Annotated in this window: 102 protein-coding genes, 3 tRNA genes and 1 riboswitch (2 of these 106 cut by a window edge); of the genes, 46 read left to right on the top strand and 59 right to left on the bottom strand. The window is 23.0% G+C overall.

Annotated features, from left to right (window positions below; all coding sequences use genetic code 11):
- Nucleotides 1-390: the 3' end of a LacI family DNA-binding transcriptional regulator gene (locus EV215_RS01110; RefSeq protein ID WP_134112048.1), read on the top strand. Its footprint begins 624 nt before the window's first position; the window shows 390 of its 1,014 coding nt (coding positions 625-1,014); its start codon lies off the left edge, out of view; its stop codon occupies nucleotides 388-390.
- A gap of 16 nt (nucleotides 391-406) precedes the next feature.
- Here the strand turns inward: EV215_RS01110 and thpR are convergent, their stop codons facing one another.
- Nucleotides 407-979, bottom strand: a complete 573-nt coding sequence (thpR, locus tag EV215_RS01105) for an RNA 2',3'-cyclic phosphodiesterase (protein ID WP_134112046.1) — start codon at nucleotides 977-979, stop codon at nucleotides 407-409.
- 495 nt (nucleotides 980-1,474) lie between these two features.
- Here thpR and EV215_RS01100 point away from each other — a divergent pair, with 495 nt between their 5' ends.
- Nucleotides 1,475-2,575 carry a helix-turn-helix domain-containing protein gene (locus tag EV215_RS01100; protein ID WP_166667300.1) on the top strand — a complete coding sequence of 367 codons (1,101 nt, stop codon included), beginning with the start codon at nucleotides 1,475-1,477 and terminating at the stop codon, nucleotides 2,573-2,575.
- Nucleotides 2,576-2,583: 8 nt separating this feature from the next.
- On the opposite strand, the gene EV215_RS01095 is transcribed toward EV215_RS01100, so the two are convergent.
- Nucleotides 2,584-3,360, bottom strand: coding sequence for a formate/nitrite transporter family protein (locus tag EV215_RS01095; protein ID WP_243832373.1), 777 nt, complete (start codon nucleotides 3,358-3,360; stop codon nucleotides 2,584-2,586).
- Nucleotides 3,361-3,543: 183 nt separating this feature from the next.
- On the opposite strand from EV215_RS01095, the gene EV215_RS01090 reads away from it, so the two are divergent.
- From EV215_RS01090 to EV215_RS01080, 3 genes are read left to right on the top strand one after another with little or no spacing between them, the layout of a single operon-like run.
- The gene (locus EV215_RS01090; RefSeq protein ID WP_134112043.1) at nucleotides 3,544-4,302 is read left to right on the top strand and encodes a histidinol-phosphatase; all 759 of its coding nucleotides are present in this window, start codon (nucleotides 3,544-3,546) and stop codon (nucleotides 4,300-4,302) included.
- A 54-nt stretch (nucleotides 4,303-4,356) separates the two neighbouring features.
- Entirely contained in the window at nucleotides 4,357-4,980 is a 624-nt protein-coding gene (locus EV215_RS01085) for a peptidylprolyl isomerase (RefSeq protein WP_243832372.1), read from the top strand.
- A complete protein-coding gene (locus EV215_RS01080) occupies nucleotides 4,973-5,596 on the top strand; it encodes an epoxyqueuosine reductase QueH (RefSeq protein ID WP_134112041.1) in 624 nt (207 codons plus the stop codon). The genes EV215_RS01085 and EV215_RS01080 overlap by 8 nt, the downstream gene beginning before the upstream one ends.
- A gap of 11 nt (nucleotides 5,597-5,607) precedes the next feature.
- On the opposite strand, the gene EV215_RS01075 is transcribed toward EV215_RS01080, so the two are convergent.
- From EV215_RS01075 to dnaN, 10 genes are all read right to left on the bottom strand, one after another.
- A complete protein-coding gene (locus tag EV215_RS01075) occupies nucleotides 5,608-6,384 on the bottom strand; it encodes a coiled-coil domain-containing protein (protein WP_166667299.1) in 777 nt (258 codons plus the stop codon).
- Nucleotides 6,385-6,405: 21 nt separating this feature from the next.
- The gene (locus tag EV215_RS01070; protein WP_306767434.1) at nucleotides 6,406-6,714 is read right to left on the bottom strand and encodes a GNAT family N-acetyltransferase; all 309 of its coding nucleotides are present in this window, start codon (nucleotides 6,712-6,714) and stop codon (nucleotides 6,406-6,408) included.
- A 78-nt stretch (nucleotides 6,715-6,792) separates the two neighbouring features.
- Complete coding sequence (locus EV215_RS10455; RefSeq protein ID WP_166667298.1) at nucleotides 6,793-6,951, bottom strand: hypothetical protein; 159 nt, start codon at nucleotides 6,949-6,951, stop codon at nucleotides 6,793-6,795.
- Nucleotides 6,952-7,011: 60 nt separating this feature from the next.
- Nucleotides 7,012-7,458 carry a hypothetical protein gene (locus EV215_RS01065; RefSeq protein ID WP_134112035.1) on the bottom strand — a complete coding sequence of 149 codons (447 nt, stop codon included), beginning with the start codon at nucleotides 7,456-7,458 and terminating at the stop codon, nucleotides 7,012-7,014.
- A gap of 136 nt (nucleotides 7,459-7,594) precedes the next feature.
- Nucleotides 7,595-8,110 (bottom strand): hypothetical protein, encoded by a 516-nt coding sequence (locus EV215_RS01060; protein ID WP_134112034.1) that lies wholly within the window; start codon nucleotides 8,108-8,110, stop codon nucleotides 7,595-7,597.
- A 17-nt stretch (nucleotides 8,111-8,127) separates the two neighbouring features.
- Nucleotides 8,128-8,775 (bottom strand): hypothetical protein, encoded by a 648-nt coding sequence (locus EV215_RS01055; RefSeq protein ID WP_134112032.1) that lies wholly within the window; start codon nucleotides 8,773-8,775, stop codon nucleotides 8,128-8,130.
- A gap of 33 nt (nucleotides 8,776-8,808) precedes the next feature.
- Nucleotides 8,809-10,566, bottom strand: coding sequence for an FHA domain-containing protein (locus EV215_RS01050; protein ID WP_134112030.1), 1,758 nt, complete (start codon nucleotides 10,564-10,566; stop codon nucleotides 8,809-8,811).
- A gap of 10 nt (nucleotides 10,567-10,576) precedes the next feature.
- Nucleotides 10,577-13,012, bottom strand: coding sequence for a serine/threonine-protein kinase (locus EV215_RS01045; RefSeq protein WP_134112028.1), 2,436 nt, complete (start codon nucleotides 13,010-13,012; stop codon nucleotides 10,577-10,579).
- A gap of 201 nt (nucleotides 13,013-13,213) precedes the next feature.
- A complete protein-coding gene (locus tag EV215_RS01040; RefSeq protein WP_134112027.1) occupies nucleotides 13,214-13,417 on the bottom strand; it encodes a cold-shock protein in 204 nt (67 codons plus the stop codon).
- Nucleotides 13,418-13,594: 177 nt separating this feature from the next.
- The gene (gene dnaN, locus EV215_RS01035; RefSeq protein WP_134112025.1) at nucleotides 13,595-14,689 is read right to left on the bottom strand and encodes a DNA polymerase III subunit beta; all 1,095 of its coding nucleotides are present in this window, start codon (nucleotides 14,687-14,689) and stop codon (nucleotides 13,595-13,597) included.
- Between the two features lie 108 nt (nucleotides 14,690-14,797).
- Here dnaN and EV215_RS01030 point away from each other — a divergent pair, with 108 nt between their 5' ends.
- The gene (locus EV215_RS01030) at nucleotides 14,798-16,204 is read left to right on the top strand and encodes an asparaginase (RefSeq protein ID WP_134112023.1); all 1,407 of its coding nucleotides are present in this window, start codon (nucleotides 14,798-14,800) and stop codon (nucleotides 16,202-16,204) included.
- Nucleotides 16,205-16,273: 69 nt separating this feature from the next.
- Here EV215_RS01030 and EV215_RS01025 read toward each other — a convergent pair whose 3' ends face one another.
- From EV215_RS01025 to EV215_RS00980, 10 genes are all read right to left on the bottom strand, one after another.
- Nucleotides 16,274-17,476: a glycosyltransferase gene (locus tag EV215_RS01025; RefSeq protein WP_134112021.1), complete on the bottom strand. Its 1,203-nt coding sequence runs from the start codon at nucleotides 17,474-17,476 to the stop codon at nucleotides 16,274-16,276.
- Nucleotides 17,477-17,556: 80 nt separating this feature from the next.
- A complete protein-coding gene (locus tag EV215_RS01020) occupies nucleotides 17,557-18,144 on the bottom strand; it encodes a hypothetical protein (protein WP_134112020.1) in 588 nt (195 codons plus the stop codon).
- Nucleotides 18,145-18,255: 111 nt separating this feature from the next.
- Nucleotides 18,256-18,332: transfer RNA gene (locus EV215_RS01015), tRNA-Met, on the bottom strand.
- A gap of 5 nt (nucleotides 18,333-18,337) precedes the next feature.
- Nucleotides 18,338-18,412 (bottom strand) — tRNA-Glu (locus tag EV215_RS01010).
- Nucleotides 18,413-18,419: 7 nt separating this feature from the next.
- Nucleotides 18,420-18,495: transfer RNA gene (locus EV215_RS01005), tRNA-Gly, on the bottom strand.
- A 76-nt stretch (nucleotides 18,496-18,571) separates the two neighbouring features.
- Nucleotides 18,572-19,912, bottom strand: coding sequence for an FAD-dependent oxidoreductase (locus EV215_RS01000; RefSeq protein WP_134112018.1), 1,341 nt, complete (start codon nucleotides 19,910-19,912; stop codon nucleotides 18,572-18,574).
- A 448-nt stretch (nucleotides 19,913-20,360) separates the two neighbouring features.
- Complete coding sequence (gene hcp, locus EV215_RS00995) at nucleotides 20,361-22,004, bottom strand: hydroxylamine reductase (RefSeq protein ID WP_134112016.1); 1,644 nt, start codon at nucleotides 22,002-22,004, stop codon at nucleotides 20,361-20,363.
- A gap of 342 nt (nucleotides 22,005-22,346) precedes the next feature.
- Nucleotides 22,347-22,958 carry a hypothetical protein gene (locus EV215_RS00990; protein ID WP_134112014.1) on the bottom strand — a complete coding sequence of 204 codons (612 nt, stop codon included), beginning with the start codon at nucleotides 22,956-22,958 and terminating at the stop codon, nucleotides 22,347-22,349.
- Complete coding sequence (locus EV215_RS00985) at nucleotides 22,943-23,902, bottom strand: NADH:flavin oxidoreductase (protein ID WP_134112013.1); 960 nt, start codon at nucleotides 23,900-23,902, stop codon at nucleotides 22,943-22,945. The genes EV215_RS00990 and EV215_RS00985 overlap by 16 nt, the downstream gene beginning before the upstream one ends.
- Nucleotides 23,903-23,982: 80 nt before the next feature.
- Complete coding sequence (locus EV215_RS00980; protein WP_134112011.1) at nucleotides 23,983-24,789, bottom strand: Cof-type HAD-IIB family hydrolase; 807 nt, start codon at nucleotides 24,787-24,789, stop codon at nucleotides 23,983-23,985.
- Nucleotides 24,790-24,939: 150 nt separating this feature from the next.
- Here EV215_RS00980 and EV215_RS00975 point away from each other — a divergent pair, with 150 nt between their 5' ends.
- On the top strand, nucleotides 24,940-26,568 hold the full coding sequence (locus EV215_RS00975; protein WP_134112009.1) for a response regulator: 1,629 nt from the start codon (nucleotides 24,940-24,942) through the stop codon (nucleotides 26,566-26,568).
- 16 nt (nucleotides 26,569-26,584) lie between these two features.
- Nucleotides 26,585-27,319, top strand: a complete 735-nt coding sequence (locus EV215_RS00970; protein ID WP_371682575.1) for an HAD family hydrolase — start codon at nucleotides 26,585-26,587, stop codon at nucleotides 27,317-27,319.
- Between the two features lie 50 nt (nucleotides 27,320-27,369).
- Here EV215_RS00970 and nfo read toward each other — a convergent pair whose 3' ends face one another.
- Complete coding sequence (gene nfo, locus EV215_RS00965; RefSeq protein ID WP_134112006.1) at nucleotides 27,370-28,233, bottom strand: deoxyribonuclease IV; 864 nt, start codon at nucleotides 28,231-28,233, stop codon at nucleotides 27,370-27,372.
- 147 nt (nucleotides 28,234-28,380) lie between these two features.
- Between nfo and EV215_RS00960 the strand changes: the two genes are divergently transcribed.
- The 3 genes from EV215_RS00960 (at nucleotide 28,381) to EV215_RS00950 (ending at nucleotide 33,139) form a co-directional block, all read left to right on the top strand.
- Nucleotides 28,381-30,132, top strand: coding sequence for a M3 family oligoendopeptidase (locus EV215_RS00960; RefSeq protein ID WP_134112004.1), 1,752 nt, complete (start codon nucleotides 28,381-28,383; stop codon nucleotides 30,130-30,132).
- 118 nt (nucleotides 30,133-30,250) lie between these two features.
- Entirely contained in the window at nucleotides 30,251-32,158 is a 1,908-nt protein-coding gene (locus EV215_RS00955; RefSeq protein ID WP_134112002.1) for a methyl-accepting chemotaxis protein, read from the top strand.
- A 150-nt stretch (nucleotides 32,159-32,308) separates the two neighbouring features.
- A complete protein-coding gene (locus EV215_RS00950) occupies nucleotides 32,309-33,139 on the top strand; it encodes a hypothetical protein (RefSeq protein ID WP_134112000.1) in 831 nt (276 codons plus the stop codon).
- Between the two features lie 64 nt (nucleotides 33,140-33,203).
- Here the strand turns inward: EV215_RS00950 and EV215_RS00945 are convergent, their stop codons facing one another.
- The 6 genes from EV215_RS00945 to EV215_RS00920 all read right to left on the bottom strand — a co-directional run bounded on the left by EV215_RS00945 (nucleotide 33,204) and on the right by EV215_RS00920 (nucleotide 40,163).
- Nucleotides 33,204-34,460, bottom strand: coding sequence for a methyl-accepting chemotaxis protein (locus EV215_RS00945; protein ID WP_134111999.1), 1,257 nt, complete (start codon nucleotides 34,458-34,460; stop codon nucleotides 33,204-33,206).
- 148 nt (nucleotides 34,461-34,608) lie between these two features.
- Nucleotides 34,609-37,215 carry an FAD-dependent oxidoreductase gene (locus EV215_RS00940; protein ID WP_134111997.1) on the bottom strand — a complete coding sequence of 869 codons (2,607 nt, stop codon included), beginning with the start codon at nucleotides 37,213-37,215 and terminating at the stop codon, nucleotides 34,609-34,611.
- Nucleotides 37,216-37,413: 198 nt separating this feature from the next.
- The gene (locus EV215_RS00935) at nucleotides 37,414-38,166 is read right to left on the bottom strand and encodes an HI0074 family nucleotidyltransferase substrate-binding subunit (RefSeq protein WP_134111995.1); all 753 of its coding nucleotides are present in this window, start codon (nucleotides 38,164-38,166) and stop codon (nucleotides 37,414-37,416) included.
- 152 nt (nucleotides 38,167-38,318) lie between these two features.
- The gene (locus EV215_RS00930; RefSeq protein WP_134111994.1) at nucleotides 38,319-39,443 is read right to left on the bottom strand and encodes a helix-turn-helix domain-containing protein; all 1,125 of its coding nucleotides are present in this window, start codon (nucleotides 39,441-39,443) and stop codon (nucleotides 38,319-38,321) included.
- 122 nt (nucleotides 39,444-39,565) lie between these two features.
- Nucleotides 39,566-39,904 (bottom strand): hypothetical protein, encoded by a 339-nt coding sequence (locus EV215_RS00925; protein WP_134111992.1) that lies wholly within the window; start codon nucleotides 39,902-39,904, stop codon nucleotides 39,566-39,568.
- A gap of 19 nt (nucleotides 39,905-39,923) precedes the next feature.
- Nucleotides 39,924-40,163 (bottom strand): hypothetical protein, encoded by a 240-nt coding sequence (locus tag EV215_RS00920; protein WP_134111990.1) that lies wholly within the window; start codon nucleotides 40,161-40,163, stop codon nucleotides 39,924-39,926.
- A 121-nt stretch (nucleotides 40,164-40,284) separates the two neighbouring features.
- Here EV215_RS00920 and EV215_RS00915 point away from each other — a divergent pair, with 121 nt between their 5' ends.
- Complete coding sequence (locus EV215_RS00915; protein ID WP_166667297.1) at nucleotides 40,285-41,289, top strand: alpha/beta hydrolase; 1,005 nt, start codon at nucleotides 40,285-40,287, stop codon at nucleotides 41,287-41,289.
- A gap of 31 nt (nucleotides 41,290-41,320) precedes the next feature.
- The gene (locus EV215_RS00910; protein WP_134111987.1) at nucleotides 41,321-42,394 is read left to right on the top strand and encodes a hypothetical protein; all 1,074 of its coding nucleotides are present in this window, start codon (nucleotides 41,321-41,323) and stop codon (nucleotides 42,392-42,394) included.
- A 4-nt stretch (nucleotides 42,395-42,398) separates the two neighbouring features.
- On the opposite strand, the gene hydE is transcribed toward EV215_RS00910, so the two are convergent.
- Nucleotides 42,399-43,487 (bottom strand): [FeFe] hydrogenase H-cluster radical SAM maturase HydE, encoded by a 1,089-nt coding sequence (gene hydE / locus EV215_RS00905; RefSeq protein WP_134111985.1) that lies wholly within the window; start codon nucleotides 43,485-43,487, stop codon nucleotides 42,399-42,401.
- Nucleotides 43,488-43,716: 229 nt separating this feature from the next.
- On the opposite strand from hydE, the gene EV215_RS00900 reads away from it, so the two are divergent.
- On the top strand, nucleotides 43,717-44,976 hold the full coding sequence (locus tag EV215_RS00900; protein ID WP_134111984.1) for a helix-turn-helix domain-containing protein: 1,260 nt from the start codon (nucleotides 43,717-43,719) through the stop codon (nucleotides 44,974-44,976).
- Nucleotides 44,977-45,168: 192 nt separating this feature from the next.
- Here the strand turns inward: EV215_RS00900 and EV215_RS00895 are convergent, their stop codons facing one another.
- The 3 genes from EV215_RS00895 to EV215_RS00885 form a co-directional block, all read right to left on the bottom strand.
- Nucleotides 45,169-46,869, bottom strand: a complete 1,701-nt coding sequence (locus EV215_RS00895) for an oleate hydratase (RefSeq protein ID WP_134111982.1) — start codon at nucleotides 46,867-46,869, stop codon at nucleotides 45,169-45,171.
- A 254-nt stretch (nucleotides 46,870-47,123) separates the two neighbouring features.
- Entirely contained in the window at nucleotides 47,124-47,687 is a 564-nt protein-coding gene (locus EV215_RS00890) for a TetR/AcrR family transcriptional regulator (protein ID WP_134111980.1), read from the bottom strand.
- Between the two features lie 397 nt (nucleotides 47,688-48,084).
- Complete coding sequence (locus EV215_RS00885) at nucleotides 48,085-50,064, bottom strand: amylo-alpha-1,6-glucosidase (protein WP_134111978.1); 1,980 nt, start codon at nucleotides 50,062-50,064, stop codon at nucleotides 48,085-48,087.
- Between the two features lie 187 nt (nucleotides 50,065-50,251).
- Here EV215_RS00885 and EV215_RS00880 point away from each other — a divergent pair, with 187 nt between their 5' ends.
- The 8 genes from EV215_RS00880 to EV215_RS00845 all read left to right on the top strand — a co-directional run bounded on the left by EV215_RS00880 (nucleotide 50,252) and on the right by EV215_RS00845 (nucleotide 57,139).
- Nucleotides 50,252-50,875 carry a TetR/AcrR family transcriptional regulator gene (locus EV215_RS00880; protein WP_134111976.1) on the top strand — a complete coding sequence of 208 codons (624 nt, stop codon included), beginning with the start codon at nucleotides 50,252-50,254 and terminating at the stop codon, nucleotides 50,873-50,875.
- Nucleotides 50,876-50,959: 84 nt separating this feature from the next.
- Complete coding sequence (locus EV215_RS00875; protein WP_134111974.1) at nucleotides 50,960-51,916, top strand: hypothetical protein; 957 nt, start codon at nucleotides 50,960-50,962, stop codon at nucleotides 51,914-51,916.
- 54 nt (nucleotides 51,917-51,970) lie between these two features.
- On the top strand, nucleotides 51,971-52,645 hold the full coding sequence (locus EV215_RS00870) for an ABC transporter ATP-binding protein (RefSeq protein ID WP_134111972.1): 675 nt from the start codon (nucleotides 51,971-51,973) through the stop codon (nucleotides 52,643-52,645).
- A 34-nt stretch (nucleotides 52,646-52,679) separates the two neighbouring features.
- Nucleotides 52,680-53,171: a hypothetical protein gene (locus EV215_RS00865; RefSeq protein WP_134111970.1), complete on the top strand. Its 492-nt coding sequence runs from the start codon at nucleotides 52,680-52,682 to the stop codon at nucleotides 53,169-53,171.
- Nucleotides 53,172-53,206: 35 nt separating this feature from the next.
- Nucleotides 53,207-53,869 (top strand): ABC transporter permease, encoded by a 663-nt coding sequence (locus EV215_RS00860; RefSeq protein WP_134111968.1) that lies wholly within the window; start codon nucleotides 53,207-53,209, stop codon nucleotides 53,867-53,869.
- 78 nt (nucleotides 53,870-53,947) lie between these two features.
- Nucleotides 53,948-55,141: an ABC transporter permease gene (locus EV215_RS00855; RefSeq protein ID WP_134111966.1), complete on the top strand. Its 1,194-nt coding sequence runs from the start codon at nucleotides 53,948-53,950 to the stop codon at nucleotides 55,139-55,141.
- A gap of 47 nt (nucleotides 55,142-55,188) precedes the next feature.
- A complete protein-coding gene (locus EV215_RS00850) occupies nucleotides 55,189-56,403 on the top strand; it encodes an ABC transporter permease (protein ID WP_134111964.1) in 1,215 nt (404 codons plus the stop codon).
- A 10-nt stretch (nucleotides 56,404-56,413) separates the two neighbouring features.
- Nucleotides 56,414-57,139, top strand: coding sequence for an outer membrane lipoprotein-sorting protein (locus tag EV215_RS00845; protein ID WP_134111962.1), 726 nt, complete (start codon nucleotides 56,414-56,416; stop codon nucleotides 57,137-57,139).
- A 188-nt stretch (nucleotides 57,140-57,327) separates the two neighbouring features.
- Here the strand turns inward: EV215_RS00845 and EV215_RS10450 are convergent, their stop codons facing one another.
- Genes EV215_RS10450 through EV215_RS00835 form a run of 3 tightly spaced genes read right to left on the bottom strand, consistent with a single transcriptional unit; the run spans nucleotide 57,328 to nucleotide 59,956 of the window.
- Entirely contained in the window at nucleotides 57,328-57,474 is a 147-nt protein-coding gene (locus EV215_RS10450) for a hypothetical protein (RefSeq protein WP_166667296.1), read from the bottom strand.
- Between the two features lie 13 nt (nucleotides 57,475-57,487).
- A complete protein-coding gene (feoB, locus tag EV215_RS00840; protein WP_134111960.1) occupies nucleotides 57,488-59,680 on the bottom strand; it encodes a ferrous iron transport protein B in 2,193 nt (730 codons plus the stop codon).
- Nucleotides 59,681-59,731: 51 nt separating this feature from the next.
- Complete coding sequence (locus EV215_RS00835) at nucleotides 59,732-59,956, bottom strand: FeoA family protein (RefSeq protein WP_134111958.1); 225 nt, start codon at nucleotides 59,954-59,956, stop codon at nucleotides 59,732-59,734.
- 247 nt (nucleotides 59,957-60,203) lie between these two features.
- Here EV215_RS00835 and EV215_RS00830 point away from each other — a divergent pair, with 247 nt between their 5' ends.
- Together EV215_RS00830 and EV215_RS00825 are read left to right on the top strand one after the other, a co-directional pair.
- Nucleotides 60,204-60,710 carry a flavodoxin gene (locus EV215_RS00830; RefSeq protein WP_134111956.1) on the top strand — a complete coding sequence of 169 codons (507 nt, stop codon included), beginning with the start codon at nucleotides 60,204-60,206 and terminating at the stop codon, nucleotides 60,708-60,710.
- Between the two features lie 15 nt (nucleotides 60,711-60,725).
- Nucleotides 60,726-61,259, top strand: coding sequence for a helix-turn-helix domain-containing protein (locus tag EV215_RS00825; RefSeq protein WP_134111954.1), 534 nt, complete (start codon nucleotides 60,726-60,728; stop codon nucleotides 61,257-61,259).
- Between the two features lie 49 nt (nucleotides 61,260-61,308).
- Here the strand turns inward: EV215_RS00825 and EV215_RS00820 are convergent, their stop codons facing one another.
- The 8 genes from EV215_RS00820 to lysA form a co-directional block, all read right to left on the bottom strand.
- A complete protein-coding gene (locus tag EV215_RS00820; protein WP_166667295.1) occupies nucleotides 61,309-62,511 on the bottom strand; it encodes an aspartate aminotransferase family protein in 1,203 nt (400 codons plus the stop codon).
- A gap of 29 nt (nucleotides 62,512-62,540) precedes the next feature.
- A complete protein-coding gene (gene dapD / locus EV215_RS00815; protein ID WP_134111950.1) occupies nucleotides 62,541-63,245 on the bottom strand; it encodes a 2,3,4,5-tetrahydropyridine-2,6-dicarboxylate N-acetyltransferase in 705 nt (234 codons plus the stop codon).
- Nucleotides 63,246-63,294: 49 nt separating this feature from the next.
- Entirely contained in the window at nucleotides 63,295-64,044 is a 750-nt protein-coding gene (dapB, locus tag EV215_RS00810) for a 4-hydroxy-tetrahydrodipicolinate reductase (protein ID WP_134111948.1), read from the bottom strand.
- A gap of 4 nt (nucleotides 64,045-64,048) precedes the next feature.
- Nucleotides 64,049-64,930: a 4-hydroxy-tetrahydrodipicolinate synthase gene (gene dapA, locus EV215_RS00805; RefSeq protein ID WP_134111946.1), complete on the bottom strand. Its 882-nt coding sequence runs from the start codon at nucleotides 64,928-64,930 to the stop codon at nucleotides 64,049-64,051.
- A gap of 10 nt (nucleotides 64,931-64,940) precedes the next feature.
- Entirely contained in the window at nucleotides 64,941-65,939 is a 999-nt protein-coding gene (locus EV215_RS00800) for an aspartate-semialdehyde dehydrogenase (RefSeq protein ID WP_134111944.1), read from the bottom strand.
- A gap of 47 nt (nucleotides 65,940-65,986) precedes the next feature.
- Nucleotides 65,987-66,826, bottom strand: a complete 840-nt coding sequence (gene dapF, locus EV215_RS00795; protein WP_208320305.1) for a diaminopimelate epimerase — start codon at nucleotides 66,824-66,826, stop codon at nucleotides 65,987-65,989.
- Nucleotides 66,827-66,888: 62 nt separating this feature from the next.
- The gene (locus EV215_RS00790) at nucleotides 66,889-68,091 is read right to left on the bottom strand and encodes an aspartate kinase (protein ID WP_134111943.1); all 1,203 of its coding nucleotides are present in this window, start codon (nucleotides 68,089-68,091) and stop codon (nucleotides 66,889-66,891) included.
- A 13-nt stretch (nucleotides 68,092-68,104) separates the two neighbouring features.
- Nucleotides 68,105-69,409 (bottom strand): diaminopimelate decarboxylase, encoded by a 1,305-nt coding sequence (gene lysA, locus EV215_RS00785; protein WP_134111941.1) that lies wholly within the window; start codon nucleotides 69,407-69,409, stop codon nucleotides 68,105-68,107.
- Between the two features lie 93 nt (nucleotides 69,410-69,502).
- A riboswitch (Lysine riboswitch) is annotated at nucleotides 69,503-69,683 on the bottom strand.
- Between the two features lie 235 nt (nucleotides 69,684-69,918).
- Here lysA and EV215_RS00780 point away from each other — a divergent pair.
- Together EV215_RS00780 and ahpC are read left to right on the top strand one after the other, a co-directional pair.
- Nucleotides 69,919-70,902, top strand: coding sequence for a diguanylate cyclase domain-containing protein (locus EV215_RS00780; RefSeq protein WP_166667294.1), 984 nt, complete (start codon nucleotides 69,919-69,921; stop codon nucleotides 70,900-70,902).
- An 85-nt stretch (nucleotides 70,903-70,987) separates the two neighbouring features.
- On the top strand, nucleotides 70,988-71,605 hold the full coding sequence (gene ahpC, locus EV215_RS00775) for an alkyl hydroperoxide reductase subunit C (RefSeq protein ID WP_134111937.1): 618 nt from the start codon (nucleotides 70,988-70,990) through the stop codon (nucleotides 71,603-71,605).
- Between the two features lie 190 nt (nucleotides 71,606-71,795).
- On the opposite strand, the gene EV215_RS00770 is transcribed toward ahpC, so the two are convergent.
- Together EV215_RS00770 and EV215_RS00765 are read right to left on the bottom strand one after the other, a co-directional pair.
- On the bottom strand, nucleotides 71,796-72,494 hold the full coding sequence (locus EV215_RS00770; protein ID WP_134111935.1) for an LrgB family protein: 699 nt from the start codon (nucleotides 72,492-72,494) through the stop codon (nucleotides 71,796-71,798).
- Nucleotides 72,487-72,837, bottom strand: coding sequence for a CidA/LrgA family protein (locus EV215_RS00765; protein ID WP_134111933.1), 351 nt, complete (start codon nucleotides 72,835-72,837; stop codon nucleotides 72,487-72,489). The genes EV215_RS00770 and EV215_RS00765 overlap by 8 nt, the downstream gene beginning before the upstream one ends.
- 303 nt (nucleotides 72,838-73,140) lie before the next feature.
- Between EV215_RS00765 and EV215_RS00760 the strand changes: the two genes are divergently transcribed.
- The gene (locus EV215_RS00760; protein WP_134111931.1) at nucleotides 73,141-74,118 is read left to right on the top strand and encodes an FAD-dependent oxidoreductase; all 978 of its coding nucleotides are present in this window, start codon (nucleotides 73,141-73,143) and stop codon (nucleotides 74,116-74,118) included.
- A 32-nt stretch (nucleotides 74,119-74,150) separates the two neighbouring features.
- Nucleotides 74,151-74,786, top strand: coding sequence for a protein disulfide oxidoreductase (gene pdo / locus EV215_RS00755; protein WP_134111930.1), 636 nt, complete (start codon nucleotides 74,151-74,153; stop codon nucleotides 74,784-74,786).
- Nucleotides 74,787-74,822: 36 nt separating this feature from the next.
- Here the strand turns inward: pdo and EV215_RS00750 are convergent, their stop codons facing one another.
- Entirely contained in the window at nucleotides 74,823-76,352 is a 1,530-nt protein-coding gene (locus tag EV215_RS00750) for a SulP family inorganic anion transporter (RefSeq protein ID WP_134111928.1), read from the bottom strand.
- 290 nt (nucleotides 76,353-76,642) lie between these two features.
- Here EV215_RS00750 and EV215_RS00745 point away from each other — a divergent pair, with 290 nt between their 5' ends.
- The 6 genes from EV215_RS00745 (at nucleotide 76,643) to EV215_RS00720 (ending at nucleotide 80,949) form a co-directional block, all read left to right on the top strand.
- Complete coding sequence (locus EV215_RS00745; protein ID WP_134111926.1) at nucleotides 76,643-77,317, top strand: STAS domain-containing protein; 675 nt, start codon at nucleotides 76,643-76,645, stop codon at nucleotides 77,315-77,317.
- 16 nt (nucleotides 77,318-77,333) lie between these two features.
- Nucleotides 77,334-77,693, top strand: a complete 360-nt coding sequence (locus EV215_RS00740) for an STAS domain-containing protein (RefSeq protein ID WP_134111924.1) — start codon at nucleotides 77,334-77,336, stop codon at nucleotides 77,691-77,693.
- Between the two features lie 10 nt (nucleotides 77,694-77,703).
- The gene (locus EV215_RS00735; RefSeq protein ID WP_134111922.1) at nucleotides 77,704-78,135 is read left to right on the top strand and encodes an ATP-binding protein; all 432 of its coding nucleotides are present in this window, start codon (nucleotides 77,704-77,706) and stop codon (nucleotides 78,133-78,135) included.
- Nucleotides 78,132-79,082, top strand: coding sequence for a SpoIIE family protein phosphatase (locus EV215_RS00730; RefSeq protein ID WP_134111920.1), 951 nt, complete (start codon nucleotides 78,132-78,134; stop codon nucleotides 79,080-79,082). Before EV215_RS00735 ends, EV215_RS00730 begins: the two co-directional genes overlap by 4 nt.
- A gap of 3 nt (nucleotides 79,083-79,085) precedes the next feature.
- Nucleotides 79,086-79,889: a GGDEF domain-containing protein gene (locus tag EV215_RS00725; protein WP_134111919.1), complete on the top strand. Its 804-nt coding sequence runs from the start codon at nucleotides 79,086-79,088 to the stop codon at nucleotides 79,887-79,889.
- Nucleotides 79,890-80,157: 268 nt separating this feature from the next.
- Nucleotides 80,158-80,949, top strand: coding sequence for a substrate-binding periplasmic protein (locus EV215_RS00720; protein ID WP_134111917.1), 792 nt, complete (start codon nucleotides 80,158-80,160; stop codon nucleotides 80,947-80,949).
- A gap of 15 nt (nucleotides 80,950-80,964) precedes the next feature.
- Here EV215_RS00720 and EV215_RS00715 read toward each other — a convergent pair whose 3' ends face one another.
- The 3 genes from EV215_RS00715 to EV215_RS00705 form a co-directional block, all read right to left on the bottom strand.
- Nucleotides 80,965-81,426, bottom strand: a complete 462-nt coding sequence (locus EV215_RS00715; protein WP_134111915.1) for an FUSC family protein — start codon at nucleotides 81,424-81,426, stop codon at nucleotides 80,965-80,967.
- A 9-nt stretch (nucleotides 81,427-81,435) separates the two neighbouring features.
- Nucleotides 81,436-82,566, bottom strand: a complete 1,131-nt coding sequence (mnmA, locus tag EV215_RS00710) for a tRNA 2-thiouridine(34) synthase MnmA (RefSeq protein WP_134111913.1) — start codon at nucleotides 82,564-82,566, stop codon at nucleotides 81,436-81,438.
- Between the two features lie 128 nt (nucleotides 82,567-82,694).
- Complete coding sequence (locus tag EV215_RS00705; protein WP_166667293.1) at nucleotides 82,695-83,837, bottom strand: cysteine desulfurase family protein; 1,143 nt, start codon at nucleotides 83,835-83,837, stop codon at nucleotides 82,695-82,697.
- 243 nt (nucleotides 83,838-84,080) lie between these two features.
- Here EV215_RS00705 and EV215_RS00700 point away from each other — a divergent pair, with 243 nt between their 5' ends.
- Nucleotides 84,081-85,028 carry a polysaccharide deacetylase family protein gene (locus EV215_RS00700; protein ID WP_134111909.1) on the top strand — a complete coding sequence of 316 codons (948 nt, stop codon included), beginning with the start codon at nucleotides 84,081-84,083 and terminating at the stop codon, nucleotides 85,026-85,028.
- Nucleotides 85,029-85,085: 57 nt separating this feature from the next.
- On the opposite strand, the gene EV215_RS00695 is transcribed toward EV215_RS00700, so the two are convergent.
- Both EV215_RS00695 and EV215_RS00690 read right to left on the bottom strand, forming a co-directional pair.
- Nucleotides 85,086-88,028 (bottom strand): UvrD-helicase domain-containing protein, encoded by a 2,943-nt coding sequence (locus tag EV215_RS00695; RefSeq protein ID WP_134111908.1) that lies wholly within the window; start codon nucleotides 88,026-88,028, stop codon nucleotides 85,086-85,088.
- Complete coding sequence (locus EV215_RS00690) at nucleotides 88,006-90,513, bottom strand: PD-(D/E)XK nuclease family protein (RefSeq protein ID WP_134111907.1); 2,508 nt, start codon at nucleotides 90,511-90,513, stop codon at nucleotides 88,006-88,008. Before EV215_RS00690 ends, EV215_RS00695 begins: the two co-directional genes overlap by 23 nt.
- Nucleotides 90,514-90,770: 257 nt before the next feature.
- Between EV215_RS00690 and EV215_RS00685 the strand changes: the two genes are divergently transcribed.
- Both EV215_RS00685 and EV215_RS00680 read left to right on the top strand, forming a co-directional pair.
- Nucleotides 90,771-95,531: a response regulator gene (locus EV215_RS00685; protein WP_134111905.1), complete on the top strand. Its 4,761-nt coding sequence runs from the start codon at nucleotides 90,771-90,773 to the stop codon at nucleotides 95,529-95,531.
- On the top strand, nucleotides 95,524-96,537 hold the full coding sequence (locus EV215_RS00680) for a response regulator (RefSeq protein WP_208320304.1): 1,014 nt from the start codon (nucleotides 95,524-95,526) through the stop codon (nucleotides 96,535-96,537). The genes EV215_RS00685 and EV215_RS00680 overlap by 8 nt, the downstream gene beginning before the upstream one ends.
- Nucleotides 96,538-96,579: 42 nt before the next feature.
- Here the strand turns inward: EV215_RS00680 and EV215_RS00675 are convergent, their stop codons facing one another.
- Both EV215_RS00675 and EV215_RS00670 read right to left on the bottom strand, forming a co-directional pair.
- The gene (locus EV215_RS00675; RefSeq protein WP_134111901.1) at nucleotides 96,580-97,716 is read right to left on the bottom strand and encodes an HD-GYP domain-containing protein; all 1,137 of its coding nucleotides are present in this window, start codon (nucleotides 97,714-97,716) and stop codon (nucleotides 96,580-96,582) included.
- A gap of 356 nt (nucleotides 97,717-98,072) precedes the next feature.
- Complete coding sequence (locus EV215_RS00670) at nucleotides 98,073-98,297, bottom strand: thioredoxin domain-containing protein (RefSeq protein WP_134111899.1); 225 nt, start codon at nucleotides 98,295-98,297, stop codon at nucleotides 98,073-98,075.
- 198 nt (nucleotides 98,298-98,495) lie between these two features.
- Between EV215_RS00670 and EV215_RS00665 the strand changes: the two genes are divergently transcribed.
- From EV215_RS00665 to EV215_RS00635, 7 genes are all read left to right on the top strand, one after another.
- The gene (locus EV215_RS00665) at nucleotides 98,496-98,951 is read left to right on the top strand and encodes a chemotaxis protein CheW (RefSeq protein WP_134111897.1); all 456 of its coding nucleotides are present in this window, start codon (nucleotides 98,496-98,498) and stop codon (nucleotides 98,949-98,951) included.
- Nucleotides 98,952-98,982: 31 nt separating this feature from the next.
- Nucleotides 98,983-100,926, top strand: a complete 1,944-nt coding sequence (locus tag EV215_RS00660; RefSeq protein WP_134111895.1) for a methyl-accepting chemotaxis protein — start codon at nucleotides 98,983-98,985, stop codon at nucleotides 100,924-100,926.
- Between the two features lie 29 nt (nucleotides 100,927-100,955).
- The gene (locus tag EV215_RS00655) at nucleotides 100,956-101,747 is read left to right on the top strand and encodes a CheR family methyltransferase (RefSeq protein ID WP_134111894.1); all 792 of its coding nucleotides are present in this window, start codon (nucleotides 100,956-100,958) and stop codon (nucleotides 101,745-101,747) included.
- Between the two features lie 9 nt (nucleotides 101,748-101,756).
- On the top strand, nucleotides 101,757-102,218 hold the full coding sequence (locus EV215_RS00650) for a chemotaxis protein CheD (protein WP_134111892.1): 462 nt from the start codon (nucleotides 101,757-101,759) through the stop codon (nucleotides 102,216-102,218).
- Nucleotides 102,211-103,242: a CheB methylesterase domain-containing protein gene (locus tag EV215_RS00645; RefSeq protein WP_134111890.1), complete on the top strand. Its 1,032-nt coding sequence runs from the start codon at nucleotides 102,211-102,213 to the stop codon at nucleotides 103,240-103,242. The genes EV215_RS00650 and EV215_RS00645 overlap by 8 nt, the downstream gene beginning before the upstream one ends.
- 30 nt (nucleotides 103,243-103,272) lie before the next feature.
- Complete coding sequence (locus EV215_RS00640; protein WP_134111888.1) at nucleotides 103,273-105,846, top strand: chemotaxis protein CheA; 2,574 nt, start codon at nucleotides 103,273-103,275, stop codon at nucleotides 105,844-105,846.
- 176 nt (nucleotides 105,847-106,022) lie between these two features.
- Nucleotides 106,023-106,706 (top strand): M48 family metallopeptidase, encoded by a 684-nt coding sequence (locus EV215_RS00635; protein ID WP_134111887.1) that lies wholly within the window; start codon nucleotides 106,023-106,025, stop codon nucleotides 106,704-106,706.
- A gap of 53 nt (nucleotides 106,707-106,759) precedes the next feature.
- Here EV215_RS00635 and EV215_RS10445 read toward each other — a convergent pair whose 3' ends face one another.
- From EV215_RS10445 to EV215_RS00615, 5 genes are all read right to left on the bottom strand, one after another.
- Nucleotides 106,760-108,487 carry a hypothetical protein gene (locus tag EV215_RS10445; protein WP_166667292.1) on the bottom strand — a complete coding sequence of 576 codons (1,728 nt, stop codon included), beginning with the start codon at nucleotides 108,485-108,487 and terminating at the stop codon, nucleotides 106,760-106,762.
- A 993-nt stretch (nucleotides 108,488-109,480) separates the two neighbouring features.
- Nucleotides 109,481-111,151, bottom strand: a complete 1,671-nt coding sequence (locus tag EV215_RS00630) for a bacteriohemerythrin (protein WP_166667291.1) — start codon at nucleotides 111,149-111,151, stop codon at nucleotides 109,481-109,483.
- A gap of 200 nt (nucleotides 111,152-111,351) precedes the next feature.
- Complete coding sequence (locus EV215_RS00625) at nucleotides 111,352-112,290, bottom strand: hypothetical protein (protein WP_134111883.1); 939 nt, start codon at nucleotides 112,288-112,290, stop codon at nucleotides 111,352-111,354.
- A gap of 410 nt (nucleotides 112,291-112,700) precedes the next feature.
- A complete protein-coding gene (locus tag EV215_RS00620; RefSeq protein ID WP_134111882.1) occupies nucleotides 112,701-113,780 on the bottom strand; it encodes a hypothetical protein in 1,080 nt (359 codons plus the stop codon).
- 20 nt (nucleotides 113,781-113,800) lie between these two features.
- Nucleotides 113,801-114,223 (bottom strand): hypothetical protein, encoded by a 423-nt coding sequence (locus EV215_RS00615; protein ID WP_134111880.1) that lies wholly within the window; start codon nucleotides 114,221-114,223, stop codon nucleotides 113,801-113,803.
- 269 nt (nucleotides 114,224-114,492) lie between these two features.
- Between EV215_RS00615 and EV215_RS00610 the strand changes: the two genes are divergently transcribed.
- Complete coding sequence (locus EV215_RS00610; RefSeq protein WP_166667290.1) at nucleotides 114,493-114,945, top strand: MarR family winged helix-turn-helix transcriptional regulator; 453 nt, start codon at nucleotides 114,493-114,495, stop codon at nucleotides 114,943-114,945.
- Nucleotides 114,932-115,343, top strand: the 5' end (the start) of a protein-coding gene (locus EV215_RS00605; RefSeq protein WP_134111876.1) for an MATE family efflux transporter. It continues 926 nt past the right edge of the window; 412 of the gene's 1,338 nt are visible here — the first part of the coding sequence; the start codon lies at nucleotides 114,932-114,934; the stop codon falls past the right edge of the window. The genes EV215_RS00610 and EV215_RS00605 overlap by 14 nt, the downstream gene beginning before the upstream one ends.

Below are 115,343 nucleotides of genomic sequence, written 5' to 3'. Positions count from 1 at the left end.
TTAGAGGCATTAAATAAATACAAGATAGACATTCCTATTGTTTTAGAAAGCAAAAATATTTTTTTTGATGCTGGAGTTGAAATAGCTAAAGAAATATTAAATAATAATATTGATGCAGTAGTATCAGTAAGTGATATTTTAGCTATTGGAATAGTAAAAGAAATAAGTAAATATAAAAAAATACCTAACGAATTTGGAATAGTAGGATTTGATAATATTAATATAAGCAATTATTACACTCCTTCATTAACTACTATAAATCAAGAAATTAAACATAGAGGAGAATTAGCTTTAGAATATTTAATCAAATTAATTTTAAATAAAAAATTTAATCCAAATATTCTCATAACAAATATAAATTTAATCGAAAGAGAATCAACTTTATTGTAAAATAAAAAAGCAGAAATTATTCTGCTTTTTCTAATTTTATTCTATAAAGTTTTGAATAAACTGGTCCATTTGGTGTAAGTTCACTTTTATAAAGCGAAATTGATTTTATTTTCGTTGTAATTTCTAAGTCAAAAGATTCAATAATTTTCATAATATTTTCTTCATCTTCTTTTGTAGAAATTTTTGTTCTAAGTAATGAAAAATGTGGCTTAAAATTTTTTACGTCTTTATCTTCAAGTACATAAGTATTAGTTATGTCAAATAATTCTTTAGCAATATTTTTTACTTTATCTCTGTTTTCTTTTATCCCTAGCCATACAATACTTTTTCCATCTTTTCTAATAAACATTGATAACTTTTCTCTTAATGAAATTCTAAATTCTTTTTTTTCTTTAAGAATTTTTTCAAAATTTTGAATAATTTCTAATGCTATTTTTTCTTCAGCATTTCTAAAAAATCTTAATGTTAAATGAAAATTATTAGCTTTCACATAGCTACCTTTAATCCCAAATTTTTTAAGCTCTTTTTGAAGTTTAATACACTCTTTTTTAAAATTTTCATCTACATCTAAAGCAATAAAACATCTCATGTTATCACATCCCCGTGTAAACTATAACAGATATATTTTATAATTTTTTTCACATTAAGTCAAGTATAATATTTATTCTTTAATATTTTAAAGTTTTAACTTTAATAACAATAGTTTTCTTGCAAAAACATTATATAATAAATTTATTAAATAAAAATTTAAATCCAGATATATCAATAAAAAAAGTTATTTGATATTACAAGTAAAAATCATATAAAATAAGATAATGCAAGTATTATAATAGTTGATAAAGAATAAATATTTATAATATTAACTATCGAAAGAATCTAATATAAATATATATTAAACATAGATAAAAAAAAATGTTGACAAAATAAGTAAAAAATAGTATTATTATAATATAACCTGTACACTTAACCTGCCCCTTAAAAAGACTTTGATTTTATCAAGGTCTTTTTTTCTTTTTAAATCAAATTTACTTTTTTGTTTTTATATATTATAATAAAAGTAAATTAATTTATGGGGGGTGATTTAGTGAAATATGAATTACTTACACCCGAGGAAAAACTAAAAAGATTAAGAAAACGATTTGGATTAAAACAACACGAAATCACTGGTGATGAAATTACTAGAAATTTAATTTCAATGATTGAAAATGGAAAAGCAAAGTTAACAAAAGAAAATGGTATAAAAATTGTAAATACCATTAATGGAATTTTAAAAAAAAGAAATATTAATATTTTTATCTCGCCTAGTGAATTGTTAGAATCACTTGACGAGCAAACAGATAAAATCTTTATTGACTATATTGAAAAATTTTCCTCTCATTCTACTGAAGAACTTGTTCAAGAAATAAATTCTTTTACTAAACATAAAAAAACTTTTCATTCTAAATTTATTTTATATACTAAAATTGCTGATTTTTATATTCTAAACAAACAATATTATTTAGCTGAAAAATATTGTTTTGAAATTATTGATTATGCTATAAAAAATGAAGATAGATCTTCGTTATATTTTTTTATAAAAAAATATGTCAACTTACTTTTAATTCAAAAAAAATATAATGAAATTTTTTATGTTTTTAAACTACTAGAAAGTTTACGTGAAACAAATTCTTTTTTTATAAAATATACAATATTATCCACAAAATTATATATTTATTATAAATTAAATGACTATAATAGTATCCTAAATATTATCGATGAAATAGATGATTTAATAAAAAATAATAAATTTAATTCAAATATACATATTTTTTATCTAATTTTATTTAAGTATTTTAAAGACGATAATAATTATACAAAATATTTTTCAAAATCTAAAAACAATAAATATTTTTCTATAATAAAAAATATTGATGATTTATCTGTTGAAGATAAAATTTTATATAATAAAAATAGTGTTACCGATTTTATATACTTATATTTTTTAAAGTCAAACAATTTTTCATTAAATAAAATTTCAATGAAAATTAAAAACTTGAACTTTTTTTATAATAAAATTGATTTGATTGATCATATTATTAAAAACAAAACTATTTCCAACAATAATTCAAAAAAATTTTTAGCTTTCCTTGAAAAAATAAATATTAACGAATCAATCAAAAATAATTATATGACAATAAAGCTATAGTTACTTTATTAAACTATAGCTTCTTTTTTATTATTAAATATTTGAAAATATATATATGGTATAAAAACCCCTCCCGAAAGAGCATTTCCAATAGTTACTGGAAATAAATTATTTAAAAATATGCTTTGTATTTGTATTGAATTGTCTAATAGCTTTGCTATTGAAAGTACATACATATTTGCAACTACATGTTGATATCCTGACAAAACAAAAAGCATTACAGGAAACCATAGTGCAAAAATTTTTGATATTAAACTTTTAGAACTAAGAGAAAGCCATACAGCTAAAGATACTAAAATATTACAAAAAAAACCACTCGCTACAGCTTCTATAAACGTTAATTCTAATTTATGGTGTGCCATGTTTACAGCAATATTGTACATATCGCTACTTTTATAAATACCTGCTAGCTTTGCAATAATTGCAATAAATATAGCTCCTATAAAATTTCCTATCCATACAATTATCCAGTTTTTTATTAATTTTTTTATATTTGTTTTTTTATTTAAAAATGACAATGTAATAAGATTATTACTTGTAAATAACTCTCCGCCTATTCCTACACAAAGCATTATCCCTACTGGAAATACTGCTGCTCCTAAAAGACCTGCTATTCCTTTATCAATTTTAATAATATTTTTTACTACACTCATATACCCAATGTATCCTAAAGCAATAAATATTCCTCCTAATACACCAAATAAAAAAGTATTCATTAGTGTACTTTTTGATTTTTTTTCACCCATTTTTACAACTTTAGAATAAGTAATATTATTTTCATACACTTTAAATATCCTCCTTTATATATTAAAATTATTTTTTTACCAAATTATAATAACATATTTTTCACAATTTTAAAATATTTTTATTAAATTTACCCCGAAAAATTTTATATGCTCATTTAATATTTATTTCTAGATTTTTTTTAAAAAAATTTATATAATATAAAAAAAAGAAAGGATTTTTTTATGAAAACAAATTATCATACTCATAATTTTAGATGTGGCCATGCTATTGGTGATGTAGATGATTACATAAAAGAAGCAATTAAACATAATTATAATATTATTGGAATATCTGATCATGGACCTTTACCTGACTACCTTTTTGATAGAATGACTTTAAAAGATTTTGATGATTATATAAAGGCTATAGATATTGCAAAATTAAAATATTCTATTAAAATATACAAAGGATTAGAAATAGAATATTTCCCTGAATTTATAAAATATTACAAATCTTTAAAAGAAAAACTTGATTATTTAGTACTTGGTCCACACTATATAATAGAAAACAATAATTTAATTTCTTCATGGGAAATTAATACAAAATCTAGGTTAAATCTTTATACTAAACAACTATTAGCAGCAATGAATACAAATTTATTTGATTTTATTGCACATCCTGATCTTTTTACAAACGCTAATACTACTTGGGATAAAGACTTTGAAGAAGCCTCTATTAAAATATGTAAAACCGCTAAAGAACTTAATATCCCTTTGGAAATAAATGCTAATGGTATAAGAAAAGGATTTAAGGATACTAATTTAGGCCCTCGATATAATTATCCACGATACGAATTTTGGGAAATAGCAAAAAAATATGAAGTAAAAGTTCTTATTAATTCAGATTGCCATACCCCTAAAGAACTACATGATGAAGCTGTAGAAAAAGCTTATGAATTCGCTAATTCTCTTTCTCTAAACATTATATATAAATTTCTATAATTTATTTTTAATAAAACTTATGCTATAATATAAAAAAAAATGGAGGTTAACTCAATGAACATTAAAAAAATTTTACTTTTTATTATTATGATACCTTTAATAGCCTGCTCTTCATTATCTACTAAAAACGAAAATAAAAATGATATTAGAGCTGTTATAAAAACTAATAAAGGCGATATTAATTTGTTTTTATATCCAGAGGCAGCTCCAATTGCTGTAACTAATTTTATTAATTTATCAATTAATGGATTTTATAATAATTTAACTTTTCATAGAGTTATAAGAGGTTTTATGATTCAAGGTGGAGATCCTAATGCAGATGGTACTGGTGGCCCAGGATATTCATTTGAAGATGAATTTGTTGATTGGTTAGATTTTTATAATAGTGGTATGCTTGCTATGGCTAATTCTGGCCCTAATACAAATGGAAGTCAATTTTTTATTACTGAAAATCCAGCTGATAGATTAAATAAAGTACATACAATTTTTGGTGAAATTGTGAGTACTTCTGATGAAAAAATTGTAAAAACAATTGAAAAAGGCGATAAAATTCTTTCTATAGAAATAAAAGGTGATTATAGTTGGCTATTTGAAAAATATGCTGATAGAATTGCTGAATGGAATAAAATATTAGAAAAAAATAATTTTTTAAAAAAAGAAAGAAGTGAAAATGAATAAAATTAATTATCAAAAGGAATTCGAAAAAATAATTAGTTCGTTTACTAGTAAGCCCAATTTATTATTACATTCATGTTGTGCTCCTTGTAGTAGTTATGTCCTTGAATATTTAAATAATTTTTTTAATATAACAGTTTTCTTTTATAATCCAAATATAAATATTGAAACTGAATATCAAAAAAGAAAAGAAGAACAAAAAAGATTTATAAAAGAATTTTCAAATAATGAAATTTCATTTATAGAAGGTGATTATAATATCCAAGATTTTTATTCTGCTATAAAAGGTGAAGAATTAAAAGGCGAAGGAAGTATTAGATGCAAAAAATGTTATACTTTTAGACTTGAGAAAACCGCTATTTTAGCAAAAAAAAATAAATATGATTATTTTTGTACTACTCTTTCGATTAGTCCATTAAAAGATTCTCAAGTTATTAATAAAATTGGACTTGAATTAGAAAACAAATATAATATTCCTTGGTTAAAAAGTGATTTTAAAAAGAAAAATGGCTATAAACGTTCTATAGAATTAAGTTGTGAATATAATCTTTATAGACAAAATTATTGTGGTTGTAGTTTTTCAAAACTAGAGGCAGAAAATAAAAATAGAGAGAACTAAAATAATTCTCTCTATTTTTTTCTTAAGCTCATATATTCATTATATTTAGTTTTAATTTTTTCTATTTGTACTTTTGTAAATCCATTTTCTAATAATATATTAAAATCAAAATCTTTAAGCTCTATTATATTTTCTAAATTTATACCTTTACAAAACTTTACAAAACTTCTATACCTAAAAAACACTTTACTTATTTTATCTCCATATTTTAAATATTCTATTGTTTCTTTATCAAATTTCTTTTCTCTGTAATCATTCAATCTTTCAATAACATTTTGTAACTTTGTTTCTGTTAGTTCAAACATAGATATATCATACTTTAATATATCATCAACATATATAAAATTTCTTAAAGCGCATTCTTTTTTAAACTTTTCAAATTTTCTCTCTGGAAAAAAATCATTAATCAAAATTTTAAAATTAAATTCTATCGTTTCAACATTTTTTATTTCTTCTGATAAAATTGTTTTACTTTCTTTTAATAAATTAAGCTCTATTTTAATTTTTGTATTTTCATTTTCTAATTCTTTTATTTTGTTATCTCTTTTTTTTATTTCTTGGTCAAGTTTATCCAATAAATTATTATCTATTTTAGTTGTATTTTGAATAGATTTTATTTTTTTATTCATCTCTTCCAATTCATTATATAACTCATTTATTTTTTCATCTTTTTGATGAATTACATCAATAAGCTCATTGCATTCATTTTTTAAATTTTCAATCTCTAATATATACTCTTCTTCTGAATAATTATTCCCTAAAATGTTTTGAATCATATTTTTTATCATCTTCAAATTAATTCCCTGCCTTTATAATTTTTTATTTAATTTTACCATATGTATATGATCTTTCCATTCATCATCAATTTTTAAATAATCTTTTGAATATCCTTCTAAAATAAAACCATTTTTTTCTAAAACTTTCATAGAAGCTTTATTTCTCGGTAAAACATTTGCTTCAATTCTATGTAAGTTTAAGTTATCAAAAGCAAATTTAATAATTTCATTTACAGCTTCACTCATATAACCTTTATTTATTTCATTTTTATCTAACTTATAACCTAAAAACGCATTTTGAAAAGCTCCTCGAATAATATTTGATAATGCTATAGAACCTATAATGTTTTTATTATCCCCCTTTTTTAATTAGCCAAAATCTATATTCATTATCATTTTTAAATGATTTTTTATACATTTTCAATAATTTTTTTTGATACCAAATTTTATAATATTCTTCATTTTTTTTGGTTCATACGGCTTAAGAAATTCTTTGTTTTTAATTAAATATTCTAAAACCTTTTTTACATTTATTTTATATGCAGGTACTAATATAAGTCTTTTTGTTTCTAAATACAATTTTTCCTCCAATTTTCCTTAATAAAATTATACAAATTTTTTTTATTTTTTGCAAATAAATTAATTTTTTTGCTTTTCTTTTAATTTTTGTTTACTAATATCTTCTAATTCTTCCCAGATTTCTTTATCTGATTTAAATTCATATATGGAATTCTCTGCTCTTTCAATAAGCTCTTCTTTTTCTACATCTCTTTCTTTTAGAACTTTTGTTCTTGTTTTTACTTTTGTATTTATATTACTATTTACTGTGTTTTCTGTTTTTTTCAAATCAAATTCATTAGATAAATCTTCTTTTAACTCAATTACTTCTAATTTTGGCTTTTCTTCTAGCTTTTCTTTTCCTTTTTCAATAGTTACTTTGATTTCTTGTGGTATTTCTTCTTTTGAAATTGAAGAATTTTTATTAATCATTATTAAAATAGAAATAAATATAATTAAAATAATAATTAAAAGTTTCGTTCTATTTAACATTTTATTTTTTGAAAACATCTTTTTTTTCTTAGCCATTTTTCCACTCCTAAACTATTCAAAAAAAATTTTATTTTAATTTTATTTTAAGAAAATAGAGGTAAACTTATATTGAATAGTCCTAATAAAACTTTTCATCATAATAACCTCCTTTTATGGCCCTCTTTTAAGAGGGCTATTTGTTTATTATTTTTTTATCAATACCATAAAGAGAATATACTCTTGTAAATGGTCTCCAAAATCTTCTCGGATCAAAATACTTCCCTTCTTCTATATATTTTTCAAGAAGTATAATTTTTTCAGCATAATTTTTTGATACTTGCTTACTTATTTCTTTACTTTTTAAATTAAAATTATCAATAGAACTACTATTTTCACTTCTTTTAGTTGTTATTCTTTCTATTTCAGCAGAAACACCTAAATATTTAATTACTTGCAATATAGCATTTTCTTCAGCTATTTTACTAGCAGTGTATTCATCATTAGAAAAATTAGATATCCCTACAAAAAGCTCATAAGTTTTATATTTATTTTCTATACTTTTTAGATTGTATGTCCAATCTGGTCTTTTAGAGGGAATTTGATTTTCAATTATATAATCATAAGCTTTCGGATTGGATATTATTTTTACTTTATTATTACTACATCCTATTATTATTACCAATAAAGTAAATAGCAGTTTATTTTTCATAAAAATACCTCTTTATATTATTTTGTTAATGCATCTAACTCCTCAATAGCTTTTTCCATAGCTTCTTTTGCTTCTGCATTTCTTTCAGTTCTAGATTTTTCTAATAACACCTCTTTTTGTGCCTGAATAATTCTATTTCTAGCGGAATTGAAATCTGTTTTCTCTACTCCATATAATACATATATTTTAAAATATTTTTCCCAAATTTGTTTTGTTGAATATCTTTCTCCCTCTTCTAAATATGTTTCTAATGTTTTTATTCCAGAAGCAAAATTTTTAGCTATTTGCGTTACTTTTTCTTGAGATGCTTCGGCTATATCTACATAATCTACTCCACTACTAGAAAATACTTTTTTTAAATTATTTTCTCCATAAGTTCCTAAATAATTTATTACTTTTTGTATAGCATCTTGTTCTGCTAGTTTTGTTGCATCTCTTTCATTCCCAGAATAAGCTGATATCCCTACAAATAATTCATATTCTGGAAAATCTTTTGCTGCTTTATAAACTGATGAGGTCCAACTAGGTTCATCTACTGGTCTAGTTCTAAGAATTTTAGTTTCTCCCACTACAGGATCTCTTTCTATTACAGGTTGTTTTGGCGTATTATTTCCACATGAAATTATAAATATCGTCAAAATGATTGTAAAAAATAGTTTTTTCATTGTATTCTCCTCCTATTTTTTTAATATAAAACATTATTTAATAGACACCTTATATCTATTATCGATAAAAAACTCAATTTTTTTAACTACTCTTTTCATTTTATCTTTATAATTAATGAAATATTTATTATCTAAATACTCTAAACTAAATTCTTCTTCTCCGATTTCAATATCACTAACATTATATTTATCAAAATATAATGAACTATTCTTTATTATTATAATATAAATATTTTTTTTAAAATCCTCAAAAGAAAATTCATTACATTCTTTTATATTTGTTTTATCTTCATATGGAATAAATAAAATATAATTTTCTTTAACTATCACTTTAAATGTAAATACATTTCCTATATTTAATTCAAATAACGATTTTTTTATTTCTTTTTCATTTACTATATCACTTATTTCATTATCAATATAAAATATTTTGAACTTTGGATTTTCAAATAACATTTTTTCCAAGTTAATAATAAGATGTTCTTTTCTTGATACAAATTTTGAATTTAATACTATATCATTTATTCTACTTCTACCAATTGTAATTTTATTTTTATTTATTATATTATAAAATATATCATATTGATTATCATATATTTTTATTGTATATTCATCTAAAAAATTATAGTTTTTTATTTCTTTTTTATAGTACTCCATAAGTTCTTCTATTAATATATCTTTTGTATCTAAATTTATATCAGTTTCTATCAAATTTTCTAGTTTATTTAATTTTTTATCTATATCTATTTCATCTAAAATTGTTATTAATTCTAAAAAATATAAATCTATTATTTTTTTATCTGTTTTACTATAATAATTTTCAACTAAAAAAAGTTTATCATATACTTCTTGATGATTATTATTAAAAAATTCTTGTAAATTTTTCCTAAAATAAATTTTATTATATTTTTTTAGTTTATTATTTAATTTATTAAAAGTATTTATTAATAATGGTACTACAAAATTTATAGATTTTATCTCATTATATTCTTTTTTTAATTCTTCTAATTTAATATAATTATTATAATCATTATCAGACTCTAAAAAAAGTATTATCTTTTCCATTTTATAATAATTATTAATTATATTTTTTAATTTTTTATAATTTTCTGGATTTATATAAGAAATATAAATTAATTTTTCTTTTATATTTTCTATATTTTTATTTCCATTTAAAAATTCTTTTATATTATTTATATTTTCATTATATTTTTTTATTATTTTAGCTTTCAGTTCTTTAATTATAGGAAGATTATACTTAAAATATGTTTTAAACTCTTCATTTGCAATTTTATAATCATTATAATTTAAAGCTTCTATTTTATTAAAAGTATTTATTGCTTCTTTATTTAAAAAAAATCTTTTTTCAAGTAATAAACTTTGTTCTAATTTTTCTATTTTTAAAATATTTATTAAATTTTCTAAAATCTCAATATTTTCGTAATTATTTTTTTTGTCAATGTTTAATTCTATATATTTTTTTATTGTATCCAAATAACGAATTTTATTTTTTTTTATATTTTCAATTGCTCTTTTATCTTTTTCATTACTTCTATGAAATGCTACATAATAAGCTAAAAGCGCATCTTGAATATTATATATTTTTTTTACTTCGTCATTTATTTTTTCATTTTCTTTTATTAAAGAGTCGCCTTTTTTTATATTTTTTATTACTGTTTCTGCTGAAATAACTTCTAATTTTTTTAGTAGCCAACCCTTTTTTTTATATCTTTCATCTAATATATTTTTTGCTAAATTTGATATTTCTTTTATAGAATATAATTTATTCATAATTTATCACCTAATATGCCCATTTTATATCATTACTATATTTATATTTTTTGCTTAGATCTGTATAATCTATATTTTCTTTTTCTACTTTTAATTCTCTTACTTTTTCTTCATCTTTGATAACTCCAAAACCATTATTATATAAATATATTAATTTATCATATACTTCTTTAATTCCTATTTTCCTAGCATTATTATAATATTTAAATGCTTTTAAATAATTTTGTGTTATTCCTAATCCATTTAAATAAAGTTCTCCCATATAAAAAGAAGCATATTTTTCTTCATTTTTTAATGCTTTTGATAAATAATCGAAGCTTTTACTATAATCTTTTTTATAAAAATAATATATCCCTAATATTTCATTTTTATTTTCAAATTTTGTATTACTTATATCTTGAATTACCTCTTCTAATTTATTTAATTCATTTTGCTTTATATATAGATATGCTATATCAAATAATACTTTCTCATCTTTAGTTATCTCATAATATTCTTTATAGTTAATCATTGCCATTCCATATTCTTTATTTTCATCATATAAAATAGCTAAATTGTAATAAGCAATATTATAATTTTCTAAAATTAATTCTTCAAAATATTCTATCGCAGTGTTATAATCTTTTTTTCTTAATAGTATTGCTAATAAATTTTTTGCATATTTAATATCTTTTATTGTATTAAGCAATGTTATAGATTTTTCTATATTTTTTTCTACTCCATTACCATTTGCTAAACAAATTGCTAAATTATAAACCGCTATTTTACTATTCATTTTAAACGCAGTATTAAAATACTCTACTGATTTTTCTATATTTTGTAATACTCCTATTCCATTATAATAACAATACCCAATATTATTATAAGAATTTTTATCTTCTGTTTTTTCAAGCTCTTCCAACACTTTTTCGTTATTCCCCTCATACAACTCAATTAATGCTATCCCGTTATGTGATATTTTTATATTATTTTTTATAGCGATAATAAAATTTTTTTTAGCTTCGTCATAAAGTTTTTCTAATAAATAATATTTCCCAATAGCATTATAAATCAAATAATAATTATATTTTTTTGCTCTTTCTACATAATGCCAAAATCTTCTTATATCTTGTGTTTTTTCTTGTAAATATATATTTGCTAATAAATAATCCGCCTTTAAGCATCCTTTTTCACTTAAATATTCTAAATCATTAATTATTATTTCACTATTTTCAATCTCTATCTCTTCTTCTGCTCTTTTTATAATACTATTATACTTTTCTTCTTGAATTTCTCTATATTTCAAAACTTCTTTATCATATAATTCTTCAATTAATTCAATGTTTAAATTATAAAACTTTGCATTTATTTCTTTTATAAAAGAGTTTTTATCTTCATCTAAAGTTAAACCTTTTTTTATTTCTATATCTTTTTTCATTTTATCTATAACGTCATCTATATGAATTTTAAAACTTCTTTTTATACTTTTATATTCACATACTTTATTTATAGCTTTTAAAATTTGATTCCTACTAAATCCTTTTTCTAACCCTATATTTATAATTTCTTTTTCTTTATTCTCATCTAACATTTCATTTTTAAAATTAAAATAAAGATTTTCTTTTATAAATTCACTTAATCTCATTTCAAAAATTAATTCATTAAAATTTAAAAATCTCTTCTCTTTTTGATTTTCAAGACATTTTTTTACTATATCCCATGTATAAAAAAATATATTATCTGGTTCTAATTCATCAATATTACTTATATTTTTTATATCTAATGGTAATTTTTTAGCAATAATCTCATAAAACATTATTCCAAATGAATAAATATCTGTTCTTTTATCTAATATTTCTCCTTTTTCTTGTTCAGGACTACAATATATTTTTGTTCCTGCTTTTATATTATTATCTTTTAAATAATCTGCTATTCCAAAATCTATTATTTTCACTTTATTTTTATTATTTATTAATATATTTTTAGGCTTTAAATCTTTATGAATTATATTTTTACTATGTAAATACTTTATTCCTTCTGCTATTTGATAAAAAATATGATATATTTCTTTTTCTTTCATATCTTCATTTTCTTTTAAAATCTCTTCTAATGATTTGCCTTCAATATATTCAAGTATAATAAATGCTGGTTCTATTCCATACTCTTTTTTATAATCAATTAAATTTACTATATTTTCATGTTTTAATTCTAATAATTTCTCTATTTCATTTTCTAATAACTGTATATTAATATTTTCTTTTAAAATTTTTGCAATATATCTATTATCATCATGAATATCTTTTACTAAAAAAACTATACTTGTCCCACCATCACTTATTTTTTTAATAATTTCATATCTATTATTTAATTTACTTCCTATTAAATTTTTTTTGTTTATATCAAATTTTTCTCCATAAAAATTATATTCTAATACTAATGTATCAAATGGCTCTGTTTTTAATTCCATTTTATCCCCCTTTAAAAAGAGTTTATTTTAGCTTATATATAAATCTCTATATTATTAATTTTATAAATAGTTAAAAAAATTTAAATAATTTATATATGTTAACTTTACTTAATTGTAACATATTTTGAATTAAAAAACATATATTTTTGTAATAAAAAAAAGCCTGCAAATGCAGGCTTATAATATATAGCTATTAGTTAATTATTTTACTATAACTACGTTTTCAGCTTGAGGTCCTTTTTGTCCTTGAACTACATCAAAACTTACTTTTTCTCCTTCTTCTAAAGTTTTAAAACCATCTTTTTGAATTTGAGAGAAATGTACGAATACATCGTTTCCTTCTTCTGAAGTAATAAATCCAAATCCTTTTTCACTATTAAACCATTTAACTGTTCCTAATGCCATTTTGTAATACCTCCAAAAATATTTTTTTTAATTCTTAAATAGTACTGCTTTTAATAACTTTTGGAAATACTACTCAGACTTCATAATTTCACAAAAACCTTATTAAAACTACTATTTCGAATTACTACAATAGGAGTATACCACATTTTAATTCAAGATGCAACTTTTTTTGTTCTCTTATTCTCTCAATGCTAAAGGCATAAGAATATAATAATAATTATCATTTTTAACTTCTTTAAATACAAACATAGAACTACTATTTATTCCATAAATTATAATATTTTTTTTAATTTTTGTAGTAAAATCTAATACATATCTAGTATTTAACGAAGCTCTAAAATCTCCACCATCTTTTATCATATCAATTTTTTGTGTAGTTTTTGCTCTACCAGACGTTGCAATTACAGTCATTTTATTTCCTGTAAAACTAAATATAGCAGCATCTTTTGTATCCATATTTATTTTTGCTACTGTTAACACTTTTTTTAATGAATTATTAAATTCTTCATTATTTACTTCCATTTTTTTATCTGTTGGAATATTTTTTAAAATATTTTTATAATCAGGGAATTTAGAATCTATTAGTCTTGTAAATATTGTTATTTTATCTGTTTGAATTTGTAAATAACTATCTTGAATAGTAAACTCGACTTCTCCACTATAACTTTTAAATATTTTTAAAAATGCTTGTACTGTTTCTAAAGGAATTGAGATCCCAAATTCCTCTTCAATATTTGCCTCTAATTTAAAATATGCAAGTCTATATGTATCCGTAGCTACAAAATGAATATTATTTTCATTATACTCCATACGAATACAATTTATAGATACATTATCAGATGAAGTAGCCGCACTCATTTTCACTTTTTCAAATCCATCTAAAAGATCAAGTATATCTATATTAAATTTTATCCCTTCATTAAGTTGTCTGATATTGGGGTAATCATCAGTATCAAATACTGAAAATTCTGCTCTATGAATAAATATTACTCCATCTTTATATTCTAAATCTATATTTTCTTCTTCTAAAAGTTTAATATATTCTAGTACTAAAGGAACTTTAAATACTACTTCCCCAGGTTCTTCTACAAGTGCAGGTATTTTAGCTACCATACTCATTTCAAGAGTTGTTCCTTTAAATTCTAAAATATTATTTTCATGCGCTATAAGTTTTGTACCTGAAATAATTGGTCTTACTGGATTATCTCTAATAATTATACTTAAATCACTAAGTATTTCTATAAATTCTTGTCTATTAACTTTTACTTTCATAATTAGCCCCTCTTTCTATTTCATTTGAAAATATTTCCATATTATTATACAATAATTAAGTACTATAAACAAGAGAGTAAATACAATAATTTTATTGAAGGGGGAAAAATGTCAAAAAAAATATTAATTATTAATACCGGTGGAACAATTGGAATGGTCAATTTAGATAAAAATAATCCTTTAAGTCCTCTTATCCCTGCAAAATCATGGAAAGATATTGCATATAAATATCCTATTTTATATAAATATAATACCGAATATATTCAATTGCCAAAACTCATTGATTCTTCTGACATGAAACCAAAAAATTGGATAGAAATCGCAAATTTAATTTATAAAAATTATTCAAAATATGATTCTTTTGTTATTTTACACGGAACTGATACCATGGCATATACAGCCTCTTCTTTATCTTTTATGTTAAAAAATTTAAGTAAAACTGTTGTTTTAACTGGTTCTCAAGTTCCTTTACAAAATAGTAGAACTGATGGTTTACAAAATTTGATTTCAGCTTTAGATATTGCTAGCAATGAAAAAACTATTCCCGAAGTAACTATATTTTTTAGAGATGCACTTTATAGAGGAAATCGTTCTAGAAAATTATATACAAATAAATATGCTGGATTTGATTCTCCAAATTATCCTCATCTTGCAGAAGCTGGAGCAGAAATAATTTTTAATGATAAGTTTATAAAACCTCTTCCAAAACCTGAAGAAGTTTTTTATATAAATACAGAACTTGAATCAAATATCATGATTTTAGAGCTCTTTCCAGGATTTGACCCAAATATTCTAAAAGGAATTTTTACTTCTAAAAATAATATTAAAGGATTAATTTTAAAAACGTATGGAAATGGAAACGCACCTAGTAATACTGAGTTTTTATCAATCCTTCATGAAATAGCTGAAAAAAATGTTATTATTATAAATATTACTCAATGCATTAGTGGAATGGTAAAATTAGGTCTTTATCAGGCTAGTAGTGGACTTATTGACTCTGGTGTAATTAGTGGTATCGACCTTACTCCAGAAGCAGCTGTAACTAAACTTATGTATCTATTAGGTAAAAATTTACCTATCGAGGAAGTAAAAAGACTTATGCAAAAAAATATTGCTGGTGAACAAACTTTAAATCATTTTCAAATCATATTAAATAAAAATAATATAATTGAAAATAATAATATAATGTATATTAAAATTCCAGGTGAAGTAGATTTTGATAAAATCAAATCCGCTACTTTGCATATTAAAAATATCAAATATTTAGAAGAAAAAGAAAAAATTATTATGAAATTTTTTATTAATTATAAAGATGCCTCTTTAGATACTCCTGATAATTTTGAAAAATGTCTTACAAGTTTTGAAAAGCCTTGTAATAACAAAAATATAATTATTGATATTAGTACTAAATTAAAAAGCTTATTAAAAGATGGTAATTTAACCCCTCTTTATATTATTTCAAATATAAAGTTTAAATATACAGAAATGAATATAAGTATTTATACAAATGTATAATTATAAATTAAAACCACTTCTTATTATGATAATAAAATTATTATCTAATAAGAAGTGGTTTATTTAAAATCAATTTTTATTTTTTCTAAAAGAAAATTTAAGTTTTATTTTTTTTTTATTTCTACTTTTTTTAAGCTCTATCGCAGCTAAATATATTTTTTCTATATTTTCCGCAAATTTTTCTGCTGAAAATTCATCTATTCTTTCGAGAGCATTCTTTCTTATATAATTTAATAAATCTTTATTTTCAATAAGTTCATTAATTTTTTCAGATATTTCTTCTTCTTCATTAAAATAAACACATTCTACTCTATTTTCAAAAAAACTATTAATATTTGTATCAAATCTTACTAATAATGGTGTTCCAGATGCCATAGATTCAAATATAGTTAATCCTTGAGTTTCTGTATTAGATGCTTGTATAAAAAGATTTGCCATTTTATAATACATCGGGACATCTTCCATTGCTGCTTGCCCTGTAAATATTACTTTATTTTCCAAGTTGTTTTCTTTAACTATTTTTTCTAGATTTTTTCTTTCAGGTCCATCTCCAACAATAACTAATTTAAAATTTGATATTTTTATATTTAATACTGATTTTATAATAGGTTCAATATTTTTTTCTTTAGCTATTCTTCCTAAATACATTGCTACAAAATCATTTTTATCAATTTTTAATTCTTCTCTTTTTTTATTAATTAATTCTTGATTAATTTTTTCTTTAAATTTACTAAGTTCTATTCCAGTTGGTACTATCTCAATATTTGATCTTACTTTATAATTTTCTAAAGTGTTTTTAGCTTTTAGTGACGGTGCAATAACATATTTAGCAGAATTACTATGTCCTTTAACTATACTTTTCATTAATTGTTTACTAATTACTTGTCCTCTTTGTTTTGTTATATAATGCAAATAATTTTCATACATCGTATGAAATGTGTGAACCATTGGTAATTTTAATCTTTTTGAACATATTCTTGCAAAAGCTCCTATACTCCATTCTGTATGTGTATGTATCACATCTAATTCAAGTTTCTTAACAGCTTTAAATACTCTATTTGAATAAGGAAGTGCTACTTTATATCCTTCTAATATTTCTATAGGTAAATTTGATACTCTTAATACTTTATCTTCTTTTTTATCAAGCTTAACAGTTGTTATAATATATACTTCATGGCCTCTTTTTTCTAAATTTTCCCTAAGTGTTTCAATAGAACGAACAACACCATTTACATTTGGAAAATAAGTATCTGTAAAAATTCCTATTTTCATTTTCCCTCCTAAATTTTAAAATAAAATAATTACCTTTAATAATAAAAATCCTTATCTCTTCAATATTTTTTAATTTTTATTTAATTGTTTACTCTAGTTTCATAATAAAAATAAATTTTAGATTGTAAAAATCGTTTATACTCTTTTGACTTTTTTCGAATATTACTTGTTGACAAAAATGTATTATGAAAAGCTTCCCACATAAGCACCCATGCTCCAATATATAATATTTCTATTAAGGTTTCATTAAATAATACATTATGAATTTTTAACTTCATAAAAAAAGAAAGAATTAATAATATTAAAGAAAAAATAAGATGTCTTAATGATTCTGAATTAATTTCAGAGATTTTTTTTTGATTAAAATGAAGTAAGTATTCATAATAATTATGAATAGCTTCAATTATTGTTTTTTCTTTTTTTTCATCTTTTATTTTATTTGGTAAATACAAATATAATACAAGTTTGTATTTTAAAGGAATATCTTCAGAACAACTATCTAAATATTCTTCTAATTCAGGATGAATATCTCTTTTTCTTATATGAGATCTATCCCATTCATTAAAAACTTCGTTATATTTATCCAAATCAATCTCTATAATAAAGGAATTTTTATCATGTTTTTTATATGTTTTCAAAAGATAATTGCTATTTTTTTTATTTAACATAATTTACCCCTTTAATTTTTGTATTCATATAAACCTTAAGAATATTTTAGCATATTCTAAAAAAAAATACAAAAAATTAAAAAAACAGCTTAAAAGCTGTTATAAATAAATTGGTGCCGACGAGAGGAGTCGAACCTCCGACACTACGGGTATGAACCGTATGCTCTAGCCAACTGAGCTACATCGGCAAATATGGTACTCCGTAGGGGAATCGAACCCCTGCCGCCAGGATGAAAACCTGGAATCCTAACCTCTAGACGAACGGAGCATAAAGATGGAGCGGGAAACGAGGGTCGAACTCGCGACATTCAGCTTGGAAGGCTGACGCTCTACCAACTGAGCTATTCCCGCAATCACTTCAGGCAAGAATAATAGTATCATATTATAAAAAACATGTCAATATTTTTTTTCTTTTTTATTTACTTTTTTATTTACATGCTTTTCTATAGGCTACAACTAATGGGTTCCAAACACTTGCATTAGTTGGAGAATAAGCATAATCTACATAAAATAAATCTTCTATACTTATTTTATAAGTTATTGCTATAGCTACTTGATCAATAAATTGTGCTACTGCTTCATATCCTAGCATTGATGCCCCAAGTATTATTTTTTTATCATCATCATATATTATCTCCATAGTTCCTTTAGTACTATCTTTAAATCCTGATACTTTTGGTACTCCTGTTACATTAATTGATTTTACATTATATCCTTCTTTTAAAGCTTCATCATATGTTAATCCAGTTTTAGCTATTTTTATATCAAAAAATGAAGTAGCAAATGTCCCTATTATTCCTCTCCATTGTACATTTTTCCCAGATAAAATTTTTGATAAAATTATTCCTTGTTTATCAGCTACATCACCAAATGGAGCGTACACTTCTTTTTTTGTAATAAGATTTTTATTATATACCATATCCCCAAGTGCGTAAATATCTTTGTATTTTGTTTCAAATTTTTCATTTGTTTCTAATTTGTTGTCTTCTAATTCAAATCCTGACTCTATCAATAAATCTAAATTTGGTCTCAATCCTATTGCTAATAAAAATATATCTGCCTCTATATAATTTCCTGATTCAAATATCAACTTTGTTACTTTATTATCTTTATTTTTTATCTCTACAACTTTTTCATTTAATAAAAGTTTTATATCTTTTTCTTTCATTTTATCTAAAAGTATTTTTCTAAAATTTTCATTTAATGTAGGAAAGATCTTATCCATAGCTTCTACTATTACTACATCTAATCCTCTTTGTTTAAAAGCTTCTGCCATCTCAAGTCCTATAAAGCCAGAACCTACTACTACTGCTTTTTTAGGTTTTTTATTATCTATATAATCTTTTATTTTTTCTGCTTCTACTGCATGAGAAAGTTTAAAAAGATTTTCTAATTTATTATTATAATTTTTTATTTTTGGTACAAATGATTTCCCACCAAGACTTAGTACCAATTTATCATAGCCAAATTCTCCATTAATTTCTTTTCCTTCTACCATTATTTTTTTATTTTCTTTATCTATTTTAATTACTTTATGATTTTCATATATTTCTATTCCTCTTCCTCTAAAAAATTCTGGTGTAAAATGTACTACACTTTTAAAAGGTAATTCTTCTGCTATATAATAAGGTGTTGGACAACCTGCCCATGATACATAAGGGCCTTTATCAAATACAACTACTCTTTTTTCTGGTGATATTTTTTTTAATTGTGATGCTGTAGTCATTCCACCTGCTCCACCACCAATAATTACTATTGTTTCATTCATTTATATCCCTCCCAAATACATTATTACATTCTAATGTATTATATTATCATATAGTTGCGATGTCAAATTTTTTTATATATATGGATAGTGTCAAATTTAAGAAAAAATTTAAGACGCCTTATTTTTATAACTTACCGACATTTATTTTATTGCCCAAAATATTTCATTAGTTTTTTCATTTTTTATAAAATTATTAAATCATCTAATTATTTCTTTATTTTTTTCTTTATTCTTTTGATTTAATTTTTGGCTAGAGATTAATCATATCATAATTAAGGTTTGCTTTCTATTTTTTAAAATTATTTTTTTTAAAATTATTTTCTTACACTTATTATATTCTTTCTAAACTATATACTCAATCTTTTTAGTAATTTATTTGATAAATATTTAAAAACAAAAAGAACTGACTTAAGATAAGTCAGTCTTTTTTGATGTCACATATATAAAATTATAATACGAATTTTTCTATATCTTCTTTTACTTCGCCAATTCCAGCAATTCCAAAGTTTTCTACAAGTACTTTTGCAACATTTGGAGATAAGAATGCAGGTAATGTTGGTCCTAAGTGAATATTTTTAACACCTAAGTATAATAAAGCAAGTAATACAATTACAGCTTTTTGTTCATACCACGCAATATTATAGAATATTGGTAATTCATTTATATCTTCAAGTCCAAATACTTCTTTTAATTTTAATGCAATAACAGCTAATGAGTACGAATCATTACATTGTCCAGCATCTAAAATTCTAGGTATTCCGCCAATATCTCCTAAATCCAATTTATTATATCTATATTTAGCACATCCCGCAGTTAAAATTACTGTATTATCAGGTAATTCTTGAGCAAATTCAGTATAGTAATTTCTTGAATTCATTCTACCATCACAACCAGCCATTACCACAAATTTTTTAATTGCTCCTTGTTTTACAGCGTCTACTACTTTATCAGCCAATGCTAATACTTGATTATGGGCAAATCCACCAATAATTTCACCTTTTTCAATTTCTACAGGTGGTTTACATTTTTTAGCTAATTCAATAATTGGAGTAAAGTCTTTTTTGCCATTTTCATCAGCCACTATATGAGTAGCCCCAGCAAGTCCTGCAGCACCAGTAGTAAATATTTTATCTGCATATGTTGCATCAGCTTTTGGAGGAACTATACAGTTTGTAGTAAATAAAATAGGCCCATTAAATGAAGTGAATTCATCTACTTGTTTCCACCATGCATTACCATAGTTTCCTACAAAATGTTCATATTGTTTAAATTTTGGATAATAGTTTGCTGGTAACATTTCACTATGAGTATATACATCTACTCCAGTTCCTTTAGTTTGTTCTAACAATTGTTCCATATCGTTTAAGTCATGTCCACTAATTAATATAGCTGGATTATTTCTAACTCCTATATTTACTTTAGTAATTTCAGGATTTCCAAATGCACTTGTATTTGCTTTATCTAACAAAGCCATAGCTTCTACACCATATTTACCAGTTTCTAAAACAAGAGCTGTTAATTCATCTGCTCCTAATTCATCATTTAATAAATCAGACAATGCTTTTTGTATAAATTTATTTATTTCTTTATTTTCAAATTTTAAATTATTTGCATGCTCTAAATATGCTGCTGCACCTTTTAATCCATAAGTAACTAACTCTCTTAAAGATCTAATATCTTCATTTTCAGTATCTAATACCCCTACATTTTTTGCTTTCTCTTTTATTTCTTCATCATTAGCAGGATTCCAAGTTACTTGATCATAATCAGCTAATTCAATTCCTTTATCTGTTGCTATTTTTATTAAACTATTTCTTAAATCTATACCCGATTTTACTCTATTAAATAAAGCATCTTCATCAAAGTTTGCATTTGTAATAGTTGTAAATAAAGATGTCGTAACATATTCATCAACAATATTATGTTCTGGAAGTTCTTCTACCTCTCTTAGAACCGAAGAAACATATGAAATACCTTTTAATACAAATATAAGCATATCTTGAATATCAGCTACTGGTGCCTCTTTCCCACATACCCCTTTAATATCACATCCTGTTCCTTTTGCTGCTTCTTGACATTGATAACAAAACATTTAAATACCTCCTTATTTTTTTATTAATTTACTAAACTTATTTTACCAAATATATTTTTTATATTCAGTAACATTTGTTACGAATTTTTTTTACCATTTTTATATACGAGAAAAAATATATTTTCCTTTTTTTTTTATCTTTTAATACCTGACTTTTTTACTAAACTTATTTTACCAAATATATTTTTTATATTCAGTAACATTTGTTACGAATACAGATCTTTTTTTGATCTATATAAAAACATTAAAATTTAGGCAATGCTACATTTAATATTTATTTAAACAAAAAATTTAATATATAAAAAAGTGCTATCTGATAATAGCACTTTTTTATATATTAAGTTAAAATACTAAACTTATTTTATTATTATTAACTTTAACTCCTTTTGAAAGTTTTAAACTATCTATACTATATAATATTTCAAGAGATAAAAATCTAATTCCTCCTGCATAATAATATCCAGTTGATACTATATCGCCAAATTCTGTTATAAACTCATTATTTGCTTTTACATTTCCCACTCCTAATTTAAAAACAAAAGCAGTATAAGGAGAAAGAGAAACATCTGCTATCATATATATTGGTACAAATTTATAAGTATCTGGTGTTGAATAAGTTGTATAACTTGATAATGTTAATAATCTAAATTGTTCTGTATACATTACTCCTATTCCTAAATTAATAAATTCATTTTTAGTTAAACCACTTTCAAACATAAAACTCCATGATTTTTTTGCTGGATAGTTTATATTTCCCATTTTCATATCATTTGTTATCAATGGATAACTTATTGAAAAAATTGGAAACAAATATTTTTCATTCTTATACATTCCCATGCCTCTATTATCCATCATTCCAGGTTCAAGAGAATGTATAACGATGTCTTCTGCAAAGCTTAGTGTAGATAAAAAAATAAATAAAATTATACTATCAAACATTAATTTTTTTTCCATTTTAGACTCCTCTCATACTTTTCTTTTCTATGCCATTTTTTTAATAAATTAAAATTATTAAGTTGTGCTCTACCTACGGCTATCAAATCAGCTCCATTATTATCTATAATATATTTTGCCTGTTCATATTTTTTTATTTCATATACCGCTATTACAGGTATTTTTACATTTCTTTTTATTTCAAAAGACAAGTAATTTATCCAATTCAATGGGAAATCCTCTGGTTTTTCTACTTTATCAAAACTTTTAATATTTGGATATGGAATACCGTGTGATATATGCAAATATTTAAATCCTAATTTTTCTAAATATTTAGCTATTTCTATTCCTTCTTCAATCCCTGGTTCATTCCCTCCTATTCTTATACCCAATAAAAAATCATTATTAAAAAGCTCTTTTGTTCTGTTTACATATTCTGTAATAAAATACATTCTTTTTTGAAAATTCCCACCATATTTATCATCTCTTGTGTTCCATATTTTTGAGTGTAATTGCGAAATCAAATATCTATGTGCACCATGTATCTCAATACCATTAAATCCTGCTTTTTTAGCTCTAATTGTAGCATTTACAAAATCATCAAGTATTTTATCTAAAATCTCTTCTTTAACATCTTTTATTTTTTCTCTAAATCCTGCATGATGTAGTTGGAGTAACATTGGAATATTATATTCTTTTCCAAGTTTTGCTATTTTACTAAGTCCTTCAATAAAACTATCATCCCATATTCCTATTTGATTATCACGTAATTTCCCGTCACTTGATACTGCTGTAGCTTCTACTATAATAAGTCCATTTCTGGCTTCACATGTATTTTTATAATAATTAATAAGTTCTTGATTTACATAACTACTCTTATCTAAAATACTAAACCTAACCATTGGTGGAAGTACTACTTTGTTTTGCAACCTATAATTACCTAATTTAAATTTTTTAAAAATCATAATTCTCCTTTACTTGAATATTATTATTTTACTCTATTTTTATAAATTTTTCATTAAAAAAGAGCAGTTTTAACTACTCTTTAATTTAATATATAATTTTCTATTAATTCTGCTATCCCATCTTCGTTATTTGATTTTGTTATAACCTTTGCATATTTTTTTAATTCTTCATTTGCATTTTCAACACATACCGGAAGTCCTGCTACTTTTAACATTTCAAGGTCATTTAATCCATCTCCAATAGCTACAACTTCCTCTTTTTTTATTTTTAATATATCTAATAATTTTTCTAGACTTTTTCCTTTATTTACTCCATGTGGCATAAATTCTAAGAAAAAAGGCTTTGATATAGTGATACTATATTTATCTTTATATAAAGGTTGTATTTTATTTTTTATATTTAACAAATAATTTGGTTCTTGTAACATAAGAACTTTTACTACATCTTCATTTACATGACTTTTTAGGCAATCTACTACTTTTATATCCATTTTAGTAATGTCTTGCTCAATATTTGTATATTCATTTGGTGTTGCTGTAATAATATCATCCCCTAGATATGTATGTATATACATATTATGTTCTTTACTTAATTCTACTAGTTCATGAACTGTCTCTTTTGGCAGCATATTTCTAAAAATTTCTTTATTTTCTTTTGCATCTGTAATTACAGCACCATTATAAGATATTATATAACTCCCATATTTATCTAGTTCTAATTCTTTTGCATAATCTTTCATAGCAAAAGTTGGTCTACCTGATGCTAATACAAATTTCACACCTTTTTCTTGTGCTTTTTTTATAATTTTTTTTGTTCTTCTAGATATTGTATGATCATCACGTAGCAGTGTATCATCCATATCTGTAATTATCATTTTGTATTCCATTTTCCCTCCACGTTTTTATAAAATTTATAATTTTTTTATTTGTTTTTATTTGTTTCTATTTTAAATAATCCCTACTATTATATCATAAACTAAAAAATTTTATTACAAATATTTCACTTTATAGTATAATATATTAAAGAGGTGAATATTATGTATATCTTATTATTTTTATTAGTTCCAACTTTTTCTTATGCAAAAAATAATTTATATGATTTTTATACCAATTTAAATAACTTTATTCTATTAAATTTTATTATTTTTATTATAACAATATATTTTATTATTAAGTATATTAACATCAAGAAAAAGTTAAATATAATTCATATTAGAAAAGTATTAGAAGAAATTATTTTTTTAATGAAATATTCTATATATGATAATAATACTAAAATTATCTTTGATATTTGTAAAGAAACTCCAAAAATAATTAAAACAAATAAAAATCATTTAAAATTAACATTAGTTAGTATTTTAGATGAAATTGTAAAAAAAGATTCTTATAAAAATATTATTATTAAAAATGCAATCAGTGAAAATTATATGCATATATATATATATGATTTAAAAAAGAAAATTATAAAAGAAGAATTTAGCGAATTTTTAAGAAAAAATAAACATATAAAATTTACTTATCTATCACCTAGTCAAATAGCTTTTAGTTTTAAAATAAAAATATTTCCTATGACTAAATTTGATAGAAAAGAATTATCTCTAAATATTGCTATTGCTGAAAAAGACTTTTTTTTACTTAAATATTATAAGCAATTCTTTTCTAATTTAGATATTAATTATACTAATATCTACGATGTAGCTAATTTATTTAACTTTTTATCTGAAAAACAATTTATTCAAAAATATGATTATTTTTTAATTTCAGAAGATTTTATTGATTTATCAAGTGAAATGATTTTCCCAAAATTATTAAATAATTTTATACTAAAAGAAAAATCTATTTTTTTAATATATAATCCAAATAATATTATCACTTTAAAAAAATATAATTTAAATTATATTTTTTTAAATCCTATATCACAAAACATCTTATATAATGAATTAAAACTATATCATAAAAGAAGTTTAGAAAATAAAGAAGAACGAAAGAAAAAAAATATTTTACTTGTTGAAAGTAATAACATAAATTCTGAAGTTACAAAAGAATATTTTACATTAATGGGAATAAAATGTACTGCTGTAAAAACTGGTAAAGAAGCTCTTAATTTATTATTAGATGAACAGTTTTCTCTAATATTTTTAGATATTCAATTAAATGATATAAATGGTTTTGATTTAGCTAAAGCAATCAGAAAAAATGATAAATTAACTCCTATTATTGCTGTTACTATTCATCTTTTCCATGGTTATGAAAATCAATATTTTGAAGCTGGAATAGATGATTATGTCGCAAAACCTATTATCTACGAAGAACTTCAAAAAGTTACTTTTAAATATTTAAATAATATAAATATTGATATCGATAATTTAAAAATGCATTATGGAGATAAGATATTTAAAATATTATCAAAAAATTTTCTAAATAATATCAAAAAAGAATTAGAGGATTTTGAAAAAAATATAGAAGATAATAATATAGAAGAGATTAAAAAAATTCTAAAAAATATATCTGCATCTATTGGAAATTTTAAAATGAATAAAACTAATAGACTCATTAATTATATCCTATTAAATGAATTAGAAACTAATGAGATTTACACTTATGCTAGTATTATTAAAGCAGATATTTATGAACTTACAAAAAAATTAAAAACTTTAAATTACTAAAAAGGAGATGAGCATAATGATAGCAGCATTCTTTGATATAGACGGTACTTTGTATAGAGATTCTCTTATGGTAGAACATTTTAAAAAATTAATAAGATATGAAGTTGTTGATCCTATTGTATGGCATGGGAACAAAAAAAATTTTCATGATTGGGATAAAAGGCAAGGAAACTATGATGATTATTTATTAAAATTAGCTACTATTTATATTGAATCAATGAAAGGCTTAAATAAAAATCATGTTGAATTTATTTCAGATCAAGTTATTAGACTAAAAGGTGAAAGAGTTTATAGATTTACAAGAGATCGAATAAAATGGCATATGGAAAATGGACATAAAGTTATTTTTATCTCTGGAAGTCCTGATTTTCTAGTATCTAAAATGGCAAAAAAATATAAAGTAGATGATTATTGTGGTAGTATTTATCATGTTGATAAAAACAATATCTTTACTGGTGAAGTTACACCAATGTGGGATTCTGAAAGTAAACAAAAAGCAATTTATAATTTTGTAGAAAAATATAATATTGATTTATCAAACTCTTATGCTTATGGTGATACTAATGGCGATATCACAATGTTTAAATCTGTTGGAAAACCTATAGCTATTAATCCTGCAAAAGAATTACTAAATGGAATCCGAAAAGATAAAAAGCTAAGTGAAAAAATAAAAATAATAGTAGAACGAAAAGATATCATGTATGTACTCGATTCAACTGTTAAAACTTTTAATAATAATGAGGAATTATAAAAACCTATACAATATTTGTATAGGTTTTTTATCTAAATAATATATTAATTTTAGTTTTCAATTAAAGAATATAAATATTCAATCTCTTCTTTCCATATACTATTATCTATAGTTTCTAAAATTATTGGAATATTTTGCATTCTAGTATCATTCATAAATAACTTAAAGAATTTTTTGCCTAAAAATCCTTTTCCTATACTATGATGTCTATCTTTTTTACTTGCAAACTCTGTTTTTGAATCATTTAAATGGATTCCTTTTAAATACTTAAATCCCACTATTTTTTCAAATTCATTCATAGTCTTATTATATGATTCGTCATCTCTTAAATCATACCCTGCTACAAATGTGTGACAAGTATCAAGGCATACACCTATTCTATTTTTATCTTTTATTTTTTCAATAATATAGGCTAAATGCTCAAATTTATACCCTAAATTACTTCCTTGTCCTGCTGTATTTTCAAGTACTACTATTACATCTTTTGTTTTACTATGAGATATATTAATACTTTCAGCTATTAAATCGAGACATTCTTCTTCTGATATCTCTTTTAAATGACTTCCTGGATGTGTATTTACGTATAATAATCCTAATTGATAAGCTCTCTCTAACTCATCAATAAAAGCATTTAATGATTTTTCTCTTTTCTCTTTATTAGGATTCCCTAAATTTATCAAATAACTATCATGTGGTAAAATATATTTAGGATTAAAATTATATTTCACCAAATTTTCTTTAAATTTTTTTATATTTTTTTCATCTAAGGGTTTTGAATCCCATCTTCTTTGATTTTTAGTAAATAATGCAAATGCTTTTGCACCTATATCATTTGCATTAATCGGAGCTTTTTCTATTCCTCCGCTAACACTTACATGTGCTCCAATAAAAATATTATCTCTTGTATTTTTCATAATTCACCTCTAATTATTTTATATTTTATATTATATCATATTTGTAATGAGTTTAAAAGTGTATTTTAAAAAATGATTTTGATTTGTAGTAATTTATTTATTTGTGCTATAATATTTATAATATAAATACAAAATTAGGAGGGATTTATGCATAATTGGAATTTAGATATTTTATATACATCTTTTAATAATGAAGAATTTAAAAATGACTTTAATTATTTAATTGAAAAAAAAAGTTATTTTAAAAATTTCTTTAATCAAAATAATATTAATTTATTAGAAAAATTTTTAGAAGAATATTCTGAGTACTTTTCAAAATTTTTAAAAATTTATTATTTTTGCGAATTAAAATTAAGTACAAATGTAAATGATAGTGACGCTATGGAATATTTAGAAAAAATTGAAAACTTTAATACTAATATTACTGAAATAGAAGTTAATTTAAAAAAATATTTAAAAAATTTAGATAATTTAGATGATATAATCAATTCAAGAAATTATTTAAAAGAGTTTAAATTCTATTTAAGTGAACAAAAACAATTATCTAAACATTTATTAAGTGATAATGAAGAACTTTTATTAGAAAAAATGAAAAATACAGGTTCAAAATACTGGACAAAACTTCAAGAAAATCTTACCGCTAATCTTTTAGTAAATATAGAAATAAATGGTAAACAAAAACAATTACCTCTTTCGTCTATTAGAAATCTTGCTTATGATAAAGATTCTACTATAAGAAAAAAGGCATATTTTGCTGAAATAGAATCATACAAGAATATAGAATCTCCTGTTTCTTTTGCATTAAACGCTATAAAAGGTGAAGCTATTTTAGAAGCTAAAATGAGAGGCTATAATTCTTTATTAGAAAAAACTCTTATTCAGTCAAGAGTAAGTAAATCTACGTTAAATATAATGTTTGAAACTATTCAAGAAAATTTAAAATATTTTGAAAAATATTTATTAAAAAAAGCTAAAATTTTAGGGCATCAAAACAGTCTTCCTTTTTATGATTTATTTGCTCCCATTGGAAATATTGATAAAAAATATACTATAGAAGAAGCAAAAGACTTTATTATAACAAATTTTAATAAATTTAGTTCTTCTCTTAGTAACTATGCAAAAAAAGCTTTTGATAATAATTGGGTAGATTTTTTACCAGCTCAAGGAAAAAGAGGTGGTGCTTTTTGTTTAAATATTCATTCTGAAAAAGAAAGTAGAATAATGTTAAATTTTAGTGGTAGCTTTAATGATGTCTCTACTTTAGCTCATGAATTAGGGCACGGATACCATGGTGAAGCAATTAAAAATCAACATCTGTTTAATAGTAATTATACTATGCCTATTGCTGAAACTGCTTCTATTTTTTGCGAAACAATTGTAAAAAATGCAATTTTAAAAAATGCTTCAGATGATGAAAAATTATTTATTTTAGAACAAGATCTTACACATAATACTCAAATTATAGTTGATATTTACTCTAGATTTTTATTTGAAGATTCTTTTATAAAAGAAAGAGAAAAAGGTTCACTATCTTTAGAAAAAATAAATAATCTAATGTTAGAAGCACAAAAAAAAGCATATGGAAAAGGCCTCGACAAAAATTATTTACACAAATATATGTGGATATGTAAACCTCACTATTATTCTGCTGAAGTAAATTACTATAATTTCCCTTATACTTTTGGTTTACTTTTTGCAAAAGGATTATATAAGTTATATTTAGAAGATAAAAATAAATTTATAAAAAAATATGATATTCTTTTATCTATAACTGGAAAAAATAATATTGAAGATATTATGAACTCAATAAATATTGATATTACAAAAAAAGAATTTTGGCAAGGCGCTTTAGATATAATTATAAATGATATTGAAAAATTTAATTCAATTATAAAATAATTTTTTATTGTATTTCAAATAAAAAAGTTGTATAATTTTAAATAGAGATGTATATAAATAGTTAAATTTTTTTCTTTTAGTACATTTAAGAGATGGTAAATAAAGGAGTGAAGCAGTTATGAAGTTAACAACAAAATTAAAAGGTGGTTTTGCTATTATTATTTTATCGCTATTTTTATTACTTGGTATTTTTAATAATACAGCTTCAAGTTTTTCTGAGAAAGCTGAAAATATTGCAAGTAGTGTAGAACAAATAAAACAAAATAATGGTAAAATGGTTCTTGCTCAAATAGCCCAAACAAGGCTTACTAATGATTATTTAAAGAATATTTTTTTACTAGGAAAATCTAAAAATATTTTTTTAGTACAAAAATATCAAACTAATGCCATTAATGGTATCGATTCTTTTGAAAGAGGTTTTTCAAGTATTGATACTTCTAATGGAAATGGTGTTTCTCCTATATTAGATAAACTGAGAACTCATACAAAAAATTATTCTAATTTAATAAAAGAAAAATTAAAAAAAGAGATTCAAATAAAAAAATTATCCACTAGTATTTCTGATATTTCTAAAAATAGTGATAAGATCCAAAAATTAAATAAAGAAATTGAACAACTTAATTATGATATTAATAATATTTTTGAAAGAAAAATACTAGTAGAATTTGATAATGTTGGTTTTGTTTTAAAACCATTTATTGATTCTACTCAACTTCAAAATACTATGTCAATTAATAATATTAAAAAAGTTACTGAAGAAACAGAAAAACATATAAAATCTAGTTCTATTAATAATATTATTATTATTCTAGGAATAATAGCTTTACTTACTCTACTTTCTATTAATATTACTAATAATATTAATAGCTTTTTAAATAAATTAATAGCTATGACTGAAAAACTTTCACAATTAGATTTAAATATTGATTTTAATGAATTAGGTCAAAAAGAAAAAAAATCTAAAAAAATTAAAAAGTCTAATTCTAATAAAAAATCTAAAAATAATAATAAAAAACAAAAATCTAAAAAAATTAAAGAAAACTATGAAATGAAAATAATTAGAACATCTTTTGAAAAAATGATAGCTGCTTTTAAAGAAACTATTCAAGAAGTTAGTAATTCTTCAAAACATACAAAAGATGAAGCAAATAAAATATCTGATACAATACTGAGAAGTAGCTCTTCATCAGAAGAAATATCTGCTAGTGTTTCCGAAATAACAGGAAACGTTAATAATTCTGTTAAAAAACTTCAAGAAATGGCTAAAAATGCAAATTCTATAGCTGAAAATTCTGAAAATATGCTTCATGAATTTAATAATATAAAATCTGAAAATGAATCAATGTTACAAAAATCTCTCGAAGAAAAGTCTACTATAAAAAGTGCTACTGAAAAAATTAATGTTATTACACATGAAATTGAAGATAATATAAATGAAGTAGAAACTTTAAAATCATTATCAAATGAGATACAAGAATTTGTAAATAAAATTTATGCTATTACAGAACAAACAAATTTATTAGCACTAAATGCAGCAATAGAAGCAGCTAGAGCTGGAGAAGCTGGTAAAGGTTTTGCTGTAGTTGCTGACGAAATTAGAAAACTTGCTGGAAATAGTAAAATGATGGCAGAAGAAATAGAAAATAAAGTTAATAATGTTTCTGAAAAAATTGATATTACTGTAAATAATTCAAATAAATCAAGAGAAAAAATGTCTGATATGACTAATGAAATAAAAAGAATCGAAAATATATTTGAACAAGTTATGGATGTCCTCTCAAATGCTGTATCATCTATAGATATGGTTTATGATAACACTAGAAAGCAAACTGATGAAGTAATAGAATTAAGTACTACTTCTAATGAAATAAAAAGCGTATTTGAAGATATTTCTTCAAGTATTGAAGAAATAAATTATGCCATGACAGAAACAAGTACTTCTATAAATGATCTTGTTATTGTAGCTGAAAATCTAGCCCAAAATTCAGATACTGTAAATAATGAAATCAATAAATTTAAATTTTAATTTAAGTCCTCATTATGAGGACTTATTTTTTCTATAGTTTTTGTAAAAAATTTCGAATATAATATTAATAGAAAAACTTTAAATATTATTTTTAAAGTTAAAATTCTATAATTAATTATTTATAAAAATATATATAGAAAGGAGAAAAATATGAAAAAATTAATTCTATTATTAATATTAATAATTTCTACTCTCTCTTATGCTTTTACTAAAGAAGATCTTGGTATAGGCGTAGGAATAAGTACTGGTGGTTATCAATTAAAGGGGATATATACATTTAATGATTTTTTTAGCTCATCATTAGAATATAATAATTTTACACTTAATAATTTTACAACTGGGGACTTGACTGGTAACTTAAAAATATCTGCTCTTAAAGCTAATGCTCATTTTCATCCATTTGCAGGAGGATTTAGATTAACTGGTGGTTATACATACAATTTAAGTGATATTAATTTTAAAATGAATAATATTTCTTATGATTATGGTGGGTCTTCTCCCGCAATTATGAACGGAACTGTCAATACTGATTTTGGAAAATACTTACCATATATAGGTTTAGGTTGGGGATATCAATACGGAGATTTTCTTAGTTTAGACTGGGAAATAGGATTACAATTTGTAAAAAAAATATCAGGAGCTAATACATTTGATATAAATGCTACTGTTGATAGCACAACTGCTAATGATATAGTTACCAAGATAGACGACGGTGCTAATGACCTTTTAACTACTGATCAAGAAACTGAATTAAAAGCTTTACTTCAATCTGATTTATTTGACTTACAAAACAAATTAAACGAATATGGTGTTACTCCACCAAGTGATTTTACTTTACCTGATTCTAATACTGTTATAGGTGATTTAGAAAATCAAATAGATACTATGGTAAACAGTACTGGACTTGGGTTTATTCAAGATTTATTAGGATATGCGCCTCTTCCATTTTTTTCATTTGGATTTACAGTCTTTTTATGGTAAATCGTGAATCCTAAATATAAAAAGGACTCTAGGTTTTTAAATCCTAAAGTCCTTTTTATATAATTTATTTTTTTAATTCCTTTAATTCTTCTTTAAAATTTTCTAGCTCTTTTATTATATCTTTTATTTCTATAAGTTTTGTCGCGAGCATATCTGATACTTCTTCTGTTACTTCTAAATTAAACATTCCTTTTGATTCTATCTCTGTAGCACTTTCACTAATACTATTTATTGCTTTGCTTATTTCTTCCGTTGCATTCATTTGTTCTTCTGTTGCATAAGTTATTTCTTCTATTTTTGCATTTGTTTTTTCTGTTATTTCAAGTATTTTATTTATTTGCTCATTAACAACAGTATTTACTTCAAGTCCTTCTGTAACATTTTTAGATACATCATCATTTGCTATTTTAGTATCCATTACTTTATTTTGTATATCAAATATAATTGATTCTATTTTTTTTGTTTCTTCATTTGTTTGCTCTGCTAATTTTCTTATCTCTTCTGCTACTACACTAAATCCTCTTCCTGCTTCTCCAGCTCTAGCTGCTTCTATTGCTGCATTTAGCGCTAATAAATTTGTTTTTTCTGATATTGAATTTATAGCAATAATAATATTTCCTATATTTTCTGATAGTACAGTTAATTCTTGAATTTTTACATTTGCATTCTCCACACTTTGATTAATCTGATTCATTTTATTTGATAAATTATCAATATTTTTTATACTTTCATTAGCTTGTTGTTTTGCTTCTGTTGATATATCTAATGAATATTTTGCATTTTCATTCATTGAGATAGCTGAAGCTGATACTTCTTCTATTCCTGCAAGTGATTCTTGAGTACTTGCAGTTTGATTTCTCATTTGATCCATAGTATCTTGTACTGCTTCTGTTAATTGTAATAATCCATTTTTTACACTTTCATTATTCCCCATAACAATCCCATCAAGATCTTGTTCTAATACATTATTTTTATCAAGAATTTTATCTATTCTCACAACAGAATTATCTATAACTTTATTCAATAATACAAAAAACTTAGAAAGCTTTTCTGCTAAAGCTGGATTAACTTTTTCTACTTCTGATAAATCCGTCTCCAAATTTCCTTCTGCGATATCTTTTAATACATTAAAAATTGTGTTTAATGCTCCAAGTCTTGGTAAAATAAACATAAATAGCATAATAAAAGATAAAATAAGTGGTATTATTATTACTGCTAAACTAAAAAGTAATAAGTTTCCTATAAGTTTTGAAGCTATTATAGATGTAATTGCTGTTATAATAATTGTAGATAGTACAATAAACATTGATATCTTTTTCATTCCATTACCTCTCCTTACTTATAATTTTAATCAATATAGTATAACTTTTTTTTATTTAATTGTCAATTTAATAGATTTGAATAATAATTAAAATTTTATTTTTTATAATAAAACATCAGTTAATCTAAATTAACTGATGTTTATTTAATTATTTATATAATTTTTTAGTTAGTTCTTTCATATCTGATTTTAATTTTATTCCTGATAATAAAGAGCCCGCAGCTGTTATATCTCCTATAAGTACTCCACCTACAAATTTATTATTTTCAAAATACGCTTTTTTATAAACTTTATTTATAGGATCGTTATATACTGATATTTGATAGTTTTTTTCTGGATCATTTCCTATATCTCCTATTGAAAATATCTCTGTATCTAATCCTGAAAATGTTACAGGTTGATTTTCTAATGTATACGTTAAATCATCTCCTACCGCATTTGCTCCTGCTACTTTACCTTGCTCAAGTGCTGTTTTCCATAATCCTTGTACTATCCCTTCAAATTCTGCTACATCTCCACAAGCATAAACATCTTTTACATTTGTTTCCATTTTATTATTAACTACTATTCCGTAATTTGTAATTATTCCTGATCTTTCTGCAAGCTCTTTGTTACATCTAATTCCAGCACTTATTATTACCATATCCACATTAATAGATTTTCCATTATCAAGTTCTATTCCTGTTACTTTTTCATTGCCGTTTATTTTTCTTACAAAGTGATTTTTATATAATTTTATTCCTCTATTTTTTATGATTTCTTCTAAAATAACTGAACCCTCTTCATCAAGCTGTTTTGGAAAAATTCTTGCTTCCATTTCTACTATAATTACCTCTTTTCCCATTTCAGCTATTTCTGATGCTACTTCTAATCCTAAAATTCCTCCACCAACTACAGCTATTTTATTTACTGTTTTTAGATTTTCTTTTATTCTATCTGCATCTACTTTTCCTCTAAGAGTATAAGTGCCTGGTTTTTCAACTCCTAAAATTGGTGGAATATTTGATCTACTTCCAGTAGCTATTATAAGTTTATCATATTTTCTTTTTGTAGAATCTCCTAAATAAATAGTTTTATTATTTGTATCTATTTTTTCTATTAATGTATTCAATGAAACTTTTATATTGTTTTTTATGTACCATGATTTTTCTTTTAAATAAAGCTCATCTAATGTAACATTATCACCTAAAAAATCTGATATACTTGGTCTATAATATGCATCGATAGAAGCTTTTGCTATTATTTCTATATTAGCATTTTTATTTCTCTCTCTAGCAGCTTCTGCAGCCGATATTCCAGCTGCTCCATTTCCTATGATAATAATATTTTCTTCTGCTTCGCTAGTTGTTAATACTGCTGATGTTTCTTCTATAACTTCAAATAATTCTTGTCCTACTCCACAAGCTGGACAAACCATAGGTGGAAGAACACCTTCAAATATTTCTCCACATACAAGACATCTCCATTTTTTTATTTCTCCACTTGGATTCAAAGTTTCTAAAAGTTCTATTTCTTCTTGTTTTCTAGGTGGTACTTGGCCTGTCGTTACATATTCTGCAAATTTTTTACCAAATTCTACAGCATTTAAAAGTTCATCTTTTGATGGTTTGAATTTTATTCTGTATGGATCAACTACATTCATTCTAAGTTGTTCAAATCTATCTATAATGTTTGGTACTCCTTCTCCACTCCATCCATAAGAACCAAATGCAGACGCTATTTTCCCACCATGTACAATAGGATTTAATGAAATAGCTATATCCCAAATAGGTGGAAGTGCATCGCCATTTATAGTAGATGTTCCTAACAATATCCCATCAGCCCAATATATTTCATTCATTATTGATTGCTTTAATTCTCCATAGTTTGCAATATTTATATTATATTTTTTTATATCAAAATCCCCAAAACTATTTATTCCTTCTATTATTTTTTCTGCAATTTCTTCGGTATATCCATATGCTGATACATAAGGAATTACTATTTTAGGTTTTTCATTTGAATTTGTTTCTATTGACCATTTTTTATAAATTTCTACTATTTCTAACGGATTTTTATCTAATACAGGCCCATGCCCAGTACATATCATATCAATATTAAAATCTTTTATTTTATCTATTGCCTCAAGTACATATTTTTTAAATGGTCCAAAAATAGCAGTATAATAATATAATAATGCTGACATATAGTCATCATGTTTTTCAGTTGGTATTTTTGAATATAATATTTGATCAAAACTGTAATGTGAACCAAATGAATCACATGTAAATAATAAATTGTCTTCTGGTACATAAGTATAAATAGAATCTGGCCAATGTAAAAATGGAGCTGAAATAAATTTAAGTGTTTTATTCCCAAGATTTAAAGTATCACCGTGCTCTACAACAATTGAATCTATTTCTCTATTACATATATCTGCTAAAAAATCTATAGCTGCTTGTGACCCAACTACTTTTGCATGTGGTATAAGTTCTAATAATTTTTCTACAGACCCTGCATGATCCGGCTCTGTATGATCTACTACTATATAATCAACTTTATTTAAATCACCTAATATACTTTTTAATTTTTCTACATATTTATCGAAAAATTTCACTTTAACTGTCTCAAAAATTGCTGTTTTTTCACTACCTTTTACTATATAAGAATTATAAGTAGTTCCAAACTGTGTTTCCATTATAATATCAAAAATTCTTAAATTTGGGTCAAAAGCTCCTACCCAATAAATATCTTTTTTTAATTCTAGAGATTTCATACTAAATCCTCCTATTTTTTTTATGATTTTATTCACATTAGATTTTATATTATTTACATATTTTATACCAAATTTGTAAACTTTAGTCAATGTTTTTTTTATAAATTTGTAATTATTACAAAAATAAATGCAATCTTATTATTTAAATAAAAAAACTCTTTAATATATTTTAACTTATACTAAAGAGCTTTTCAAAATTTATTTATTTTTTTTTATATTTAATAAACTATCCATTTTATTATAAAGCGAACTTAATAAATATATATAATTATCTCTTATACTGTAAAATATCTTAATTTTTATCTCACTATTTGATACATACATTATTTTATTTCTATCTAACAACATTTCTAACCATTTATCACCATTATCTATTATATCATTTTTATATCCCTGTTTTATACTTATTTTAGGATCATTACTTATATCTAATCCTTTGTATTCTAAATATGATTTTATAAGCCTCCATGCAAATTCATAACAAAGTTCAAATCTTTTTAAGATCCCATCTAATATAAGTGCATCATTTTGCGATTCTTTATATACCTCAATTCCTTGCTTTAATGAATCTATTGCTATATTAAAATTAGATAATTGTTTTAAAAGTTGTACTCTGTCAACAATAGCTTCCCCTTGTCTATTAGTTTTATAAATTATCTCTCCCTCTTTTTCGAGATATTCCCATAGCATTAGATTTTTTATTTTATCATTATCTATCACATCAAAAATAAGTATAGTATCAATTAATGATAAATCCTCTATAACTTTATAAATTATATTATCTCCACTTTCATTAAAAGTAATAGATAAATCAATATCTGAATTTTCTTTATAATCACCACGTACTCTTGAACCAAATATTTTTACTTGCTTTATTTGAGGATATTTTTTGAATACATCTATCATCTTATTATATACTGTTGTTTTTAATCCATATCGTTGACTATACATTTTACCACCTTTAATTATATTAAAAAATTTATTTATATATTTTAATTATCGGATAAATTTTATTCTTGTTTAAAATTATTTAATAAATTTTTATAATTCTTTTTATTTTTAATAATTTTATAAATTAAAATAGCGCAAAATAAGTTTTTACGCTATTTTAATACATAATCAACATTTTTTTCATTTTTATATAATTCAAATTTCTTCTTTTCTTTTAATATTAGATGAATTTCACTATCTTTAAAAAATATCTCTTTAAAAATTTTATAATTTAAATACTTTTCAAATTCTCTATTATTTAATTCGTTTAATATATAGTTTTCTTCTATAATTATATGTTCTTTAAAATATAAAAGTGCATATAATCCCAAATAATAAAATTCATTTTCTTTTAATCTTTCTAAAATATTTTTCAACTCAATTAAATATTTTTTTAAATTTTTATCTGAAATATAAAGGTTTGTTTTAATTTTAGCAATTAATTTTAAAATCATAATCTCCGAATTATTAATAATATCAAAATATGAATTTGCAAGGCTATAATTTTCTAAATGTAAATTGTAAATTCCTAAAATAAAAGATCGTATATCATCACTAGTTTCATAATAATTAATTAATTCTAATATATTATTTTTTTTTAATATTTCAAATAACAAAAAATAAAAATTAAGTGATTTTATAAACTTATCCGAAAAAAATTCTTTTTTATTTAAAATGAATTTTTTTAATGAACGAAAGCACTCTATATTATCAGTAAAAAAATTTATCTTTGCTAATTTAAAAAAACTATTTTCCACTTCTTCTATAATTTCTTTATTAGTAAAATCAATATGAAACGCTGTATTTAAAAAAAATTTTGCTTTTTCTAATTCATTATTTTTATAAAAACAATCTCCTAGTTTAACATTTAATTTAAATATGTTATTTGATAACTCTTTTCCAATTACAAAATTAATTATTTCTTCTATTTCATCACTTGATTTAATATTATCTATTTTTTTGAAATACATTAAAGCTTTTTCATCAATTTGCTCTTTTACTGTTTTAAGAAGTTCTTCCGGTTTTATTTCAAATAATTCATTTTTTAAAAAAATCAATTCATTTATTTTTTTACAAATAATAGCTGCCGTTCTCATTGTTAAATTAGCTCTATTGTTTTCTACCATACTAATAAAATTACGTGTTACTTCATCATTAGTTATTTCATGTTGTTTTAAACTATATTTTTTACGAATTTTTCTCAGTTTTTCTCCTGGTGTCAAAAATTCTTTATCCACATTCCCCTCCCTAAACCACACTAATATTTTTGTGAATAATTTTATATATTATTTATATCTTAATATATATTATAGCTCTTTTAACAGGGAATGTCTACGTAAGAATATTATTTACCTTTTTATTACTTATCTTTTTTAAATCCTTCACTTACTATTGTATCATATAAATTTTTTAATTTTCTTATTTTTAAAAATAGATGATTCACTTTTATAGTATCTGATTCAAAATAATCTTTTGCATAAATATCATGAAGTTCATCTACAACTTCTCTTAAAGCATATACTTGATTAATTTTATCTGTTCTATCTGCTTTTATTAATAGAATAATTTTATTTTTATTTTTATCATCAAAATAAAAACCACCATTTTCTTCATTTATATACCCATATTTTAATAATAAAGATAATTCATTATTTGTAACCTTGTATTTTTGAAAAGTTTTTTTGTTAATAATTTCCATTTTATCCTCCTAATATATTTTAATCTGAATAATAATAAGAACCATCATCTTCAATAATTAATGTTTCTATTTGATTTGATTTCTTATTAATATCTTTAACACTATCATTTCCCTCTAAGATAGTATCTTTTTGTGGTGTTAAAAAATGATTTGTTGTCGAAGTGTCAATATTTGGTTTTGATACTGATACATATTGAACTCTTTGACATCCACCAGATAAAACTATTATTATTATAAATAATATTTTTATGATTTTCAAGCTAAACACTCCTTTTTAAAATATTTTATATATTATATAATTATTTTCGGCAAATTTAAAGTATTTATATTTGTTTTTTTTTTTAATAGTGCTATAATTATATATGAAAGAGGTGAAAGTTATGAGATTAACAATAAATATAATTACTTATATTTTACTAAGTTATATTTTATATAAACTATATAGAAAACAAAAAATATTAAAAATATTAAAATTTAAAAATGTTGAAATGATTAACTATAAAGATTATTCTCATAAAAAAAGAAATAGTACTTTAACTGTTAAAAGACATCGAATAAAAAGTGATCTTGTATCAGAAGTTATGGATTATTTTGTTGTATTGCCAAATAATTATGATAATATGAAAACATATCCTGTTTTATTTTTTTTACACGGATTAGGAGATAGTGCTATTGATTGGATTGAAAAAGCTAAACTTTTAGAAACCTATGACTCTCTAATTAATAATAATAAAATAAAAGATATTATTCTTGTTTTACCGGAATCTGGTGCAAATGGCAGAAGCTGGTATACAAATTGGTATAATATTTCAAATAAAAAATATGAAGATTATTTTACTATAGAATTAATTAATGATATTCAAAAAAGATATAATATTGATACTCAAAATATGGGAATAACTGGATTTTCTATGGGTGGATATGGGGCTTATAAATTAGCTTTAAAGCATCTTGATAAATACAAAACTATTGCTAGTTTAGCTGGTGCTATTAATTTCCCTAGACTTTTTTCTAGACTTTTAAAAGGTTTTGGATTATTAAAACATCTTAAACTTAGTGATAAAAACAAAGAATTACGAAATTTAAGAAAAATTTTTGGGAAAAAAATTAGATATTCTAATAATGAAAATGTTTTTACTTTATTAAAAAGAAAAATGTCTGAAGATATGGAACTTGTAAAGTCTAAATATTTTTACTTGAGTGTTGGCGAATACGATAATAAAGGATATACTATGTTACTTCAATGGGAAGATATTGTTGAACATATGGAAAAATATAATTTTCATTATGAAGCTAGACTTGTAAAAGGAGAAGGTCATCGTTGGGAATATGTAGAAAAAGAGCTTGAAAGTGTTCTTTTATTTCATTCAAAATATTTTGACTAAACTATTTAATCATTATAAAAAAGGAGCAAAAATGGACTATATAGCTTTTTATATATCGAGTCATGGTTTTGGGCATCTTACTAGAAATGTTGCGATTATAAAAAATATTTTAGAGCTTTCTAAATATAATATCTATATTGCATGTGATAAACCACATCTTGATTTTGCAAAAAAATACTTAATAAATTATTCAAATAGAATTATCTATTCTGAATTTACTACTGACATTGGTCTTATAAACTATAAAAATTCATTAAAAATAAATATTTTAGAAACTAAAAAATCCTTAAATAATTTTATAAAAAATATTGACAATAAAATTAAAAACGAAGTCAAAAATTTAAGTCTATTAAACATAAAATTAATTATAAATGATATTACTTTAATAGGAATAGAAGTTGGAAAAAATCTAAATATTCCAATAATTCAAGCTTCTAATTTTACATGGTATCATCAATACAAATATCTTAATATTTCAGAAAATATAATCAATTTTTATAAAAACATTTATAAAAAAATAGATTATTATATCGAATATATTCCCTCTTTAGATCATAATTTTATAAATACAAATATTGATACCATAGGTTTTATTTCAAGAAAATTTAACACTCATAAAATAAAACAAATAAAAGAAAAATATAACAAAATAATTTTTATTAGCTGTGGAAAATCAGCTAATTTATCTAATTTAGTTGTTAAAAACTTTGACGGTACAGTTATTTATACCGACGGAATAGATGTTACTAACGAAGATGGAAATAGCTTAAAATTAAGCATTGATACTCTTGATACACATAATTATTTAGCAGCTAGTGATATAGCTATAATAAAATCAGGCTGGAGTAGTGTCGCGGAAGCTCTTATTTCTCATACAAAAACAATTGTTTTAAATAGAGATGTTTTAGAGGATAATTTTATTAGAAATTATCTTTTAAAATATAAATATGCTTCTTCTATCGATCTAAACACTATAAATATTATTGATTATAATGAAATAAAAAGACAAATATCAAATGATATATGTTTAGAAAATTTAAATAAAATAGAAAACGATTTGGATAAAATCACTAATTTAATCTTTAATTATATAAAAAAACTTTAGGAATTTATCCTAAAGTTTTTTGTTTATTATAAAAATGCGGTGAATCTCCCCATTCTCCATATACAATTTCATCGCCTACACTTTTTACTCTTCCTGCTAAACATCCTTTACATTCTTCTTTTGTGTCTTCTACACATGGTTTATTATCGTATAGTTGATATTTTGCTCTATGTTTTCCTATTGTAGTAATTGGCATAAGTATATTTGCACCTGCTTTTAATCCTTTTTCTCTCCCTAAAGGATCAAGCGCTTGAAGTGCAGTTGTTGCTGCTATATTAACATCTTTTAAAAATATTCTTGTTACAGCTATCATATTTAATCCGTATCTTACTCTGTCTTGAATCTCTTCTATACTATCTTCTTTACCTTGTCCCATAGGTGTATCTTTGTGAAGAGCATAAGGCCCCATTCCTATCATATCTATATCCATTTCCTTATAAAACAAGATATCATTTGCAAGATCTTCTACTGTTTGTCCTGGAAGTCCTATCATTACTCCTGTTCCCACTTGATATCCAATATTTCGAAGGTCTATTAAACATTGCTTTCTTGTATTAAAATCATGTAATTTGTCTTTTGGATGTAAGGAATTATATATTTCTTCATTAGAACTTTCTATTCTAAGAAGGTATCTATGTGCTCCTGCATCAAACCATCTTTTATATGTATCATATGATTGTTCACCAAGTGATAATGTAATCCCTAAGTTACCTATTTTTTTTATTTCTTTTATAATATCTTCTACAAATTCTGTAAACTCATCATCTTGTCTTTCACCAGATTGAAGAGCTATAGAACCATAACCATTTTCATATATCCATTTAGCTGTATCAAGTATTTCTTCTTTTGTCATATGAAATCTCTCTACACTTTTATTATCTCTTCTTATTCCACAATAATTACAATTTTTCACACAAATATTACTAAACTCAATAAGACCTCTATAATATACTTTATTGCCTATTGTTTCTAGTTTTATCTCATATGCTCTTTTGTGTAATTTTGATATATCTTCAGTATTTTTTAAATCTAACAAATATACTAATTCTTCTTTAGTTAAATCATCTTTTTTTAATATAGCATCTAAATTCATAACTCCTCCAAAATATTTATCAAAAATAAAGTTAACTTATTATATCAAGAATTATGTTTTTTTGCAAAAGAAAAGTTTATTTTAAGTTAATTTTAAATATTTTTTTCACATAATCTCCTTAATTAACTTTAGTTATTATGTAAATAATATCAAATTATAATTGCTTTTTTTTGAAATTTATCATATAATATTATGAGAAAAATTTATTTTAAGTTTTTAGGAGGTTTTTATGCAAGTATTATCCCCAGTCGAAAAAATTGTCAACTTAAGAAAAAAATACAAAATAAGTCAAAAAGACCTTTCAAAGGATAATATTGCACGTAGTTATTTAGCTATAATAGAGTCTCAAAAAAAAACTATTAGTCCTAGAGTAGCTGAAATTCTTACTCAAAACTTTAATAAAATTTTTAAAGAACGTGGGATTGATAAACAAATTACCGTTTCATATTTATTAGAAGATGAAGAAGAACAATTCGACAAAATATGCAATTCTTTATACCAGGCTGTTAACTCTAAAAATGTGTATGGAGTTTTAAAAAAAATAAAAAGTACAACACTAAAAACAACTCATTCTATTTATAAAATTTTATTGTTTAAAAAAACAGCTGATATATTGTTTTTATTAAATGACTTCGAAGAGTCATATAATTTATATGATTCTATTTTAATTGATAGTTTAAATCCTGAAATTAATATAGATTTTGAAGAGATCCTTTATAATACGCTCTATATAAATATTATTTTTAATAATTTTAATAGAAATATCGACTTAGAAAATCAGTTTTTTAGTTATATTCAATCATTAGAAAATTATAAAGAAAAAATATTTTATTTATTAGGTATCTCTCATAAAAATTTAAATACTATAAATTATGCTTTAAGATATTTTGAAGAATTAGAAAAAATAGAAACTGATACTGAAAAAATATTTGAATTAAAATTACTTTTAGCAGAATGTTATGAACTTGAAAAATATTTTGATAAAGCTAACTCTATTTATAGAGGTCTTTTATTAAAATATAAATCTATTTATAAAAAAAGTATTGTAAATTTAAAATTACTTATTTTATCAAAACAAATGAATGATATTCAAAAAGCTAGTCTTTATATAAGGAAATTAAAATCTTTTTTAAAAGAATTAAATACCAGTAGAAATAATGATAAATTAATATCAGAAATAGAATTTGAATTTATTGAAATATCTAAAATTCTTCCAAATAAAAAAATGGCTTTAAAATCTATTAAAAATATTTTACAAAATCAATTAGCATCAACTGAAAAAAAATATCTTTCTATTAAATCGGCTTTTTATTTTTTAGACAAAAATGATATTATTTTTGTAAATTTAATCGAAGAATTTTATTTTAAATTGATGAAAACAAAACCTAGACATGATATTGGATTTCTTTTTATTAATTACTATATAGAAAATGAATTTTTTGATTTAAGAGATCGATTTTTAAGAAAAATAAAAATGTATATATTTTAAAATGACTATTTTAAAATTTTAGTTTTTTTACATAAAATATACTATTATTATTTCCTTAATAAAGAATTCTCTTGTTTAAATTTAGAATTAAAAAAAACAGAAGTAACAATAAAGCTACTTCTGTTATAAAAATTTAAATTTTAAAAGATTTACATATATTCTAATTATTTATAAAATCTTATTAATCTAATTTTATATTAATCCTTCTAAAGATGTATTACTCAAAAGTTTTTTAATTATAAATTCTGCAGGAAGAGGTCTTCCGCTATATAAAGTTTTAGCTGCATTTGCAATTACTCTTATATCATACTGGCTTGAATATATTTCAGGAGGATTTTTTTTAAGGCCGAGTAAAGTATAAACAGCTATAATTGCTGATCGAATTGAATAATCTACAGTAAATACACAATCATTTTTAATTTCTGTATATTGACCTAAAAATGCCAAATTTTTACTCCCTGTTGGAACAACTTCTGGTCTATCTCCTTTTACACGAGGCATAAATTGACTTGTTATATACGGCATCATTACTGGAATTACTATTGATTCATTAATATATTCCTGCATATTTTCTTCGTCAATTCCAAAATGATATAATAATTCTTCTAGAAGTTCTTTCCCAGTGCAAGCGCTCATTTCCTTTTGAATAAAATTACCTTTTTTATCAGGGAACAAAGCATACGCCCATAATACAATTGTATCCTCAGGTTGATTTTTAAATTGTGGTTGTCTATTTACAGTTACACTTAATAACCAGTTTGAATCTTTAATTGTTATTATTCCACCTGTAACCGTTCTATTCTTAATAATTTTTCTTTCTGCAAATTTTTCTATTAATTCTTTCATTTTAGTACCTTTTGCAGTAATTGTATAAGATTCCCATTTGGTTTTGTCAATATCAGAACAAAATACCTCTGGTCTTCCAAATGAACTATCTTTTTTAGCTATATTTTTCCATAAACTCCAACATCCACCCTCACTTCTATCAAGAACAGGTGCAGTATTCATATTTCCAAGTGTTGAGTTTTCAGTCATAGAACCATTAGTAACAAACACTAAATCATTTTCTGTAGTTTTAATAACCTCATTATTATTATTACGCAATATATGAATTCCTTTTACAATTTTTTCATTTAAATTGATTTCTATATCTAAATCCACTACTTTTGTATTATTTTCAAAAACAACATTTTGTAATTCTAACCATTTTTTTAATGGCAAAATCATAGAATCGTATTGATTATATTTAGTAAATAATAATCCATCCATTTTAGTCATTCCAGGTATTAAATGTATAAATCTATGCATATAACGTTTCATTTCAACTACACTATGCCAATCTTCAAAGGCAAACATACTTCTCCAGTATAACCACATATCAGTTTCTAAAAATGATGCATCAAAAAACTCTTTAACTGTTAATTTCCCAAGTGCATCTTCAGTTGCTAAAAAAAGTTTAGTCAATTGTTTTACATGAATATCTTCTAATCCCAAACTTGAAAAGTCAAGCTTTTCACCACGATTGGCAATTACTCTACAATTAGAATAATTTGGATCAATATCATTTAACTCTTTAAATTCATCTAATACAGTTCGATGCGGTTCTTCAATAGACGGGATTTTACTAAATAAATCCCAAGTACATTCATAATGTTCTTCCATTTCTCGTCCGCCACGTGCTACATAACCTTCTTCTGGATTTCCAATACCATCCATTGCACCACCAAAAATATTACCTTGTTCTAAAATAGTGATTTTTTCTCCATTCATATGTCCATCATTTATTAAATAAGCTGCCGCTGCTAAAGAAGCAATTCCTCCACCAATTAAATAAGCTTTTTTACTTTCAATTCCTTCTGGTTTAAGTGTATTAATCTTTTGATAATTTCCCATAATATTTTCCTCCCTATATATATTATTTTAATTATTAATAACTTTTAATAATAGTTATTAATAATTAATTTATACTTGAATCCACAATATTTTTTATAAATTTATCAATTATTTTATATAATATATTTAATAATATATATACTTCATAAAATCTCATGAATCCAAGCTATAATAAATAATAATATTTTATGAGAAATAAATCAATAGACACCAGTTATCGTCTGTATAATTTTTAGACATTTATAACAAAATGTCTATTTTTTTTCATTTAAATGCTTTTCAATTATTTTTTTTATATCCCCTTCTACTAAATTATTAACCTCTTTTACAAGAACTTTTGGTTCTTCTATAAATCCATCTCGAATCCATGACAAAATAATTCCTGTAAGTCCATAGCTATAAAAGTTAGCTGTTATTTTTTTTGTAAAATCACTAATATTTTTCTCTTTAGCAACATCATTTATTACCGCAATTAATAAATCATTTGTGATATGAGAAAGAAATTGATTAAGATATTCTCGTCCAGAAGAATTCATACAACTTTTACAAAACACTTTATTTTCCCCAACAAATTCAAAAATTTTTAAATATGCGTCTTGCCAATTTTCATAATTAATTAAGTTTTTTATAGGTTCCACTGCTTCGGATTTAAAAATCCATTTAACTAATGAATAAATATCATGAAAATGATAATAAAATGTTTGTCTATTAACTCCACACTCTTTAGAAAGTTCTTTAATAGTAATTTCATCAAGATTTGAATTAATTAAAAGTTTTTTTAATGATTCACCCAAAGCTTTTTTTGTATTCAAAGGCATATTTTCCTCCTTAAAATTTTAATATTATGTTAAATTTTTTTATTTAAAAATTTTTTTAGAAATTTATAAAACTATTATTTATCTAACTGTCTGTAATATCTCACATATTAGTATTTATTCTTTAAAATTCACATTATTAATGCAACTATTAACATAAAAAATATTCCTAATTTAATCACCCTAAATTATTATTAATAGTATAACATAAATAAACTCAATATAGAAAATAAACTAAAAATAATTAATTCAAATAAAATAAAATGGTTGTATAATCTATAAAAATAACAGAAAACGATACCAATTATTTAATTATAATTGATATCGTTTTTGTTTTTTTAATATTTACTTAAAAAGAATTATTTAAATTATACTCCTAAAAGTTTTGCTATCTATAAAATTAGCACATCTCTTTTAAAGCTCTAAGAAGCTCTGATACTGACCAAGCTTGTGCAAAACATCCTCTAGCATTGTGTGGTTCGTCACCATCAAATATTTCTGATACTGAATTTATACATCCTTCTCTATAAAAATGTTCTATTAATCCATTTAATAACAATCTATTTTTTTCTTTATTATTATATATTTTATTATATGCTCCTACAAAATGACCCATTAACCACCCCCATACTGTTCCTTGATGATATTTACTGTCTCTTTCGTATAAATTTCCAAAATAAAAACCTTTAAATTCTATATTATCACTTGATAAAGACTTTAATCCTTTTGAAGTATATAACTTTTCAAGAACTGTATCTACTACTTTTTTTTCTTTATCTTTTGATAATAATGAATACGGCAAAGATACTACGAAAATCTGATTTGGTCTGATATCATCATTTTTACCTTCTTCACATATATAATCATATAAACAATTTTTTTCTTCATTCCAAAATATCTTTTCAAAATTATTTTTTACTAAGTTAGACAATTCTTTATACTCTTTATTATCCTCATTATATTTTTCTGCTAAATCTTCCATTAATTTTAATGCATTATACCATAATGCTGATATTTCAACTGCCATACCATATCTAGGTGTTACCGCCCAGCCTTTATATTTTACATCCATCCAAGTAAGATTATTATCTTTGCTTCCACCTGATATCATTCCATTCTCTTCCATATGTATATTATATCTTGTTCCAGATTTATAAAATTTTATTATATCTTTAAGAGTATTATAAATATTGTTTTTTACAAATTCATAATCATCTGTATACTCAAGATACTTGTATACAGCATAAAAATACCACATAGCTGCATCTATTGTATTATATTGAAGTTCATCTCCCTCTTTGTTTGGAAATAAGTTAGGCAACATTCCCTTATCACAATATTTTGCAAACGCTAAAAGAATAGCTTTTGCGTCATCATATCTGCCTGTTGAAAGAGTAAGCCCTGGAAGAGCTATCATTGTATCTCTTCCCCAATCACCAAACCATGGATAACCTGCAATAACTGTTTTCCCTCTAATCGAAGGTTTATTTACTATAAATTGATCACAAGCATACGCAATATCTCTAATTATTTCATTATCTTTTGATGCTATATTTTTTAATCTATTTACTCTATTTAATTCATCACTATACATTTTTTCTATATTAATATTATCTAATTTTTCAAAAGAAGCTACTATATAAAATGTATCACCTTCATTTAAAGTTATTTCACTATTTGCTATTTCATATGATGAGTCCAAATTATAATTTCCTCTTTCATTTAATTCTATATCGTATGCTATATTTTTTCTTACTGTCCCCTCAATTTTATTTCCATAAAAATCTTCATTATCTTTTCTATACTCTGATTTTTTTATATTGCCATTAGTATAAATATACATTTTATGATTATCAAACATTATTTCTAAATGATTATTTTTTGTATAAACATCATAATTATAATCTCTAAAAGGAATAATATGATCCGAATATCTATAATTAAAAAGCATATTTGTTTTTAATTTCAAATCTTTTTTAGCAGATAATAATAATTTATACTTTATTATTACAATATCTTTTTCATAAGGCATAAATAACTCTTTTTCAAGCAATGAACCATTTACCAAAAATATCCATTTCGGAAATGGTTTTACTTCAAATGATTGAATATATTTAAATCCTTCTTTAATAATAACCTTATTAGCATCTATTCTTTTAGAAGTAAACAAATCAATTCCATCAAAATTTTCTTCTATTTTATGTAATGTCATTTTTCTATCAAGAGGTATATCAAATGATTTTACCAATATTCCATGATAACTACGTGCTAAATTACCATTAATAGACCCACTCGAAAATGAACCGTTTCCATTCGTTAATAAATATTCTCTGTTAGTACCTAAATCATAATTTCCTAATATATCTCTACCTATTACCATTTTCAAAACTCCTCTTTGTAGTATATTTTTTACAACAATCTTAATATACTGTTTTTGTTTTTTATTGTCAAGAGCTAAATGTTTTATATTTTAATAAATAATTTTTCAAAACTAACTATTGACAAAAATTAAAAAAAAAGCTAATATTATACTAGACTGACGGTCAGTATAAAAAGAGGTGAGTTTTATGACAAAAAAAGATAAACTTTTTATAGCAGGTAAAAAACTTTTTAGCGAAAAAGGATATGAAAAAACTTCTATTGAAGAAATAATAAAAGAAGCAGCAGTAGCAAAAGGTACTTTTTATTATTATTTTAAAAGTAAAGAAGAATTTTTAGAAAAAATGTTTGACTATATATTTGATGAAGCAATTAAAAAATTAGAAATTATATCAATTAGAAAAGATATAGGTGCTACTAAAAAGCTTATTACTTTTCTAGGTGAAATGGTAAAAATGAAAACACAGGATAAAGAATTTACAGAAAAAATTGCTAGATATATTTTAGAAAAAAACTTTAATATATTAATATATAGATTCAAAGAAATTTATATGGAAAAACTTTCTCCGTATCTATTAAAAATTTTTATAGAAGGAAAAGAAACTGGAGAATTTGATATAGATAATCCAGAAATAACTCTTGGGCATTTTTTAAATTTGCTTACTTATGCAGGAGATCCAAAAAAAATGTTAAATAATCCCAATTATTTAAAAGAATTTGTATATACTAGACAAAGGTTAGTTGAAAAAGTTTTAGGATTAAAAAAAGGAACTATAAGAATTTTTGAAGAAATTTTCCAATTAAATATATAAAAACTTTTATTAATTTCACAGTAAAATAATATAGATTAGAGTTTTACTAAGAATTATTAAAAATCACGAAAGGAGAAATTATTAATGAAAAATATTAGTAAATTTTTATTATTTATATTAGTATCAAATTTAATATTTGCAATAGATTATACAACAGAATTAAATAGTAAATATAGTTACAATAATGAAGATATCTCTTATTATAATAGTGCAAAATTTGGAATAAAATTATATGAAAATGATTTATATACTGAAATAAGTTTTTTAGGAGAAAATTATGATACTAATAATGACTTGAAAGTTTATACAGCTTTTGCAGAAATATATCAAAATGATTTAACTTTAAGTATCGGAAAACAAAAAACTAATTGGGGCCTTGGAACATTATTTAATTTAACAAATATTTTTAATCAAGCAGATATTAAAAATCCAAAATCTGATAAAGAAGGAATAAATGGACTTGATATTAAATATAGACCTACTGGTATGTCAAAAATAGAAGGATTTTTATTTAAAAACAATTATAGTAATAAAAATATTGCTGTTAGATATATAAATTCTTTTAATAACATTGAATATAATTTAAATTATTTAGATTATAAATTATCTCTAAATAGAATAAAAGATATTATTGTTGAATTTAAAGGTGAAGACATAGTAGGATATTGGTCACAATTTAATTATAAAAAAATAAAAGATACAAGTACTAAAATAGCTACATTAGGAATCGATTATACATTTGATATTTTTGAAAAAAACTTATATATTGCTAATGAAATTATGAATAATTTTGATGAAGAAATAGTATTAAATTATACAAATTTTAGTTATTCATTAACTGATCTAATCACATATAATCAAACTTTTATATTTGATTTTAAAGGTGAAGAAAATGTTATACTCTCAAATCTATCTTATATTTTTAATGACTATACAACAATAGATATTACAAATTATAAATATAATAATATAAAAAATATTTTTAATACTACACAATCAATAAATGATAAATTGGAATTAGAATTCAAAATAAATTTTTAAAAATTTATAGCACTTATTAAAAAAAATAAATATTTTAAAATAAGAGGTGAAATTATGAGTATTGTAAAAATTAAAAAATTAACAAAAGAGTATCATAATGGAAAAATTTTTGTAAAAGCATTAAAAAATATCACTTTAGATATTAAAAAAGGAGAATTTTCAGTAATTGCAGGACCTTCTGGCAGCGGAAAAACAACATTATTAAATATAATTGGTGCTATGGATAAATTAACAACCGGAGAAATTATTATTGATGGAGAAAATATAAGTAATTTAAGTAAAAAAGAAGCAGCTGATTTTAGAAGACGAAAGATAGGTTTTATCTTTCAAAGTTATAATTTAATACCTGTACTTACAGCATATGAGAATATAGAACTTGCTCTTGATTTAGTCGGAGGATATACAAAAAAAGAAAAAGATATGTTAATAGAAGAAATTTTAGATCAGGTAGGAATATTAAACCTTAAAAATAGAAAACCTCTTGAAATGTCAGGTGGACAACAACAAAGAGTTGCCATTGCTAGAGCACTTGTAAAAAAACCAGCTATTATATTAGCAGATGAACCTACTGCAAACCTTGATACTGATACTGGAGAATCTATTTTAGATGTAATGGAAAAATTAAACAAAGAATTAAATACAACTTTTATTTTTTCATCACATGATATTATGATAATAGAAAGAGCTAGAAGAATAATAAAATTAAGAGATGGTATTTTACAAAATTAATATACTTCCATTTGTTATAAGGAAGGAGAAATTTATGATATTCAAAATGACTTTAAGAAATATATTTCGACATAAAGCTAGAACTATACTTACTCTCGTAATGATTATAATAGGAATATTTATTGTAATTATTGGAGAAGGTGCGAATAAAGGACTCGAATTACAAATTATAGATATGTCTATAAAAACAGATGTTGGTAAAAATAAAATATATAAAAAAGGATATTACAAAAATAAAGAAGATAAAAATCCAATAAAACATCTTATCGATAATGAAAAAACAATAAGAGATATTTTAAAAAATAAAGCAGTAAGTTATAGAATTCATTTTAATGGAAGTATAACAAATGGTATAAATGAATTAGGAGCAAAATTTTATGGAATAAATAAAAAAGAAGAGGAGCGTGTATTTAATAGAAATTCTCAAATAATAGAAGGCAAATATTTTAATAAAAAAAACGAATTGATAATAGGAAAAGATTTTGCTTATTTATTAGACTTAAAATTAATACTATTACAATTTTAGCGCGTACAAAAAATAATACTATAAATGCTTATGATATGATTATTTCGGGAATATTTAAAACAAATAATATTCTTCTAGATAAAAATGTAATATTTTTATCTAGAAATTTTGCTAAAGAGTTTTTAGAAATTGATAAAATAAATGATATTGTTATAAAAGATGAGCTTTTAGATAATGAATTAGAAAAATTAAATAAATTAAATATAGAAATAATAAATTATACTATTGAATTAAAAAACATGATAGAAGCAATGAAAATCAAAAGACAAAGTATGTTTGTAGTTAGTATTATTCTTTTACTTATGGCAGGAGTGGGAATAATAAATACTATGCTTATGGTTATGCTTGAAAGAAAAAGGGAAATAGGCATACTTATGGCAAATGGAATGAATAGAAAAGAGATTTTAATACTTTTTTTATCAGAAGGAACAACTATTGGAGTAATTGGTAGTACAATAGGTTTTATATTGGGGACTTTAGTTACATTATATTATCAAAAAAATGGAATCCTACTTCCTAAAGAGATAGATTCATTTACAAATAATATCCCTATATCAAGTATATTCTACTTTTCATATAATTCTACTATTTCATTTATATATTTAATAATTGGAATACTAGTAGCAGCTATATCAAGTATTTATCCGGCATATAAAGCAACAACTTTAGAACCTGCAGAAGTAATAAGGAATTATTAATAAAAACTTTATATTTGATAATTTAAAATTATTAAATATATTATAAATAATTAAAATATCAAAATTGGAGGCAATAAAATGATATTTAAAATGGCATTTAGAAATATATTTAGACATAAAATAAGAACTTTTCTTACTCTTATAATAATTATAGTAGGAGTAATGGTTGCAATACTTGGAGAAGGGTTAAATAGGGGACTTGAAAGACAGATAATTGATACATCTATTCGTACAGAAATTGGGATAAATAAGCTTTATCAAAAAGGTTATTATGATGAAAAAGAAGATAATGATTCAAAAGATTTCTTAATAGAAAATGAAAAAGAGATAAGAGAAATATTAAAAAATAAAAAGAGTGCATATAGAATTTATTTTAATGGTTCTATAAATAATGGAGTTGAAGAATTACAAATAAATTTTTATGGAGTAGATAGATCTGAAGAAGATAAAATTTTTAATAGAAGTAGTTACCTTTTAAAAGGAAATTTCTTAAAAAATAAAAAAAATATAGTTATTGGATATGAACTTGCTAATTTATTAAATTTAAAAATTGGTGATAGTATCACAATAATAGCTAGAACTAAAGATAATAATATAAATGCATATGATTTAATTATAGGAGGAATTTTAAAAACTGAGAATCCTTTTATTGATGGAAAAACAGCTTTTATAGATATTAATTTTGCAAAAGAGTTTATTGATATAGATAAAATAAATGATATTGTAGTAAATGAAGAATTAACTAAAGATGAAATAAAAAAATTAAATGATTTAGGGGTAAGAGTTGTAAATTATAAAGAAGAATTAAGTGGACTTTTAGATATTGTAAAAATTAGAAGAAAAGCATTTGGAATAATAAGTATAGTAATTTTACTAATGGCAGGAGTAGGAATAATAAATACTATGCTTATGGTTATGTTGGAAAGAAGAAAAGAAATAGGAATACTTATGGCAAATGGTATGAGAAAAAAAGAAATTCTAATACTTTTTTTATATGAAGGAATGATGCTTGGAGTATTTGGAAGTTTAATAGGATTTATACTAGGCTCTATTATTACTTTAAAGCTTCAGCAAACAGGAATACCACTTCCTCAAGATTTTAATGATGGTGGTTTTGCACTTCCTATATCTCAAAAATTTTATGTATATTATGATTTTGGAATATCTTTTATATATTTTATAGTAGGAGTAGTCGTTGCTTTATTTGCTAGCTTTTATCCTTCGAATAAAGCAACAAAGTTAGAACCAGTAGAAGTAATAAGAAATAATTAGTAAAATTAAATAAAGCTAATTTTTATATTATAGTGAGGTGATAAATTATGCTATTAAAAATGGCATTTAGAAATATTTTTAGAAATAAAAATAGAAGTATTCTTACCATTATGGCAGTTATAATAGGAATAACAGGTCTTTTATTTGGATTTAGTTATTTTGGTGGAGTAGAAGATTTATTTATTAGAGAAGGAAAAAAATTAACAGGCGATATACGAATTACAACTTTAGATTATGAATTAAAAGAAAAAACTATGGATACTTCTGCAAATGTAGATTATGAATTATTAAAAAATAATTTAAAGGATATAAAAAATATAAAGTATATGTTAGGTAGAATAAAATTTGGTTCTATTATGTATAATATGGAAAATGATGATGAAAAAGCTATGGGATTTGGTATAGAAAATAATGATTATAAAGTTTTAGAACTTGATAAATATATATATAAAGGAAGGTTTTTAGACTATACTAATGAGGGTGAAGTTGTAATAGGGGATAAATTAGCTAAAAATTTAAAAGTTGATTTAGGAGATGAAATTACAGTAATTACGAGTACAGCTAACGCTTCAATGTTTGCACTTAATTATAAAATAGTCGGAATTTATAAATATGATAATGACAGAATGAATAGAGGTTTTTATATTACACTTAAAGATGCGCAATATCTTCTTGATATAGATGGTAGAGCTACCGAATTTGCTATATATTTAAAAAATGATACAAAAATAAACAAAACTAAAAAAGAGATACTAAATATTTTAAAAGATAAATATCTTATAAAAAAATGGAATGAAGTAGGAATAAATCAATATATGTCTCAAATGCTACCTGTTATAAAAGCTATTTTTATAATAATATTAGGTATACTTAGTGGAGTGGTTATTTCAAATACTATGATGATGACAGTATTTGAAAGAAAAAAAGAAATGGGAATATTAAAAGCTATGGGAATGTCAAATTTTAAAATAAATTTATTATTTTTAAGTGAAGGAATAGTCCTTGGATTAATAGGATCTTTAATAGGTTTAATAATTGGTGGTAGTTTAGGATACTATTTATCAATTTATGGAATACATTTTGGTGATATATTAGAAAATGTATCTAATAATATAAATTTAGGGACAGTTATTTATACAAAAATGTCATGGGGAATAATAATAAATGTATTTATAATAGGAATTATAATAGCTTTTATATCTACATTCCTCGCAATATTACCACAAACAAAAAAAGAAATAGTAGAAAATTTAAGAAATTAGGAGGATATTTATGAAAAAAATACTATTTATATTTTTAATAATAATCTCAACTATATCATTTGGAAAAACAGCACAAGAAATTATAGATATGGTCGATTATAATATGTACCCTGAAACAGCTATATATACTGGAGAAATGATAATACATAAAACTAATAAAGACTACACTAAAAAATTTAAAAGTTATAATATAGGACAAAAACAATCATTTATGGAATTTTTATATCCGCCAAGAGATAAAGGAACAAAATATCTCAGAATAGATGATAGTTTGTGGATATATTTACCAAAAGCAAATAGAACAATAAAAATTGCTGGACATATGCTAAAACAAAGTATGATGGGAAGTGATATATCCTATGAAGATCAAACAGATAGAACAAAATTAAATGATTTATATAATTCAAAAATTATTAAAGAAGATGATAAATATTATTATATAGAAATGATAGCAAAACCAGATACAGAAGTTACTTATTATAAAAGAATTGTTACTATAGAAAAAAATACATATGTATTTAAAACACAAGAAATGTATGCGAATTCAGGAAAATTATTAAAAGTAATGGAAGTAGAAAAATATCAAAAAATTGGTGATAGGTATTATATGACAGAATTTAAAATGTCAGATAAATTAAAACAAAACACATACACAAAAATAATCATAACAAATATAGAGTTAGATGTAGATATAAATAAAAATATATTTACAATTAAGAATTTAGAAAAAAGATAAATAGAAAAAGCATTATGCTATTATAAGTATAATGCTTTTTTGTTTTCATTTGATTATATTTATCCATAAAGATATAAAACCAAATAATATTATTATAAAAAAAATCTAAAAATATAAAATTTTGTAGAAAAGAATTTGAATATAATTTGAAATTCTAAAAAAAGGTTGCTAAAATTAGCAACCTTTTTTTATTTATTTACAGGACAATGACTACACTCACTATTTTTACTATCACAATGACATGCTGATTCTTTACCTCTTATAAAATTAAAAAATTTTTTAAATGAAAAGTATAAAGGTATAGCTAAAATAATCAAAATTATTAATGTTTTCATAACTCTCATCTCCTTATCTAATAATTAAAGAACCTATTTGAAATACTAATGTTGAAACTAAATAGGGAACGATTAAATATATAAGAAAAACATATTTTAAAATTCCCCAACCAAACTCTTGTTTATACGCTCCAAGAGTAACAACACAAGGTATAGTTAATAAAATAAATAACATATATGAAAATGCTCTAAGCTTTGCTCTACTGTCAGTCCATAAATTTTGAATTTGAGTAATTATTCCATTTCCACCTTGTTCTTCTAACTCTTCTTTACTTGGCGGAGTAAAAAGTCCTTTAATATCAATGATTATAGTTGATTTTGCAGAGTCAACTATAGCGTCTTTTAACATAAATATTTGTTCTTTTGTATCATTTATAAAATTATATTCAATTTCTTTTTCTTCATCTCCAGTATTAGTTTGAAGAGCTTGTCCTAAAAAACCAACAACTATTTCTTTTGCTATTAATCCTGGTGGAATAGCCGCCACTGTTTCCCATCTATCAGCAAAACCAGTAGGTTTAAATACAGGAGCTATAGTTTTACCAAATTTTCCCACAAAAGAGGATTCTACATTACCATTATTTGGAAAATACATAAGAGCCCATAAAATAACTAACATAGCTAAAATTATTGTTCCTGCTTTTTTTATATATTCACCTGTTTTTCTAAATGTAGAACTAATTACAGCATGAAATGAAGGTATTCTATATGGTGGAAGCTCTATAAGTAATGCTTTTTCTTCAGGTTTAAAATATTTATGAGCTTTATATATAGAACCTATAATTATAGCAGTTAATATCCCTATTAAATATATAGACAAAATGATAAATCCAGCTTGTTTACCAAAAAAAGCAGCAGTAAATAATGCATAAACTGGTAATCGTGCACCACAAGACATAAAAGGAATCATAAGTGCAGTAAGTTTACTTGAATTCTTGTCTTCTAATGTTCTAGTAGAATAAATGGCTGGAACAGAACAACCAAATCCAAGCATCATTGGTAAAAATGCTTTTCCATTTAAACCGACATTTTTCATAAGTCTATCCATAATAAATGCTATTCTTGACATATATCCACTTTCTTCAAGTAAAGTAATAAAGAAATGTAAAAATAGCATAAGAGGAACAAACACTAAAATTCCACCAAGTCCTCCGATTATTCCATCTACAATAAATGATTGTAACCAATTTGGAGTATCTTGTAAAAATAATGCAATATATTTCCCGATATAATCTGCAATAAATTGATCCGTATAATCAATCAATGGAGCAGACCCATTAAAAGTCATAGAGAATAATAGACCCATTATTATTACAAATGATATCGGACCGAAAAATTGATTTAAAATAATTTTATCAATTTTTTCAGTAGTATCTAATCTATTTTTTATAGAAGTAGTAAAAGTTTTAGCTAAAATTCCCTTAATTACTCCATATCTACTTTCTGTAAAAATTGTTTCTATGTCTTCTTCAAATTCTTTTTCTAATTCTTTTCTTATTAATTCTATTTTTTGATAATTAATATCAAAATTTTCTATTTTTTCTAAGAAATGCTTATCTTTTTCAAGAATTTTTATAGTCATATAATCTAAATGAAATTGTTTTGAAAATATATTAAAGTCTTTTGAAGTTTTAAGTATATCTTCTACTTCTATTAATTTTTTTTCAATAAAGTTATTAAATTTAATTTTATATTTAATATGATGTTGTTCTTTTTTAGTTTTAGCTAGATCAATACAATAATCTAAAAGAGCGTCAATACCTTTTTTAGTTTTAGCACTAGTAAAAAAAGATTTTATACCAATAAGATCTTCAAATGTATCTAAATCAAGTTTATAATTTAATTTTTCAAATTCATCGTGAAAATTTAATAAAAGAATCATAGGCTTACCAAGTTCTTTTAAAAGTGTAGTTAAATATAGGTTTCTTTCTAAATTAGTAGAATCAACTACATTTATTACGATATCCGGATTTTCATTTATTATATAGTCTCTAGTAATAATTTCCTCCATACTATATGGACTAAGGCTATATACACCTGGTAAATCGACGAATAAAAACTCTTCATTTTTATATATTACTTCAGCTTCTTTTTTTTCTATAGTAACTCCTGGCCAGTTCCCAACATGAAGTTTAGCACCAGAAATCGCATTTATCAATGCAGATTTTCCAACATTAGGATTACCAGCAAATGCAACTTTTATCATCTTTCCTCCTAAATATATTTAATGTGATTTATTTATCAAAAAAGTCAACAATTAAATTTCTTTGATATATATATTACTAGCATCACTTTTCCTAATGCAAATAGTAGTATTTTTAATTATAAATTCTTTTGGATCACCTAAAGGTGCATTTCTTTGATATTTAATAACTTCACCTTTTGTTATTCCCATATCCATTAGTCTTTTTTTTAATTTTCCTAAATTTTCAATTTTTAAAATTTTTGCTTTGTTACCTACTTTTAATTCATTTAAAGTCATAGCTAACACCTCTTTCAAATATTTTGAAACTCAAATATATATATCTTATATAAATTATATCATATAATTGTTTTTTGTCAATAATAAATTTTGAAGCTCAAAATTATTTTAAAATTTTGAAAACTTTTAATTAGTTTTATATCAAAAGATTTAAATTATTATAACTAAACATCTAAAAAAATTTTGAAATTTCAAAAAATTAGTATATAATGTATAAGTAAAATTAAAGAAATTGGGAGTGATAGTCATGAATAAAATTGCTATTTATTTTACATCAGAAAATGGAATAACAGAAAATGTAGCTTATGATATAAAATATGCTTTTGATATGGATATAGATATTTTCGATATTAAAAATAAAGGATTTGAAGAAATTTCTAAATATGATTTAGTGATATTTGGAACACCTACATATGGAGTAGGAGCATTACCTGATGCATGGAATGAAAAACTACAAGAATTAAAAACAGTTGATTTAAAAGGAAAATATATAGCTTTATTTGGAACAGGAAATCAAGTATTGTTTCATGAATCATTTATTGATGCAGTAGAAAAAATTTATACAGTAATAAAAGATAAAAATATAAAATTAATTGGTCAAACAGATACAAGAACTTATAATTTTGAAGAAAGTAAAGCTATATTAAATAATAAATTTTTAGGTTTAGCGATAGATGATATAAATCAAGCAGATTTATCAATAGAAAGAATAGAGAATTGGGTGATGGACTTAAAAAAAGAATTAAAAATATAAAAAAGAGGGTGAACTATGGAGATAGGAAAAAAACTAAAAAGACTTCGGCAAGAAAAATATCTTACTCAAGATGAACTTGCAAGAAGGTGTGAACTATCAAAAGGTTTTATTTCTCAATTAGAGAGAGATTTAACTTCACCTTCAATTGCTACATTAATGGATATTTTAGAAAGTTTGGGAAGCAATTTAAAAGAATTTTTTAATGAAGATGAAGAAGAAAAAATAGTTTTTAGCAAAGAAGATGTGTTCGAAGCAGAGGAAGAAGATTATAAAATAGAATGGATAATACCAAATGCTCAAAAAAATAGTATGGAGCCAATAATAGTAGAATTAGAACCCGGGGGAAAATATAAAGAAGATTCTGCTCATGAAGGTGAAGAATTTGGCTATGTATTAAATGGAACTGTTATTGTGCATATTGGAAGTAAAAAGTATAAGGCCAAAAAAGGTGAAAGCTTTTATTATAAAGCAAATAAAAATCACTATATTTCTAATCCTGGAAAAACAAAAGCAAGAGTTATTTGGGTAAGTAATCCACCAATGTTTTAATTTTATATAAATAAAAAAAAGGATTTAGAGCAACTCTAAATCCTTTTTTTTATTCTTCAATAGTTTTTAAATATGAAATTTTATTTAAAATATCTTCAAATTTTGATAAAAATTCATCTATTTCTTCTTTTGTAGAATTCACTCTTGGAAGTAATCTTACAACAGTATTATTTGTTACATTTAATAACATTTTTCTTTCAAGAGCCATATCTTTTATAGTATTAGCAAAATTTCCTACTTCTAATCCAAGCATATATCCTCTTCCTTTTATTCCTTTTATGATAGGATATTTTTCTTTTAATTTTAAAAGATTTTTATATAAATATTTTGCTATACTCTTTGATTTATCAATAAAATCTTCATTAGTTAAGGTTTGTAATAAATAAACACCTGCTGCACAAGCTACAGGGTTTCCTCCAAATGTAGTTCCATGATCCCCTGGCACAAAAACATTTTCAAGTTTTTCACTCACTAATATTGCACCTAAAGGAAGTCCCCCACCAATAGCTTTTGCCGTTGTTAAAATATCTGGAATAAAATTTTTATATTTCATATATGAAAATAATTCAGTTGTTCTAAAAAGACCTGCCTGAATATCGTCAACAATAATCAAAAAATTATATCTGTTTTTTAAATCTATTAAAGCATTTAAAAATTCTTCTGATATATCAACAACTCCACCTTCTCCTTGAATAGTTTCTAAAAACACACAACAAGTGTTTTCATTGACAATTTCTCTTAAACTATCAATGTCATTATATATAAAATGATTTACTTTTGGTAATATTGATTGAAATGGTTTTTGTTTTTCTGGTTGACCTGTTAGAGCTAAACTTCCAGTTGTTCTGCCATGAAATCCATTTAGAGCAGACACAATACTCGTTTTATTTATATTTATATTCCTTCCCCATTTTACTGCAAGCTTTAATGCTCCTTCATTTGATTCTGCACCAGAATTAGTAAAAAAAACTTTTGATGCAAAACTATTTTCTACTAATAATTTTGCAAGTTTTACTACAGGTTCTTGTATAAAATAATTTGAAAGATGCAAATATTTATTTAGTTGTTCTTTAATAGCATTTTTTATTCCTTCATTATTGTGTCCTAGTTGATTTACAGCTATTCCACTAAAAAAATCTAGGTATTTTTCATCACTATAAGTAAATAAATATCCACCGTCACCATAAGCAAATTCAATAGGAATTCGCTTATAAGTATTTAAAATATATTTTTTATCTTCTTCATAAAACATAATCATCACCCTATTATTTTTATTAAAAACTATTTACGTAAATCATCCACTAATTGAGTTTTTCCTTCAGTTTTTTCATCTTTTTCTTTTATTATTTTAGCCGGATTTCCAACAACAACAACTCCTGGTGGAACATCTTTGGTAACAATAGATCCAGCTCCAACTACAGCACCTTTACCTACTCTAACTCCTTCTAATACAACAGCATTAGCACCTATTACAACATCATCTTCTATTATTACAGGTGTTGCTGAAGGTGGTTCAATAACCCCAGCTAATACTGTCCCTGCTCCTATATGACAATTTTTACCTACTGTAGCTCTTCCACCAAGTACTGCATTTAAATCAATCATTGTTCCTTCACCAATTTCAGCTCCTATATTGATAACAGCTCCCATCATAATAACAGCTCTATCTCCTATTTTTACTTTATCTCTTATAACAGCTCCTGGTTCTATTCTTGCATTAAATTGCGTCAAATCAACAGTTGGAATAGCCGAATTTCTTCTGTCATTTTCAAGTACATAATCTTCTATTTTATCTTTATTTTCCTCCAAGATTTTAGAAATTTCTTCCCATTCCCCAAATACAATTTTAGAATTATCATCTCCAAAAGTTTTAGTATTATAAAAATTAATATTAGATAATTTTCCTTTTATATAAAGTTTACAAGGTGTTGATTTTTTAGCATCTTTAATAAATTTAATTATTTCTTCTGCACTATTTAAGTTCATAACATCTCCTTTCAAATATTTATTATTTATTTATAATATTAAATTTATATTATTTTAAGTTTAAAACTTCTTTCATTTTATAATTTCCAGCAGGTTTATTTATCAGATATTTCGCAGCAACAACTGCACCTTTAGCAAAAATTCTTTTTGAAAGTGCTTCATGTTTTACTTCAATAATTTCATCAGTTCCAGCGAAAATAATAGTGTGTTCTCCCACAATAGAACCACCTCTTACCGCATGAATTCCTATTTCATTTTTAGTTCTTTTTCCAATAATTCCTTCTCTACCATTTATTGCTTCTTTTTTTTCAGGAAGAGAATCATTAATAGCATTAAAAAATAATTTTGCTGTCCCACTAGGGGAATCAACTTTTTGATTGTGATGTTTTTCTATAATTTCTATATCAAAATTTTCATATAGAGTTTGAGCAAAATATTTTATTGTTTCAGCTATTAGATTTACTCCTAATGAAGTATTTGCTGCTTGTAAAACTCCTATCTTTTTACTTGCTTCTTTAATATTTTTTTCTTGTTCTTTTGAAAATCCTGTTGTAGCTATAAGCAAATTTATATCATTTTTAATACAATATTCTAATATTTCATCTATATTTGCAGGGTTTGAAAAATCTATAATTACATCAATATTTTCTTTGACTTTATTTAATGATTTATACACTTTATCCGTTTCTTCTTTTATAAATGGGTCAATAGCAGCAACAAAGTTTAGTGAATTATCTTTTTGTACTTCATCGCAAACTAACTTTCCCATATTTCCATAACCATAAACAGCTATATTCATATGACTACTCCTTAATTAAATTTAATTTTTTCATTTCATTAACTAGAATTTTAGTACTTTCTTTACTTAATTCATAAAGAGGAGGTCTTAAAGGCCCTACTTCATAACCTTTTAAATTCATAGCTTTTTTTATTGGAATAGGATTTGTTTCTATAAATAAACTATCAATAAAAGGCTTTAATTTTAATTGTAATTTAGAAGCTTCTTTTATTTGACCAGTTAAAAATAATTCTACAATATCATGAGTTTCTTTTGGCATAATATTTGCAATAACTGAAATTACACCTCTTCCCCCAAGTGATAATGTAGGAACGATAATATCATCATTTCCAGAATATATATAAAACTCTTCTTCTACTCTTCTTGCAATTTCAGCAACATAAGATATATTTCCACTTGCTTCTTTTATTCCTATAATATTTTTATGTTTACTCAAGTGTTCTACAACTTCCACTGGAATATTTATCCCTGTTCTCCCTGGAACATTATATAAAATAATAGGAATATTTACACTATTTGCTATTGCTTCAAAATGATTAATTAAACCTTGTTTATTAGTTCTATTATAATACGGAGTTACTTGAAGTAATCCGTCAACTCCAACCTCTTCTGCTTTTTTACTTAATTTTATTCCATGAGCAGTATCATTACTTCCTGTTCCTGCTATTACAGGAATTCTTTTGTTTATTTTTTTTACAGTGTACTCAATTACTGCTATATGCTCTTCATCATTTAATGTAGAAGCTTCACCAGTTGTACCAGTAATTATAATAGCATCAGTGCTATTTTTTATATGAAACTCTAATAATTCTCCTAATTTTTCAAAATTTATTGTACCATCTTCTTTAAAAGGTGTAATTATTGCAACACCAGAACCTGTAAACATTTATACCTCCCTATACTAATCCTTTTTTTATAAGAAGCTCCGCAATTTGTACTGTATTAGTTGCAGCTCCTTTTCTTATATTATCAGCAACACACCACAGATTTAATGTATTTGGATTGCTAAAATCTTTTCTTATTCTACCTATAAATACTTCATTTTTTCCACTAGCAAATAATGGCATAGGATATATATTATTTTGTACATCATCTTGTAATATTATTCCCTCAAAATTATTAAATAATTCAAATACTTCATTTAAATCAAAATCTTCTTCTAGCTCAATATTCATCGATACACTATGGCTATTTTCTACAGGAACTCTTACACATGTGGCAGTTACTGGTAATTCTGGTTTTCCAAGAATTTTTCTTGTTTCTTCAATCATTTTTATTTCTTCTTTTGTATATCCATTATCTAAAAATACATCAATATGTGGTAAGCAATTATTAGCTATTGGATATGGATAATTTTTAGGTTCTTCACCTTTTAGACCATTTTGTAAATCAGCTACTCCTTTTACTCCCGATCCTGATACCGCTTGATATGTAGAATATATAACTCTTTTTATACCGTATTTTTTATCTAATGCTTTTAATGGTAAAACAGATTGAATAGTAGAACAATTTGGATTTGCTATAATTCCATTATGTTTTTCTACATCATCTGGATTTACTTCAGGTACAACTAATGGAATATCTTTTTCCATTCTAAAAGCACTACTATTATCTACAACTATTACACCTTTTTTAGCTGCAATAGGTGAAAACTTTTTACTAATAGATGCCCCTGCTGAAAATAAAGCTATATCAATATTTCTATCAAAAGATTTTTCAGTTAATTCTTCAACTACATATTTTTTCCCTTGATATTCAATTTCATTTCCAGCTGACCTAGAAGATGCAAATAAATATAAATTTTCAATTGGAAATTTTTTTTCTGCTAAAACTTCTAAAAATTTTCTTCCTACCATTCCAGTAGCTCCAACTATTGCTATATTGTATCTCTTCATAAAACATCTCCCCTTTATGTTAAATTTTAAATAATATAAATACTAACTTATTTAGCTAAATTTATAAAATATTGTCCTTCAGCTATTTTTTCACTTGGACCAGTCATAAAAACACTTTTATCTATTATTTCAATAATTAATATACCGCCTGGTAATTGTGCTGTTACTTTATTTTCCGTTTTATTTAATTTATGTGTCATTACAACAGAAGCACAAGTCCCCGTACCACAAGCATAAGTAAATCCAGCTCCTCTTTCCCAGGTCTTAACAATTATATTTTTATTATCTATTACCTCAACAAAATTTACATTTGTTTTTTTAGGGAATAAAGGATTATTTTCAATATCACTTCCATACTTTATTATATCAAGATTTTCGATATTATCAACTATTATTACAGAATGAGTTGTTCCCATAAATAGAGATGATATTTTAAATGTTTTATCAAATGAAGTTATATCTTGCAAAATATAATCTTCTTTATCTATACTCATAGGAATATTTTTTGTAGTAAAAATAGGACTTCCCATATTTACTTTTGCAAAAAATTTATTATTTCTAATAGAAGTTTCTATTTTTATAATTCCGGCTAGAGTTTCTACATTTATTATATCTTTTGAAACAATATTGTTATTTCTAACATAATGAGAGAAACATCTAACGCCATTTCCACACATAGGAGCTTCACTACCATCAGCATTAAAAAATATCATTCTAACATCACCTATAGTTGACTTTGCGACAACTATCATTCCATCTGCTCCAATCCCAAAATTTCTATGGCAGACTTGTTTTGCAAGCTCACTATAATTATATTTTTTTACATCATCTTCTAAGAAAATAATAAAATCATTTCCCAGACCATGATATTTTTCAAATTTTATCATAAATTTACCTCTTTTTTTTTAATTTTATCATAATTTATATAAATAAAAATAAATATTATTAATTATAAATTAAAAGCTTTTGCTATATTTTCTACTGCTTTAGATTTATTTTCTTTGTCAATTGTAAATGATATACTAATTTCTGATGTTGTTATTTGATAAAAACTAATGTTATTTTCTGCAAATATATCAAATATCTTAGCAGCTACGCCAGAATGACTTATCATTCCTACTCCAACTACTGATACTTTTATAATATCTGATTTTTTAGATATTTGAATGTTAGGGTGATGTTCTTTTATTAGAACTATAGCTTTATCTAATAAATCTTCTTCTGTCAAAGGACATGTAAAACTTATATCTATCTTATTTCCATTACTCATACTTTGACTTATCATATCAACATTTACATCATTTGCACCAAGTACAGAGAATATATAAGCTATTTTTTTGGGTTCATTTTCAAGATTTAATAAATTAACCATTAATGCATTTTCATTTATACTAAGACCTGTTATTAGTTTTTGTTCCATTACTTGCTCCCTTTCTACTATATATGTTCCATTGTTTTGACATAAACTTTTTCCTACGTAAATAGGTATATTATATTTTTTGCCAAGCTCTACTGCACGAACTTCCATTACTCCAGCACCTAAATTTGACATTTCCATCATTTCTTCATAAGAAATTTCTTCTAATTTTTTAGCTTCTTTATATTCTCTAGGATCTACCGAATATATTCCATCTACATCTGTGTATATTTCACATGTAGCATTTAAAGCAGCAGCTAAAGCAACAGCACTAGTATCAGAACCTCCTCTACCAAGTGTTGTAATATCTCCATTTTCATTTATTCCTTGAAATCCTGCTACGATTACTATTTTCCCTTCTTTCAAATGAGCTTCTATTCTTTCTTTATTAATATTTTTAATTTTACTTTTAGTATGAGTACCCGTTGTTACAATTCCTGCTTGACTACCAGTTAATGAAATAGCAGGTTGACCTTTATGATTTAATGCAATAGTTAGTAAAGCTATTGTTTGTTGTTCACCTGTTGATAGAAGCATATCTAGCTCTCTTCTATTTGGATTATTTGTAATTTGTTTAGCTTTTCGTATTAGTTCATCAGTCATTTTTCCCATAGCAGAAACAACAACAACAATTTCATTGTGTTCATTTTTCATTTTTATTATGTGGTCAGCAATATTTTTAATTTTTTCAATGCTTCCTACTGATGTACCACCATATTTTTGTACAATTCTCATTTTTCCCCTCACTTTATTCTTCAAAATCTAAATCATTTCTAATTAAATCTTCATAAGTTTCTCTTTTTACAATTAAATTTACTTTTTTATCTTTTACCATAATTACAGCAGGTTTTTTAAGTCTATTATAATTACTTGCCATACTATAATTATAAGCTCCTGTTGAAAAAACTGCAAGTATATCATTATTATTTGGTATAACAAAATTTTTATTTTTAATTAAAATATCTCCAGATTCACAGCATTTTCCAGCGACAGTATATGTATCACAAGTAGTATCATTCAATCTATTAGCAATAACACCTTCATATTCTGCTTGATATAAAGCGGGTCTAATATTATCAGTCATTCCTCCATCAACAAATATATATTTTTTACCACTATAAGTAGTTTTTGTACTTCCTACTTTATATAGCGTTACTCCAGAATTAGCTATAATACTTCTTCCTGGCTCTATAGCAACTTTTTCTATATTCAAGTTCTTTTCTTCTAATTTATTTTCTAAAATCTCTATTATTTTTTTAAGAAAAATATCTAAGTCAATAGGGTCATCTTCACTAGAATAATAAATTCCAAATCCGCCACCTAGATTTAATACTTTTATTTTATAATTTAATAATTTTTCTACTTTTTTAATAAAGTCAAGCATAACTTCAGCCTCTGCATAAAATGGTTTTTCATCAAATATTTGAGAACCTATATGACAATGGAAACCTAAAAAATTAATGTAGTCGTGATTTATCATATTTTTAATTAAAGTAATTACAGAGTCATCAAATATTGATTCGCCAAACTTTGAATCAAATTTTGATGTTTGAATATATTCATGTGTATGAGCATCAATTCCAGGATTAACCCTTAGTATTACATTAACAGTTTTATTTGATATTTCAGCTAGTTTACTAAGTTTAAAAAATTCTTCTTTACTGTCAACAACAATCGTCCCCACATTATACTCAATTGCCATTCTTAATTCTTCATCAGTTTTATTATTACCATGCATATATATTTTTTCGCTTGGAAAATTAGCGAGTTTAGCTGTATAAAGTTCACCATCTGAAACAACATCTAAAGACAATCCTTTAGCATTTACAAATTGACACATAGCTTTATTAATAAATGCTTTAGAAGCATAAGCTATTTCAGTAGAAAACTTTTTACTTTTAAATGAATTTTTCATCAATTCAATAATATTCTCTACGTGTTCTCTATCAATAACATATAATGGTGACCCATATGTATTAACCAGAGAATTTACAGATAATCCACCAATATGTAAAACACCATTAATATTTTCCATACTTCCAAATAATTTCATAATTTTAACCTCCAAATAGTTATAAAAAAAAGCTGATAGAGAATACATCTATCAGCTGAAAATATAAGTTATAGTAAAATATAACACCCATTTTTAGCAGATAGCACTCCATTATTATACTACAATAATAATGACAGTTTCATGGATATTATCCATAAAACCAGCATATAACTTTCCTAAGGTTATACACTTCGGCGAATCTTCCTTTCCAAATACTTCATAGAATAGGTTTCTCCATATTTGTACTTTTAAGCTTCGCGCCTCTATCATCTAAATTTATTTAATTTTGATTATTTTAACTTAAAAATAGAAATAATAACAATATATATATTATATAAAAATTATATAATATATATATTGTTATTATTTAAATAAAAAAATGAGATATAGAAATATTTTAATGAAAAAAAGATTTAGAATTAAATTTAAAATAAAAAAACTATAAATAAAGGAAAATTAATATAATTTTAGAATATCCATACTAGAAAAATATGAATAGGAGGAGAAAAATGAATCAAAAAAAATTTTTTAAAACTATAAACCAAAAAAAAATAAATTATCTAATAGAAAGAGATAATTTAGAAAGAAAACTTAAATTTGAAGAATATATAAATAATAAACTTGAATTAAAAGAGATGATAAAAGTAATATTTAAATTTTTTAAAGAATTAATTAGATATGACGCCGCCGAAATAGTCTTTGATAATAAAGCTTTTTTTTATCAAGATAATAAATTTGAAGAAATAAAAAATTTAAACTTAAATATTGAATTTTTAAATCTTTATAATAGAGGAAAAGAAAACAAGAATATTTTTATTCTTAATGAGCATGGAGAATATCATGTAAGTAAGTTAATTAAACCTATTTATTATCTAGATGAGTATTATGGAGTGCTCATATTTGAAGCAGTAAATTTTGAATATGATATTAATGAAATCAATATAGAAAATGATTTAACTAAAAATATAGGAGTATATATCCATAATATTTTAGAATATACTAAAGCAAAAGAAGAAATTTATATTGATAATGATTTTAATATATTTAATAAAAAATATTTAATAAAAAATATAACAGAATTATTAGAAAATGAAATCAATTTTGGATTAATATTTGTAAAAATAAATCAATTTGAAAAATTAGAAAAATTATATGGAGAAAGTTTTATGAAAAAAATATTAGAAAATATATCTTTAATTCTTAAGGAGATAGAAATTAATAATTCTCCAACAAAAATAGGAAAATATAAAGATACCGTTTTTTATATGTTAGTAGAAAATATCAACAAAAGATTAGAAAAAATAGACATAATAAACTTAGATGTAAATATTAAAGACCATTTAAATTCATTATTAAATTTTAGTTTTTCTTATGGAGTGACACATTATTTTAGAGAAAAAACAATAAATGACATAAATTATATATTATCAAATGCAGAATTTGCAGTATCTACAATAAGTAATGGAGAAAAATTAAATATTTTAATAATATAAATTATTGTTTAACCTCTTGACATTTTCCAAAAAAGAAATTATAATAAAAATGTAATCATTACAAAATAAATAAGGAGGTAATTATATGGCAGTAATTGGAAGAAATTTAAATGATTTTTATTATGATATAATAGAAGGAAATGAAATTGTTGAGAAAAAATTAGTAGATACAGTATTTAATGTATTTCATGAAGGAGAATTTAAAGAAATAAAATTATCAGATTATAAAGGGAAATGGACAGTATTATTTTTCTATCCTGCTGATTTTACTTTTGTTTGCCCTACAGAACTGGGAGATATGGCAGATAATTATGACAAATTTAAAGAATTAAAAGCCGAAGTGATTTCTGTAAGTACTGATACTCATTTTGTACATTTTGCATGGCATAATGAATCTCCAACTATTAATAAAATTAAATTTCCTATGTTAGGAGATCCAACAGGAACTTTATCTAGAGCAATGGAAGTATATAAAGAAGATGAAGGCTTAGCATATAGAGGAACTATAATAATCAATCCAGAAGGAGATATAGTTGTTTCAGAAGTAAATGATATGCCAATAGGAAGAAATGCAAAAGAAATTCTTAGAAAACTTGAAGCAGCAAAATATGTAGCAGAACATAATGGCGAAGTGTGCCCTGCCAATTGGGAAAAAGGAAAAGATACACTAAAACCAGGAAAAGACTTGGTAGGAAAAATTTAAAAATATTAATAAAAAAAGAAATAAAGAGGGTTAATAATTATTTATTAATCCTCTTTTATTAAAAAAATATAAAAAATAGGAAATATAATGGATTTATAAATTAATATTTTAAAACTTTTATATGAGAAATTATTGAAAATTAGGTGTTAATTAAAAAAAAGAAAAAAACTTCTAAAAATTAGCAGTTTTTTTATATATTAAATATTTTTATAACAATAGGTATAATAAAAACAGTAAAAATACCTGCAAGACCAATAGCTAAGCTACTCATTGCTCCTTCTATCTCTCCAATCTCAAGTGCTTTTGAAGTTCCTACAGCATGACTAGCAGTACCTATTGCTATTCCTTTTGCTATTCTATTTTTAATATTAAATATTTTCAATATATAAGGGGCAAATATAGCACCAGTATTTCCTGTAATAATAATAGCAATAATAGTAAAAGGTACTTCTCCATTATAAGATTGACTTATACTCATTCCAATAGGAGTTGTAATTGATTTTGGTAATAAAGATATAATAGTAATTCTATCTAAACCAAAAATTTTTGACAAAAATAATACAGATAAAACAGCCGTTGTAGAACCAACCAATATACCAATTAAAATAACCCAAAAATGTTTTTTTAATAAATGGATCTGTTTGTATAAAGGTAACGCTAACGCTACAGTAGCAGGACCTAAAAGATATCCTATAAATTTTGCCCCTTTATTATAATAATTAAAAGGAATATTTAATATTAATAAGAATAATATTATTGATACCATTGTAAGAATAAGAGGATTAATAATTTGAGATTTTGTTTTTTTATGTAAATATGTAAAAAATATGAAAAAAAATAATGAAATTACTATACCAAAATTAATATTATTAAAAATTAAATCATTCATTTCTATCCCCCATTAATAATTGAATTGTAAAAGCTGTTACTATAATAGTAATAATTGTAGATAAAATTGATATAATTAAAATTTGAATCCAAACAGACTTTAATTTGTCTAAAATATTTATTAAAGATACTCCAGAAGGTATAAACAAAAATGTAAGATTAAAAAGTAATAAATTTGAAACTTTTTCTATTTGAATTGGTTTTATAATTTTGCTAAATAACAGTAAAAATAGTATTAAAAACCCTAATACATTTCCAGGAATAACTAATCCGAAAATACCTGATAAAAGATTACCGATATAATTAATTGAAATTAAAATAAAAACTTGCCTAAGTATATTCATAAATCACCTCATAAATAAAAATTACTATTTAAATATATTTTATCATATTTAAATAAAATTAGGAAATTATCTTAATAAGTTATATAATATAAAATATAGAAAATAATTCCAAAAAAATAAAAAGCAAATTTCAAATACAATATTAAAAAATTGACATTAAGCCTATAAAAAAGTATTATTGACAAAGTAAAATTTATATGTTATATTAAAATTGTAATAATTACAATTTTGAAATAAAATTTGAAAAAGAATTTTATAGTTTTTTTAGTATAATATTCTTAAATATTAAAATGAGGTGATTTTATGGATTTATCATTTAATTTAAATTTATCTGCTGATTCAAAAGCTAAAGAATTAGATGAAAAAGAACTTTATGATGTTGTAATAATCGGTGGCGGACCTGCAGCTATGACTGCTGCTGTTTATTGTATGAGAAAAGGTGTAAAAACTGCTCTTGTTACTAAAAATATTGGTGGACAGGTAAGTGATACAAAGTCTATAGAAAATTATATGGGATACAATTATATAGAAGGAGAAGAACTTGTTAAAAAATTTGAAGAACAAGTAAAACAATTTGAAATTGCTTTTAAAGACGGTATTCTTGTTACTGGATTAAAAATAGAAAATGATATAAAAATAATTTCATTAGATAATGGACAGTCTATAAAAACAAAATCTGTAATTGTATCTGCAGGAAATAGATGGAGAGAATTAAATGTCCCTGGAGAAAAAGAGTTTAGAGGTCGTGGAGTATCTTATTGCTCTACATGCGATGGACCATTTTTTAAAAATTTAAATGTAGTTGTTGTTGGTGGAGGAAATTCTGGTGTTGAAGCTGCTCTTGATCTTATAAAAATAGCTAAACATGTGACAATTGTTGAGTTTACAGATTCATTAAAAGCTGATAAAATACTTATAGATAAATTAAAAGAACACGAAAATCATAAAATTCTTTTATCTAGTGCGATTAAGGAAATAAAAGGAGATGAATATGTAACATCTGTAATGATAGAAGATCAAAATACAAAAGAAACTTATGAGTATAAAACTGATGGAGTATTTGTAGAAATAGGCCTTATTCCTAACTCTAACTTTTTAAAAGATATTATTAAATTAAATAATTTTAATGAAATAATTATAGATGAAAAATGTGAAACAAATGTACCTGGAGTATTTGCTGCCGGTGATATTACTTCAGTTCCATTCAAACAAATAATTATAGCAAGTGGTGAGGGTGCTAAAGCTGCAATGGCTGCTTGTGAATATGTAATGAAAAAATAAAATTTATAAAAATAAAAAGGGGGCAACAAATAATGTCAATATTTAACGACGATATAAAGTCTCAATTAAAAAATGTACTAAAGGATATGGAAAATAATGTAAAAATTATATTTTTTGGAAATGAGGAACAAATTTCAAAAGATACAGAAGAAATAATAAAAGAGGTTGTAGAACTTACAGATAAATTATCATTAGAAAGTTATAATTTTAAATCAGAAAACGATAAAGCAACTTTATATGGAATAGATAAAGCTCCTGGTTTTACTTTGTTAAAATCAGATAATAGTCAAACAAGAATGAAATTTTATGGTCCACCAGCTGGCTATGAAATTAATTCCTTTATTTTTTCTCTTTTAGAAGCATCTGGTAAAGAACAAGATATGCCAGAAAATTTAATCAATCAAATTAAAAGCATTGATAAAAAAGTAAATATAAAAGTATTTATTGGACTTAGTTGTCCTCATTGTCCTGGTGCAGTTATTGCAGCCCACAAATTAGCATTACTTAATGAAAATATAGATGCTGAAATGATAGAAGCAAATGCTTTTAACGAATTATCTACACAATTTGGCATAAGTTCTGTCCCTAGAATATTCTTTAATGATGATTTAGATTTATTAGGAGCTCAACCACTTGAAAAATTTATAGAAACTATCAATAAATTATAAATAAAAATGTCGGATAATCTCCGACATTTTTATTTATTAGTCTAGCATATCATCTGCTATGTAATATATTGGATCCTCCATTATATTTACTTCTACTATTTCTTCAGCATTTTTTAAAAGTTTTTTACAATCTTGACTTAAATGTCTAAGGTATATCTTTTTTCCAGCTTCTCTATATTTTGAAACCACAAAATTTATTGCTTCAATCGCTGAATGATCCATTACATGTGAATGTTTAAAATCTATAATAATATTATCATATTCATCATTTTTAGGTGAAAATTTTTGTTTGAAATTTGAACTCGATGCAAAAAATAAAGGTCCATCTATATAATAGGTTTTTTTATTTTCTTTGTATTCTACTTTTATTTCTATTTTTTTACCTTTTTCCCAAGCAAAATTAAGAGCAGATAATATTATCCCTACTACTACGGCAAGAGCTAAATCATGTACTACCGTAATAATTGTTACTATTATTATTATTGCCAAATCAAATAAAGGAATTTTCTTTCCTAATTTTAACGATTCCCATTCAAAAGTACCTATTACTACCATAAACATTACTCCTACTAAAGCTGCTAATGGTATTATAGCTATAAGTTTTGCTCCAAAAACTACAAATCCTATTAAACTAAGTGCTGCTGTTATTCCCGATAATCTTCCTTTTCCTCCGGATGTTACATTTATCATTGACTGTCCAATCATAGCACAACCACCCATACCACCAAAAAATCCATTTATTAAGTTTGCTAAGCCTTGCCCTATACATTCTTTATTACTTTTTCCCCTTGTTTCTGTTAATTCATCTATAAGTGATAAAGTAAGAAGTGATTCAATAAGTCCTACAAGTGCTGCTGTTATTGAAAATGGTAATATTATTTTTAATGTTTTCAAACTTATAGGTATTTTGGGTAAATGAAATTCTGGAAATCCTGCTCTTATTTCTCCACCAGCAAAATCTTTTACAGTTTTTATATTATAACCTTTACTGTTTAAATATATAGATATTAATGTAACCACAATTATTGCAACTAATGTTGCTGGTACTGCTTTTGTTAATTTTGGTAATAAATTAATTATTAACATAGTTAATAATACTAACGCTAACATTATATATAACTCTTTACCTTTCATCCATATAAAATTTCCTGAATTATCCAACACTTTAAACTGACTTAATTGTGCTTTAAATATTACTATTGCTAAACCATTTACAAATCCTAACATAACAGGATGTGGTATTATTCTAGCAAATTTCCCCAATCTTAATATTCCAAATAACATTTGAAATATCCCCATTAAAATTACTGCTCCGAATAAATATTCTATACCATATAAATTTACTAAGTCTGCAAAAACTACAGCTATTGCACCAGTAGCTCCAGATATCATTCCAGGTCTCCCTCCAAATATAGATGTAATTAATCCCATCATAAATGCAGTATAAAGACCTATTACCGGATTTACTCCTGCTACAAATGAAAATGCAATTGCTTCTGGTACTAAGGCTAAAGCTACTGTAACTCCTGATAATATATCATTCTTAATTGATTTTACGTTTAACACTCTTTCTCTCCTTTCGTTTTTCTTCCTAATCTCTCATTTGATTTACAAAGCCATTATTATAACATAATTTAAAATATATTTAAACATTTTTTTAAGACAAATTGAAAATTATAAGTTTAACTACATACATTTTTCCCTTGTTAGATATATTTTTTTATATTTTCACCTTGATTTTATTAAGAGATTATATTACTATATTATTACTATTTAATATTTCTTCTTAATTTAAAGGATTTTTCTGTCTTTTCAGTATATCTATTTTAGAAAAAATATTAATTTAGGAGGTTAAAATGAAAGATTATATTATTACTCATTTAGAAAATTTATCTATTAAACTTTCAAAAATTATAAGTGAAAAAGTGTATTGGGAAAATTTTTTAGTTACTTTAGCACAAAATAACATGAATAATGAAATTGAAATTAAAAATACTTTAAGACCTATTATTTCTTCAAACAACTTTAAAAAAGTATTTACTGCTTTAAAGACACTTAATGAAGAAATAAATGGTTTTCCTTTTGTAGAATTGATTAAATTATTAATAGATCTTAGTGATGAAAAATTAAAAGAAAAAGAAGTTGTTTTAGAAGAGGTAAAAGATGTACTTTCTGAGTTAGCTGTTCCTGTTCTTAGACTATGGAAAGATATTATTGTAGCTCCACTTGTTGGTACTTTAGATAGTGAAAGAGCTCAATCAATGGCTGAAAAATTATTAGCATTTACTTCTGAAACAAGAGCAAAATATGTTATTATTGACGTTACTGGTGTAAATGTTATTGATACAATAGTTGGTGGATTTTTAATTGAAACATTTAATGCTATTAAATTATTAGGTACAAATGTAATTCTTACAGGTATAAAACCAAATATTGCTCATACTTTAGTTAAAATAGGAATTGATTTTAATATGGTAATAGTTAAAAGAGACTTAGAAACAGCACTAAATTATTTAATTTTAGAAAAATAAAATTAAGGAGGAATAAATGGAAAGAGTCGTTACCTCTATAAAACTTTATAAGAATCTTATAGTACCTATTCAAATTGAATTAGATGATACCACTGTAGAAAAAATGCAACATCAAATATTAGAAGAAGTGGAACAAAATAATTTAAAAAGTATAATTTTAGATATAAGTATGGTAGATATTCTTGATAGCTATATATCTTATTCTCTTACTGAAACTGCAAAAATGGCAAAACTTCTTGGATGTGATACTTATATTTGTGGTATGCAGCCCATGGTTTCTCTTACCTTAGCTCAAATGGGAGTAAATATTAGAGAGATAACATTTGTAAAAGATTTAGAGGAAGCTTTAGAAATGACAAAGCAACTCAATAATTGAGGTGATTTTTTTGATAAATATTGATTTCCAACAATATGAAATAATTATAAATGTAAAAGAAGAAAAAGATATAATTTTAGCTAGGCAAAGCATAAAACATTTTTGTCAAAAACTAGGATTTTCTTTATCAGATATCACAAAAATATCTACTTCCATTTCTGAGTTAGCAAGAAATATATTTAGATATGCAAAAACAGGAAGCATTTTAGCAAAAAAATTAATTGATGAAAATAACAATGAATTTCTTGAAATTGTTGCTATTGATAATGGACCTGGTATTTCTGATATAGATAAAGCTACTACTTCTGGTTTTACTACAACTGAAACAAGCTTAGGCCTTGGTTTATCTGGAGTAAAAAGATTAATGGATTATTTTTATATAGATAGTGAAAAAGATAAAGGAACTATTGTAATAATTCAAAAAAGGAGGCGTAAATTTTGATCGAACCTCTTCACATTAATATCTCTGATGAAAATGATATTTTTATTTTAGAATTTCGTTTAAAAAAGTTATTAAAAGATAATTTGATTTTTAACGATAAAGTTTTATTAATCACGCGTGAATTGGCTACAAATATATTAAAATATGGTGGTTACGGTTATATTGATATATCTTTTATCGAAAATAATATAAAAATTATTGCGTTTGATTATGGAGAAAAAAATGAAAAGGTATTAAAACTAAGTAATGGATTAGGTTTAGGTTTAAAAGTAATTAAAAGTAATTCTTCTTTTTTTGATATTAAAAAAAATAAATATAATGGATTCGAAATAACTGTTATGTTATCACAAAGTAATAATAATAATAAAAATTTTAATTTGATATTTGGAGTTGCAACTAGACCTCATTACCTTGAAGAACATAGCGGGGATTTAGTTTATATTAAAAAATTAAATCACTCTTATTTAGTAGTTATAGCTGATGCTCTTGGTCATGGCGAAAAAGCTTATTTTGTAGCAAATCTTATAAAAGAGTATTTAAATGATTTTAAAAGTGATAATTTAAATAAAGTATATTTAGATTTAAATAATAAGTTACATAATACAAGAGGATGTGTAATTTTTGCTTCTATTATTCATAAAAATTTTTTAGAATATTTTAATATAGGTAATATTAGTGCTTATTTATTATCAGATAAAGGTATTAAAAAACTAATAAATAAAGCTGGAGTTTTAGGAAAAATTGATAGAAAAATACCAATAAAAACTCTTGATACTAATTTTCATAAAGAAAAATTAATAATAAATAGTGATGGTATAAAAGATACTTATTTAAACTATATCACTACACAAAATATAACTGATTATCAAGAAACTGCAGAAAAAATTTTAAAAGAATTTAGTATAAAAATAGATGATGCTACTTGTGTTATTCTAGGAGGTGAATAAATTTTGAATTTTGAAGATAATATACAGGAAATAAAAGATATCTATACCAAATGGCTTAAAACATATCTTTTAAACAATGATGAAGAAGAAGCTTTAATTTCTGTATATAATGATTTATTTATAAAAAACCATTTTATTATTGATGATATAATGGATATTTTTGATATTCATATTCTTGCTTTAAAACAAATATTAAAAATAAATAATGATAATGATAAAATTGATTGGATATATATAAAAAGAGCAAATGAATTTTTCGCACAATTTCTAACTTTATTTGAAAATTATAGACAAGTTTTAAGAGAGCAAGTAGAAATAGATCCTTTAACTAGAGCTTATAATAGACTTTCTCTAGATAATGTAGGAGAAAAAGTTTTTAATTATTCATTAAAAAATAAAAGTTCTCTACTCTGTGTAATGTTAGATTTAGATAATTTTAAACATATTAATGATGCCTATGGACATGATATTGGTGATCAGGTATTAATAAATGTATCAAAAATATTAAAAAAGAATATTAAACAAAAAGATTTTCTTTATAGATACGGTGGGGAAGAATTTTTAATTCTTCTTAGAGATATAAATTATGATGAAGCGTTCCCTTTTTTAACTAAATTAAAAGATAATTTAAAAAAGATAAAAATAAAGAGCTTAGATAAAAAAATTACTGCTAGTTTTGGTGCTACTAGTCTTTTAGAAGATAATCCAATTTCTCTCTATGAAATGATAAAATATGCTGATACTGCTATGTATAAAGCTAAGAAAACCAGTAAAGATAAAGTTGTTTTTTTCCGTGATCTAAAATAAAGTGTCATCGATGACACTTTATTTTAGATTTATATATTATACATTAAAATTTCTTATCTCCTGTTCTATATTTCTATATAAATTTCTTTCTCATCTAATTTTTATAAAAATATTTATATCTATAATATATAGTATCTGTTTTCTTTTCTTAAATATTATAATTATATATTCCTCTTTTTTTACCTCTTATATATACAAATTTTTTTAAAGGATTTTTAAAAGAAATTTGTATATATTATTATAAACTATAATTCTAGGTGGTGAAAAAATGAAATTAAAATTAATTATTTACTTTATATTTTCTTTGTATACCTTTTCATCAAATACTCCAATTATAATATATTGTGATAGTAATTATTTTCCTCTGTCTTATGAAGAAAATGGAGAAGCAAAAGGTTTATATATAGATATATTAAATCATATTTTTTCTAAAATGAAAAATTATAATATAAAAATACAACCTATACCTTGGGAAAGAGGAAAAATATTAATGAAAGAAGGACGTGGATTTGCATTAGTTCCACCATATTATCATGGATATGATTGGAAATATATATACCCTTATTCATTGCCACTTTTTACTGAAGAAGCCTTTATGATTTCTTTAAAAGATAGTAAAAATTATAACCTAAAATTTCCGGAGGATTATTATAATAAAACTATTGCAAATATACGAGGATATGATGGTTGGCTATCTCCTCAATTAAGAAAATTAATTTTTAACAAATATATAAAATATGACGACACTTCCCTTACGCCCGAACAACAATTAAGAAAATTGATTGATAAAAGAGTCGATTTTATAATATTAGAAAAATTTACTTTTGAATATGCACTAAAAATTTTAAGAAAAAATAAAGTTACCAATAAAAAACTTTCTGATTTTAATATAGAGTTTACAATCACAAAAGAACCTGTTTATATTGGATATTCTAAATATTTTAAAGCTGATTACTCTCTTTCTTTTAGACAAGAATTTGATAATTTATTGTATTTAGCTCGAAAAAATAATGAATTAGAAAAAATTATAGATAAATATAGAAAAAAACTAGAAAAATAAAATTTTCTAGTTTTACTATTTTTTAAAAATTTTATATTTTTTATTTATTAAAGATAATGACATAGACACAATAATAGTTATTATTATCCCAAAACTTGTGTCTATTAATCTATTTAATGCATATATAAAAGGTGTTTTATTTCCATAATTTAACATTATTGCCAAAAATACTATACAGGCTACATTTGCAGCTGAGCTTTTTATAATATTATCTGAAATATAAATTATAGAATATATTCCTATTCCTATTATTAAAATATTGCTTTTAAAAAGAGAAGCAAATATCATTCCTACTGTTGCACCAAGTATTGTTCCAAATATCCTTTTTTTACCTACTATAACTGTATCTATATGAGATATTTGAGATGAAATTACAGCTGCTATTGTAGCAAAAAAAAGAGAATCAATATTAAATATTTCCCCTAAATAAATAGTAATCATAGTAGCTAAACTAGCTTTTATATATCTTATTTGCATATATTTCTCCTATTTTATAAATCCACTAGCTATAACTACTCCATCTTCTCTATAAAGAACAAGTCCTTGTCCTGGAGTAACTGCTCGAAAATTCTCTTCTTCATTTTCTGCTTTAAATAAAATTGCATTATCATTTAATACTTTTACTATTCCTTTATGAAATTTATCTCTTGATCTAGATTTTGCCATACATTTTAGCCCATCTATTTCTTTTATATTATCAAATAATAACAAATTGATGCTTTCTGCATATATTGTATCTTTAAATAAATCTTTATCATCTGATACTATAATTTGATTTTTTTTAACATCTATTTTATATACATATAATGGCTTATGATGCGCAAGTCCAAGTCCTTTTCTTTGGCCAATAGTATAATTAATTATACCATTATGTCTCCCTAATATATTTCCTTTTCTATCAACAATATCGCCTGATTCAAAGTCTTTTTTAGTTATATCTTTTATAAATTCCTTATATTTGCCATCTTCTACAAAACATACTTCTTGACTTTCACTTTTAGCATATACTCTAACTCCAAGCTCTTTTGCCAAAAATCTTACTTCTGGTTTTTCTAAATCACCTATAGGAAACATTAAATATTTCATATTTTCTTTTTTAATTTGTGATAAAAAATACACTTGATCTTTTTTGGGATCATCTCCTATACAAAGTATTCCCTCTTTTAATTTAGCATAATGTCCTGTAGCTAAATAATTTATTCCTAATTTTCTTACATACTCTATTAATTTCCCTAATTTTATATTTCTATTACATACCATACATGGATTTGGAGTACGTCCATTTATATATTCATCAATAAAATAATCTACAACTATTTCTTTAAAAGGTTCTTCAAGATTTATAACATAATGTTTTATCTTAAGATCATCACATACTTTTTTAGCATCATAAATATCATCTAAAGAACAACAAGTTTTACTATCTTTATTTAATTCATTCATTCCCCCCCAATGTTTCATAGTTATCCCAACTACATTGTATCCTTGTTTTTTTAATAAATATGCAACAGTAGAACTATCAACTCCTCCACTCATTCCTACAGCTACAGTAATATCTTTATTTTCTTTTTTATATTCTAAATATTTTGTATAATTTTTTATATTAAAATTTGACATTAAATTTCTCCTTCCTTAAATATTTTTAAACCTTAATAAAATAATACTCTTTTCTATCTAATGGATATTTTTATCTATTTAAAGTTTATTTTATATTTAAATATTTTTAAAGTGTCAGCGCTGACACTTTAAAAATTTAAATTTCTTTCTTGTTCTACTGCTAAAGATAATTTATCTATAAAATAATCTATCTCTTCTTTTGTATTATATCTTCCTAAACTAACTCTTATTGAAGATTTTGCATCTACTTTATTAAGTCCAATTGCTTCTAATACATGTGAAGGTGTAAGTGCACTAGAGGCACAAGCAGATCCTGCACTTACTGCTATCCCATTCAAATCCAAATTAAACAAAATTGATTGAGCTTCAATATTTTTTATTGTTATATTAGAAATGTTTACAACTCTTTTAGAATCCTTACAATTTATTTTTATATCTTTTATTTCATTTAATATTTTATTTTCAAAATAATCTCTTAATTCTTTTATTTTTTCTTTTTCTTTATAAATATTACTATAACTAAGCTCTAATGCTTCAGCCATTCCATATATAGAAAATATATTTTCAGTCCCTGCTCTTTTTTTTCTTTCTTGACTTCCACCATGAAGTAATTTTTCTAATTCAATACCAGTATTTATATACAATCCCGCAGCTCCTCTAGGCCCGTAAAATTTATGTGATGAAAAACTCATAATATCAATATTTAAATTTTTTGGATTTATTAATTCTTTTCCTATTCCTTGAACTGCATCTACATGAAATACAATATTATTTTTTTTACATATTTCTCCTATCTCTTTTATTGGCTGAATTGTACCTACTTCATTATTAGCAAACATTACGGAAATAAGTTTTGTCTTTTTTGTTATTTTACTTTTTAGTTCTTCTATATTTACTACTCCTTTATTATCTGCTGAAATATAATCTATCTTATAATCTTTTTTTTCAAGATATTCAAATGTTTTTAAAACAGAGGAATGTTCTATTTTAGTAGTCATAAAATGTTTATCTGGATTTTTATATACAATTCCTTTTATTGCACTATTATTTGCTTCTGTTCCACTGCTAAGAAATATAATTTCTCTTGACTTTACTCCTAATAAATCAGCTATTTTTTCTCTTGATTTTTCTAATATCATCTTAGATTTTTGTCCTTCACTATGTACACTTGAAGGATTTCCAAAAAAATTGTCAAATTCATTAAAAAGCTTTTCTTTTATAATATCATCTACTTTTGTAGTAGCTGCATTGTCTAAATATACTCTTCTCAAAATATTACTCCTTTCAAAAAATCTATCATATTATAACATAAAATTAAAAAAAATTATGTTTTTATTATAATGAAATATTATTATTTTATCATTTCTTACTTTTTTAATCAAGTATTTTATTGCTATTTTTTATTTTTCAATATCCGGATTTAAAAATTAAAATTATATATATTTATTTAATAGTGTCTTATTTTGGTTGTATTTTTTTTGTAAATGTGCTAAAATTGACAAATAGGAGGACTTATGAATTTTAAAAACATTTTGATTATATTATTTATAATCTTTAGCTACAGTTTATTTGCTGATGGACATATATTTGTATATCATAGATTTGGAGATAATAGATTTACCTCTTCAAATATTTCTATTTCTACTTTAAGGAAACACTTTGACTATCTAAAGAATAATAATTACAAAGTAGTCTCTTTAAAAAATATGGTATCTAAAATTAAAAATAATGAAGAAATTCCTGATAATTGGGTAGCATTTACTATAGATGATGCATATAAAAGTTTTTATAATAATGGATTACCTGTATTCAAAGAATATAACTATCCTTTTACTTTATTTGCCAATACAGAACCCATTATTGGTAAATATCCTGATTTTGTTACATTTGAGGAACTTAGAGATATCAGTAAATATGGTGAAGTTGCTACACATAGTCATTCTCACCAACATTCTCTAAATATTTCTACTAATGTATTATTAAACGATATCAAAAAAAGTGTAAATATTTTAGAAAAAGAACTTAATAAAAAAATTAATTATTATAGTCATCCTTATGGTGAATATGATTATAATATCTTAAATTATTTAAAAAATTTAAATTTTCAAGCAATTTTTAATCAAAATTCAGGTGCTATTAGTAATAAAAATAATATTTATGATCTAAATAGAATTGCTCTTGGAGAAAACGACAATATAGAATTTTGGTTAAATATAAAATATTTAATAGCTAGATGGAATAATATTGAAATAAAAAATAACTCAATAACTAATATAAATGTAACTCTAAATAATTCTATTAAACAAATTGAAGTGTATATTTCTGGTTATGGTTGGAAATGGTATAATCTCAATAATGGTATTCTCAATATTAATTTAAATAAACCATTACTTTATTCTAGAAATCGTATAATACTACGTACAAAAGATAATAAATGGAATAATTATCTTATTGTAAAATAAAAAATATGAGAAAGGTACCCTACTACTTTTCTCATATTTTTATTTTAATTTAATCTTTTATTCTATTTTTAAATAATAATCTTCTCCTGTCATTACTTTATACACATTTCCTAATTTTTCTTCTAATATATTTTTATAAATTCTTAATTGCTCTAATTTATAACCACCCGTTTTATAATCATATATATGTATTATCTTTTCCTGATTATCTATCATTACTCTATCTAATATATATTTTTTATTATTATGATATAATTCTAATTCCGTAAATACTTTATATCTTTCATTAAATATTTTTTTATATTTTTTTATAAATTCATCTATTCTTAAAAAAATATTATTTATTTCTTTTTTTCCAAACATATTTCCATATTTATTAAGTAAAGCTTTTTTAGCATATTCATGTTCTTCTTTTTTATTGTATTTAATAAAACTCAAATAATAATGTGTCGCAAGTCCTATTTTTCTTTTTATTTCTCTTTCAAGGTCAATATACTCTACTTCTTTTTTATTTATTTCTTTTTTATTTTTATAATTTGAAATATCTATATATTTTTTATCTATTTTTTTTTCTTCTAATACTTCTTTAAATTCACCAATAGTATATGTATTTTCATTTTCTAAATCTATAATCTTTGAAAACAAGCTATCATTTAACTCATTTTTATAATTACGACAATAAAAAACAAAAAGATTTTTTTTAGGTCTAGTCATTGCCACATAATGATTATTTATCTCTTCATCAAGGTTTTTTCTTTTATATTCTTTTATAATATTTTTTTCTAAAATTTCTAAGGTTTTTATATCATTTTCGTGAGTAAATATATATTCTTCTATTTTTTCATAATTTTTATCAAATTTTATAAAATAGTTTTCCTTAATCTCATTACTTCTTTTATTTTTTATATAATATAATACATTTTCAAATTCAAGTCCTTTTGCTTTATGAATTGTCATTACACTTATCGCATTTTTATCCTTACCCGAAGCTTGTCTATACTTTTCATTATTTATATTATTTTCTAATTCTAGAATTAATTTGCTTATATCATTATAATTAGTAGCAATATCATAAAATTTATTAATATTTGCAATATCATTATTACTATTATATGTATCTAATATATTAAATTGATTATAAATCTCTTTTACTATCTCATCTATTGTATTTCTTATATTGTATATTGATTTTATTTTATTAACTAATATCATTATTTCATTTGATAACTGTATATTTATTTCATAATCACTAAATAAAAAACTATTTATCTCTTTTTTATGTATTATCATTTCCTTAAGAAGCATATCATTTATATATATAATATCATTTCTTAAAAATTCTAATAAAAAGAAAATGTTTTCTGTTATAAAATATTTTAATAAGCTATATACTGGCTTTATAACTCTATGAAAAATAATAGATTGATTACTATTTGTTATAAAAGCAATATTTTCCTCTTTTAATTTTTCTGTTATTTTAGTTAATTCTTTATTATTTCTTGCTAAAATTACACTATTACTTCTATTTTTTATTTTATTTTTTATAGTATTTATTAAATTTTCTAATATATCTTTTTCTTCTTTATCTACATATGTATAAACATATCCTTCATCTTTATTTTTTATAGGATTTATACTATAATATTTCCAATTAGGTATATTTGAAAAAATTATATTAATAAAATTCAAAATATTTTTATCTGTTCTATATGAAATGTTCATATATTCTTCTTTTGCTCCAATTAATTTATTTAAATTTTGAAAAAGTTCTTTTTCTCCCCCTCTAAATCTATAAATACTTTGTTTTTCATCTCCTACAAATATTAAATTTTTTGCTTTTCTAATAAATGGCTTTAATATCTTCCATTGTAATACACTTGTATCTTGAAATTCATCTATAAACAAAGATGTAATGTCATTTCCTAAAACATTTTCTATAAATTGAACTACTAAATTTTGTTGAAATATTTCAAATCTTTTTACAAAAAGATAATCATATACATAATTACTAATATCACTGTGTGTAAATTTTTTTTCTCTAAATACAATTTCATCATAAATTTTATAAATTATTTCTGACATTTCTTTTAATTTTTTTTCATAATTCAGTATTTTATTATTATATATCTTTTTAGCGATTTCCTCTTTTATTTCATTAAAATAAAAAGTAAGTTCATCTACTATTGCTCTTTTTTTATTGTTTCTTATTTTTTGTCCATTCCATATTTTTTTATCATCTTTTAATATTTTTTTACTATTATTTAAAAAAAATTCTTTTATTTCATTATTACTTAATTCAAGTACTTTTTGATAATCTTTATTTAAAAATTTAAAAATCTCATCTCTTGTAATATCTTTATAATCCATAATCAAATCTATAATTTTATTATAATTTTCTACAATTGTGTTTTTTTCTATATATTTTTCTTTTTCTTTTTTATCTATTAAGTAAAATAACCATCTTTTTCCTAAAATTCCACTAATAAATCTTGTATAATTTTCTAATTCTTTTTCCATATTTTCTTGTAAAAAATCTTCTATTTTTTCAAAATAATCAGGATTATCAAATATTTTTTTTAATACTTCTAATAAAATTTCATTATGCTTTTCAGTATTTATTATTTCATAATTAAATATATTATATTGAGGTGCAACTATTTTTTTAAATATAAAATTAATAAAACTATCTATTGTATATATTTTTATAAGCTCTCTATTTTTTATCATATTATTATATATCATTTTTAATTTTTCCATATTTATTTCGATATCATGTATTTTTTTTATATTCTGAATTAATTCTATTCCATTTTTATTTTGTATGATAATATCATTTAAGAATTTAAATATTCTCTCTTTTATTTCTGCAGTAGCTTTATTTGTAAAAGTCATTACAACTATCTCTTCATAATTTTCACCTTTCAATAAACTAGCTATATATTCCAATGATAATCTATAAGTTTTTCCTGTTCCTGCACTAGCTTTTAGTATTATTTTCATTAATATTCACCTCATTACATATATCTATGTATTCACAATTATTACAATTTGATTTTTTTTCTGTTCTCATATAATATCCTATATTTAAAAAATTTAATTCATTTACTATATCTTCTTTTTCTATTTTTTTATCTTTTTTATCTTTTTTATCTAATTCACCTTTCCATAAATCATATATATATTTATCTACACTTTCACCTATAAGATATTCATAAAATTTTAATTGCATATCGTCTCCACTACCTGTTTTATAATCAATAATTATTTTTTTATCATTATTTTCTATATATGCATCGATACGACCATTCATATTAATTTTTATATTATTGATTTCAAAAATTTCTTTTTCCACTTTTTTTTCTGTTTCTATATTATTTTCTATATATTTTCTTATTTCATATACAAACTTAATTATATTCTTTTCAAAATGCTTAATAAAAATATCTTTATAATATTTTTCATAATTAATAGGAAGCTTTGTTTCAATAAATTTATAATAGCTTTTTATTAATTCATTTAAATAATTTTCTATATTTTCATCCATAATCTTTTTTGAAATTTTTTCCATTATCATATGAAAAAATATTCCTACTATTTTTTTGCTAAATTCTTCTTTTATTATTATATTTTGATTTAATATTTCACCTATATACCTTAAAAAATATTTATATTTACATTTTTTTAACTCCATATATGTGTAACTTCCTATATTAAGTTTATTATTTCTAAAATCATTATTTTCTACATATATATTATAAATATTTTCAAATTCTAATTTTTCATTATTTTTCATTTTAAAATTATCTATAAAAATTCTATCTACATCAATTTCACTTTTGTTTATATCTAAATTGTATTTTAATATTAATTCTTCTAAAAATGGATTTCTATCAAGTCCTATTTCTTCATCTTTTAATGAAAAAATTTTAATATTTTCACTAAAATTTATCATTCTATAAAATTTATACTTTTCAATAAGTTTTTTTTCATCATAAGTAATAATTCCATTTTCTTCTTTTTGCTTTTCACTTAGTAAAAAATCAAAATTTTTATTTAAAAAATTTCCACTTGATACATTTATTATAGCTATTTTATTATTTATAATTGGTATATTTTCTATTTTATCTATAATTATAGTATTATCATTTAATACTTCTATATTTTTTGCACGAAAATATTTTAGTATCATTCTAAAAAGTCCTTCAGAGATATTTTTAAAATAACCATTCCATTTATCTCCGAATATATCAATTAAAGATTTAATTTCTGATAAACTTTCAAAATATTTTGCTATTATATCTGGATATTTCTCATTTTCATATTTTTCATAATTAAATCCTTTTGAAAAGTACTCTATATACTCATTTAAAGTTTTAAATTTATTTAATTTTTTTATTAATTCTATTATCTGTATTAATTTTTCGCTTTTATCACTTTGAAAATAACTTTTATCTTCTGTTAATATATTTTCATCTATATACAAATACCCATCTTCTTTATACTTATATAGATATGATACTATTTCTTCTTTTATATTAAAATATTCTCTTACTTCTATACTATATAATGCTTCAATTAATGATTTCATTGAAATATATTTCTTTTTATCTATTTCCACTATAGTTTTTAATAAGTTATATATTTGACTTATTACATAATATAAGTTAGTATTTTCTAATTTATTTGACTTATTAACTTTTATATAATCTTTGTATATATTAAAATTTATATTTTCTATATCATATGTATAAATAAAATTTATATCTTTTATTTTAGATAATAAAATAGCTATACTTTCTTTTACTGTTTTATTTTCATAAACTTCTATTTTTTCTTTATCTAATTGAAAATTATCTACTAATTTATATTTTTTTTTATCAAAACTTTTTGCTGATACAAATAGAGTATTTATTATATTAAAATTTTTTGATAGTTTTCTTATATATTCTTTTTCAAATGGCGTTATATTTATTTTTTCTATAAACATAATATTTTTATAATTTTTTATCGCCTCTATATTTAAATTGTTTATATTATATATTTCTGATTGAATAGTATATTTTCTTTCATTAATATATTTTATAAATTTTTTATATTCCTTTGTTATATTATCAATATATTCTTGTTGCCAATTTTCAAGATTTTTTAATTTTTCAATTTTATATTCTTTTAAAATATTTTGAAAATTAATAATATTATATGCAGTATCTATAAAATCATAATAATTTATAAAATTATATTTTTTTTTAAACTCTTTTGACAATGATTTATAAAAAAACAATACTGGTTTTTCCTCTCTAAGAACTATATAATCTGTAACAAAGATTTGATTTAAAAATTCTGTATAACTGATATATATATTATTATCAAATATATTTTTTCTTTGTTTTAAAAAATATTCTTTATCTGTTATTGTTTCAAATATATATATTGTGTTTTCATAATCTGATATTTCATTATAATTTGTTATAAAAATTGTTTCCATTATTCACCTCAATTAGTGTCAGCGCTGACACTTTATTTTTTTACTTTTTATTTTAATAAATTTATTTTATAAATAAAATTCTTATACTTTATTTTACCTTGAATTTCTATAATTTTAAAGGTAAAATATTATAAGGTTTGCTATAAATAATTAAGCTAAACCTCATATTTTATCAAAATATTTTTTTAAAAAGTGTTAGCACTGACACTTTTTAAAAAATATACTTTAATTACAAAAAAAAGAAAGGAAGACTAATTATGAATATAAAGAAAAAAATAAGTATTGTTTTTGTTGTTTCTCTTGTTTCTATATTTACTTTTTTTAGTATAGAAGTAGGCAAAGAAATGATGAATAAAAATTTTAGTATTATCGAAGATAGTGCCTATAAACAAATGGAACACCTTAATTTTTTTATTGAATCAATTGTCGATGACTTAAAAAGTGATGTAAATACATTATCATTAAATACAGAACTTGCATTTCAAGATAAAAATATGATGGATAAATATATTATTTCTCATATTTCTAAAACAAATCCTAATACTAAATTATCTAAACTCTTTAGAGATTATCAATTAGCTCATGAATATGTAAAGGAAGTTTTTTTAGCAACTACTGATGGAAAATATATTTCATCAGAAAATAAAATCAAAAAAGATTATCAAAATTATTCTTGGTATATTAACGCTTTAAAAAATCCATTAGATACTCATATCTTTACATATGATTCAGAAAATAAAAGCTTTATTACTATAGCAAAAGCTATATTAAATAAAGAACATAACGTGATGGGTATAATTGGAATAAATGTATCTGTTGATTTTTTAATAAAACATATAGAAGCTATTAATATGTTAGATAATGGTTGGATAGCTCTTGTTGATGAAAATAACAATGTAATAGCTTCTAAAAATAAAATGCTTAATAAAAATTTTAGCACAAAAAAACTATTAGAAAGTTTTAAATCTGGAAATTCAATTATTGATTATAATTATGAAAATATTGATTATAAAATTTTTTCATATTATTCAAATAAATTAAATTGGAAAACACTTACTTTTTTATCAGAAAGTGAAATAAAAAGTGAAATAAGTAAATCAATTTTTACTGTCCTTGCTATTTTATTTTTCTCTCTTACAGCTCTTACAATATTATTTATTATACTTATCCATAAAATAGTAATAGTTCCTCTTAAAAAACTAAAAACAGAGGCAGATTTTATTACTAATACAGGTGTTTTAGATAAAAAAATTGAGATGCATACTAAAGATGAATTTGAAGAACTTGCTACTTCATTTAATATTATGACAGACTCAATTAAAAAAAATGAAGAAGAATTAAATCAATATAAAAATCATTTAGAAGAATTAATAAACTTACGTACAAATGAGCTTAAAATTATTACAGCTGCTATAGAACAAAGTCCAACTGCAACTGTTATTTGTAATAATGAATTAATAATTGAATATATAAATGAAGTTTTTTTAAATTTTACATCTATTCCAAAAGAAAAAATTATAAATAATAATGTTAAAAATATTTTTAATTATATTCCAGATAACATATGGAATATAATTAAAAGTGGTGATATTTGGCAAGGTGATATAAATAATAATAATATTTGGTTTTCTATAATTATATCACCTGTGTTAGATGATGATGATAATATAAAAAATTATCTAATAGTTTTAGAAGATATTACACTTAAAAAGAAAATAGAAAAAGAATTAGCTGAAAGCGAAAAAAAACTACAAAGTATACTTGATTCTTCTCCTGCTATAATGTTTTTAAAAGATATTAAAGGAAATTATATATATGTAAATAATAAATTTAAAAAAAGATTTAATATTTTAAAAGAAAATGTTTTAGGAAAAACTGATACTGAAATTATACAAGAGAAAAAACTGGTTAAATTGTATAATTCTATGGATAATGAGGTTATAACTCAAAGATCAATAATACAAAAAGATATCCATTGTAAAAAAAGTGGAAAAGTTTTTATGGAATATAGATTCCCTTTATATGATTCTGAAAACAATTTATATTTAATAGGTGGTTGGAGTATAGATATCACTGATAGAGTAAAAGCTGAAAAACAAAGTAATTTATTGTTACAATCAATAGGTGAAGGGATAATTGGTGTAGATAATAACGGTAAAATCACTTTTATAAACCCTAGTGCAGCTAAAATTTTAATGTATAAAAGTATAGATGAACTTATAGGAAAAAATATTCATGAAACTATACAATATGCACATCATGATGGGAGTATATATTTTAAAGAAGATTCTCCAATATATTTATCATATACACAAGGCTTAGAAAATTCAAGAGTTGAAGAAGTGTTTTGGTGTAAACATAAAAGTAAAATAAACGTTGAATACAATAGTGTTCCTATTATAGAAAATGATAAAATAACTGGTGCTGTAATAGCATTTAAAAATATAGATGAAATAAGTGCTTTAAATAGAAATTTCTCAGCTATTTTAGAAAATTCAAATGACTTTATATACTTAAAAGATAAAGATCTAAAATACATAGCTGCAAACCAAAAATATGCTAATTTTTTAGGTTATGAACATTGGACTGATATAATAGGAAAAGATAGTTCTGATGATATCGTAAGTAAAAGTAATCATAATTTAGAATTAGAAAAAGAAATACTAAAAAATGGTAAAGAAATAAGTAACTTAATAGAAACTATAAAAGATAAAAACGGAAATATTTATCATCTAAAAACAAATAAAAGAGCAATAACAGATAAACATAATAATATAATCGGCCTTTATAATATGAGTACTGATATTACTGATCTTATTAATTTAAATAAAAAATTAGAAAAAGCAAAAGAAACAGCTGAAGCCGCTACTAAAGCAAAAAGTGATTTTTTAGCAAATATGAGTCATGAAATTCGTACTCCTATGAATGCTATTATAGGTTTAAGTACTTTACTTGCTCAAACCCAGCTTAATAAAAAACAGTTAGATTATATAAAAAAAATAGATAAAGCTTCAAAAAATTTATTAGGAATAATTAATGATATTTTGGATTTTTCAAAAATAGAAGCTGGCAAACTCATAATAGAAAAAATAGAGTTTAATTTAGATGAACTTTTAGATAATCTATCTAATATTACAAATATTAAAGCACATTCTAAAGGTCTTGAATTCATAATAAAAAAAGACCCTAATATTCCTATAAATTTAATTGGTGACCCACTTAGAATCAATCAAGTGTTATTAAATTTAACAAATAATGCTATTAAATTTACTGAAAAAGGAGAAGTTAAATTAAATATATCTATATTAAATCTAAAAGAATCAACAAGTGAATTAATATTAAAATTTGAAGTAAGTGATACAGGTATAGGAATGACTAAAGAACAACTCAATAAATTATTTACAGCTTTCTCTCAAGCTGATACTTCTACTACTAGAAAGTATGGTGGTACAGGACTTGGATTAAGTATATCTAAAAAATTGGTAGAGATGATGGGAGGAAGTATTGGAGTAAATAGTGAATATAAAAAGGGAAGTACTTTTTTCTTTACTCTCCCTCTTAAAATAAGTGAGCATAAAATCAATAAAAAATTTTTACCTATTAGTTTTAATTCAATACGAGTATTAGTCGTTGAAGATAATGAATCCTCTCAAGAAGTTATAAAAAATTATCTAGATAGCTTTGAGTTGCAAAATGATATAGTTTCTCATGGCGAAAAATCTATTGAAATGATTAAAAAAAATAAATATGATTTAGTTCTTATGGATTATAAACTCCCTGGATTAAATGGAGTAGAAACTTTACGTGAAATTAAAAAAATTAATAAAGCTAATAATATAAAATTTATATTTATGACTTCTTATGGTAGAGAAGATATATTAAATCAAATTGAAAATGAAAAAATAGAAACTATACTTATTAAACCACTTAGTCAGTCAATATTATATGATAGTATTATAGAAGCTTTTAATACTAATGATAAAGAGCTTATAAAAGAAGAAAACAAAAATATTAGCTCAAAAGAGTTTTTAAATATAAATATTCTTGTCGCAGAAGACAATGAAATCAATCAGCAAGTAATAAAAGAAATACTAGAAAACGAAGAAATAAATGTAACTTTAGTTAATAATGGTTTAGAAGCTGTTAATTTATTAAAAAATCATAACAATAATTATGATTTAATTCTTATGGACCTACAAATGCCTATTCTTGATGGATATAAAGCTAGTTTAGAAATACGAAATATGGGTATTAAAATACCTATCATTGCATTAAGTGCTGATGCAATGAGCGGGACAAAAGAAAAAGTATTAAATCATGAAATGAATGATTATATAACAAAACCTATTGATATCAATGTATTATTTTCTATAATAAAAAAATGGACTAAAAAAAATATACTATCTAATAAAAACAATATCAACTCTGAAGATGTTATATTAGAAAATTTTAACGAATTAAATACAAAAGAAGCTATCCAAAGACTAGGAAGCAAACCTCTTTATATTAAACTTCTTAAAAAATTTGCTGAAAATAATAAAGATTTTTCAAAAAATATCGATCGTGCAATTGATAATAATAATATTAAAGAATTAAAATCTTTTCTCCATAAACAAAAGGGTGTTATTGGAAATCTTGGCGCTGATGAAATATATAATAAAATTATAGAAGTTGAGCAAAATTTAGATAAAAATTTTACTGAAAAAGAGCTCAATATTATAACAACTATCAAAATTTCTTTAGAAAATTTAATAAATAAAATAAATACTCATTTTAAAAAAAGTGAAGATATTAAATCAAATAATATAATTTCAAAAAAAGATTTTAAAGAAAAATTATTAAAATTAAAAGAAAAACTTGAAGAATATGATTCTAAAGCAATAGATATAATTGATTCACTAAATTATAATAAAAAGGAGATTACTACTTTAAAGTCATTACTAGAAAATTATGAATATGATGAAGCAATTGACATTGTTAATAAGTTGATTAATGAGGAAGTGGATGTTGATGAATAAATATACTATATTAATAGTCGATGATACCCCAGAAAATCTTGATGTTTTAGCAGGTATTTTAAATGAAGAATATAATATAAAAGTAGCTAAAAATGGAAAAATAGCACTAAAAATAGCTGAAAAATTTTTACCTGATTTGATTTTATTAGACATAATGATGCCTGAGATGGACGGCTATGAAGTTTGTAGAAACTTAAAAAATAATATTCAGACTAAAAATATTCCTGTAATATTTGTAACAGCTAAAGATCAAGAAGTTGATGAAAAGCTCGGATTTGAAGCTGGTGCAGTAGATTATTTAACAAAACCCATAAGACCAACTATCACAAAAGCACGAATTAAAACACATTTAAAACTAGCTAATCAAACAAAAGCACTAGCAATTGAAGTAGATAAAAAAACAAAAGAGATACAAAATACTCAATTAGAAATAATTAGAAAATTAGGTTTAGCTGCTGAATATAAAGATAATGAAACTGGTGCTCATATTATTAGAATGAGTACTTATTCAAAGCTTTTAGCATTAGAATATGGTATTCCAGAATATGAAGCTAATCTTTTATTTAATGCTGCACCTATGCATGATATTGGAAAAATTGGTATCCCAGATAATATTCTTCAAAAACCTGGAAAACTAAATGATAAAGAATGGCAAATTATGAAAACACATTCTAATATAGGAGCAAAAATAATAGGTGATCATCCTTCAGATTTATTAAAAATGGCAAAAATAGTTGCATTGGAACATCATGAAAAATATAATGGGAAAGGATATCCCCGAGGATTAAAAGATAATGAAATAAGCATTTACGCTTCTATTGTTGCTATTGCTGATGTTTTTGATGCTCTTACAAGTAAAAGACCATATAAAGAGCCTTGGCCATCAGAAAAAGCTTTGAATTTAATAAAAGAAGAACGCGGAGAGCATTTCCATCCAGAATTAGTTGATTGTTTTATTAATATATTTGATAAAATTTTAGAAGTTAAATTAAATTTTCAAGATTAACATAATAAAAAGACTAATAGTAGTTTATTACTATTAGTCTTTTTATTTATCAAAATTTTCTAATTCTTTTACATAAAAATCATCTATTTTTACATCTCTTTCTTTGGACATATCAATAAAATCTCCATTTTCATCTAATAAAAGAGGCTTTGTTATTTCAGTAAAATTAATTCTAACTATTTTAGCTTTTTTACCATTATTTAATATAACTTCACTTCCTATATAGTACTCTACAAATCTTTGTAAAAATATATACACAATACGTGGATCTAATTTCCCAAAGCTATTTGTACTAAACATCTCCAGTACTAAAAAAGGTGATTTTTTATTATGATAAACTCTATTTGAAGTCATCGCATCAAATATATCTGCAATAGCTATTATTCTTGCAAATTCAGGTATTTTATTATCTTTCAAACCAAATGGATAACCACTTCCATCAAGTTTTTCATGATGAAATGTTGCTCCATAAAGTATTTCTTTATCTAGTGATCTAAAATCTTCTAATATTTTATATGTATAAAGTGCATGTTTTTTTACTATTTCAAATTCTTCTGCTGTAAGTTTTCCTGGTTTATTTAAAACATTTTGATCCACTTTTAATTTTCCTATATCATGTAACAATCCAGCATATAATATTTTGTTTAATTTTTCATCATTATATCCTAACCATTTAGCAAGTAAAAAAGATAATACGGCAACATTAACAGAATGCCTATATAAATACTCATCTACATCTCTTATTGTCATAATACTTCTAAAAATATATGCATAATTTGAATTAAAATTATTTTTAATAAATTCTGTGACATCTCCTGTATTTTTAACAATTTCTTCTTCACTAAGATTTAGATTAAGAATTCCATTTTTTACAGTATTAGCAACTTCTTCAAAATCATCTTCAACTTTTTGCATTAATTCTATATTTAAATGTTCTTCAATATCTACTTGTGAGCCAAAATGAATTTTTTCTCCATTGCTCTCTGCTATTCCTTCCATTTTAATCTCATGTTTATCTTCTTCAATATATATAGATTTTTTGCCCGTTTCTTTTATTTTATTAATGAGAGCTTCGTTTAATTTTATTCCTGTTGATAAAAGAATCCTTCCACCTTTTCCAAGTATAGTTTCAGCTAAAATCATATTCGGCTTTAACTCATTTACTTTAACTTTTTTCATAATTTCACCCTACTTTAATATTATCATTTTCACCCTACTTTAATATTATCATTTTTTTTTAATTATTACAATATTATCATACTAATATAAAAATAAAATTTATTATAAAAAATAAAATTTTTATTGACAATCTATCTAAAATATTGTATCATATTCTTAAGACAATCTTTTACACTAGACCACATTTATATCCTTAAATTTCTACCTAAGAGGCTTATATTTATTTATAAGTCTCTTTTGTATTTTTTTAATAAATTCATCATATTATTTACTATATAATAAGAAAGTATCCTTTTTATTTTTTTAAAATAAAATTTAAATAAAAAAAGGGCTTAAATAAATTAAGTCCTTTTTTATTATTTGTTATCAATAAAACTTTTAATTTTATCATACCCTGTAAACATTTCAAAGTCTATTCCGTTATCAACAACAAGAGTAGGAACGGCTCTTATTCCATATTTAGATACTAAATCCATATTTTCATGTGCATCAAGCTGTTTTATATCTTCATAAGGTTTTAACATCTCTTTTACTGGTGGACAATTTGGACATGATTTTGTTGTAAATAATATTTTTTCCATTTATACCTCCTATATTTTTAAATTATTAATTTTTTATAATTATTTTTACTATATATTTTAATAACATACATTACTTTTTTTGTCATGAATATATATTAACACTTTATAATGGTTCTGTCAATTTTTTAATTTTTAAAAAGGATTTTTATTTTTGTACAGTATATCTTAATTGCAAGTTTAATTAAAGGAGGGATAGTCATGAAGGAAAAGTCCAAATACCTAACATTTGTACTAAAAAATGAAAATTATGGAATTCCTATCAATGTAGTAAAAGAAATTATAGCTATGTTACCTATTACAGAAGTACCTAAAACTCCTAATTTTATCAAAGGTGTAATTAATTTAAGAGGTAAAGTTATTTCAATTATGGACCTTAGATTAAAACTAGGACTAGAAGAAAAATCATATGATGAAAGGACTTGTATTATAGTAGTAGATATCAATACTTCTGAAATATCAAAACAAATGGGAATTGCTGTAGATATTGTTGCTGAAGTTATTGATATTCATGAATCACAAATACAAGAAATTTCTAAAGAAGAGATACAAATTGATGGTGAATTTATTAAAGGGATGGCTAAAGTAAAGGATCGAGTTATTAGTTTATTAGATATTGAAAAAATTCTTACAAAAAATAAATTACAAAACTTATAAAATATTTATTTTAAAGAGGGAGGATATCAAAATGAAATTAAGTACTAAAATTAATTCTGGTTTTTTAGGAATAATTGGATTATTAACTATTCTTGGAGTCTTTTCATTTATTAATTCAAATAATATTAAAAAAAATACTAATTTTTTAGGTAATACAGTTATACAAGAATTAAATATTGGAGATACTTTAAATACTGATAATTGGGATTTAATGTTTGATATGAGAAAATACGGATTTACACTTAAAGAAAGGGATTTTACTGTAGTTGAAAAGATATTAGAAAGATTTAATAAAGATATAGAAAAATCAAAAGAAATAATAAATAAAAATAAAAATTTGGAATATTTAAGAGAAAAAGTAAATGCAATTGATAAAGCATTAGATAATTATAAAAAATTAATTTATGAGACTCATACTTTAGTAAGCGAGGAATTACCTATAGTTAATTCAAATCTTGACTCCTTATATTTAGATATATATAACATTACAAAGGATTTTTTAAATGCTAAACAAAGTGATTTAAGTAAAAATTTTAATATGAATAATAAAATTGAAACAACAGAAGATTTTTTTATATATAATAATGATTTAAAAGAAATTACTAGTAGTTTAAATAATGCTCAAAATATTTTTTTATATCTAGAAAAAAGTCAAAAAAATATATCAGAAAATAATAGCAATTCATTTTCTAATAATATTAAAAAAATTAATGATGCATTAAATATTCTTACATCTAATGAAAAAGATCCAATCCATTTAGAAAATTTAAATAAAATAAGTAATATTTTAGAAAAATATAAAGAATTTGGTAATAAACATCTTAAAATACGAGCAAGAATAACAGAATTAAGTAGTTTAAGAACAGATGCCGGAAATATAATAATTGATCTAGCTTCTACTTTAAAAACTTCTGCATTTAATAAAACTATATCTACTATTGATAATATTTCTGTAAAATCAAATAATTCTTTATTTACTATTACAATAATTACTATTCTTTCTATAATTATTGGTATTATTTTAGCATTTTTACTTAGTAATTCTATTACAAAACCTATTATTAGAGCTGTTAATGAACTTGAAAATGGCAGTGAACAAGTATTTAATGCTTCTGAACAATTATCACTTGCTAGTCAAGAATTAGCTGAAGGAAGTTCAGAACAAGCATCATCAATAGAAGAAACATCCTCTACTCTTGATGAAACATCATCTATGGTAAAATTAAATACTGAAAATACTAAAAAAGCTGCTGATTTAACTCAAGCAGCAAAAGAAGTAGCCTTAGATGGAAATAATAAAATGAAAGAAATGAGTATTGCGATGCATGAAATAAAAAATTCTAGTGATGAAATTTCTAAAATAATAAAAGTTATAGATGATATAGCTTTTCAAACAAATATTTTAGCTTTAAATGCTGCTGTAGAAGCTGCTAGAGCTGGAGAAGCTGGTATGGGATTTGCTGTAGTTGCAGAAGAAGTGAGAAATTTAGCTCAAAGAAGTACTCAAGCAGCAAAAGATACATCTGAAATGATAGAAGATAGTATAGAAAAATCTCAAAAAGGAGTAGAAATAGCTGACAAAGTAGCAAAAGCACTAGATGAAATTTCTAAAAATTCTGAAAAAGTAAGTGAAATAGTAAAAGAAATAGCAACCGCAAGTCAAGAACAATCTCAAGGAGTAATTCAAATATCAAAAGCTGTGTCTCAAATGGAACAAGTTACACAAAATATAGCTTCAAATGCTGAAGAAAGTGCTGCTGCTTCCGAACAACTTAACTCACAGGCAAAAAGTATGAAACTAATTGTAGGAGATTTAAATTATTTAGTATATGGTAATAATAAATCAACTAATCATACAAATATAAGAAGTAATACTACATCATATAAACCAACTAAACTTAAAAGTTCCTTTAAAAATACTGAACTAAAAGCTGAAGATGTTATTCCTTTAGAAGATGACCCATTAGATTTTTAGTTTAATTTTCTGATAAAAAGGAGCTTACTATGAATAACGATGAATTTTTAATATTCCAGAGTTTTCTTAATGAAAACTTTGGAATTCATTTAGGTGATGATAAAAAATATATAATAGATACTAAAATAAAAAAACTTCTTCAAAAAAATAATTTTAAAACTATAAAAGAATATATAAAACATATAAAACTTTCTAAAGCATTAAAAATTGAACTTTTAAATGAAATCACCGTTAATAAAACTAATTTTTTTAGAGAAATCAATCATTTTAATTTTATAAAAAATAATATTAAATTTATTTTAAATGAAAATAAAAGGATTCTCAAAAATAAAGAAATTCGTGTATGGAGTGCTGCTTGTTCTACAGGCGAAGAACCATATACTTTAGCTATGGTTCTTCATGAATACCTTCCAGAAGATATAAATATAAAAATATTAGCTACAGATATTAGTCATAATGTTTTACAAAAGGCTATAAAAGGAAAATATCCAAAAATTATAGAAAATGAAATTCCTATATATTATTTACAAAAATATTTTATAAAACAAAAAGATGCTTATACTATAAATCCTTTTATAAAAAACAATATAACTTTTAGAGCATTTAATTTAAAAGAACCTTTTATATTTAAAAATAGCTTTGATATAATATTTTGTAGAAATGTTATGATATATTTTGACAGTGAATTTCAAGAAACTTTAGTTAATAAATTTTATAATAATTTAGAAAAAAATGGCTTACTTTTTATTGGCCATTCTGAAAGTTTAGGTCAATTAAATCATAAATTCAAATATTTAAAACCAACTATATATCAAAAATAGGATGATTCTATGAATGAATATTTTTTATATCCAGGATATCTTTTTTTTAGTAAAGAAAAATATATTATCAAAACTATCCTCGGTTCATGTGTATCTGTTTGTTTATATGATAAAAAACAGAAAATTGGCGGAATGAATCATTATATTTTTACATTAGATGATGAAAATGCCAACATAGCTAGCAATGGTAAATACTCTACCAATTATTTAATCAAAACATTTTTAAAAAATGGTTCTAATATAAATGACTTAGAAGCTACTATTATTGGTGGTGCTAGCTCTAAAATTATTCATTCAAATATAGGAATTGATAATATTGAAATGGCTATTAAAACTCTAGAAAAATATAAAATTTATATAAAACATAAAGATATTGGTGGATATAAAGGTAGACGTGTTACTTTTAACACTTTTACAGGAAATGTCTATATAGAATTATTAAAAGAAATAAATACAAAAAGAGATGATTGATGTGAATACAATAAAACTTCTTATAATTGAACCTAATAAAAATTTAATAAAAACTTTTAAAGCATATTTTAATAATATCAATTATATTAACTTAACTATTACTAATGATATTAAAACAGGACGTAATTTAATTGTTTATGATACACCTAATGTTCTTATTATAAATAAAAATTTAGATATAGATATATTATCTTTTCTTAAAAAAGTTTTTAAATTTAAAAATATTCCTACACTAGTAACTGGAGATTTTTCAAATGATAAAGAATTAGGTGTTGAATTAGTTGAAAATGGTGCATTAGAAATACTTTCTTTTAATAGTCCCATTTTTTTTGACAATCAAAATTTAAAAAAATTAGAAAAAAAAATTTATGCCTTGTCACTTATAAAGCTACATAAAAAAAATACTGTTTCTCAACCCAGTAAAAATATACTAAATATCCCTACAAAATTTAATCCTAATAAAATAATTGCAATAGGGGCCTCAACTGGTGGTCCTGTTGCATTAAAAGAAATTATAAAAAAATTACCTTTAGGTATGCCTCCAATACTTATAACTCAACACATGCCTGAATTTTTTACTTCTTCTTTTGCTTCACATTTAGATACAATAACCCCTTTAACTGTTATTGAAGCAAAAGATAACATCCTTTTAGAAAAAAATACTGTTTACATTGCTCCTGGAGATAGGCATTTGGAAGTAAAGAAAATTGGAAATCAGCTATATACAAAACTTACTTTAAATGAACCCGTTCATTTTCAAAGACCGTCTGTAGAAGTTTTGTTTTATTCAGTTGGAAAATATTGTGGTAAAAATGCAATAGGAGTAATTCTTACAGGTATGGGGAAAGATGGAGCTAAAGGTCTTCTTTATATGAAAAATCAAGGAGCATATACAATAGGTCAAGATAAAGAGAGTTCTACTGTATATGGTATGCCTAAAGCTGCTTATGAGATAGGTGCTGTAAAAACGCAAATTCCTTTATCTCAAATTGCAAATTACTTAGTAAAATTAACTAGATTATAAATCTTAAACTAGAAAGTGGTGTGATAAAATATGGAAATAGATTTATCTGAATATCTAGATGAATTTATAAAAGAAATAAAAAATTTGTTTGAAATTTTTGAGACAGATTTAGAACTTTTACAATCTGGAGAATATACAGATGATACCATTAATGAAATATTTAGAGCTGCACATTCTATAAAAGGTATGTCTGCAACAATGGAATTTTATAACTTAGAAAAACTTACCCATAAAGTAGAAGATCTGTTTGATAAAATACGTTCTAAAGAGCTCAATATAAATGATAAAATTATTCAAACTCTTGTTGTTTCTTATAATATAATGTCGTCACTTGTAGAAAGTATTGAAATAAGTGCTACTGAAGATGATGTGGATGAAGAAATTATATTAGATTGTATAAGTAAAATTAATAAATTTATGGGAATAGAAGATAAAAATATAAAAATAAACAGCTCTACTGAAAATAAAATTGATAAATTTGAAAATTTTAGAACTATTTTAAAAGAAGAATATAAAGAACAAAAAAATATTTTCTTTACTAAAATAATTATTAATGAAAATTCACCTTTAGCTTCTGCTAGGGCTTTTATGATTCTTACATCATTAAAAGATAAAGAAAATTTTATAAGCTCAATCCCAACACTTGATACTTTTACAAATGGTAATAATGAAATAGATGAAAACTCTATTTATATTCTTTTTTCAAGTAATAAATCTTTAGATGAGTTAAAAAAATATTTAGCTAATTTCCCAGAAGTAGAAAAAGTATTTATAAAAAATATAGATTTAAAAAATATTTCATTTGATTTCAAAGAGAAAAATATAGAACAAAAAGAAACTCATACTAAAAAAAATATATTACAACTTAAAAATTTTTCTGATTTAATAAAATATATAGATGAAATTGAACTTACACTTGTAGAACAAGATATTGAAAAAATTCCAACCATTCTTTTAAATTTACAAGAAAAATTAATAAAAATACATACTTTTTTAGCTAACTATAATCATGAAAATATTTTTTATTTTACCGACATTAGCAATAACCTAAATACAATGTTTATAATATTACAAGAAAAAGAATTTGAATTTATTGATTTATATTTAGATAAAATATTTAAATTTTTTAATTATATAAGAAAAATTGCAGATGATAAATCTCTTTTAAAAAATAATATTTTTATAGATAATCTTAAAGAATTAATAAAAGAGATTAATATAAAAATATCAGAATATAAAAATACTTCTGAGAAAAGAATTGGTGAAATTTTACAAGAACAATATAAATTATCTCAAGATGATATTAATGATTTATTATTAAAACAACGTTCTAAAAAATATAAAGGTAAAAAAATTGGTGAAATTGCTATTGCTGAAAAAAAAATAAGTAATCAAGATCTTATCCATGCATTAAAAATACAAAAAAAATCAAAACAATCAAAAAAAGATATTATACAAGATATGATAAAAATTCCTGCATTAAAAGCTGATAAACTTATTGATTTATTAGAAGAATTAATGATGATACAATCTCAAATAGAACAAAGCGCAATAAAAATTCTTGATAAAGATAGTTATTTAATAAAAGATATTTATAAAAGTTTTAGAATAACAAAAGATATACAAAATTTATCTATTTCATTTAGAATGATTACATTACACTCTATTTTTCAAAAAGTTAGTTTAAATGCCCATGATGCAATGAGAAAATTAAATAAAAAAGTAAAACTAGAAATTTCTGGTGAAAATACCACAATTGATAGAATTATTGGGAGTAAAATTGTTGACCCTTTGCTTCATCTTATTAAAAATTCTATTTCTCATGGGATAGAAAATAAAGAAAAGCGTATAGCAAATGGTAAAAATGAAATTGGAACTATATTTTTAAATGCTTACTCTGAAAAAGGATATGTTTATATTAATATTACAGATGATGGACAAGGAATAAATCCTGATAAAGTATACCAAAAAGCTCTTGAAAAAAAATTAATTGATCCAAATACAAAATATACTGAATATGAAATAATAAATTTTATATTCTTACCAGGTTTTTCTACTGCAGATAAAGTAAATCAAATAGCTGGTAGAGGGGTCGGAATGGATGTTGTTAAAACAGAAATACAAAAATTACGTGGAAAAATAAAAATGACTAATAGAATAGGCCAAGGATTATCTATTCAACTACGTATTCCTCAAAATATGACTTCATTAAATGGTACTATAGTAAATATAAAATCACACAAATATATAATTCCTAGTGTGTTTATAAAAGAAGTATTTAAAATAGAAAATGAAGATTATGTTTATCTCGGGGGAAGAAAAGATTTTATACGTTTAAGAGATAATATTATTCCTGTAATTGATAGCAATAAATTTTTTGATGGTAATGGTAAAGCAAAAATCATGGTTGTTCTTGATGTAGATGGTAAATATAAAGCTCTTCCCGTTGATGATGTATTAGATAGAAGAGAAATTGTTGTTAAGCCTCTCAGTAATGATTTTAATGATATTAATTATATATTAGGAGCATCAATTCTAGGAGATGGTAAAGCAGCTCTTATACTCGGAATAGAAAGTTTATTTAAACTTTCAGAGAAAACATAGTTTTATCTAAAAAAAAGAACTATAATATTATAGTTCTTTTTTATGTGTTATCATTTGATAATAAATTAAAAACCTAAAATTATATTTTAAATTTTAATTTATTTTTTCTTTTAAACTATTTTATTTTACAAATATAATTAAAAATTATAAAATGAAAGAAAAACAGGAGAATTTTAATGGAAAAAATTATTAATATTAAAGGAAATGACATAAAATATAAAATTTATAAAAAGAAAAAGAAAAACATTTCTATAATTATAGAAAAAAATGGTTTAGTAAAAGTAAATACACCTAAATATATAAGTAATAAATATATAATTGAATTAATACATAAAAAATCAGATTGGATTATAAACAAACTTAATAATTTACCTAAAAAAACTTACACAGAAAATAATAAATTTTATTTTTTAGGAACTGAGTATACACTTGTTTTTAAAGATATAAAAGAAGATTTTATATTAAATAATATGTATAATCATTTCATAATAAATATTACATATGTATATAATTCAAATAAAATAAAAGATTTAATTAAAAACTTTTATTTAAAAAAATCAAAAGAATATATTACTAATAGATGTATTATTATTTCCCAAAATCTAAAACTTATACCTATAGAAATTAGAATACGAAATTTAAAACGAAGTTTTGGTATATGTTATTCTAACAAAAAAATTACATTTAATTATAAAATAATTATGTGTCGACAAGATTTAATTGATTATGTAATTATTCATGAACTTATGCATTTAAAACACATGAATCATTCTAAAGAATTTTGGAAAGATATAGAAAAAATATTACCTAATTATAAAAAACTTGATAAAGAATTAAAAACTGTTGATATCGAATTATAATTAAATTATTTCATATATTTTTATAAAAAAAAGATGTGTTAAATAACACATCTTTATATTCCAAATATTTCTTTTAAAACTCTTCTTACATATAATTTTTTTACATTTTCACTATTAAATATTTTTTCTTGAATAGGATTTAATTTTTCACATCCTGTATCTTTTAAGAAATATTCTCTTGCTGTTTCGATTATTTCTTCTTTTCTTTCATCACTAAAGTTTTCAAATAAATTTAATAAAGTATTTTCTAGCTCATCATTAGTATTTTCAGGTTTTTCTGATTCTTTTTCTTCTATTTCGATTATTTCTTCTTTTTTATTATTTTCTTTTATTATCTCTGCATCTTCTATATTATTTTTAAGTGTATGATCATTTCCAAAATTAAATAATTTTGGTGATACATTATTAACTTGTTCTTTCTTTAGATTTCTTACTATTGTATCTATATAAGCACCTAATGTCTTTTTTATTTGTGTATTCAATCCACTGTAAATTCTATTTAAAATCTCTACTACAAACTCTTCTCCTTCACTATCACAAAGTCTCACTAATTTTTTATATATTCTTTTATTATATTTTTTAGCAAAATATATATTTCTTTTTACTTTTTTTAATGCTAATTCAAATTTTTCATAATTTGATATTTCATCACTATAAATATTTTCTTCCATATTATTTGGCATAAAAGTTAAACTTTCTGGAGTTGATAAATATGACGACACATGACATACATTATCTTTTGCTGTATTAAATTCATAATATATTGTATATCGTTTTGGTTCTTCTTCTACTTCTTTAAAACTTTTTATATACTCCATATCTTTCAATACATTAAAAGCTTTTTTTATTCTTCTTCTTACAAAACTCATATTACTTGTTTTATATTCTACTATTTTTCCTTTTTTATTTTTCACTTTATTTATTTTTATAGTTTGTAATGGAATAATACCTGCTAAAACTTCTATTTTTTCTTTTCCTTCTATTTTATTAAATCTTTTCATAGATATATATTCATATATTCTATCAGCAACAGAATCTCTATCTGTTATTTCCATTAAATTTTTAGAATCATATTTTATATATCTTTTTTCTATAATTTTATTAATTATATTTGAATTTAATTTTACACGATAGTATACTCTTTTCCCAATTTTTAGTTTTGTATAATCTAATAAAAAAAATCTAGGACTTTCAAATTTTAATTTTCCTGCTTTTTTATGATTATCTACTAAAAATTCATATTGAGTATATTTAAGATTTTTAAGTGCTTGCTCTACTTTAGGATAATATTGTGAATTCATTTTATTACCTAAAAATTTTTCTATAAAATCAGCAACTTCAAATTGAATATAATCTATCTCTTTTTCTTCTTCTATATTTTTTTCATACATAATAATAAGATAATTATATATTTTTTTTTCTAATAAAGAAGGTTGATATACTTTATCATTTTTATCAAAACTTGAAAGTTTTGAACGCATAGTAATACCCACATCTGTGAATTTATATTCAAAATTTACATTTCTTTTTTGTTTTTGATTAGTAAAAAAAGGAAAAACTATCATTTCAAGTGGTATATTAATTATACTATTTTTTACACCAATAAAATTTCCTGTACCTTCTATTTCAATAGTCTTAGTTTCTATATTTTGAAGTTCTTTTTTATTTATAATAATCTCTTGACTGCCTTTTGTAATAAGTTCTCTTGTAGCATTTTCTATAATGTCAAGTTCTTTTTTAAGACTTCCATTAGTATCTATTTGGTATTTTTCTAATTTCAATTTTATCCTCCCAAAATGAAATATATGTACTTTCTTTTCCTATTTTACTTTAAAAATAAAAATAAATCAAGAATTTTATGAAATATGAATACATAAAAAAAACTTAGTATTTATAAGTATAATTGTATATATTCTCAAATATAAATTTTATATATATAATGTATAAACTTTTCATATTATATAAACGTTGAATTTAATGATCAAAATAAGTATATAATCATTTCATAAGTACAATGAAAAATTTTTTTTTAAAATTTTATTAAAAAATAAGACTTTTATAACTGTATAATTATTTCATGAAATATAAAATAAATAAAAAAATAAATGTATAAACTTTTCATTTTACATTTATTTGAATAAAAACATTATATACATTAGAAATACTAATCTTTTTTAACTGTATAATTATTTCATAACTTATATTTATATATTTATTTCCTTTAAAATCAATATTTTATAAAAATGTATATTCTTTTCCTAAACTTATTATTATAACAACTATTAAAATAACTGTATTTTTTTTGTGTATAAACATATCCTAATACATTTTATAACTATTAAAAATATAAAATATTAAAAAAATCTTGATATTTACTAACTTTAATACATGTATAAACATAGAATAAACATAATAATACTATTTATATATACTCTTTTCATAAAAATATATATTATATTTATTCTAAAATATATTAATAATATTGATATAAAAAAATGTATGTACTTTTCATAAGTTTTTTTTTATTGATTTTGCTAAGTTTTTTTTAATGTATATACTTTTCATATTAATTATTTTATAAACTATAAAAAACATAAATAAATAAAGGTTTAAATCTTTAATGTATAAACATTTCATTTTCCCTACATCATACATTTATACATTAAAACATCTAACAGGTATAATTTTTATAAAAATTATACTCGATTATGAAGATTATTAAATATAAATAATTATAAAAAAACTCCTCTTTTATAAAAGAAGAGTCTTATATTTTATTTTATACCATTTTTATTCATATATTCACTATATTTTTTATCAATATTTAAAATATGTAAAATCAACCAGTCTTTTAAAAAATTAATTATTTTAACAGATAAAAGTAATTCTCCACTTTGCATATCTTTTTTAAATTCTTTCATTTTATTTACAAATGTTCTATGAGCTTTTATTTGTTCATCTAATCCAGAATAATTTATTTTTTTCATAAGTTTCTCTTCATCACCAAAATGATATTCTGTATAATCTATTAAACCATCTAATATAGATTCTATTTTATCAGAACTTTGACCATTAATCATAGCATCATTTAATTCATTGATTAAATCGAATAATTTTATATGTTCTTGATCCATAAGTTCAACTGAAACACTATAATCACTTGTCCATTCAACAGCTTTTTTTCTTTTTATTTTAATATCTTTATTTATTTTAAATCCAGAAGATACATTTTTTAATGCATCTGCGACTTCAGTTAACTTTGCAGAATATTGAGTAGTATCTTTTACTAAATCAGTAATAAATGTATTAGCTTCTAATTGATCATTTGTTAAATTACTAATATCTACACTTCTATTAGATATTTCATCCATAGCTAAATTAATTTCTTCAACAGCATGTTTTTGTTCTTTAATTGATATAGAAATATCTTCTATTTCTTCACTTGTAATTTGTATTTTTTCTATAATATCTAAAATTTTAGTATTTGTTATCTCTGTTGTTTTTCTTCCTGATTGTACTTGTTTATAACTAACTTTAGTAAGATTTACTAATTCATTTACTTCTCCTTGAATAGATTTTACTACTTTTTCTATTTCCTGAGTAGCTTCAGATGAATTATTTGCTAATTTTCGGACTTCTTCTGCAACGACACTAAATCCTTTTCCTGCTTCTCCAGCTCTTGCTGCTTCTATTGCTGCATTTAGCGCAAGTAGATTTGTTTGCTCTGTTATTTTATTTATCATTTCTACTATATTAAATATTTGTTGTGAAGATTTTTCTAAAATTTCTGTTTTATTTTCTATATTTTGTACACTTTCTTCAATATTTTGAAGTTCTTGAAGATTTTTTATTATATTTTTTTCACTCTCTTTTGCTAATTTACTTGTATCTACTGCTAAATGTTTTGTATTTTCAGCCTTTTCATGAATACTATTTATTGATTGAGAAATTTCTGTTGTTGCTGAAGCTGCCTCTTCAGAAAATGCTGTTTGTTTATTCACATTTTCAGCAATATATTCCATTTTTTCTTTTATTGCTTGCATATGATTTTCATTATTATTATTATTTAATATATCTTTTAGATTTTCTGATAAATATAGAGAAGAATCAGCGACTTTTTTACTTGTTTGATTTATTTGTGCTATTACTTGTTCTAAATCTTCTAAAAATATATTAATATATTTAGCGATTTCTCCAATTTCATCATTAGAATTAATATCAAGTTTTATTGAAAGATCAGAAGTATTTCCAGATAAATTCATTAATATTTCTTTTATTTTATCCATATTTTTAATAGTTTTTCCAATTAATATAAGGGTAACTATTATTGATAAAACCAAACTAACAATAAAACCTATAATTTTATTAGAAATAAAAGTATAGAGTAAAAAATTGACAATACTTAATAATGAAATTAATAGTAACATTTTTCCCTTAATTTTCATAATATCACTCCTTGTTTTTTTATTAAATTTTTCTAATAAAATTATAACTGAAATCATTACAAATTGCAATAAATAATAAAAAAAAGCTCATACGAGCTTTTTTTAAAGTGTCTTAGAACAAAAATTAATTAAAAAAACAAAAGGGGATTATATTACACAAAAAACAACAAGATAAATTATAAAAAAAAATTTAAAATTTGTCAAACTTTTTTTATAATTGAACTAAAGTTAATAATTTTTAGATAAATTTTATTAAAAATTATTAAAAATACGATAGTGTAAAAAAATCTTCCGATTGTTATCCAAATAAAATTAGCTCCAATAGTAAGCATAAGAAGAGAATCTTCAATGATAGCATGACATAAACTTATAAATATAATAGAATATGTTATATCGCGAGTTGAGAGCTCTCCTGATGAACTTTCTTCTATAAGTATAGCACCGCCATAAGATATCCCTAAAACAAGCGCTATGAGGTTTATATTGATGCCTTTATCAGAAATTCCTAATAATGCCAAAAGAGGATTTAATAATTTATTTATTAATTTAAGAACTCCTATTTTTTCAAAAATATCCATCATAGTTAATATTAAAAATATTATAAAAAAAATATAAAAAAAACTTTTTATTTGAGAAAATATAAATTCATTTATAGTAAAATTTACAGATTTAGATTTCCATATAATATTTGCAGGATAATTTAAGATATTAAATGTTTTAAAAATAAAATTAAAAACAGAACCTACAAGAATAGCACTACCTACTCTCAATAAAACAATGTATAAACTTTTCCCGCCAGCTTTTTTTAATATAGCAGTTTCTAAAAACATAGTATGAGCTAAAAGAATCATAGTAGCAAGAACTGTAATATCAGCTACTGTAAAAACATTATTTTTAGCAAAACTAGATAAAGTAATAAAGCCTCCATATATATTTGTAAGCATAGCAGTTATCCAGACAGTAGCTAATTCAGTAGATATTCCTGTAATTTTAGCTATAGGTAAAAATAAACCCAAGATATAATCTATACTATTTGTTAATTGTAAAATTTTTATAAAAATACTAAGTGGCAGTAGTATTTTAAATAAAGTAATAGTAAGATTGATTGATTTTTTTAGATTTTTAAATATTATATTCAAATGTATACTCCTTTCATAAAATTATTAAATGTTTTTATTATTATATAACACTAAGAAAATTTTGTAAATTTAAAAAGAGCTTAATTGTATTTATGAATGTTTTTATTTTAATTAAAAAAAAGACTACAAGAAAATAATTAATATAAATTAGGAAATAATTATACATATATATAAATTAAAAAACTTTTTATTTTAAAGATTTAAGCATAAAAAATTATGAAATGAAAATACAGTTATAAATTTTTAGTATTTTTAGAAATATAGATATATTTAATTGAAATTTTATGAAAAGAGAATACATATATTTATAAAAGATATTTTTACATTAAATGTTTATACATTTGATTTTATATATTGAAATAAATAATAAAAAAGACTATTGTATTAACAATAGTCTTAAATAAAATTTTTTAATTTTCAGTTAATATAGATATAATTAATGCTTTTGATTGAATATATCTATAAGTTGTAGCTATATTAATAGTTTCAGATATAATTTTTTTAAAGTTTTTAGCATTATAATATGCTTTTTTTTGTTCGTAGTCATTTAAAACAGCCATTATTTCATTATAAATATTTTCATATCCTGAAATATCATCGTCAGAGAGAGCTTTTAATGCAGTTATAGTGCTATTAATAGTAGCCTCCATTGAAGTTGTATACGGTAAATAAGCAGTTTCAGCTTGTCTAAATAATGCTTCTTGAGATTCAATTGTTGTTTCATCACCAAGGGTATAAGAAATATAATATGATTTTAATGTATTTAAGCTTTTTCTTAATGCATCAGCAATAGATAAATCATTTTTATCAAAATCACTAAATTCATCTAATTCAGCTTGCAATGTCTCAAGTTTTAAAGCTATATCATTTGTTTGATCTATTTGATCGAGATTTATACCTACTTTTTCTAATAAAGAATTATTTTGTAATAATGAATAATTTCCTTCTCTATAAACTAATAAAAGTAATCCTATTTCAGAATAGTAAGGATTAACGTCTTTATTTTGTTTAATTGAAGTCATTGCAGTATTTATATATGATTGGATAGAAGTTAAAGTTGTATTTTCTTCAGTAGTTAAACCTAATGAAGAAGAGCGAGTAAGAGCAATTCCAATATTTTGATAGATATAAGATAATTCATCATAAGTTTTTATACCGAAATATGATATTGCATCTTTTGTAGCAGTTTTTATTTCAGATATTCTAGATTCAGATACAGTCCCTGTTAATATTTCATTACTTATAGTAGTTAATAATAAAGTTATGTTATTTTTTAAGTAATTTGATTCAATAGTAGTTAAATTTGGAATTGAAGTAATTTCAATTTTATTAGAATTTATGTAATTATAAATATTTGTTATTTCAGCACTTGTATAACTATTATATCCAGAAGCAATGGTACTATTAGTGGTAGATAGTATTCCAGATTGTTTACTACAGGATATAATTATAAAACTAAAAATTAGTACAAAAAATTTTAAAAATTTCATTTTTTCCCTCCAACATTTGATTAATATGGTTGAGGATTAATTTCATTGTTATCATCACCAAGATAGATAATAACAAATTCAGTATCATTATAGAAACTAAGAATAAATGTACCTAATGCTCCTCCAGTACCACCACTTCCATTATCATAAGACCAACTTAAATTATATAAAGTATCTTTTTCTAATTGAATTTCTTGAGTAGGAAGTATAAGAGCATTACTATATCCTCCGCCAGATAAATATATTTGAATTAATCCTCCAGAACCAATTTTAGTAGCATTTGGATCAGGTCTAAATCTTACGGAAACTGAATCATCAGGAATTAATTTTGTTATATAAATCTTTTCTTTTTCACAACTCGCTAAAACTAATAAGGTAGTTATTAATATTATTTTCAAAAAATATTTTTTTAATAGATTATTATAAATTTTTTTAATTATCATGTTTAAACCCTCCTTGATTTATCTATAACTTATCCCTCCGTGGATAACCTTTTTATTCATTATTATATATCGACTAAAAAAACTTAAACTTAATATTTATTTCAAAAAATTTATAAGTTTTTTATGAAAAGAATATATAAAAAAATAAAATTTTCTATATAGTTGACATACCAACTAATTTTGTATATAATTTAGTTGATTTGTTTGTAAAAAAGAAGAGAGTTAAAAGTAAATAATAATTATTAAAATTAATTAATAAGGAGAATAAAGTGATAGAAAAAAATAAAAAAAAAATTTTGACAAAAGAAATATCTCATTTATCAAGAGATATAGATTTATATTTATCAAAAAAATTAGAAAAATATAAAATAGGAAGTGGACAATTTAAAATTCTTATAAATATTAAAAAAAATGAAGGGATTTGTCAAGATAAATTAGCAGAAAAATTAGGAATTGATAAAACGACTATTACAAAAGCAATAAAAAAATTAATAGAAAAAAAATATGTAAAAAGAGAAAAGAATAAAATTGATAAGAGATATTATAAACTATATATTGGAGAAGAAGGGGAAAAAATTTACCCTGAAATAAAAAATATATTTAATGAGATAAATATTAAATTAATGTTAAATTTTTCAGAAAAAGAAAAAGAGATTTTTTTTGATTTCATAAAAAAAATAAATAAAAATTTAGAAAGGATAAAAGAAAATGAGAAATATTAAAGAATTATCAGAAGAAAAAGTGTATAAACTTTTAATAAAATATGCTATACCAGCTATTACAGGAAGTTTAGTATTTGCACTTTATAATATTGTAGATAGAATGTACATAGGTAAAGGTTTAGGAGCTTATGCAATGACAGGTATAAGTATAACTTTTCCAATATTTACTATATATATAGCAATAGGAATGCTTGTTGGCATTGGTGGCGGAAATTTAGCTTCTATAAAGCTTGGTGAAGGGAAAAAAGATAAAGCTGAAAAAATTTTAGGAAATGCCTTTACACTTTTTGTAATATTTAGTTTATCAATTATGCTAATAAGTAGTATTTATTTAGAAAAAATACTTTTTATGTTTGGAGCTACAACAAATACTATAGTTTATTCTAGAAATTATATGC

Origin of the sequence: Hypnocyclicus thermotrophus (assembly GCF_004365575.1) — a bacterium.
Lineage (GTDB): Bacteria > Fusobacteriota > Fusobacteriia > Fusobacteriales > Fusobacteriaceae > Hypnocyclicus > Hypnocyclicus thermotrophus.
This window is presented reverse-complemented; position numbering and strand designations above follow the sequence as displayed.

Bases quoted from the DNA above. Each gene is read 5' to 3' on its own strand.
- EV215_RS00745 (WP_134111926.1), top strand. From the start codon at position 76,643: ATGAAAGATTATATTATTACTCATTTAGAAAATTTATCTATTAAACTT.
- EV215_RS00770 (WP_134111935.1), bottom strand. From the start codon at position 72,494: ATGAATGATTTAATTTTTAATAATATTAATTTTGGTATAGTAATTTCA.
- EV215_RS00650 (WP_134111892.1), top strand. From the start codon at position 101,757: ATGAATGAATATTTTTTATATCCAGGATATCTTTTTTTTAGTAAAGAA.
- EV215_RS00990 (WP_134112014.1), bottom strand. From the start codon at position 22,958: ATGGAAAAAAAATTAATGTTTGATAGTATAATTTTATTTATTTTTTTA.
- hcp (WP_134112016.1), bottom strand. From the start codon at position 22,004: ATGTTTTGTTATCAATGTCAAGAAGCAGCAAAAGGAACAGGATGTGAT.
- EV215_RS00880 (WP_134111976.1), top strand. From the start codon at position 50,252: ATGACAAAAAAAGATAAACTTTTTATAGCAGGTAAAAAACTTTTTAGC.
- EV215_RS00690 (WP_134111907.1), bottom strand. From the start codon at position 90,513: ATGGAAACAATTTTTATAACAAATTATAATGAAATATCAGATTATGAA.
- EV215_RS01085 (WP_243832372.1), top strand. From the start codon at position 4,357: ATGAACATTAAAAAAATTTTACTTTTTATTATTATGATACCTTTAATA.
- EV215_RS00890 (WP_134111980.1), bottom strand. From the start codon at position 47,687: ATGCCTTTGAATACAAAAAAAGCTTTGGGTGAATCATTAAAAAAACTT.
- EV215_RS00895 (WP_134111982.1), bottom strand. From the start codon at position 46,869: ATGGGAAATTATCAAAAGATTAATACACTTAAACCAGAAGGAATTGAA.
- EV215_RS00670 (WP_134111899.1), bottom strand. From the start codon at position 98,297: ATGGAAAAAATATTATTTACAACAAAATCATGTCCAAATTGTCCACCA.
- EV215_RS00665 (WP_134111897.1), top strand. From the start codon at position 98,496: ATGAAGGAAAAGTCCAAATACCTAACATTTGTACTAAAAAATGAAAAT.
- EV215_RS00820 (WP_166667295.1), bottom strand. From the start codon at position 62,511: ATGTTTTATGAAGAAGATAAAAAATATATTTTAAATACTTATAAGCGA.
- EV215_RS00980 (WP_134112011.1), bottom strand. From the start codon at position 24,789: ATGGAATACAAAATGATAATTACAGATATGGATGATACACTGCTACGT.
- EV215_RS00935 (WP_134111995.1), bottom strand. From the start codon at position 38,166: ATGTATAGTCAACGATATGGATTAAAAACAACAGTATATAATAAGATG.
- EV215_RS00675 (WP_134111901.1), bottom strand. From the start codon at position 97,716: ATGAAAAAAGTTAAAGTAAATGAGTTAAAGCCGAATATGATTTTAGCT.
- EV215_RS01020 (WP_134112020.1), bottom strand. From the start codon at position 18,144: ATGTTAAATAAAAAAAATAGCAATTATCTTTTGAAAACATATAAAAAA.
- EV215_RS00970 (WP_371682575.1), top strand. From the start codon at position 26,585: ATGATAGCAGCATTCTTTGATATAGACGGTACTTTGTATAGAGATTCT.
- thpR (WP_134112046.1), bottom strand. From the start codon at position 979: ATGAGATGTTTTATTGCTTTAGATGTAGATGAAAATTTTAAAAAAGAG.
- EV215_RS00695 (WP_134111908.1), bottom strand. From the start codon at position 88,028: ATGAAAATAATACTAAAAGCTAGTGCAGGAACAGGAAAAACTTATAGA.
- EV215_RS10450 (WP_166667296.1), bottom strand. From the start codon at position 57,474: ATGAAAACATTAATAATTTTGATTATTTTAGCTATACCTTTATACTTT.
- EV215_RS00655 (WP_134111894.1), top strand. From the start codon at position 100,956: ATGAATAACGATGAATTTTTAATATTCCAGAGTTTTCTTAATGAAAAC.
- EV215_RS00765 (WP_134111933.1), bottom strand. From the start codon at position 72,837: ATGAATATACTTAGGCAAGTTTTTATTTTAATTTCAATTAATTATATC.
- EV215_RS01055 (WP_134112032.1), bottom strand. From the start codon at position 8,775: ATGAAAAAACTATTTTTTACAATCATTTTGACGATATTTATAATTTCA.
- ahpC (WP_134111937.1), top strand. From the start codon at position 70,988: ATGGCAGTAATTGGAAGAAATTTAAATGATTTTTATTATGATATAATA.
- EV215_RS00660 (WP_134111895.1), top strand. From the start codon at position 98,983: ATGAAATTAAGTACTAAAATTAATTCTGGTTTTTTAGGAATAATTGGA.
- EV215_RS00910 (WP_134111987.1), top strand. From the start codon at position 41,321: ATGGACTATATAGCTTTTTATATATCGAGTCATGGTTTTGGGCATCTT.
- EV215_RS01000 (WP_134112018.1), bottom strand. From the start codon at position 19,912: ATGAATGAAACAATAGTAATTATTGGTGGTGGAGCAGGTGGAATGACT.
- EV215_RS00985 (WP_134112013.1), bottom strand. From the start codon at position 23,902: ATGATTTTTAAAAAATTTAAATTAGGTAATTATAGGTTGCAAAACAAA.
- EV215_RS00825 (WP_134111954.1), top strand. From the start codon at position 60,726: ATGGAGATAGGAAAAAAACTAAAAAGACTTCGGCAAGAAAAATATCTT.
- EV215_RS00865 (WP_134111970.1), top strand. From the start codon at position 52,680: ATGATATTCAAAATGACTTTAAGAAATATATTTCGACATAAAGCTAGA.
- EV215_RS01050 (WP_134112030.1), bottom strand. From the start codon at position 10,566: ATGAATAAATTATATTCTATAAAAGAAATATCAAATTTAGCAAAAAAT.
- EV215_RS00885 (WP_134111978.1), bottom strand. From the start codon at position 50,064: ATGGTAATAGGTAGAGATATATTAGGAAATTATGATTTAGGTACTAAC.
- EV215_RS01045 (WP_134112028.1), bottom strand. From the start codon at position 13,012: ATGGAATTAAAAACAGAGCCATTTGATACATTAGTATTAGAATATAAT.
- EV215_RS00835 (WP_134111958.1), bottom strand. From the start codon at position 59,956: ATGACTTTAAATGAATTAAAAGTAGGTAACAAAGCAAAAATTTTAAAA.
- EV215_RS00700 (WP_134111909.1), top strand. From the start codon at position 84,081: ATGAATTTTAAAAACATTTTGATTATATTATTTATAATCTTTAGCTAC.
- EV215_RS00975 (WP_134112009.1), top strand. From the start codon at position 24,940: ATGTATATCTTATTATTTTTATTAGTTCCAACTTTTTCTTATGCAAAA.
- EV215_RS00800 (WP_134111944.1), bottom strand. From the start codon at position 65,939: ATGAAGAGATACAATATAGCAATAGTTGGAGCTACTGGAATGGTAGGA.
- EV215_RS00685 (WP_134111905.1), top strand. From the start codon at position 90,771: ATGAATATAAAGAAAAAAATAAGTATTGTTTTTGTTGTTTCTCTTGTT.
- hydE (WP_134111985.1), bottom strand. From the start codon at position 43,487: ATGAATTTAGATGCTATATTAAAAAAAGATGATTTAACTAAAGAAGAA.
- EV215_RS00740 (WP_134111924.1), top strand. From the start codon at position 77,334: ATGGAAAGAGTCGTTACCTCTATAAAACTTTATAAGAATCTTATAGTA.
- EV215_RS00715 (WP_134111915.1), bottom strand. From the start codon at position 81,426: ATGCAAATAAGATATATAAAAGCTAGTTTAGCTACTATGATTACTATT.
- EV215_RS00720 (WP_134111917.1), top strand. From the start codon at position 80,158: ATGAAATTAAAATTAATTATTTACTTTATATTTTCTTTGTATACCTTT.
- EV215_RS00680 (WP_208320304.1), top strand. From the start codon at position 95,524: ATGAATAAATATACTATATTAATAGTCGATGATACCCCAGAAAATCTT.
- EV215_RS00790 (WP_134111943.1), bottom strand. From the start codon at position 68,091: ATGAGAATTGTACAAAAATATGGTGGTACATCAGTAGGAAGCATTGAA.
- feoB (WP_134111960.1), bottom strand. From the start codon at position 59,680: ATGATAAAAGTTGCATTTGCTGGTAATCCTAATGTTGGAAAATCTGCA.
- EV215_RS00850 (WP_134111964.1), top strand. From the start codon at position 55,189: ATGCTATTAAAAATGGCATTTAGAAATATTTTTAGAAATAAAAATAGA.
- EV215_RS00860 (WP_134111968.1), top strand. From the start codon at position 53,207: ATGATTATTTCGGGAATATTTAAAACAAATAATATTCTTCTAGATAAA.
- EV215_RS01080 (WP_134112041.1), top strand. From the start codon at position 4,973: ATGAATAAAATTAATTATCAAAAGGAATTCGAAAAAATAATTAGTTCG.
- mnmA (WP_134111913.1), bottom strand. From the start codon at position 82,566: ATGTCAAATTTTAATATAAAAAATTATACAAAATATTTAGAATATAAA.
- EV215_RS00875 (WP_134111974.1), top strand. From the start codon at position 50,960: ATGAAAAATATTAGTAAATTTTTATTATTTATATTAGTATCAAATTTA.
- EV215_RS00780 (WP_166667294.1), top strand. From the start codon at position 69,919: ATGAATCAAAAAAAATTTTTTAAAACTATAAACCAAAAAAAAATAAAT.
- dapB (WP_134111948.1), bottom strand. From the start codon at position 64,044: ATGAATATAGCTGTTTATGGTTATGGAAATATGGGAAAGTTAGTTTGC.
- EV215_RS00620 (WP_134111882.1), bottom strand. From the start codon at position 113,780: ATGAAATTTTTAAAATTTTTTGTACTAATTTTTAGTTTTATAATTATA.
- EV215_RS01065 (WP_134112035.1), bottom strand. From the start codon at position 7,458: ATGGCTAAGAAAAAAAAGATGTTTTCAAAAAATAAAATGTTAAATAGA.
- EV215_RS01040 (WP_134112027.1), bottom strand. From the start codon at position 13,417: ATGGCATTAGGAACAGTTAAATGGTTTAATAGTGAAAAAGGATTTGGA.
- EV215_RS00900 (WP_134111984.1), top strand. From the start codon at position 43,717: ATGCAAGTATTATCCCCAGTCGAAAAAATTGTCAACTTAAGAAAAAAA.
- EV215_RS00950 (WP_134112000.1), top strand. From the start codon at position 32,309: ATGAAAAAATTAATTCTATTATTAATATTAATAATTTCTACTCTCTCT.
- EV215_RS00915 (WP_166667297.1), top strand. From the start codon at position 40,285: ATGAGATTAACAATAAATATAATTACTTATATTTTACTAAGTTATATT.
- EV215_RS00855 (WP_134111966.1), top strand. From the start codon at position 53,948: ATGATATTTAAAATGGCATTTAGAAATATATTTAGACATAAAATAAGA.
- nfo (WP_134112006.1), bottom strand. From the start codon at position 28,233: ATGAAAAATACAAGAGATAATATTTTTATTGGAGCACATGTAAGTGTT.
- EV215_RS00955 (WP_134112002.1), top strand. From the start codon at position 30,251: ATGAAGTTAACAACAAAATTAAAAGGTGGTTTTGCTATTATTATTTTA.
- pdo (WP_134111930.1), top strand. From the start codon at position 74,151: ATGTCAATATTTAACGACGATATAAAGTCTCAATTAAAAAATGTACTA.
- EV215_RS01090 (WP_134112043.1), top strand. From the start codon at position 3,544: ATGAAAACAAATTATCATACTCATAATTTTAGATGTGGCCATGCTATT.
- dapA (WP_134111946.1), bottom strand. From the start codon at position 64,930: ATGTTTACAGGTTCTGGTGTTGCAATAATTACACCTTTTAAAGAAGAT.
- EV215_RS00640 (WP_134111888.1), top strand. From the start codon at position 103,273: ATGGAAATAGATTTATCTGAATATCTAGATGAATTTATAAAAGAAATA.
- dnaN (WP_134112025.1), bottom strand. From the start codon at position 14,689: ATGAAAGTAAAAGTTAATAGACAAGAATTTATAGAAATACTTAGTGAT.
- EV215_RS00925 (WP_134111992.1), bottom strand. From the start codon at position 39,904: ATGGAAATTATTAACAAAAAAACTTTTCAAAAATACAAGGTTACAAAT.
- EV215_RS01075 (WP_166667299.1), bottom strand. From the start codon at position 6,384: ATGATAAAAAATATGATTCAAAACATTTTAGGGAATAATTATTCAGAA.
- EV215_RS00940 (WP_134111997.1), bottom strand. From the start codon at position 37,215: ATGAAATCTCTAGAATTAAAAAAAGATATTTATTGGGTAGGAGCTTTT.
- lysA (WP_134111941.1), bottom strand. From the start codon at position 69,409: ATGAAATTATTTGGAAGTATGGAAAATATTAATGGTGTTTTACATATT.
- EV215_RS00945 (WP_134111999.1), bottom strand. From the start codon at position 34,460: ATGAAAAAGATATCAATGTTTATTGTACTATCTACAATTATTATAACA.
- EV215_RS00645 (WP_134111890.1), top strand. From the start codon at position 102,211: ATGATTGATGTGAATACAATAAAACTTCTTATAATTGAACCTAATAAA.
- EV215_RS00845 (WP_134111962.1), top strand. From the start codon at position 56,414: ATGAAAAAAATACTATTTATATTTTTAATAATAATCTCAACTATATCA.
- dapD (WP_134111950.1), bottom strand. From the start codon at position 63,245: ATGAACTTAAATAGTGCAGAAGAAATAATTAAATTTATTAAAGATGCT.
- EV215_RS00630 (WP_166667291.1), bottom strand. From the start codon at position 111,151: ATGAAAATTAAGGGAAAAATGTTACTATTAATTTCATTATTAAGTATT.
- EV215_RS00830 (WP_134111956.1), top strand. From the start codon at position 60,204: ATGAATAAAATTGCTATTTATTTTACATCAGAAAATGGAATAACAGAA.
- EV215_RS00870 (WP_134111972.1), top strand. From the start codon at position 51,971: ATGAGTATTGTAAAAATTAAAAAATTAACAAAAGAGTATCATAATGGA.
- EV215_RS01025 (WP_134112021.1), bottom strand. From the start codon at position 17,476: ATGAAAATAGGAATTTTTACAGATACTTATTTTCCAAATGTAAATGGT.
- EV215_RS00760 (WP_134111931.1), top strand. From the start codon at position 73,141: ATGGATTTATCATTTAATTTAAATTTATCTGCTGATTCAAAAGCTAAA.
- dapF (WP_208320305.1), bottom strand. From the start codon at position 66,826: ATGATAAAATTTGAAAAATATCATGGTCTGGGAAATGATTTTATTATT.
- EV215_RS00635 (WP_134111887.1), top strand. From the start codon at position 106,023: ATGGAAAAAATTATTAATATTAAAGGAAATGACATAAAATATAAAATT.
- EV215_RS00615 (WP_134111880.1), bottom strand. From the start codon at position 114,223: ATGATAATTAAAAAAATTTATAATAATCTATTAAAAAAATATTTTTTG.
- EV215_RS00960 (WP_134112004.1), top strand. From the start codon at position 28,381: ATGCATAATTGGAATTTAGATATTTTATATACATCTTTTAATAATGAA.
- EV215_RS01030 (WP_134112023.1), top strand. From the start codon at position 14,798: ATGTCAAAAAAAATATTAATTATTAATACCGGTGGAACAATTGGAATG.
- EV215_RS01060 (WP_134112034.1), bottom strand. From the start codon at position 8,110: ATGAAAAATAAACTGCTATTTACTTTATTGGTAATAATAATAGGATGT.